This is a genomic window from Pseudarthrobacter sp. PH31-O2, assembly GCF_030063265.1.
Lineage (GTDB): Bacteria > Actinomycetota > Actinomycetes > Actinomycetales > Micrococcaceae > Arthrobacter.
In genome coordinates this window covers 1-84,324 of record NZ_JASIST010000004.1, presented here as the reverse complement: position 1 = coordinate 84,324, position 84,324 = coordinate 1, and the positions used below count along the sequence as shown (strand labels likewise).

Below are 84,324 nucleotides of genomic sequence, written 5' to 3'. Positions count from 1 at the left end.
GGACGGGGAGGCGGGCCCCGCGGCCTGTGCGCTGACGGCGTGTGCCGCTAGCGCGTGAGGCCCTGGAAAACGTTCTTGGGCCGCTGCATTTCACCGTGCTTGGCACCGAGGACGATCACCACGCCGGCGAAGACGGGGATCGCCCACTGCAGGATCTTCAACTGCTGCTGGGCCGAGCGGAGTTCCTCCGAGGCGCCGGGCTTGGGCTCGGTGGCACCCTCAGCACCTTCGGCGGCTAGCTTGTCCACCTTCGCGCCCTGCAGACCGGAATACAGCGTCACGGCGGCACCGGCCAGGGTAACGATGGACTTGTAGACGCTCAGCCGGGTTACGCCGTCCTGCTTGGCCATCCGGCCCTTGTTCTCCCACATGATGGCGAGCCCGGAGAGCAGGTGCGCACCGAAGGCGGCCGCCTGGAAAGGGGCCCACTTCTTCCAGCCCAGGCTGGAGAGGCGGGTGCGTTCGGCCGGGTCCTTGGCTTCCGCCGTTGCTCCGTTCAGCCCGATAGCACCCATCAGCGAGCCGCCGAACCAGGCCCCCGCCGTCAGGTCGTGGATGGATCGGGCAACGAGATTTCCTGCCATGGTGAGCTTCCTATCGTCTGGGTCCGGGACTGCCGTCACCCCAAAAGGCCACGACCCGACTATGGTAAGCACACTTAGCAAAAAGTTGATAGTTCGGCGCGGGGACCGGGTCTGAGTAGACTCTGCGGCATGGAATCACCAGGGCCCCGGGACCGGCCCTCCCCTGCCGGCGAGGACCCTGACGAATCCGTGCCGGACGCCGCCGACGCGGCAGATGCCGCGGAGGATGCCTCCAACAGTGCGGCCCTCGACGTCGTCGCCCGTTCCGGCTTTGCCGTGATGGCACTGCTGCACATCATTATCGGCGCGATTGCCGCGGCCCTGGCCCTGGGTTCCCCGGGCCAGGCGGAGCCCACCGGCGCGATTGAACAGCTCGCGGCCAACCCCTGGGGGCCGGCGGTTATGTGGGCGGGGTTTGTCGCGTGCGCCGGACTCGCCCTGTGGCAGCTGAGTGAGGCCACGCTGCGGGCCCGGCACCTCCCGCGCCGGGCCCGGGTTGGCAAGTTCGTTTCCTCCGGCTTCCTCAGCATCGCCTACGCCAGCGTGGGACTCAGCTTCGCCGGCTTCGCGCTGGGCAACGGGGGCGATTCCGGCGATTCGACCCGGGATTTGAGCGTCGCACTGGTGCACGGGCCGTTCGGTGTGCCGGCGCTCATCGGTCTGGGCCTGACCGTGATCGGGATCGGGGTGTACTTCATCGCCAAAGGCGCGGGGAAGAAGTTCAAGGCGGAGTTAGGCCATTTTGAGGGAACGCGCAGGGGCCATCTGATCAGCGGCCTGGGCGTTGCCGGACACATCGCCAAGGGAGTGGCGCTGATCCTGACGGGCCTGCTGTTTGTGATCGCCGCGGCCACCAATGACCCGGCCTCCGCAACCGGGCTGGACGGCAGCCTCAAAGCCCTGCTGGAGCAACCGTTCGGCCCGGTACTCTTGCTGGCCATCGGTGCCGGGTTCATCGCCTACGGGGTGTTTGCGCTGCTCCGGGCGCGCTTCGGACGGATGTAGCTCCCGCAGCGCACGGCGCCAGCGCAGTACACGGCGCCAGCGCAGTACACGGCGTCAGCGCAGCGCAACGACGTCGCCCTCGCGGTACAACAGGGCCCGGACCTCGGACTCGGCGGAGTCCGGCCGCTTCGGGTCGATCGTCTCCCCCGCGGCAAAGTGGTCCAGCAGCCGGGGATCCACGTAGCTTTTCCGGGCGATCGACGGAGTGTTACCGAGGACATCCGATGCATCCACCATGGCGCGGCTCACCGCGCGCTTCCGGGCTGAAACCTTTGGCTGCGGACCGCTCCGCGCCAGGCTGGCGGCGGCGGCCACAGTTCCGCGCAGGGTCCGGAAGTCTTTGGCGGTGAAGTCCTGGCCGGTGCGTTCCTTGACGTACTGGTTAATCTCGGCGCTTGACACGGGATGCCAGCTCCGACCGTCCCGGTACGCCAGCAGGCGGGCCTTGCCGCCGCGGCGCTTGAGCTGGCGAACGACGGCGGCAAGGTCGGCGTCGTTGATCCGCGATTCCCAGGTCTGGCCGCTCTTGGCGGGGAAACTGAGCCGCAGTTCGTCCTTGCTCACGCGGACGTGGGCGCAGAGCAGCGTGGCGAGGCCGTGGCTGCCGTTCTCGTTGGTATACCGCTCCGAGCCAACCCGCAGCGAGCCGCTGTCCAGCATCCTGAAGGCGGCCGCCAGCACCCGCTCCCGGGCGAGGCCCTCGGAGCGCAGGTCCAAGGTAACGAGCCGGCGAGCGGCCGGGAGGGTTTCCGCGAGCTGCAGCGCCCGGTCAAACTTCAGCCGGTCTTTTTTCTCCCGCCAGCTTGGATGATAGATGTACTGGCGCCGGCCGACCGCGTCCAGCCCGGTGGCCTGGATGTGCCCGTTGTCGTACGGGGCTATCCACACGTCCTTCCAAGCCGGCGGGATGCCGATGCTTTCCAGCCGATCGCGCACCTGCCCGGCTGCCAGGGTGGAGCCGTCCAGGTCCTTGTAGCTGAAGCCGGTCCCGGACGCGAGACGCCGGTAGCCGCGCCCGGACGCGTTGCTGCGACGGAGCCTCATCGGCGGGCCGCTGGCGTGAATTGCTCATCCATGACGGTAAGCCTACTGACTACACGTCGAAAATTCCCCTCCAGGACAATCCGGAGCCAGCTGGCGGTCAGACTTCCGCGGCCACCCCGTCGCGGGAAATCCGGACCATGGCCGAACGCGGGACCACCTTGATGCGTTCGCGCCGGACGCCGACCGCACCAGCGGCGGCGCTCGCCTTTTCGCCCAGGGACCGCTCGTGCGCGTCGAGCGCCAGCCAGCCTTCCCAGCCGGTGTACTGCACGCCCCGGTTCTGCAGCAGTTCGACGACGGCGTCCGGCGCGGGTGCTGCGGCCGGCGGCAGCTTTTCGAGGTCCGCCAGCAGATGCGTCACGGTTTCGAGGGCGTCACCCTTGGTGTGCCCAATCAACCCGACCGGGCCGCGCTTGATCCAGCCCGTGGCGTAGATGCCCGGCACCCGGGCGCCGGACGCATCCAGGACCCTGCCGCCGTCGTTCGGCACAACACCCTTGCCGTGGTCGAAGCCGACCTCGTTCAGGGCCGAACCGAAGTAGCCGATGGCGCGGTAGACGGCCTGGACCGGGTAGTCGATGATCTCACCGGTGCCGCGGGCGTTGCCGGTACCGTCCAGCGCGGTGCGCTCGAATCTGATCCCGGCGACACGGCCCGGGGCGTCCGCGTCGTCATACACTTCCACCGGGCTGTGCAGGAAGTGCAGGTGCAGGCGGCGGGAGGATGTGAGTTCGCTCAGGTCCTCCGGCTGCCCGGCGATCCAGTTGGTGAGCGTTCCCACCATGGTCTTGGTCTGGTTGTTGCTTTGGATCTGGCGGTCTGATTCGGCGTCGAACTCGAAGTCCTCGGCGTAGAGGATGATGTCGACGTCCCTGGAGTGGGAGAGTTCGCGCAGCTCCAGCGGGGTGAACTTCACCTGGGCCGGCCCGCGGCGGCCGAAGACATGGACGTCGGTGACCGGGGAGGCTTTCAGCCCGGCGTAGACATTGTCCGGGATTTCGGAGCTGAGGAGGTCGTCGGCGTGCTTGGAGAGCATCCGGGCCACGTCCAGGGCCACGTTGCCGTTGCCGATCACGGCAACTTCACTGGCTTGGAGCGGCCACTCCCGGGGGACGTCCGGGTGGCCGTCGTACCAGGAGACGAAGTCGGCGCCGCCGTAGGAGCCCTCCAGCTCGATCCCCGGAATGTTCAGGTCCGCGTCCTTGATGGCGCCGGTGGCGAAGATGACGGCGTCGTAATGCCTCTGCAGGTCCGCCAGGGACAGGTCAGTGCCGTAGTCCACGTTGCCGAAAAAGCGGATGTCGCCGCGGTCCAGGACCTTGTGCAGGGCGTTGACGATGCCCTTGATGCGCGGGTGGTCCGGTGCCACGCCGTAGCGGATCAGCCCATAGGGTGCCGGGTAGCGGTCGAAGAGGTCGATGCTCACCGTAAGCCCACCGCTCTTGACCGCCTCGCTTTTGGTGAGGATGTCCGCGGCGTACACACCGGCGGGTCCGGAGCCGACAATGGCGATGCGCAGCGGGCGAGCGGCAGTTCCTGCAGGGCTGTTCGTTGACACGGCTGTGTTCCTTTTTTCTGTCACGGCCCAACTGACTCGCAGTTGAGGTCGTTTTGCGGGCTCATAACGACCTCAACTGCGAGTCAGTTGGGTGAGGCTACGGGTCGGGGCTGCTTGGTCAGGACGCGGGGGGCGTTCGGGGAGGTGGTGCTGTAGTCCGCGGTCTTAAAGTGCGACGGCGCGAACGGGCTGACGCGGACCACGTCACCGATCACGATCACGGCGGGGTTCGCAACGCCTGCGGCCTCCGCCTGGTCCGCGATGGTCCCGAGCGTTCCGATGGTCACCCGCTGGTTGGGCAGGTATCCATTCTCTACGATGCCAACAGGTGTCCCCGGAGGCAAACCGGCGCGTGCCAGGGAAGCCGCGGACTCGCGCAACTGGCCCACGCCCATGAGCAGGATCACCGTGTGGTCGGCACGGGCCGGGACTTCGGCGAGTTCCCCGTGGCCGGTCACCACACTGAAGCCCTTGGCCAGCCCGCGGTGCGTGACCGGGATGCCGGCGGCGGCCGGAACCGAGATGGCCGAGGTGACGCCGGAAACCACCTCAACCTCGACGCCGCGCTGCCGGCAGAACTCGGCCTCCTCGCCGCCGCGGCCCAGGACGTAGGGATCGCCGCCTTTGAGCCGGACCACCCGGTGCCCGGCCAGGGCTTCATCCACCAGGATCCGGTTGATGCTGGACTGCGGGACAGGGTGGTGGCCGGGGGACTTGCCGACCTCGATCACCCGAACGTCGGGGGCCAGTTCGGCCAGGAGTTCGCGCGGGCCCAGCCGGTCCGCGACAACAACGTCGGCCTGGCCCAGGAGCCGCCGGCCGCGAACGGTGATAAGTCCGGAGTCGCCGGGGCCGCCGCCCACGAGGGCCACGGAGCCCGGAGTTTCCCGTTGCCGGCGCAGCGGCAGGTCCCCGGTTTCGAGGGCGGTGGCGACGGCGTCACGCAGGGCCATGGCGCGGCGCGGATCTCCCCCGGCGTTCACCGCGATCTTCACGTCGTCCACCACCGCGACGGCGGGCGTCCACGCGGCCGAGGCTTCGTGGTTGGAGGCGTTGACGCACCAGATGCGCTGCGCCTCGGCGTCGGCCGCTACCTGCGCGTCAACGGTGGTGTCCCCGGTGGCGGTCTGGACGAACCAGACGGCGTCGACGTCGGTGCTGCGGTACGCCCGCGGAGCCCAGTCGAGGAGCCCGGCGTCGGACAGCTCTGTCAGGGCCGGGCAGGCCACGGGGGCAACGGCAGTGACCCGGGCACCGGCGTCGAGCAGTCCCTTGGCGCGGCGCGCGGCGACCGGGCCGCCGCCGACCACCAGCACGGGGCGGCCGAGGAGGCGCAGCGCCGTGGGGTAAATGTCCTGAATTGCCATGCATCGACGATAGGGCGGCGTTCCAGGGTGGAACAACGGTGCGGAAACACCAGTTCATCCGGGGTAACGAGGCGTAACCTGGGGCTTCGCTGCGGTCCGGGTCATCCAGTAGCCGTCAGGGGAGCCATGGATCTATTTCACTGCGATGAGCTCGATCAGTTTGATGTCGGGGTCCTTGGCCAGCAGCTCGGGCCCGTGTTCGCCAAGGGCCGCGGGGATGGCTCCGTTGAGGTGGGCCTGCCGGTCCTCCTCGGTGTCGAACGTGTCGAAAATGCCGAAGCTGTTCTCGTTGACCCGGAAGGCATACCAGGTCCGCGTGCCGGGCTCGGCCAGAACTATCTCGCGGCCCCCGTTGAGGAAGTCCCAGACGTCGCGTTCCTTCCCCGGCTTGGCTTCGACCAGTGCCAGCACTCCGTATTTTGGCGCCACGGCTGTCTCCTTGGAATTGGGCTGGATGGGCCGCATACCGGCCTATAGCCGCGAGTGTAGGCCGGTCCCGGGGTCCGGACAAGGCGTCGCGAGGAGGATCCCGCGAGCCGCAATAAGGCGTTGCAGATAGCGGCGCAGGATAAGCCGCTCGACAAGCCAGCCCAGCGGTCCAAAGGGTGCCGAGAATTCAATCCGATCCGTCATAACGGCCCCAGCATCGTTTGACGCGAATTCGTGGACGTGGCGGAACGCCTTGAAGGGCCCCTTTACTTGCTCATCCACGAACCACGTCGGGTAGTCGAAGCTTGTCACGCGGCTGGTCATGGTCAGGGGAACGCCGAAGTGCCGTGCCCGCCAGGTCACTTCATCGCCCGCGCCGATGAGCCCCTCGGTGACCCCGGCAACGGCCCGCTCACCCGAAGAAGCCATCGTGTCCACGTGCACGTCGATGCTGCGCGCCCGGTCGAACAACTGTTCCTTGGGCAGGACGGATTCGGTGCGGCAGACGAAACTCACGGTCATGCCGTCAGTCTGCCAGATGCCAGCCCGACGGCGGAGCAGCCGCCGGCGCACCCACCAGACAACAGCAACGCGGGGTGCCGGCCTAGCGGGTACTGCCCGTGAGGAGTCCGCGGCGGCGGAGCAGCCGTTTTTCGATCGGGCCGAACACCAGCAGTTCGATCAGGATGCCGACGGCGAGGATCAGCAGGATCGCGGACATCACCATGGTCATCTCCGACAACACACGGCCCTGGTCCAGGAGTGAGCCAAGGCCAAAGCCGATGCTGCCTCCGACGGCGATGATCTCCGCGGCCATCAGCGAGCGCCAGGAGAAGGCCCAGCCTTGCTTGAGACCGCCCAGGTACCCGGGCAGTGCTGCCGGGAGGATGATCTGCAGGGCCAGTTGGACCCGGGACGCGCCCAGCACTTTTCCGACACTGCGGTACAGCGGCGGAATCTGGTCCACACCCGAAATCAGCCCGTTGATGATCGAGGGGATCGCGCCCATAAACACCACAAAGAAGACGGTGGCGTCGGTGAGGCCGAACCAGATGATGGCGGCGGGCACCCAGGCCACCGACGGCAGCACCTGCAGCCCGGAGATCAAGGGGCCGAACGCGCGCCGCAGCGGGGCGACCTGGGCCAGCAGCAGACCGACCGGGGTCGCGATGGCCACGCTGATCAGGAATCCTATGAGCCCGCGCTGCAGCGAGGTCCAGAGCGCTTCCTGCAGCTTGCCCTCTGCCCAGAGCCGGCCGAACTGGGCCATCACGTCCAGCGGGCCGGGCACCAGGTCCTGCCGCTTAAAGCCCATCAACACGTACAGCTGCCAGACAAGGATCAAGGCCACAATCGCGGCCAGCGGAAGCAGGATCCGGCTCCAGTCGACGCCCGCCCGGCGCACGGCATCGGACTGCAATGAGTCCAGGCCAGCCTCAAGCTCCCGAAGTTCGGCCGGGCCGGTGGAGGAGCGGGTCAGGGCCGCGGTGACGTGGCGGGTGTCCCCCGGCTCAACCAGGGACGATTGTTTACTTGGCATGGCGGCGGATCTCCTCGCGGAGCCGGGCGGTGATTTCGCCGGTGAGCTGGCCGGCGAGCCCGGCGTCGGTGCGCTGCTCTCCGCTGACTTGCCACTCCCGCACCACGCGGCCGGGCCGGGAGGAGAGCAGCAGCACGCGCTGGCCCAGCCGGACGGCTTCGCGGACGTTGTGGGTGACAAAAATGATGGTGCGGCCGGTTTCCTTCCATATCCGCTCCAGCTCATCGTGCAGCAGGTCGCGGGTGATCGCGTCCAGGGCTGCAAAAGGTTCGTCCATCAGGAGCAGCTGCCGGTCCTGGGCGAGCGAGCGGGCCAGGGCCACCCGCTGCCGCATGCCGCCGGAGAGCTCGTGCGGGCGTTTGTCCCCCGAGCCGGCCAGGTGCACCAGGTCCAGGAGGTCGTCGGCTTTGATCCGGCGCGCGGCTTTCCCGACGCCGCGCAGCTTCAGTGCCAGCTCGATGTTTTCCCGGGCCGTGAGCCAGGGGAACAGTGCCGCGTCCTGAAACATCAACGCGGCGCCGTCGCTCGGCACCTCCAGGGCGCCCGACGTCGGGGCCTCCAGTCCCGCCATAATGTTCAGCAGGGTGGACTTGCCGCAGCCGGAGGCACCGAGCAGGGCGACGAATTCGCCCTGCCCGATGCTGGCGTTGACGTCATCCAGCACCGGGGCGCTGTCGCCGAAGCGCTTGCCCAGGTGTTCGAGTACGACTGGCATGGTCAGGTCCTATCTTGTTGGGGCGGAGCCGGTGCCGGGAACCGGCTGGTCCCTGCCCAATCCGGGTGCGGAGATCTTCGTCCCCGTGGCATCCCCGCCCAGGACCCTGTTCAGGGCAGTGAGCTCGAAGATGCCGCTGATGTCGGCCCGGGTGGTGGTTCCGGCCGCAACCCCGTCCTGGAGCAGCTTTTTGTAGGTTCCGGCGAGCGGGTCGACAGTGAAGACGATGTTCGTGAGCGACCGGTCAATCACATCGGCGGGCAGGGCGGCGCCGGCGGAGTCCTTGAGCGCGGCGTTGAGGACCGCGGCCTTCTCCGCGGCGGGGGCGGCGTTGAGCCAGTCCACGGATTCGACGTGGCCCTTCAGCAGGGCCGTGACGGTGCCGGGGTGCTCGGCGGCAAACTTCTTGTTGACGATCAGGACGGTGGTGGGGAACTCGCCGGGCTTCCCTGACAGTGCCCCGTCCCAGAGTTCCTTTTCGTCAACGAGGACTTTCGCGCCGGCTTGGAGCACCAGGCGGGAAGCCCAGGGCTCCGGCAGCCACGCGCCGTCGAGCTTGCCGTCCTGGAACAGCTTGAACGTCTGCGCGTTCTCGGTGGGGTTGATCGCGACGTCGCCGCTGCCGTCGGTGTTGGTCCGGTAGCCCTGCGTGCCCAGCCAGGCGCGCAGGGCCACGTCCTGAGTGCCGCCGAGCTGCGGCGTCGCGAGCTTCTTGCCGGCCAGGTCCGCAGCCGAGGTGATTTCGGGTTTGACCACCAGCTGGGCTCCACCGGATGCGGCACCGGCGATGATGCTGATCGATTCGCCTTTGCTCTTGACGTAGGAGTTGATGGCCGGGTTGGGGCCGATGTAGGTGGCGTCAAGGGCGCCGGCGTTGAGGGCCTCGATCGCGGCCGGGCCGGCGTTGAACGCCTGGGTGCTGAGCTTGGTCCCGCCGAGGTTTTTGGCAATGAAGCCCTTGTTGACGCCTACGAGGGCCGGGGCGTGGGTGATGTTGCCGAAGTAACCGAGCCGCAGTTCTGCGGCGGGGGTGTCGGAAACCGCCGCTGCGGGGGCGGCTTCAGTGTTGCGGGACGCCGTCGAAGCCACGGCAGCACCTGCCCCGATCAGCAGCACGAGGCCGGCAGCCAGGCTGATCTCCAGCGTGCGCTTGCGCCTGGGCATAGCAGCTTCACCGGCGACGATCCGGGTGGTTCCGGGACTCTTCCCGGTGGCGTAGGAGATCCGATCCGTAGGTGTCATTGGTTCACCATAGGGACCGCCCGGGACAGGGTTCAACGGTCCGGAAACCCGGGGTCATGCGGGTTCATGCGGCGTCACATGTGAGCGAGGCTCCCGCTGCGGCCGGAGAAGACGGCCGGACCGGTGGGACCGTCAGAGTGCCGCGAAGATGTCGGCCAGCAGCGGCGCGCCGGACTGGCGGGGTGGCCAGGCGAGCACGTACGACTCCCGGCCCAGGACCCGCAACTGCTGTTCACGGGTGAGCGTGTCAGCCATGATGACGTGCCGCTGGGTCCGGTGCTCCCGCAGGCCGGCAAGGACGTTGCCTGCCACGGCGCGCGTATCGACTTCCACGCCGATGGTCTCGTCCGGCACCGGGCGCAAGTGGTAAACGCGCTCCCGGTCCCACGGCTCCAGGCCGTGCTTGAGGCGTGCCATGTTCCAGCGCAGGAACGTAGATGCGCGCATCGCGCCGTGGAGCAGCCGTTCCATCCCGGCGCCACCTTCGCTGCGGACCTGGTGAAAGGCGGTGTCGGCGGCCCGCCCGGTGGCAATGTGATCGGGGTGTCCAGTGATGCCATCCGGGCCAAAGGTACACACCACCCCCGGCCGCTCCTCCCGCAAGATCCGCGCGACCCTTCCCGCGAGCTCCGCCAACGGCACAGCCGCCACCCCGCCGTCCGGGTAGCCAAGCCAGTTATGCCGGTCCGGGGGCCGGCCGTGGGCCTGCCACGCGGCGTCGTCCTCCCGGCGCCGGAATTCGCCCAATCCCCCGGCTGGAACCTCGACGCCGGGCGCGATCTCCCCGGCGCCGCCGTCGGTGGCGTGAATCAGGTTGAACCGGAACTCCGGATTCCGGGCATACAAGGCCACGGTGCCGGCCAGTCCATACGCGTCGTCATCGGGGTGCGCCATAACAGCTGGTCAGCGGCGAATTCGCCGGAAACCTGCGGGGTCGCCGGAAGTTTGCGGCGACCCCGCAGGTTTCCGGCGACCGGGCAGGCAGTCGGCGGAGCAGCCCTCAGATCGAGTAGCGTTCGTCCTCGTGGTCGCCGGGGTGGTCCTTGACGAGGCCGGCGGCGAGGGTGTTGCCGTCCTGCGGATCGATTACCAGGAACGCGCCGGTGCGGCGGTGGTTCCCGTAGTTCTCCAACGGCAGCGGAGCGGAGAGCCGCAGCTGGACGTGGCCGATGTCGTTGAGGTCAAGGGTGGTGGTGGGCTCCAGCTGGAAATCGGCGAGGTCCAGTTTTCCGGTCACGTTGCGCACCAGTGCCTGGACGGTGCGGGTGCCGTGTTTGACCAGCACCTTGGCTCCCTCGCGGAGCGGCTTCGGCGACAGCCAGCACAGCGCGGCATAGAGGTCAGCCGAAGCTTGCGGTATTTTGCCACCGCCAGGCCCCGCCGCCGCAATCGTGTCGCCGCGGGCGACGTCGAACTCGTCGGCGAGCCGCAGCGCGACGGACTGCGGGGCCACAGCCTCCCTCAGTACCTGCCCGGCGAAGTCAATGCCAGCCACGGTGGTGGTGCGCGTTGCCTGCCCCGGAGTCAGGACGCTGACCCGGTCCCCCAGCTTCACCGAGCCTTCGGTGATCTGCCCGGCGTAGGCACGGTAATCCCGGTACGCAGCGGGATCAAGACCACCGGCGACGGCGTCGGGAGCGAGTGCGCCCTGCGGCCGGATGACCAGTTGGACCGGGAAACGGAAGCTTTCCAGGTGGCTTTCGATTTCGTCGGCGGCGGGCAGGGTCTCCAGGACTTCCAGCAGCGCCGGGCCGAAGTACCAAGGCGTGCGCTCGGAGCGGTCCACAACGTTGTCCCCGTCGAGCGCGGAGACCGGGATGACGATGAGGTCAGCGATGCCATCGGAACCGAGCCCCAGCTCCCGGCCCACCCGCTGCACGTCCGCTTCGAGTTCGCGGAACACGGCCTCGCTGAAGTCCACCAGGTCGATTTTGTTCACGGCGACGATCACGTGCGCCACCCGGAGCAGCTGCAGCACGGACATATGCCGGCGGGTCTGCTCCAGGACACCCTTGCGGGCATCGATAAGCACAACAACGGCGTCCGCAGTGGACGCGCCGGTCACCGTGTTTTTGGTGTACTGCACGTGGCCGGGGCAGTCCGCGAGGATAAAGCTGCGGCGGTCCGTGGCGAAGTACCGGTAGGCGACGTCGATGGTGATGCCCTGCTCCCGCTCGGCGCGCAGGCCGTCGGTCAGCAGGGCCAGGTCAATGGCCTGTGTGCCGGTGGCGCCTGCCCCGCCGAACCCGCGGTCCGCGGAGGTGCGGGCAACGGCGTCGAGCTGATCGGCGAGGATCGCCTTCGAGTCATGCAGCAGCCGGCCCACCAGGGTGGATTTGCCGTCATCGACCGAGCCGGCAGTGGCGAAGCGGAACAGCGTGGCGGGCAGCGCCGCGGATGCCAGGTCCAGGCCCGGGATAAGAGTTTCCGTGCTCATTAGAAATAGCCATCCTTCTTGCGGTCTTCCATGGCGGCCTCGGAAATGCGGTCATCGGCCCGGGTGGCGCCACGTTCGGTGATGGTGGAAGCGGCAACTTCGATGACAACGTCGCGCACGGTGGCGGCAGCCGATTCGACGGCGCCGGTGCAGGACATATCGCCGACGGTCCGGTAGCGCACGGTCTTGGTGATGACCTCTTCGTCATCGCGGGGCCCGGAGACCTCGCCGACCGCACGCCACATGCCGTCGCGGGCAAAAACTTCGCGGCGGTGGGCGTAATACAGGCCCGGCAGCTCAATGTCTTCCCGCTCGATGTAGCGCCAGATGTCCAGCTCCGTCCAGTTGCTGATCGGAAAGGCCCGGACGTGCTGGCCCACGGTGTGCCGGCCGTTGTACAGGTTCCACAGCTCGGGCCGTTGGTTGCGCGGATCCCACTGGCCGAACTCGTCGCGCAGGCTCAGGATTCGTTCCTTGGCCCGGGCCTTGTCCTCGTCCCGGCGGCCGCCGCCGAAGACGGCGTCGAATTTGTTGCGCTGGATCGCGGCCAGCAACGGCACAGTCTGCAGCGGATTGCGGGTGCCGTCGGCACGCTCGGCCAGCTCGCCGGAATCGATGAACTCCTGGACGGAGCCGACGACAAGCTTGAGGCCCAGCCGCTGCACGGTCCGGTCGCGGAACTCGATAACCTCGGGGAAGTTGTGCCCGGTGTCCACGTGCAGCACCGGGAACGGCACTTTCCCGGGCCAGAACGCTTTGGTGGCCAGGTGCAGCATCACCACGGAATCCTTGCCGCCGGAGAACAGCAGTGCCGGCTTCTCAAACTCGGCAACAACCTCGCGGATGATGTGGATGGCCTCGGACTCGAGGGTGTCCAAAGACGACAGGCGGGCCGACAGCAGAGCTGCAGAACTCAGGTCACCCGGCGGCATCTGCTGTGGAGGCGTAGCCGGCCACGAAAGTCTCAACATTGCTCATACGTGTAGTCCGCATTCTGTCTTGTCGGTTCCTGCCCAGCGTCCGGCGCGGGGGTCATCACCCGGCGCCACTTTGCGGGTGCAGGGCTGGCAGCCAATGGACGGGTAGCCCTGCGACAGCAAGGGGTTGACGGGCAGGAGACTGTCGTCGGAAAACTGGACCAATTGGTCGAAGCTCCAGGCGGCGACCGGGTTGACCTTGACCAGGCCGTTGGTTTCGTCCCAGCTGACCAGCGGGGTGTTGGTGCGGGTGGGGGCTTCGTCGCGGCGGACGCCGGTGAACCAGAGTTCGTAACCGGCGAGGGTACGGCGCAGCGGCGCGACTTTGCGCAGCGCACAGCACTGGGCGGGGTCGCGGGCGAAGAGGTCCTTGCCCAGGAGCCGGTCCTGCTGCTCCACGGTGTTCTCCGGCAGCACGTCGACGACGTTAACGCGCAGGTTCGCTGCCACCTCGTTGCGCGTCGCGTAGGTTTCCGGGAAGTGGTACCCGGTCTCCAGGAAGAGGACGTCGACGCCGGGAAGCTGGTCTGAGACGAGCGCGGGGAGGACGGCGTCGGCCATGGAGCAGGCGACGGCGACGGCGGGCAGCTCGAAGTGCCGCGCCGCCCAGGCAATAACCTCCCGCGCCGCGGCGTCCCAGCCGAGCTCGGCGGCACCGGACTCGGCGAGGATCCTAAGCTCCTCGTGGCTGCGCAGCGGTTGGGGGCTCACTGCAGATCACCCTCCTCGGCGGCGAAAGCCCACTCGGCGAACGTCTGGCCCTCGGAGTGGTCGGCCACGAACTTCCGGACCACACGCTCCACGTAATAGGGCAGGTCCCCGGCGGTGACCTTGAGGCCGCGGACGGTGCGTCCCAGGCCCGCTTCCTCGCGGTCGAGGGAAGCCAGCCCGCCGCCAAGATGGACCTGGAAACCCGGGGTGGGGTCGCCGTCGGGTGTGGGAAGCATCATGCCCTTAAGGCCGATGTCGGCCGTCTGGATCCGGGCGCAGGAGTTGGGGCAGCCGTTGATGTGCAGCGACAGTGCCTGCGGGAGCTGCCGGGACTCAACGAGGTCGGCGAGGCGGCGTTCCAGCTCGGCGACGGCGGTGGCCGCGGTTACCTTGGTTTCGACGATGGCGAGCTTGCAGTATTCGATGCCGGTGCAGGCGATGGTGCCGCGGCGGAACACGGAGGGCCTGGCGGAGAGGCCCAAGGCGTCCAGTTCCGCGACGAGCGGTTCCACCTGGTCCTTGGCCACGTCGAGGACCACGAGCTTCTGGTGCGGTGTGGTGCGCAGCCGCCGCGAGCCGCGGGCTTCCAGGGTGTCAGCGAGCGTGACCAGCTGGCTGCCGGAGAGCCGGCCGGCCAGCGGGGTGGCGCCGATGAAGAACCTGCCGTCCTTCTGTTCGTGCACGCCGATGTGGTCCCCCGGGCTGGACGGCTTGGGCGCGGCGGGGCCGTCGTCGAGTTGGTAGCCGAGGTATTCCTCCTCGAGGACCTGGCGGAACTTCACCGGCCCCCAGTCGGCCAGCAGGAACTTCAGCCGCGCCTTGGTGCGCATCCGCCGGTAGCCGTAGTCGCGGAAGATGCTGGTGACGCCGAGCCAGACGTCGGCCGCCTGATCCGGGCGGACGAACGCGCCCAGCCGCTTGCCCAGCATGGGGTTGGTGGAGAGCGCTCCGCCCACCCAAAGGTCGTAGCCGATCCCGAGCTCCGGGTGGACCAGGCCCACAAGTGCGACGTCGTTGATTTCGTGGACCACGTCCTGGCTGGGGTGGCCGGTGATGGCGGTCTTGAATTTGCGCGGCAGGTTGGCAAGTTCCGGGTCGCCGATGAAGCGCTCGGCGAGCTCGTGGATCAGCGGCGTCGGGTCGATGATCTCGTCCTTGGCGATGCCGGCGACCGGGGAGCCGAGGATAACGCGGGGAACGTCTCCGCAGGCTTCGGTGGTGGACAGGCCCACCGATTCGAGCCGGCGCCAGATCTCCGGGACGTCCTCGACCCGGATCCAGTGCAGCTGGATGTTCTGCCGGTCGGTGAGGTCGGCCGAGCCGCGCGCAAAGTCGACGGAGATCTGGCCGATGACACGGAGCTGTCCGGTGCTCAGCGCGCCGCCGTCGATCCGCACGCGCAGCATAAAGTACTTGTCTTCGAGCTCGTGCGGCTCAAGGGTGGCGGTCTTGCCGCCGTCGATCCCGGGCTTGCGCTGGGTGTAGAGGCCCCACCAGCGGAAGCGTCCGTGCAGGTCGGTGCCGTCGATCGAATCGAAGCCGTGTTTGGCGTAGACGGACTCGATGCGCTCGCGGACGTTCAGGCCGCTGTCTTCCTGCTTCCAGGTTTCGTTGGCGTTCAGCGGCGCGGTGCCGTCGACTTTCCACTGCCCGTGCGGCTTTGCGGCGGGGCGGGAGGTGGGGCGCTTGGTGCGGCTTGGGTCAGCCTGGTCCGGGGACGCTCCGGCTAGAGCTGTATCAGTCATGGATCGACTGTAGGGCGGCCCGTAATGACGTCACAAAGGCTCAGAAACGCGGGGTCACCTTGGGCAACAAATCGTCACGAAGCATCGGCGAGCCTTGAAGTGGCACTGCCGCTGTGTATGTCCGGGGCAGAATTCCGGCGCCCTCCCGGGCCATTGCGACGGCGCTGGCGGAGCCGGTTCAGGTGCCTGCCGCGAGGGCGGCATCGTAGCGTTCCAAGGCAATTTCCGCGAGCACCGGTGACGGCAAAAGTGCTGCCGTCACCAGGTCAGCGCCGGCCTTGGCAAGCTGGTCGTGGAAGAATCCCGGGGCCAGCAGGTACGCGGCGATGACCACGCGGCCACCCAGGTCCACTGCTCCGGCGGACTCCCCCGCGCCTACTCCGCCTGCAGCTTCCGCACGGAGCATGGCCACAGCCTCAGGCACTGACGGCTTCGCGGCCGAGCCGTACGCGGCCACGATCCGGTTCGAACGCAGGGTGCGGAGCTGGCCCGCGAGTTCCTCGACGTTCTGCGCCGCGGTGGGGTCGGAGGAACCCGCTGCTGCGAGGACCACGGCGTCGTTGTCGGTGACGCCGGCTTCCCGCAGCCGCCGGTCCAGCAGGGCTGCGAGGCGGTGATCGGGTCCCAGCGGAGCGGCGGCGCGGGTGCCGGCGCGGTCCTTCGCCGCCCGGGCGATGTCGACCTTGACGTGGTACCCGACGCTTAGCAGCAGCGGAACAACGACGGCGGTCGCCCCGGCCGGCAGGCCCGCGACGACGGCCGGCAGATCGGGGTCCTGGACATCGACATAGGCCTCGCGGACGTCGAGCCCCGGGCGCAGCGCGGCTATCCCGTCCCGGAGGGCGTTGACTTCGGCGGCGCCCGCGGTGCTGGAGGTGCCGTGGGCGCAGGCGATCAGGATGGGGCTATTCATAGCCGTTAGCGTAACCTTGGAGCCGCCCTATCCGCCCTCACGAGACTCGACCGGGACCCTCCATGACTCTTTCCTTCAGCCTTGTCCTGGTCTGGCTGGACCTCGCCGGTGTCTTTTTCTTCGCGGTCTCCGGCTCCCTGCTCGCGGCCCGCAAGCAGTTCGACATCATCGGTTCCCTGCTGCTGGCCTCCGTGGTGAGCCTGGGCGGCGGCGTCATCCGTGACATCATCATCAACGCCGGACCGCCCGCCGCATTCACCAACCCGGCATACCTGGTGCCACCGTTGCTCGCCGCCGTGCTGGTGTACTTCCTGTTCTCCAGCGTCCAGCGTTTCACCTCGCTACTGGTCCTCTTTGATGCCGGCGGACTGGCGCTGTTCTGCATTACCGGCACCCTCAAGGCCTTGTCAGCCGGGATGCACCCCGTTGCGGCGCTGCTCCTAGGGGTCACGACGGCGGTGGGCGGCGGCCTGCTCCGGGACATCACGGCCAATGTGGTTCCACAGCTGTTCGACCCCAAGGATCTTTATGCGCTGCCTGCTTTTGCGGGCGCAACCCTGACCATGGTCCTCTCCGTCACCGGCACCTTTAACGCGGCAACCGGCGGAGCCGTGGCAGCCGTCGTCTTCGCCTTCCGGGTCACGGCCTGGCGGCGGCAGTGGCACGTCCCGCTGGCGGTCCGCGGATGGCACCGGCTCGGCCTGGACACAGCGGATGGCGGGGCCAAGGATTAGCTAGGATAAGAACCATGACTGACATGTTCCTCGAGAAGTTCCGCGCGCTTGTTCCGAAGTATCTCGAAGACGAATGGCAGGAAGAGGATGGCCTCCCGGCCGATGAGGTGGATGCGGCCCTCGCCGAGCACCAGTTCCAGGTTCCGCTGGTCCTTCGGGAGTTCTACCTCGCCGTCGGCGGCTGCGAGGACATCATGGAGGCGTACCACTATTTCTGGGACCCCGAAGAGCTCGAAGTTGACGACGAAGGCTTCCTGATGTTCCTTGAGGACGAGGAGGAACAGTTCACCTGGGGTTTCCGGGTCGGCGACCTCAGCGTTCCGGACCCGATCGTGTACCGCCGCAACAACGCCCGCGGCCAGTGGAAGAGCGAGGAAGGCACTTTCTCCGAGTTCGTCTTTGACATGTTCGAGTGGGCTTTCAACGACGAGGACGAGGACTAGGCGGCACCGGTTCCGGTCCAGCCGCCAATTCTCCCCAGCTTTGGCAGGACTGTCCGGCGTGCCGCACTTGCCCCCGCGGTCCAGCTTGAAGGGGGAACCTCGGCCCGGACAAGCCCTCAACATCTCGTGACAAACGATTTACAGGCACGCTAGACAGCATGACATTTTTGTCATAAGCTCGTTTTTGGGTTCACTAAATGCCTCCGGTGAATCTGATGCGAACGGAGAAATGGCCCCGGCTCGGCACAACGGATGTCCTAAAACGTTGTGAGGAACCGGGGCCATTCCGTTTAATCCGGGGCAGCCCGGGTGCGGCTGCCGGCAGCCAGGATCAGCAGGCAGCAGGCCGCAGGCACGATCAGCTGGCGCGGTCCACCACGGCCAGCGCAAAGCTGGCCAGCGAGCTCTTCACCACACCCTCGGGCAGCGGCGCCAGGGCCGCAATCGCCTCGTCGGCCCAGGCACGTGCCACCACCCAGGATTCCGCCGTCACGGCGTGTTCCCGGAGGCCGGCGACCGCCGCCGCGAGGGACTCATCGGAGCTGAGGTCGCCGTCGATGAGCTCCAGGAGCTCGACGGCGGACTGGTCGCCGCTCGCGGCCGCCTTCCGCAGCAGGAGGACGGGAAGCGTCGGCACACCCTCGCGCAGGTCGGTGCCCGGGGACTTGCCGGACTTGACCTTGACGCCGGTGACGTCAATGACGTCGTCGGCAAGCTGGAAGGCCACACCCACTTTCTCGCCGTACTCAACCAGCATCGGCTCGTAGGCTTCATCGGCTCCGGAGAAGATCGCGCCCAGCTGTCCGGAAGCGGCCACCAGCGAGCCGGTTTTGTCCGCGATGACCGAGAGGTAGTGCTCCACGGCGTCCTCGTCCGGGCGCGGGCCAACGGTTTCGTGAAGCTGGCCCAGGCAGAGCCGCTCAAAGGTACGGGCCTGGATGCCGAGCGCCCTGGATCCAAGTTCGGAGACCAGGATGGACGCGCGGGCAAAGATCAGGTCGCCGGTCAGCACGGCGACGGAGTTGCCCCAGACCTCATGCGCGGTGGGGGCCCCGCGGCGGAACGGCGCGGAGTCCATCACATCGTCGTGGTAGAGCGTCGCCAGATGGGTCAGCTCAACGACGACGGCGGCCTGCACCACAGCCGGCCGGGAGGCGTCACCCAGGTGCGCGCACAGCAAGGTCAGCAGCGGACGGATCCGTTTGCCGCCGGCTTCCACGAGGTGGCGCGACGTTGCATCGGCCAGCGGATCAGAGTTGGCAATGGCTTCACGCAGCTTCTTCTCCACCCGGGCCAGGTTGGTGGTGATCGCGGGGCCGAGGTCGGCGTCCCCGGCAATCGCGGCAAAGCCCGCCGGCAGCTGCAAACCGGTGGCGATCGCGGTGGTGTTGAGGTCGGGTTCCGAGCTCGGCAGGCCGTGCCCGGCGTGCGTCCAGCTTTGGTCTGCAGAGTTGATCACGGGTTAACCCTAACTTTTGTTGCGGAATCCGCGGAGTTGGCGCTGGAATGCGGTGAAGCGTCAGCGCCGGAATGGCCTTGGTTGGACGTTGCCGGAACCAGCGATTCCAAGACCCGGATGGCACGGTCCTCGAAACCCTTGGCCGCGGGATCGGTCAGGTTGGCCAGCAAACGCACCACAAAACGCATTAGGACAGGGATGGGCATGCCCGTCCGCAGTGCCAGTTTCATCACAGCCGGCTTGCCGATCAGGGCAGCAAAGGCCCTGCCCAGGGTGAAGTGCGAACCCCACTGGTCCCGCACGTAATCCGCATACCGTGCGAGGTGCGCGTCGGCGTCTGTCCCGCCGGCTGATGCGGAGCGGGCGGCGGCGTCGATGATGAACTCGGCAGCGAAACGGGCGGACTCCATGGCATAGGAAATGCCCTCCCCGTTGAACGGGGAGACCATACCGCCGGCGTCGCCGAGCAGGAGCAGCCCCGGCGAGTAGTGCGGGGTGCGGTTGAAGCCCATCGGCAGGGCGGCGCCGCGGATCTCGCCCACTTGGTTCTCGGGGGTGAATCCCCACTCCGCGGGCATGCCCGCGGTCCATTCGCGCAGCACCTGTTTGTAGTCCAGTTTGCCGAATTCCTTGGACGAGTTCAGGATGCCGAGGCCAACGTTGGAGGTGCCGTCGCCGACGCCGAACACCCAGCCGTAGCCGGGCAGCAGCTTTCCGTCGCGCCCCGGAAGCTCCAGCCAGCCTTCCATCCAGTCGTCGTTGTGCCGCGGGCTGGTGAAGTAGGTTCGGACGGCGACGCCGAGCGGCCGGTCATCGCGCTTCCGGATGCCCAGGGACACGGCGGTGCGGCTGGAGTTGCCGTCCGCGGCGAGGACGACGTCGGCGCTGAAGTCACGGGTTTCGCCGGTCTTGCGCCCGGCATCGTCCAGCAGCGCGGCCCGGACCCCGGTGACGCGGCCGTCGTCGGAGCGCAGCGCCTCGGTGACACTGTGCCGTTCCAGCACAACGGCGCCCGCGGACTGGGCGTGCCGGGCCAGTTCCTCATCGAAGCCTAGGCGGGTCCGGATCAGCCCGTACTGCGGGAAATCGGAGACCTCGGGCCAGGGAAGTTCGATGCTGCGCCCGCCGGCAAGCAGGCGCAGGCCCTTGTTGCGGCGCCAGCCCTCCGCTTCGGGGTGCGGCAGGCCAAGCTTCTGGATCTCGCGGACGGCCCGGGGGGTGAGCCCGTCGCCGCAGACCTTTTCGCGGGGGAAACTGGTCTTCTCCAGGACCGTGACGTCGATGCCGGATTGGGCCAGGTAGTAGGCGGCGGTGGACCCGGCCGGACCGGCTCCGACGATCAGTACTCTCACGGCAGCGGCGAACTAACGCGCGGGCCGGGTGTTGCGGCGCAGCTTCGCCACGGGTCCGGTGTGGTTTGCCAGTGCTGCGGCGCCCGCGCCGGGACCTGTTTCAGGGCCGGGCTTAACGGCCCGGTGCACGGCGACGATGCCGCCGCTGAGGTTGCGGTAGGTGACGTTGTCCCAGCCGGCCTCCTGCAGCCACGCGGCCAGGTGGTCCTGGTCCGGCCAGGCGCGGATGGACTCTGCGAGGTAGACGTAGGCATCCGGGTTGGAGGAAACCTTGACGGCGATCGCGGGAAGTGCGCGCATCAGGTATTCGGTGTACATGGTGCGCCACAGCGGGACAACAGGCTGGGAGAACTCGGCGATGACCAGCTTGCCGCCCGGTTTGGTGACGCGGAGCATCTCGGCCAAGGCCTTTTTCGGCTCGTTGACGTTACGCAGACCAAAGGAGATGGTGCTGGCATCAAAGGTGTTGTCCGCGAAGGGCAGGCGCGTGGCGTCACCGGCAATGAAATCGATGTCCGGGCGCCGGCGCTTGCCGACCCTCAGCATGCCGAGCGAGAAGTCGCAGGCGATCACGTCGATGCCGGAGTCGGCATACGGTTCGCTGGAGGTGCCCGTGCCGGCGGCGAGATCAAGCACCCGCTGGCCCGCCTTCACACCCATGGCCTCGACGACAATCTTGCGCCAACGCCGGGTCTGCCCCATCGACAGGACATCGTTAACGACGTCGTATTTGGGCGCGACGTCGTCAAACATTGTGGCTACTTCGTCCGGACGCTTATCCAAGGATGCTCGGTTCACTCTGACATTGTCTCAAATGTTCGGCACACCCACTAACCACGCTCTGAACAGGGCCCCCGGCGGAGGCGGGAGTAGTGTTGTCTCACTATGACGAGCACGTTCCGAACCTTGACAGTCCCCCTCGATGCAGCATCATTCCCCGGGGGCGTACCGTCGCTGATGGTCCGGGATGACCTGCTCTGCTGGACGCGGCGCGAAGCCGGACTCGTTGGTTTCGGCGAGGTGGCCCGGTTTACCGCCACGGGCCCGGAGCGATTCCTCGAGGCGGACATCTGGTGGCGCCACCTGGTCATCGAGGCCGAAATCGAGGACCGGGTGGAATGGCCCGGCACCGGTCCCGTCGCTTTCGGCTCCTTCGCTTTCTCCAAAACCTCCGCGCACGCCTCACGGCTGATTGTGCCCGAAATCGTTGTGGGACTGCGCGACGGCAAGGCCTGGCTGACGCAGTTGACGTTCGACGACGCCGACCTCACCGAGGCCGGCGCACGCGCCGCGCTGGAGCGCTGGCTCGGTGCGCCCGTCGTCGTGCCGGCAACAGCTGCCGGAGCAGACGCCGCGCCGGTTGAGGCGACGCTGAGCACCGGTTCGCTGAGCGAGGCCGAATGGATGACGGCCGTGGCGGCCGGTGTGGCGGAGATCCGCACCGGAGCGCTGGAGAAGCTTGTGCTGGCCCGCGACGTTGTCGCCACCGTTCCTGCCGGTGTGAGTGCCGCCGAGATCCTGCGCCAACTCGCCGTCCGGTACCGCGAATGCTGGACCTACGGTGTGGACGGACTGGTGGGTGCCACCCCGGAGATGCTGATCCAGGTGGAGGGCCGCACCGCACAGGCCCGCGTCCTGGCCGGCACCCTGGACCGCCGCGACGCCGACGGCATGGCCGGCTCCCCGCTGGAGTTTGCCGAGCGCGTGCTGGCCGGATCAGAGAAGCAACGGCACGAACACAACATCGCGATCCAGTCGCTGACCACCCAGCTGGCGCCCTTCTCCGAGGCCATGAACGCGCACAGCGAACCGTTTATCCTGGAACTTCCGAACGTCTGGCACCTGGCCTCTGATGTGAAGGCGGAACTGGCCGAGGTGGAGGGCCATGTGCCCACCAGCCTGGCCCTGATCAATGCCCTGCACCCGACGGCGGCTGTGTGCGGCACCCCGACAACCGTGGCCGGCGCCCTGATCCGCAAACTTGAGCACCTGGACCGCGGTCCTTATGCCGGGCCGGTCGGCTGGCTCGATGCGGCCGGCAACGGCGAATGGGGCATCGCGCTGCGCGGCGCCGTCATTGAGTCCCCGGCGACGGTCCGGCTCTATGCCGGCTGTGGGATTGTAGAGGGCTCCGTTCCGGACATGGAGCTCGCCGAAACCTGGGCGAAGTTCCGTCCCATGCTGGAGTCGCTCGGCATCGGCAGCTAGACGCCGCGCGGCGACTCTGCACAGCGACCGGCGCGCAGCGACCGGGCGACGGCGGCGTTCCGGTCGGCAAAAATCCGGGATTACAGACAGATCTGGCGTTGGGAATCTTGCTTTTGGGTCTCGTTTAGTTATCCAATAGTGAAACTTAGTTTCCTGTGATGCACATCTCATGTTCGGCGTTACACTATAACCCGGCCTCTTTACGTACCCCTCCAGCAACAAAAAGGTAATCAAATGCAGATCTCCCGTTCACTCCTGAGCAACCCCGCACTGAAGGCCGCCACGGTCCTCGCGGTGAGCGCATTGGCCTTGACGGCCTGCACCAATGCCTCCGAGACCGGCACCACCGGCGGGCCGTCCGCGTCCGGCAGTGCCAAGGAAAGCTTCGACCCCACCACTGTCAAAAAGGACGACGCCCTGGCGGCCATGGTCCCTGAGGCGATCAAGTCCAAGGGCACACTGACCGTGGGCTCGGACACCACCTACGCCCCCGCGGAATTCCTCGGCAACGACGGCCAGACCGCGGTGGGTTACGACGTCGACATTGCCAAGGCTATCGGCGCCACCCTGGGCCTGAAGGTCCAGGTCCAGACGTCCGAATTCACCGGCATCCTCCCGGCCCTCGGCCCGAAGTACGACCTCGGCATCTCCTCCTTCACGATCAACCCGGAGCGACTCGGCGCTGTCAACATGGTCAGCTACTTCAACGCCGGTACCGCTTGGGCCGTGCAGAAGGGCAACCCGAAAAAAGTCTCGCTGGATGATCTTTGCGGCAAGTCCGTCGGCGTGCAGACCGGTACCGTCCAGGAAGATCCGGACCTGTCGGACCGTAACAAAAAGTGCGAAGCGGACGGCAAGCAGCCCATCAACGTCGTGACGCTGAAGAACCAGACGGACATCACCACACGGCTGGTCAACGGCAGCGTCGATGCGATGGCAGCCGATTCGCCGATCACTGGCTACGCCGTCACCCAGACCAACGGCCAGATCGAAAAGATCGGTGACGTCTATGACGCCGCGCCGCAGGGGATCGCAGTGGCCAAGTCGGACATGGCCCTGGCCGAGGTCATCCAGAAGACCGTCGCCCAGCTCATCGAGAACGGCTCGTACAAGAAGATCCTCGAAGGCTGGGGCAACGCCGAAGGCGCCATCACCAAGTCAGAGGTCAACCCGGCGGCCGGCTCGTGAGTCTTCCCGCAACCGGCCACACCCCAGGCGCGCAACTGGGCAGTAGGCACGAAGATCTCGACGCCCCGGTAATACTGAACCATCCGGTGCCCGTTCGGCATCCGGGCCGCTGGATCAGCGCCATCATCATCCTCGCCGTCCTCGCCCTGTTCCTGCAGAGCCTGGTCACCAACAGCAACTTCCGCTGGGATATCGTAGGGACCTACATCCTGGATATCAAGGTAGTGCAGGGCATCGGCTGGACGCTGGTGCTCACAGTGGCCTCCATGGTCCTGGCGATCATCCTTGCCATCCTGCTGGCCTTTATGCGCCAGTCGGAGAACCCGGTCTTCCGCTGGTCCAGCTGGGCCTGGGTCTGGTTCTTCCGGGGCACTCCGGTCTACACCCAATTGGTCTTCTGGGGCCTGATCTCCGTCCTGTATCCCAAGATCACCGCCGGCATCCCGTTCGGACCCGAGTGGTTCAGCGTGGACACCAGCACTGTCATCACTGTCACTGTCGCGGCCATCCTGGGCCTGGGCCTGAACGAGTCAGCCTACCTGGCGGAAATCTTCCGGGCCGGCCTCAAGTCAGTGGACCGCGGCCAGGCGGAAGCCGCTGAGGCCCTGGGCATGGGCAAGACCAAGATCATGTGGCGGATCATCCTGCCGCAGGCCATGCGGGTGATTGTGCCACCCACCGGCAATGAAACGATCGGCATGCTTAAGACGACCTCTCTCGTCCTGGCCGTGCCGTTCACCCTGGACCTGACATTTGCCACGAATACCCTGGCCAACCGGACCTATCTTCCGGTGCCGCTGCTGATTGTGGCGGCTATCTGGTACCTGGTGATCACCAGCCTGCTGATGGTTGGCCAGCACTTCATCGAGGCCTACTACGGCAAGGGCGTGGACAACCTTGCCCCGGCCGCCATCAACCCGGCGGCAGCAAAGGCCGCCGGAGCCGGTGCGCCAAGCGGCGCGGCCAAGCCGGCCTTGAAGAAGGACACTCCCGAGGAGGAGGCAAAATGACGACGGCCACCAAGGAACCGCTGGTGCGGATCGAAGGCCTCCATAAGTTCTACGGCCAGCACCACGTGCTGCGCGGCATTGACCTGGAGGTGAACCAAGGCGAGGTGTCAGTGGTCATCGGCCCGTCCGGTTCCGGCAAATCCACCATGCTGAGGTGCGTGAACCTGCTGGAGACCATCAGCGCGGGCCGTATCTCCGTGGGTGGGAACCTGATCGGCTACCGCGAAGTCAACGGCCGGCTCCACGACCTCAAAACCAAGCAGATCGCGGCCCAGCGCCGCGAGATCGGCATGGTGTTCCAGCGCTTCAACCTGTTCCCGCACAAAACCGCCCTCTACAACGTCATGGAGGCGCCGGTCCAGGTCAAGGGCCAGTCCCGGGATTCCGCGCGAAAGCGGGCGATGGAACTGCTGGATCGCGTGGGCCTTGCGGACCATTCGGGCCACTATCCGTCCCAGCTCTCGGGCGGCCAGCAGCAGCGGGTGGCAATCGCCCGGGCCCTGGCGATGGACCCCCAGCTGATGCTGTTCGATGAGCCCACGTCCGCGTTGGACCCCGAGCTCGTGGGCGACGTGCTGGAGGTCATGAAGGACCTTGCCAAGTCAGGCATAACAATGATCGTGGTGACTCACGAAATCGGCTTCGCCCGCGAAGTCGGCGACCGCTTGACGTTTATGGACGCCGGTGTTGTGGTGGAAACGGGAGACCCCCGCGAGATCCTCGTCAACCCGCAGCACCCGCGCACCAAGGAGTTCCTCAGCCGGGTCCTCTAGGCGGCCCGCCCGGGATTTCGCCCCACGTTGCGCAAAAGTCCCGTCGCTACCGGAATTCGGAAGCGACGGGACTTTTCCGCGTCGTAAGGCATCGCCGTTGCCGTCGCAGCGCGGGGCGTCCCGCCTGACGCATTTCAGTCCGGCCGCGACGGCCGCCCGCCTATTCCGCGGCGATCACTCCTACCACCGCGTCGCCCACTGCGGCCCTGATGCGTGTGTGCAGCTCCCGCAGTCCGCGACGGTCCGTGCGCACCTCGATGATGACCCGGCCCGCCCACGGCTCGGCCAGCGCCCGGGCGAGTTCCGCCGTCGTACTGACTGAACGGTGTGCAACTCCGTAAGCGGCCGCCAGTGCGGCGATGTCCACGCTGTGCGGAGTACCGAATAGTCGTTCGACGGCGGTGCCGTAGCGGCCCGCGGCTTCGACGGCGCCGTGCTCCAGGAGCCCGAAGATCGCGCCGCCGGCGTCGTTGAGCAGCACGATCCGCAGCGCAGGCTCCTCTTCCCCTGCGCCGAGCAGCAACCCGCCGGCGTCGTGCAGGAACGTAACATCACCCAGCAGCACCGTGGTGGCCTGCATTCCGCCCACGGCAATGCCAGTGGCCGTGGCCACCGTGCCGTCGATTCCGGCGAGGCCGCGGTTGGCGTAGACCGTGGCACCGGGCTCGGGGGCAGGCGCGCCGGCGAGGTCGACGTCGCGGATGCCGTTGGAGGAGCCGAGCATAAGCTGTCCGCGCGAATGCTCCCAGACCAGCGCGCCGACGGCGGGACCGGTGGCAGCGGCGGATCCGGACAGGACCAGGTCGACGGCGTGTTGGGCGGCGGCCCCGGCCAGCAGCCAGGCATCCAGCCAGGCGGAGGAGCCCCGGCCGGCAAACTCGGCCAGGTCCGCCAGGGTCTCGAGTGGAAGTTCGGTTCGGCGGCCGGGCTCGTACCAGGCCACCGGAACCGGTTGGTACAGGGCAGAAGGGACGTCCGCGCGGGCCAGCAACTCGCTGACCGGCCGCGAGAGGGTCGGCCGGCCGAAGAGCACCACCCGCTCGATGGGCTGCCCGGAGTCCGGGCCAAAAGCCGCCAGCAGGAGCCGGTAGGGCCCCACCGCGTTTGGTCCGAACCGGGCATTGGAGGACGGCTCTGCCAGCAGCGGCAGGCCATGGGCGCGGGCAAAGGCTTCGGCCACCGGGCCGGCGTCGTGCCCGGCGAGCACCACTGTCCGCCGTTCGGGCAGGTTGTCAGCGACCGGGGGGAAATCGAGGGCCAGCGGGCCGCGGGGTGCCCGGTATACCCGGCGGCCGGACTCGGGCGGCAGGCTGTCGCCCGGAGCCGGAACCAAGGGGTCACGGAAGGCCAGGTTGAGCTGCACCGGTCCGGGCGGGGCGTCCGCAAAGGCTCCCGTGGCGGCGCTGAGGGCGGTCTCGACGGCGCGCCGCGGGTCGTCGCCGGCGGGCACGTCCGCGGCGAAGCGGACATGCTCGCCGAAGAGGTCCAGTTGCGCGGTGGTTTGGTTGGCGCCGGTCCCGCGGAGTTCCACGGGACGGTCGGCGGAAATCACCACCAGGGGGACGGCTGCGTGGTTTGCCTCCATCACGGCCGGCAGGAGATTGCCGACGGCGGTTCCGGACGTGGTGAGCACGGCCGCGGGTGCGCCGGTGGCGAGGGCCAGCCCGAGCGCCGTGAAGCCGGCGTCGCGCTCATCGATCCGGACCAGCAGCTCCACCCGCCCCGCCGCGTCTGCCTCGGCCAGGGCGTAGGCCATTGGTGCAGAGCGCGAGCCCGGCGCCACCACCACGTAGCGGACCCCTTCGAGCAGGAGTGCAGCGACAGCGATCCGGGCGGAATCCAGCGCCGTCAGTTCGTCCGGGTTCACATGTTCTCCGGCGTCTCGATGCCCAGCAAGTCCAGGCCCTCGGACAGGCGGCCCAGGACCACGGCGCACAGGGCCAGGCGGGACTCGCGCACCGAGTCCTCGGATTTTAGCACCGGGCACTGGTCGTAGAAGGTGGTGAAGAGCTGCGCGAGCTCGAACAGATAGGTGCACAGCCGGTGCGGTTCCAGTACCTCACGAACCTTGTTCAGCGCGGCACTGTATTCGAGTAGGTGCAGGGCAAGTGCTCGTTCGGCGGGCTCGACGACGGCGATCGGGGTGGCCGTCGTTCCGCCGTCGGTATCGGTGCCCGTGCCGGTGTTGGTGTTGGTGACGGCGTACTGCTCGAGGACGCCGGCCTTGCGCAGGATCGAACGGATCCTGGCGGCGGCGTACTGCACGTAAGGGCCGGTGTTGCCGCTGAGGGCCAGCATCCGGTCGAAGTCAAAGACGTACTCGGTGTCGTGGCCCACGGAGAGGTCCGCGTACTTGACCGCGCCGATACCCACCTGACGGGCGGTCAGGGCGCGTTCGGACTCGGTGAGCTCCGGCCGGCTGGCGTCGATGACGGCGCGGGCGCGGTCTACCGCTTCCGCCAGCAAGGCCATTAGTTTGACCGGGGCGCCGGAGCGGGACTTCAGGATCTTCCCGTCCTCCCCCAGCACGTTGCCGATTTGGACGTGCACGGCCTCAACCGTGTCGGGCAGCCAGCCGGCGTCGCGGGCTGTGGCCATGACCATACGCAGGTGCATGTTCTGCGGCGCGCCCACGACGTACAGGACGCGGTCTGCCGCAAGCTCGCGGACCCGGTAGCGGATCGTGGCAAGGTCCGTTGTGCCGTAACCGTAGCCGCCGTCGGACTTCCGGATGATAAGCGGCATGGGCTCCCCGTCACGGCCGGTGAAGCCCGCCGGGAAGGTGCACAGCGCGCCGTCGCTGATCCGGGCAAGGCCGCGGTCCTCAAGTTCCCGGCACAACTGTGCCAAGTGCGCATCGTAGGAGCTTTCGCCCGCGATGTGGTCGTCCGTGAGGCTGATGCCCAGCACCGAGTAGATGGCGTTGAAGTAGCGCTTGGACTGGGCCACGAGGCGCTGCCAGACGGCGAAGGTTTCCTCGTCGCCGCCCTGGAGTGCCACCACCCGGAGCCGCGCGCGGGTCGCGAAGCCGCCCTCCTCGGCGGCGGAGGCATCGAACTTGGCGCGGGCGGCCTGGTAGAAGGCGCTGGGGTCATCGACCAGCAGCGCGGCCGCCCGGGAGTCCTCGCCGATCTCCAGCCAGTGTTCGATCAGCATCCCGAACGGCGTGCCCCAGTCGCCAATGTGGTTCTGCCGGATGACGGTGTCCCCCAGCGCTTCGAAGACCTTCACCAGGCTGTCCCCCACCACAGTGGTCCGCAGGTGGCCGACGTGCATTTCCTTGGCGACGTTCGGGGAAGAATAGTCGACGACGACGCGCCGGGCCGCCGCGGCCGGCACGTCCGGGGTGCCGGCAGACTCGGCGTTTAGCAGCTCTTCGATCCAGGTGCCGTCGAAGGTGAGGTTGATAAAGCCGGGTCCGGAGATCTCGGTCGCCGTGCAGATCCCGTCCAGGTCCAGTGCGTCGATGATCTTCGCAGCGGCCTCGCGCGGCGGCATGCCGACCCTCTTGGCCAGCGCCATGGCCGCGTTGATCTGGATGTCCGCGAATTGTGAGGGCCTGACCACCGGATCCGTGCCGCGGTACTCTTCGCCGAACGCGCTGGCAATTGCTGCCTGGACTCTGGGGACAACCATTTCGGCCGGATTATTCACACTGTTCAAATTATCAGTTCCTCCACACCCCCGACGCTCCCTCAGCTCCTGCGCCCAAACAGCAAACGCTCCCTCACGTCCGGCGCCCAAACAGCAAACGCTCCCTCACGTCCGGCCGCCCGAAGGCGCAACGTGAGGGAGCGTCGACTCAATGCCCGCGAAAGGTGCGGGAGCGTCCGCCCGAAACCCGCCTAACCTGCGGGAGCGTCGGGAGGGGATGGGGCGGTCAGTCGTGGGTACGGAAGACCTGGACCACGGAGGGGCGCGGGGCGCGCACCTGGCCAGGCTTGGGCGATGTACCGGCAGCAACATAGTCCGGGAAGAACGAGTTCTGCGCCTCGAACGAGCCGTCCTCGCCCGGGTGCTGTACGGCGACGAACACGGTGCGCTCTTCATCGTGGACGATGGGGCCGCAGGTCTCGGCGTCCCGCGGCACAGCCAGGAACTGCTCCACCCGACCGCGTTCGGCGCCGTCGAGGGTGACCTTGAACAGCCCGTCGGCCTGGCCCGTGGTGGACGGCGCGCCGTCGGTGGAGATCCACAGGTTGCCGACGGAGTCGAACGCCAGGTTATCCGGGCAGGAAATCGGCGAGACCTGGTCCGCCGGGAAGCCGCTGAAGTAGGCGGACTTATTCTGGGCCGGATCGCCGCAGACCAACAGCAGGTTCCAGTCAAAGCCCGTGGAGGTCTGGTCGCCGCGTTCGGTGATTTCCACGATGTGGCCGTCGCGGTTGAGGTTGCGCGGGTTGGGTTCGGTGGCGCCTTCCTTGCCGGCCTTGCCGCGGTCCGTGTTGTTCGTGCAGGCCACGTAGACCTTGCCGGTGTGCAGGCTCGGCTGGACGTCCTCGCAGCGGTCCATTTTGGTAGGTCCGACCTTGTCAGCCGCCAGGCGGGTGTAGACCAGGACTTCCTCGACGCTCATGCCCGCGACCATCGATTTGCCGCCGACCACCAGCGGCAGCCACTGGCCGGATCCATCGAAGGCGCCGTCCGTGGGGAGCTTGCCCGAGCCGTCGATCTCCCCGGCCGGGGAGTCGCCAGTGAACTTGGCAACGTAGAGGTCCCCGGCGGAGAGCAGGGTCATGTTGTGCTTGCGGTTGCCTTCAACGTACTTCTGCGCAGAAACGAACTTGTAGAGGTAGTCGAAACGTTCATCGTCTCCCATGTAGGCCACTACATGGCCGGACTTGGCCACAATGACGTTGGCCCCTTCGTGCTTGAAGCGGCCCAGGGCGGAGTGCTTCTTCGGCGTCGACGTGGGATCAAGGGGGTCGACTTCGACGATCCAGCCGAAGCGGTTGGTCTCGTTTTCGAAGCCGGGGGTGCGGGCGTCGAAGCGGGGATCGTCGAGTTCCCACTGGCGGGCGGTGGGCTTGCTGGTCAACCCGTAGCGCTTGTCCGAGTCCGAGGTGCCGGCAGAGACGAAGTAGCCGTTGAAGTTCTCCTCACCGGAGAGGATGGTGCCCCACGGCGTGGTGCCGCCGGAGCAGTTCCCCAGCGTGCCCAGGATGGAACGGCCGGCGGGATCGGCCACGGTGCGGACCAACGGGGAACCGGCGACGGGTCCGGTGAGTTCGTAGGCGGTGTCGGAGAGGTAGCGCCGGTTGAGCTTGGCGCCCTTGACGTAGCTCCACGGCTTGTTCTTGTTTTTGCGTTCCAGCTCGACGACGGTCAGGCCGTGGGCGGCGCGGCCGATGGCGCGTCCCTCAGCCGCGGGCAGGGACGCCGGGAACATGATCGACTCGTTGGTGTATTCGTGGTTTGTGAAGAGCACTGCTCGGCGGTCCTTGGAACCCTCCAGCGGCAGGATGTCGGTGTAGTCGTTGTTGTAGCCGAACTGGCGGGCCTGGGCGGCCGCGGTCTGGCCATTCAGATCAAACGCCGGAGCATCGTTGAACAACGGGTCACCCCAGCGGATGATCGGCTGCCAGCCGAAGCCTTCCGGCACGGTGAAGGCGTCGACGGCGGCATCAACGGGGGCGATCGCGGTGAACTTCAGCTTGGACTTCCCGAAGCCGTCCTTCGCGGCGGCGGCCAGTCCGGGGCCGCCGTCGGCCACTGCGGACTCCGGTGAGCCGAGGGCCCCGCCGAAGGCGATCGCCAAGGCGCCGGCGGCACCGAAGCCCAGTGCGGCGCGGCGGGACATGGTGGCGGAGGCAATGTCGCGGAAGTAGCTGTTCGAGCTGGTGTTGCACACTTCACCCGAACAGGCGTTGTCGCATTTCAGCGCGCAGGTGACGGCGCTGCGTTTGCCTTTGGTGTGGCCGAGCATCGGGAGTAGGGAAAACGTGCGTCCGGAGGAAACAGACATGGGGGCGACCTTCCGAGGGGGTGGCTGTGATCCCGTCCACCCTTCCAGCCCAACACGACCTCAAGGCGTCTGCTAGGTGACGTTCCGGTGAACCTGCGGCCGGCCCCGGTCCGAAAGGAGCGTGTGGACCCGGCGCAGGCGGTCCAGCCACCAGTCGCGGCGCTCCGGCGCGGCGGCGTACTCCGCCAGCAGGTCCGGGTCGGCGGTGACCTCGCGGAGGGTGATGGCGCCGTCGTCGGGGATCAGCGGATCCCGGGTGACGTCGGCGGCCAGCAGGGTCACGGTTCCCAGCCCGCAGGCGTATGGAAGCTCCGGAAGCGCGGCGGCAAGCGCCAGCCCGGCGCGGATTCCCACCGAGGTGTCCAGCGCCGAGCTGACGACGGCGGGCAGCCCGGCCTGCGCCACGATCTCCAGCGCACGCCGTACTCCCCCCAGCGGCGCCACCTTCACGACGATCAGGTCCGCGGCACCGGCACGGGCCACCTTGAGCGGGTCCTCTTCCTTGCGCACGCTTTCGTCCGCGGCGATCAGCACCGGAAGTCCGCTGGCGCGCAGGCGCCGGCGGACCTCGGCGAGGCCGGCGATATCCGGCACGGGCTGTTCGGCGTATTCCAGTCCGACGGCGGACAGCCGCGTCAAGGCCGCCACGGCAGCAGGTACATCCCAACCGCCGTTAGCGTCGACCCGGATGGCCGCACCCGGGAGCGCCTCGCGGACGGCGTCCACCCGGGCAGCATCGTCCGCCAGGGTCTGCCCTGGTTCGGCGACCTTAATTTTGACGGCGTCCACCCGGCCAAAGCGGGCCAGAATGTCCGGTACCCGGTCCGCTGCGATGGCGGGGACCGTGGCATTGACGGGGATGCTGGTCCGCAGCGGCGCCGGGAAACCCTCCCACCCGGCTTCGATGGCGGCGAGGAGCCAGCGGGAGGCCTCCAAGTCGCCGTATTCGGGGAAGGGGCAGAATTCGGCCCAGCCCAGCGGGCCATCCAGCAGCAGGGCCTCGCGCTGGAGGATGCCGCGGAACTTCACCCGCATGGGCAGGCTCACCACATGGGCGCCGGCGAGGAGCTCGTCCAGTTGCGGGAGCCGCACCGTCTCAGCAGGGCCGTGGCCTCCGGGAACGTGCAGCGGCGGTACTGATGGGGTGGGCATGAATTTACTGTACCGGGGGTCCCGCGCGGGTCCACGCCGGTGGTCCCAGATACTTCGCAGGGATTTATGGGATTCTGATAGTCATGAGTTTTCGGCAGGAACGCACAAGCATGGATCCGGCTTCGGGGTACCCGCGGCCGCGCTCTGCCGCACCTCGGCACGTTCCTGAAGGGACCCCGGGCCGGGCAACGGGGTTCCTGTTCCTGCTGGCCGTCCTCGGCAGCATGGCGGCCCTCGCCGCAACGTACTATTTCTTTGTCCGGACCACCACGGGCCAGTTCATTGACGAGTCTGCCCTGGTGGAGGCCGGGGATATCCACGGCGCGGCAGGCAAGGCCGCCACCAGGTTCCTGGACTGGCTGCCGGCACTGTCCTTGCTGATCGCCACGGTGGTGGTCCTCGTTGTCACCGTGCTGAAGCGGCGCTGGGCAGCCGCTGGGATCGCCGTGGCAGCCTGCGTTGGCGCCAACGTGGCTACCCAGGTCCTGAAAAGCATCGTTCCGGTCCGGCCCTTCCGCGGGATCGAAACCCTGGAACTGAATTCCCTGCCTTCCGGGCACACCACCCTGGCGGCATCCGCTGCGGCCGCCGTGTTCCTGATGGTATCGCCGCGCTGGCGGCCGCTGGCTGGTTTCCTCGGCGGCAGCTTCGCCGTCGCCACGGGGGTGTCCACCCTGATCAACCAGTGGCACCGTCCCGCTGACGTGGTGGCGGCCTTCCTGGTCGTGGCGGTGTTTATGCTCCCCGCAGGCTGGCTGATTATCCGCAACGGGCCGCGCTGGAACGTCTGGGACGGCTACGGGATATTCTGGGCCTCCTCGCGGCTGTGGCTGGCGCTGCCGGCGCTGGGCGGGCTCGCCGCGGCGGCGGTGGCCAGCTACTCGTTGCTGAGGATTGCGCCCGGCCCGGGCCAGGAAAGCAGCACCACAAACTATTTCTGGGCCGGCACGTCACTGATTGTCATTTCCGGCTACTTGGCCACGGTCGCCGGGGTGTGGCTGTTTGGGCACGCTGCACGACGGCGGAGCGCACCGTTGCGCTGAGGCCCCGCGACATGTGCACCCCAACTAGCTCGCAGCAAAGGTCGTTTTGAGCGCTGAAAACGACGTTTACTGCGAGCTAGTTGGGCTCCGGCGCCGCGGTGCCAGTAGCTTCAGTAGTTGCGCCGGTGCTTGAGCCGGGGGATGGTAACGGCGAAGACCGCAGCTGCCGCGAAGCCGAGCACTCCGGTGGCGGCTACCCCGGCCCCGAGCGAGGCCAGCGCGGTAACGCCTGAGAGCAGCACCGGGCCGCCGGTGGCGCCGGCGTCGGCCATAAACCGCCAGATGCCCAGGAACTGTCCGCGGCCGTTGTCCGGTGAGAAGTCCGCCCCCAGCGTCATGTTCAGGCCCGAACTGATCCCGTTGCCAAAACCGATCAGCAGAGCCGCGAGCAGCAGCCCCACAAAGCCGGAGCTAAGCGGGATCAGCAGCATGGCCGCGCCCATGATGAGGGTAGAGGGAACAGCGACCCACTGCCGTCCCTTGCGGTCCATGAGTTTGCCCGCCGGGTAGAAGACCAGCATGTCGATGGCACCGGAGAGTCCGTAGATCAGCGACGCCTGGGTCGCGTCCATCCCGAGGTGCTCGGCCCAGAGCGGGACCACCACCTGCCGGGACGCCCGCAGCGCACTGAGCAGCAGCACGCCCATGCCGACGGTCAGGAAAACCCCGGCGTGGGAGACGGCCACACTGCGCAGCGTCGCCTGCCGGACGGGGACACCGTCCACCGCCGGCGTGGCCACAAGGTCCGGGATGGTCACCGACAGGGCCGCGGCCGCGGCCATCGCCACAACTCCGACCCAGTAGGCGCCGGTGATGCCGGCGAACTGCATCACTGCAGCGCCGATGAAGGGTCCGATAAAGATGCCAACCCGGTTGACGCCGCCGAGCGTGGATAGGGCACGCGCCCTGAGCAGCACCGGTACCGCCTCGGTCAGGTACTTCTGCCGGGCCAGTGCGAAGACGCTCGCCGCCATACCAACGACGAGCATCGCACCAGCGAGCAACCAGAGCCTCCCGGGCATCCCGGGAGCCAGTGCCGCGGCGGCAAGGGCGACGGCGGCCGCGGCCGCGGCGCCGACAATGGCCCAGCGTTCGCCGAACTTCAGGGTGATGAACGAGGCGGGGAGGTTGAAGAGCCAAGAGCCGAGGCCGATCAGGGTGACCACCAAGGCGGCGACGGCCACCGAAGCACCGAGGTCGCGGGCCGACAGCGCCACAACGGGCAGGATCGCTCCCTCGCCGATGCTGAACAGCAGGGCCGGGCCGAAGGCCGGGACGGCGATGCTGCGGAGACTGAAGGGGGCGGTATGCGTGGTCATCCCCTTCATCCTAGGACTGGCTGCGGTCCTGGCAGCTCAGGCCTCGAAGTGGGTTCGGACTTCCCCGCCGGTGAGGTTCCGGAGCACCCCGGCCGCGATGTCGCGGAGCTTCTGGTTCCGGTTGCTGGAAACCTTGGTCAGGATGCCCATCGCTTCCTCCTGGGAACAGCGGTTCTGGGCCATCACGACGCCGCAGGCGAGATCGATGGAGGTGCGGTGCTCCATGGCGGCTTTGAGGTCCTCGGCCCGGGACTGCGCCGTGCCGATCCGGACAGCCAAGCGGAGGGAGCGGCCGGCGAGGTCGGCGAAGCCGGACGCTTCGGCAATAATTTCCGCCGTGAAAAGCCCGGTACTTGAGCCGAAGAAGTTCAGGGCGGCAGCCGCATCCTCGCCGATTTCCAGGGGCACCCCCAGGACACTGCGGCAGCCTTGCGCCGCGAGCTCCAGCTGGTAGCCGGGCCACCGCGGATCGGTGGCGACGTCGGCCAGCAGAGTCACGGAGCGTGTCCGCAGGGCTTCGATGCACGGGCCATCGCCCATGCTTTGTTCGATCCGGTCCAGGACCACCGCCCGGGGGCTGCTCCCCGCCACCGTCATGGTCTTCTTGCGGCGCTGCAGTGTCACGCCGCATTCGATCCCGGCGCCTGCGGCGTGGCTGAGTGTGGCCGCCGAGAATTCCGCGAGGCGGCCGAGGAAATCCTCGACGTTCTCCGTTCCCATCAGAAGGTCCTGCAGCTGCAGGGCGGCTTCGTCCCCGACGTTGTTAGTCATGCCTCAATCTAAGCCGGTCCCCGGGGCGAAACAACTTAGCTGGCCCCGCCGTCCAAAGCCTAGAGGTAGCCGTCCACGATTGCCGCAGCGATTTCACGGTAAGCGCGCCGGGTTTCCGGGCGGAGCACATCGAGGGTGACAAGGTCGCCGTCGGCCACGCCGCGATCATGCGGCACGGCGATCAGCTGGCGGCAAATGCCGGACAGGTGGTCCTCGATCGCGTCCTTGTCTACCCGGGAGGAGACCTCGTCCTTGTCCGTGATGACCACGATGGCGTTGCGGGCCAGTTCTTCGTAGCCGTGGTCGGCGAGCCAGTGCAGGGTGCTGCGCGCGCGCTTGGCGCCGCTGACGGCGTAGCCTGCCGCGATGATCAGGTTGTCCGCCGACTGCAGGATGCCGCTCATGGCGTTGTGCGTGACGCCGGTTCCGCAGTCGGTCAGGGCCACCGAGTAGTACCCGGAGATGAGTTTGCGGATCTGCAGGTATTCCTCGGCGGTCAGGGAGTCGGAAACCTCGGGGTCCTGTTCACCGGCAATCAGGTGCAACCGGCCCGCATGATGCATGTACCGGGCCAGGGCCGTGAGGGAATCAATTGATTCGATGTTCTTCAGCAGGTCTGTGATGGTTCGCGGGCTCTGCTGCTGATAGATGCCCTCGCCGAGGGCGCGCTCCACGAGGTCCCCGGAGTCAGGGTTGGCGTCGATGGCACACGGCGGGTCGCCGCGGAACTCAGCCAGGGTCAGCCCGACGCCCACGGTCGTGGAGGTCTTGCCGATGCCGCCCTTCAGGCTCAGGACGGCCGTGTTGTAACTGCCCTGGAGCTGCCGGGAGATGCGCCTCGCCAGCTCGTCTTCTTCGCGCTGGCGTGCGCTCGGACCCAGGTTCACGCCGCCGCCGGTCAGGGCGTAGAGGGCACCGCGGAGTCCGCCGACCGGGCGTGGCTTCTGCTCGCGGACAAAGAGCCCCGGGGAACTAATGAAATCGGGGGCGGGCGCGCTCAGGGCGGCAGCCCGGCTGGCAGAGCGAGTGGCCCGGCTGGGGAGGGCCGGCACGGCAGGGGCACCTTCCGGCGCCGCCGGAAACGCCGACCGGCGCGACGCGGGGAAGGAGCGCGGCTCGGACGCCGGGTCTTCCAACGCCTCGCCGTCCGGATCTGCCGGCGGGTTGGCATCGGAGGCGGCCGACGCCGGCGGGACTGCTGGCGGCTCGGGCGCGGAGGGGACCTCCCGGATGACGGGAACGGCAACCGTGGCGGCTTGTCGTTCGTCGGCCGCTTCCGCGGCCTCAGCCCAGGAATTACGGCGCAGCGGACGGGCCGCTTCGCTCTCGACGGGGTCAGAGGTGGTGATTGGCATGGTTCCTGTCCGGGCGTCGGAGTCCCCGCCGCGGCGGCGGTCACGCCGGCGACGAAGTTCGGGTTGTTCTACCTGCGCGCCGGCCTTGGCTGTGTTGTTGTCCACCGGATCGGGCATATTGGTCCCCCCTGGGACTCACAGCGCAGACCGCTGCGGTGCTCGTTTGAATTGGTTCAACCCCAATTCTAGGCGCTGTCCCGGGTGCCCCTGCCAATAGCGGTCCCGGGCAGCAGGCTCAGCGGCGCGCCCGGGTCTCCTGCAGGCGCCTGATGAACCAGCGGGACTGCACCGGCCCGTAGGGCAGGATGGGGATGGCCTTGGTGGCGTCGTCCGGCGTCTCCCGGGTCGCCTGGGTGGCCTGCCGCACCGCCGTGGTCATGGTGTTGGCCATGGTCTTGACGAACTGGTCGCTGCACGGCTCGCCGTGGCCAGGGATCAGGAACTCATAGCGGTGGCGCAGCGCCGAGAGATGGCGGAGGGCGTCGGCCCACTCCTCCGGGTAGGAATCCTCAAAAGAAGGCTGCGAGCCGTGCTCCACAAGGTCACCGGCGTAAAGTGTGGTGGCCGTTCCCACCAGCAGGTCGCCGTCCGTATGACCGCACCCGAGGTAGAAGAACGTAACGCTTTGGCCGCCGAGGTCCAGCAGGACCGGCTGATCCTTAACGATGGCGTTGGGAACGACGATTTCGGTGTTGCCGCCCTCGCCGGCAGCCATTTCCGGCTCGCCGGCAACAACCGCGCGGCGCTGGCTGCCGCCGTTCTCGGCGATTTCCGCAGCACAGTTCTCATGCGCCCAGAACTCTGTCGCGCCAGCTTCGGCGAACACGGCGTTGCCGAAGAAGTGATCATGATGGGCGTGCGTGTTGACAACAACAAGCGGCAACTGTGTCTTTTCCCGCACGGCGTCAAGGATCTCGCGTCCCTGCCGGGGTCCGCTGCCGGTGTCGATCACCAGGGCTCGTTCGGAGCCGACCACCAGGCCTGTGTTGAGCAGGGAACCTTGGGTGGTCAGGACGTAGTTGTCCGGGCCAGCCTCGAGCCATCGTGACATTAAATCTCCGTATTCCGCGGTGTTCCGGCGTCGTTGGTGCGATGTTCTGCCCCCGATTCTACCCACGGAGCCTGAACGGGGGCCGGGAATGAAGGCCTTGTCCCGCAGCTGGGCAGGCGGATGCCCGGGAAACGTACCCGCTCCCGGGTGTTCGCCTGCCCCGCTGCGGGCAGTGCCTAGGCTGGCAGGATGCCCGAGCGGCTCAGGAGCGCCCGGGTTTTCGGATGTTGCGGGTCAGTGAAAATACGGGCCGGCGGCCCCTCCTCCACGATGACGCCCTGGTCCATCACGACAATTCGGTCCGCAATGTCCCGGGCGAATTGCATCTCGTGGGTCACGATCACCATGGTGGTTCCCTGCTGGGCGATCTTCTTGATGACAGCGAGGACCTCACCCACCAGCTCGGGATCCAGCGCCGAGGTCGGCTCATCGAAGAGCATCACGGCAGGATCCATGGCGAGGGCACGGGCAATCGCAACCCGCTGCTTCTGGCCGCCTGAAAGCTTGCTGGGATAGTTGTCCATCTTCTCGCCCAGACCCACCATTTCCAGGTTGGGGACAGCGATCGCCCGGGCCTCGACCGCTGAGAGCTTCTTGACGTCCCGGAGGGGCGCCATGACATTTCCCAAGGCCGTCTTGTTCAGGAACAGGTTGAAATGCTGGAATACGAAGCCAATGTCGGTCCGTTTTTGGGCCGTGATGGATGCTTTCTCGGCGACCAGTTCCCCGTTGCGTTCGTCGTAGCCGATCAGGTGTCCGTTGACGTAGATACGGCCGGCATCAATCGTCTCGAGCTTATTCATGCAGCGCAGCAAGGTACTTTTGCCGGATCCACTTGACCCCAGGATGGCGATCGTCTCGCCGCGGTGAACCACGAGATCCACGCCCTTGAGCACTTCGACCCTTTTCTGCACGTGGGGCTTGCCCCTGAGCCGCTGCCACAGGTTCGGCTTGGTCTCCGAGACGAAGGTCTTGTGGACGTCCCGGACATCAATAATGGTCTCGTCAGCCATTGGCCCGTGCCTTTCGTTCAAGCACTACCACAACGCGCGAGAGTGGAAGGCTGATAATCAGATAAAGTATGGCCGCGGCGGTGTAGATGGCCGTGGTCTGGAAGGTCTGGCTGTTGAGGATGTTGGCCGTCTTCAGGATCTCGGTCACTGCAATCACCGAGGTCAGTGCCGTGTCCTTGATCATGGCGATGAAGTAGTTGCCGATCGGCCCCATGGAGACCACGAAAGACTGGGGAATAACCACCTTCCACAGCGTTTTGCTGGGGGTGTACCCAAGGGACAGCGCAGCCTCGGTCTGGCCGTGCTCCACGGACAGGATCGCGGACCGGAAAACCTCGGACAGGTAGGCAGCGTAGTTCAGCCCAAGTCCGAGGATGCCGGCCGGCACGGGCTCAATGCTGACGCCGATGCTGGGGAGCACAAAGAAGATGTAGACCAGCTGGACCAGCAGCGGAGTGCCGCGGATGACCTCGAGGTAGACGGTGGCGATAGCGCGAAGGATCTTGAGCGAGGAAATGCGTGCCAGGGCCACCAGCAGGCCGAGCACGAGGGCCAGGACCATGGCGCCGAGGGCCAGTTGAATGACAACGGGAACCGCCTGAAGGAGGGCTGGGAACACGGCGAAGGTGTTGTTAATAAAGTCCACTTGGAATCCCTAAATGAGGGTCGGCCAGGGGCGGCGGGCAGTGTTGGGGATGCCGCCGCCCCTGCGTGATTCTGAAAGTTATTTGCTCATGTTCGAGTCGTCCAGGCCGTACTTCTTGAGGATCTCAAGGTACTTGGGGGTCTTCTTGAGATCTGCCAGTCCGGAATTCAGGTCCGCCAGCAACTGGGTATCATCCTTGCGGACGCCGGCGCCGATGATGCCCGGGTAGAACGGCTTGTACGGGGAGACGAGCTTCAGCTTCGGGTTCGGCTTCTGGACCAGGCTGTAGCCGATCACTGCACTGTCGGTGAAAACAGCATCAACCTGCTTGTTCTCCACGGCGGCGAGCAGGGCTGCCTGCGAGTCGAAAAGCTTAACCTGGCTGCCACCGAGGCTGTCCACCAGGTCCTTGAATACGGTGCCGGTCTGGGCGCCGAGGACCTTTCCCTTTACATCGTCGCGTGAGGTCAGGGTTGAATCGGAGGGGACCACCATGGCTTCACCCTCGGTGTACCAGGGATCGGTGAAGTTGATTTGTTTCTTGCGGTCATCGGTGATGTACATGGCGTCGACGATCACGTCCGCCTTCTTGGCATTAAGCGCCGCGATCAGCGTAGCGAACTCGGAGGTGAAGACCTTGACCTTCCAGCCTTTGGCTTCGGCGATGGCATTGATCATGTCCCCATCGATGCCTTTGAGCTCACCGCTGGCCTGGTCGGTAAAAGAGAATGGCGCATCGTTGGACGTCGCGATGGTGATGGTCTTTTGGTCGGCGCCACCCCCGCTGCTTGCGCCGCCTGTTGAGCCGCAGGCGGTCATGGCCAGGGCGACTGCAACACCCATCGGCACGAGGGCGGCGAAACGGGTGCGGAGCGTTTTTGTCTTAGTCATGACGGGCCTTTGTTAGAGATTGTTGTCTATCGGATGAAGCGGTCGAGGCGGAGTGTGGCGGTGGCCTTGTGGGCTGCCATGCCTTCGGCGTCCGAAATCGTTGTGACGTAGTTGGCCAGACGCGGGGTTGCGTCTTTTTCGACCCGCTGGAAAGTGAGCGGTTTGAGGAAGCGCGCCACGGAGAGCCCGGCGGATGACCGGGCACCGCCGCCGGTGGGAAGTACGTGGTTTGTGCCGGACGAGCCCTTGTCCGAGTAGGCCACGGTGGACCATGGCCCCAGGAAGATGGAGCCGTAGTTGCGCAGGTTCCCGTGATAGTACGCGTCGTCGGCGGTCTGGATTTCCAGGTGCTCCGGCGCCAGGAGGTCCATAATCTCCACCGCCGTTGCCCGGTCTTCAGCCACGTAGACGGTGCCGTAGTCCCGCCAGGCCGGCCCGGCGATGTCGCGGGTGGCCAGCGTCTGCAGTTGTTTGTCGATCTGCCGGATCACCTCTTCGCCCAGCTCGCGTGAGGTGGTGACCAGGGACGCCGGTGACTGCGGGCCATGTTCGGCCTGGCCGAGGAGATCGGCGGCAACCAGCTCTGCGTCGGCGGTTTCGTCGGCGATCACGGCGACTTCCGACGGGCCCGCCAGCAGGTCAATACCGACTCGACCGAAGAGTTGCCGCTTGGCCTCGGTGACGTAGGCGTTGCCGGCACCGACAAGTATGTCCGCTGGCTGTTCGTCCAGGAGCCCGAAGGCCATGGCGGCCATGGCTTGCACACCCCCGAGGGCGAAGGCCCGGTCCACGCCGGCCAGATAGGCGGCATAGAGGACGGCGGGGTTCCCGCCGTCGGGCCCGGCAGGCGGGGTGCAGGCCACGACGTTGCGAACGCCGGCCGCCTTGGCGACCCCAACCGTCATAAAGGCACTGGCCAGGATGGGGAACCTTCCCGCGGGGAGATACGCTCCAACGCGCCCCACGGGGACGTACTTCTGGCCGACAAAAACGCCGGGGAGCAGCTCGGTTTCAAAATCACTGAGGTGTTCGCGCTGCTCCACCGCAAATAGCCGGGTCCGCTCTGCGCTGGCCACCAGGGCCTCCCGCAGTTCCGTAGAGAGCCCGTCGCCGGTTTTAGCCAGAGCGGCCTGGCTAAGTTCAAGGTTGGAGCCCTGCCATCCGTCGAGGTGCCGAGCGTACTTAAGCACGGCGTCCATTCCGTTGGCCTCAATGTCAGCGAGCATCGCGGACACCGTCTCCACGACGTCGGGAAGCCGCTGGGCGGGAACGCCGCCAATGGCCGGGCTCTTCAGGACCAGGAAACTGCCCTGTATGTGAGCCGCATCACGGCTGGATATCTGCATAGGTCCGAGCTACTCAGTCCGTTCCTATCGCACAACGGGACGCTAACGAGTGCCAGCCATAGGGTGACCCGATGGCTGGCGGCTTGTGTTTCACGCAGGCAACAGACCCGCGGTGGTATCTCCCGGCGCCACAAAACCCCCGCATTCCGCTCGCTGACTAGAGTGGGCCCATGACCCTTGCGCAACTACGGGCCTTCCTCGCCGCCTATGAGCTCGGTTCTTTCACCGCCGCGGCACGAAAGCTGGAAACAAGCCAGGCTTCCGTCTCCGAGCTCATCAGCAGGCTGGAACACGAGCTTGAGCACAGCCTCTTCATTCGGGGCGGGCGGCGCCTTCTTCCCACGACGGCTGCCGTTGAACTGCAGGTGCATGCGTTGCAGTCCGTCACCTCTTTCGACAACGGCGTGGAGGCACTGAAATCCATGTCTTCGCTGGAAGGGGGCGTCTGCACGTTCGGCGTTCTGCGTTACGGCGCGTACTACGACCTGGCCGACCTGGTGCAGCGGTTTCACCGGCGCTACCCCAAGGTGAAGGTGCGCCTCATCGGACTGAACTCCTTGGCAGTGGCCGAGTCGGTGGCCTCCGGCGAAATTGAGGCCGGGCTGATCGTCCTGCCGGTTGCAGAGGCCGGCCTTCAGGTCAGGCCGCTTTTTCGTGACGAAGTTTTTTACGTGTCGGCTACCCGTAATCCATCGCGCGGCCCCGTGACCATTGAGGAATTCGCCGAGTCGAAGCTGGTGCTCTATGACGCCTTTGCCGGCTGGCGCGATCCCACCCGGCGGCAGATTTTGGAGCGTGCCCGGCTCAAGGGGCTGAAAATCGATGCGGCAATCGAGGTGGAACATGTCGATACCGCCCTGGGCCTGGTTGCCGCCGGCGCGGCCGACAGTTTTGTCCCCCACGCATTGGTTAGCGCGCCGGGTTTTCCGAAAAACGTTCACGCTGTCCCTTTTGCAGAACCATTGTTCGACACAATTGCCCTTGTCCAACGGGAGGGCGCCTATCTTTCCCCGGCAACACGGAAGATGGCGCAAATGGCAGCGCGGACCTTGCTGTCCAAAGTGCCGCCGGGCCAGGACATCAGGCGGGCAACTGTGCGCTAGTCCGGCCGCCAGCGGCCGCTTGCCCCCGGACCAGCGCCTCCGGCAGGCGCTGGTCCGGGTCCCCCGTTCCTCAAAAGTCGGCCAGTACCGACCCCGGGTTCTCGATCGCGTCGGCCACAAAACGCAGGAAGCCGCCGGCGGTTCCGCCGTCGCAGACGCGGTGGTCGAAGGTGAGCGTCAGCTCGGTGACCTTGCGCACGGCGAGTTCGCCGTTAACTACCCAGGGCTTGTCGATGATCCGCCCGACGCCGAGGATGCCTACCTCGGGGTGGTTGATGATCGCGGCCGAGCCGTCGACCCCAAAGACGCCGTAGTTGTTCAGCGTGAACGTGCCGCTGCCCAGTTCCGCGGGGGTTGCCTTGCCCTCGCGGACGACGCCGGTGAGCCGCCGGATTTCGGCGTCCAGTTCGCGGGCGCTGAGTTTGTCTGCGTTGCGCACGGACGGCACCATCAGGCCGCGGTCGGTCTGGGCCGCGAAACCGAGGTTGACGCCGTCGAAGGCCACGATCTCCTGGCCGGCCCCACCGGCGGTGTCCCCGGCGCTGACGATCCGGGAGTTCAACTCCGGAAACTTCTTGAGGCCGGCAGTAACAAAGCGGGCAATGAACGCCAGCAAGCCCGGGGTGTGGTCCGGGTCGGCGTTCTTCAGCGCGGCGCGCAGCTCCACCAGCGCCGTGGCGTCGACATCGACCCAGACCGTGGCCTCCGGGATCTCGGACCGGCTGCGCGCCATGTTCGCCGCGACGGCCTTGCGCACGCCGCGGACAGCCGTGCGGCCGGAGATCCCAAGCCCCGTGCGGGCATCCGTGTCCGTGATCGCGGCAGCCACATCCGTTGCTACCGCGGGCGTTTCGACCGGGCTGGTTCCGGCAGGCTCAACCGCAGGCGCCGGCTTGATGAACGCCTCAACGTCGCGGCGCATAATAAGCCCGCTGGCTCCCGAGCCTTGGAGATCCCCCAAATCAACCCCATGGTCCCGAGCCATCCGCCGGACCAGCGGAGAAATCACAGCCCCCAGCTTCCCGGGGACCCGGGTCCGCATAAGCAACAGATCATCGGCAGCCTTCTCGGCCTCAGGCACCTGCGCCACAGCCCGCTTGGATGCCCGGGTCCGCCGGGCAACCCCATGCCCGCCCGGAGTCCCGTAGCCAATGAGGACATTCCCGGACCCGGCCTTCTCCTCCTCGCGGTAGGTCTCTGCCGCGGCATCTTGGGTTGCGGCCGGCTCAGCCACCGTGGCTGCGGCAGACTCAACCGCGGGAGCCGCACCAACCGGCATCACCGAGATCAGCGGCTTCCCGACGTCGAGCGTCTGGCCCGGCTCGCCGTGCAGCACGGCGACGGTGCCGGCGTAAGGGGAGGGCACCTCGACCATGGACTTGGCCGTCTCCACTTCGGCGATCGGCTGGTCGACGCGGATATCGTCGCCCACCTTCACGAGCCAGCTGACCAGTTCGGCTTCGGTGAGGCCCTCACCAAGGTCCGGGAGGAGGAATACTTTCGGTTCGCTCATGGTCAGTTCTCCCACTGGAGGTCGTCAACGGCGTCGAGGATACGGTCCACGCCGGGCAGGTAGTAGTGCTCAAGCTTGGGCGCCGGGTACGGCACATCAAAGCCCGTGACCCGGCGGATCGGCGCGGCGAGGTGGTGGAAACAGCGTTCCTGGACCCGGGCCACGATCTCGGAGGCCACCGAGGCGAAGCCGTGCGCTTCGGCGATAACCACCGCGCGGCCGGTCTTGCGGACCGAGGCGCAGACCGTCTCGTCGTCGAAGGGCACAATCGAGCGGACGTCGATCACTTCCAGCGAGCGGCCTTCCTCGGCGGCGGCGGCAGCAGCAGCCAGCGCCGTCGGGACGGACGGTCCATACGCGATCAGCGTCGCGTCGGTGCCGGGGCGGGCGACGGCGGCGCGGCCTTCCGAGGACGTGCCGCGTTCGGTGTTCGCGGCATGTTCGGCCCGGAGCGCGTCCAGGTCCACCTGGTCCTTGGACCAGTAGAGCTTCTTCGGCTCCATAAACATCACCGGATCATCGGAATCGATGGCCTCGCGGAGCATCCGGTAGCCGTCCGCCACAGTGGCCGGGGTGAAGACCTTAAGCCCGGCGGTGTGGGCGTAGTAGGCCTCGGAGGAATCACAGTGGTGCTCCACTCCCCCGATGCCGCCGGCGTAGGGAACCCGGATGACCATGGGCAGCTTCACGCCGCCCTTGGTGCGGTTGTGCATCTTGGCAACGTGGCTGACGATCTGTTCGAACGCCGGGTAGGCGAAGGCGTCGAACTGCATCTCGATGACCGGGCGCATGCCGTTCATCGCCATGCCCACGGCCATGCCGACAATGCCGGACTCGGCCAGCGGGGTGTCGAAGCAGCGGCTCCTGCCGAAGGTTTTGGTCAGACCGTCGGTGATGCGGAAGACGCCGCCGAGCATACCAACGTCCTCGCCGAAGACCAGGACCGAGGCGTCGGCGTGCATGGCGTCGGCCATGGCGGCATTCAGTGCCTTGGCCAGGGTAATGGTCTGCGGGCCGGTCTGCTCGGCCTTGACCGCTGCCGTTTCCGCGGCCTGAGCGGTCGCGGCGCTGACGTTGCCGTTCGCCTCGGACGAGGTGGTGATGGTGGGGCTCATTTCGCGGCCTCCGTCGCTGATGCGGCGTCCCGGGCGAGTTCGTCGGCGAGCATTGCGGACTGCTCCTTCAACTGGGGAGTGGGAGTAGAGAAGACGTATTTGAACAGGTCCTGCGGATCGACGGGGACCTCCTCGCTGAGTCCTTCGCGCAGCTGCGTGGCAACGGCTTCGGCCTTCTCTGCAATAGCGGCGGTGCGGCCGTCATCGAGCAGTCCCCGGTCCGTCAGGTAGGTCTTCATCCGGCTCAGCGGGTCTTTCGCCACCCATTCGGCGACCTCGCTGTCCTGCCGGTAGCGGGTGGCGTCGTCGGCGTTGGTGTGGGCCTGCATCCGGTACGTGTGGGCCTCGACAAGCAGCGGTCCGGAGCCTTCCCGGGCCAGCTTGACCGCCCGGCCCAGCACCGCGAGGAGGGCCACGACGTCGTTGCCGTCCACCCGTTCGCCGGCCATCCCGTAACCCACGGCCTTGTGGGCGAGCGACGGTGCAACCGACTGGTGCGCGAGCGGCACGGAGATCGCGTACTGGTTGTTCTGGACGAAGAACACAACCGGCAGGTGGAAGACGGCCGCGAAGTTCAGTGCCTCGTGGAAGTCGCCTTCGCTGGTGGCGCCGTCCCCGCACATGGCCAGGACAACGGTGTCCTCGCCGCGGAGTTTGGCGGCGTGGGCGACGCCGACGCCGTGCAGGAGCTGGGTGGTCAGCGGGGTGCACTGGATACCGACCTTGTGCTCGGCGGGGTTGTAGCCGCCGTGCCAGTCGCCGCGGAACAGCGTCATGGTCTGGACGGGATCCACACCGCGTGCCATCACGGCCACGGAGTCACGATAGGTGGGGAACATCCAGTCGCCGTCGGACAGGCAGAGTGCCGCTGCGACCTGGCAGGCCTCCTGGCCGTGACTGGAGGGGTAGACGGCCATCCTGCCCTGCCGGACGAGGGCTGAGTTCTGATCGTTGACGCGGCGCCCGACGACGAGCTGCTCGTAAGCGGCCAGCAGTTCCGCCTCGCCCGGCAGGCTGTACTCGTGGCCGGGCTGGGTGCCTTGCTCGGTGTGGGGGTTCAGTGTGCCGTCCGGACCCACCATTTGGATCTGGTGCCGGGCGGGCAGCATGTAGTCCTCGACCGTGATGCCGAACTTGCGCACGGCCTCATTGGCCGCGCCTGCCATCTGGTCCTGCGCTGCGGGCTGCGCAGGGTGGTCTGCGGAGATCGTCATTGGTCCGTCCTTCTGTAGCCACTATTCACTCCAAGTATGGGGCTGGGCGATGTTTCGTATCCAGCTCTCGCGGAAATCGTGGAGAAGTCCAGAGAATTGCCTTACTCTAGAAGACAAATCGTAGATGTGAGCTGGATTACCGGCGGGGGTTGTGGACAAATGGCAGAGGACGGGGCGGACCAGGCCGCGGTGCCCTTGGATGATGTGGACCGGAACATCATCGCGGAACTGACCAGGGACGGGCGGATGTCCGTCACGCAGGTCGCGGAGAATGTCCACATCTCCCGGGCCCACGCCTACACACGGATTGCCCGGCTGACCGGCGAGGGTGTGCTGACCAAGTTCACGGCACTGGTCGACCCGATTAAGGCCGGCCTGAAGTCCTCGGCCTACGTCACCCTGAAGGTCCGCCAGCATTCCTGGCGGGAACTGCGGGAACTGCTGCGCGCCATTCCAGAGGTGCACCACATCGCCTTGGTGGGTGGCGACTTCGATGTCATCCTGCTGGTGCGCGCCGTGGACAATATCGATCTGCGCCGGGTGATCTTCGACCAGCTGCAGTCCATGCCAGGGGTGCTGGACACACAGACGTTTTTGGTGTTTGAGGATGTCGATACGCGGTAGCCAGGCGTTGCGGTTTCAGTTGACGAAGGCCTTCATCCAGGCTTTGAGCTCCTCGCCGAATTCGACCCGTTCCGAGGCAATCGAGATGACCGCCTTCAGGTAGCTGAGCTTGTCGCCGGTGTCATAGCGGCGGCCCTTGAAGACCACTCCGCTGACCCCGCCGCCCTCGCAGTTTGAGGTGGCCAACGTCTGCAGCGCGTCCGTGAGCTGGATTTCTCCGCCGCGGCCGGGTCCTGTTTCCTCCAGCACGTCAAACACCGCCGGGTGCAGGACGTAGCGGCCGATCACGGCAAGGTTGGAGGGCGCATCGGCGATCGAGGGTTTTTCCACCAGCCGGTTAACCCGCACATGGTCTTCGCCGGCGATGACCGAGACGTCTGCGCAGCCGTAAGCGCTGATTTCGGCGGGATCCACCTCGATCAGGGCAACCACCGAGCCGCCCGTCCGGGCCTGCACCTCGATCATGGTGCTCAGCAACTCATCGCGTTCGTCAATCAAATCATCGCCCAGCAGCACGGCGAAGGGCTCCGCGCCGATATGCTGACGGGCACACAGGACGGCGTGGCCGAGTCCCCGCGGGTCTCCCTGGCGCACATAGTAAAGCGGCCCCAGGGCGGATGCGTGCTGGACGGCCGCCAGTTTCTCCCGGTCACCCTTTAGTTCCAGGGCACGTTCCAGGCTGGGCTCCCGGTCAAAGTGGTCCTCGAGGGCGCGCTTCTGCCGGCCGGTAATCATCAGCAGGTCCGTCAGCCCGGCGCGGACGGCTTCCTCCACGACGTACTGGATGGCCGGCTGGTCGACTACTGGGAGCATTTCCTTCGGCATGGCTTTGGTGGCGGGCAGAAAGCGTGTTCCCAGTCCGGCGGCAGGAATGACAGCCTTAGTTACCGGTTTCCCCAAAGTCATAACCGAACCCTACAAGGACACCTTCGAAATGAGAATAACTTCGATAAAGAGAAGCAGCCGGGCCGGTCGCCCGGCGACAGTCGTTTTTACCCCTTGAAAACCGGCGTCCGCTTCTCCTGGAACGCCAGGAACCCCTCAGTGTAGTCCGCGGTGTTGCAGAGCCGTGCCTGCTCGGCGTTTTCCTCTGCCATGGACTCCCACAGGCCCAGCCGCTGGTCCCGGATGTGCGCCACGAGGTCCTTGCTGGCGGTGAAGGCACTGGTGGCGCCGGTGGCGGCCTTCGCCACGATGGCGCGGGTGTCCGCCAGGAGGTCAGCTGCGGGCATGGCCCGGGAGAACATTCCCTGCGCCACGGCGTCGGCACCGCTCATCAGCTCCGCCGTATAGATCAGGTCCAGCGTCCGGTGCATACCGAGGCGTTCGGTGAAGTACCAGTGGCCACCCGAATCGAGGGTGGCACCGAGGTTCGCGAACGGGGAGCCGAATTTGGCGTTCTCCGCCACGTACACCACGTCAGTGGCCAGCAGCAGGCCCAGCCCTACCCCCAGGCAGGCTCCTTGGGCTGCCGCGAAGGTGGGCGCCGGAAAGGCGGACATCTTCTTCAGAAGCGGCTGCAGCAACCCGCCGAGATAGCCCTGGACGTCATCCGTTTCCGGCGTCACGCCGGCGATGTCCCGGCCCGCGCAGAAGGCCCGTCCCTCTCCCCTCAGGAGCAGCGCACGCACCTCTCCGCGGGCGGCTGCGGCAGCGGCGTCGTCGTACGCCTGAGACAGATCCCGCAGCGCCTGCTCGTCCAGCGCGTTGAGCTTGTAGGGGGCGTTCAGGACGATCTCGGCGATGCCGTCGGCGATGGAGAGGGAAATCATGGGGCTCCTGGGGTCGGGGCGGGAGTCGGGGTTGGTTCGTTAGACGTCGAAGTCGACGGTGACTTCCGGCGTCGTGGGGTGGGATTGGCAGGTGAGCACGTAGCCCTTGTCCAGTTCGTCCTGCTCCAGCGCGTAATTCTCATCCATTGTGACGGCACCGGTGACTACCTTGGCACGGCAGGTTCCACAGACGCCGCCGGCACACGCGAAAGGTACGTCCGGGCGGACGCGGAGCGCCGCGTTCAGGATGGATTCACGGGCGTGGGTCGGGCTGGCCACCTCGCCCTGGAGGCCGTCCAGCTTGAAGGTGATCTTGAACGTGGACTGGGATTCGTCCACAATCACCGGGCGGCCGGCATTGCCTTCGGGACGGTCCGGCTTACCGGTGCTGAACAGTTCGAAGCGGACCTGTTCCGGGTCGACGCCGCGCTCGGCCAGGGTATCCCGGCACAGTTGCACGAGTTCGAACGGGCCGCACAGGAACCACTCGTCGACGTCCTCGGCGTGGATGGCGGTCCCCAGCAGGGCCTGCAGCTTTTCCGCGTCGATCCGGCCGCTGAGCAGCGGGGCGATCCGCTGTTCCCGGGAGAGCACGTGGTGCAACGCGAGCCGGGCCGGGTACTTGTCCTTCAGGTCGGCGAGTTCCTCCAGGAACATCACATCCATCGCGGCCTTGTTGGCGTAGACCAGGTCAAAGCGGGTTTCGGGATGTGCGGCGAGCAGCGTGCGGGCAATCGCGATCACCGGGGTAATCCCGGAACCGGCGGCGATCGCGACGAAAGAGCCGGGCTCCCCCGCGAGCTCGCTGGCCATGTCCTCCGGATGGTTCATCGAGTTCATCAGGTTCTGCTCTTTGCCGTCCCGGCCGTGCCGGGACACAAACGCACCCATCGGGCTCATCACGTCCAGCACGTCCCCGGCCGTGAGCTCGGCGTTCGCCCAGGTGGAGAACTGCCCGCCCAGGTCCTTCTTGATCGCTACCCGGATCTCGCTGCTGCCGTCCGCAAAGCTCCTCGGCTCGGCGCAAATCGAGTAGCTGCGCCGGACTTCCTTCGGCTCGCCGGACTTATCCGGGAGGGTAGTGCGCAGGGCAACGTACTGGCCCGGGAGGTAATCGAACTGGCCCGCGAGTTCGGCCGGAACGCCGAAGGTCACCTCGATCGCATCATCGGTGAGCCGGCGGACCTCATCCACGGCCAGCGGGTGGAAGGACGCACGACGGCGGCCGGTGGCTGCGGCCGTTTCAGCGGCGGTCTGTCGGAGAACAATCATGGCGTTTCCTTAGATGACTTTGAAGTAGTCGAAGGGTTCCTTGCAGTCCTGGCAGACGTACAGCGCCTTGCAGGAGGTGGAACCGAAGCGGGTGAGTTCCTTGGTGTTCAGCGACGAACACTGCGGGCACTTGACGGCGAGGGACAACCGGACCGGGCCGGCGTGCCGGAGGGCGGCAGAGCGGCCCGACGGCGGCGCGATGCCATACTCCTGCAGCTTGGCTTTGCCGGCCTCGCTCATCCAGTCAGTACTCCATGCCGGGGAGAGGACCATGTCGACGTTGACGCTGGGGTAGCCTTCCCGTTTGAAGGCCGCCGTGAGGTCATCGCGGATGGCGTCCATGGCGGGGCAGCCCGAGTAGGTCGGCGTGATCGTGACCTGCACGGCGGGGACCATCCCGCCGTCGTCGTAGATCCTGACCTTGCGCAGGATCCCCAGGTCCTCGATCGTCAGGACCGGGATTTCCGGGTCGCAGACCGTGGCCGCGAGTTCCCAGGCCTTCTGCTCGGGCGTCCGCGGGGCCGCAGGGCGGCCGTCGGCTGCCGTGGGGTGGCTGACGTACATGTCCATCGTGGTTACCAGCTTGCCCCGGGGTACTCGCGGGCGAGTACCTGCATCTCGGCTAAGAGGTAGCCGAGATGTTCGGAGTGCAGTCCCCGGCGTCCGCCGCCGGGGGCCGGCTGAACCGCGGGAACGTCCAGTTCGGCTGCGGCCAGGACCTCGCCGGTAAGGCGGTCGAAATCGGCGCGCAGGCTGGAGGGCTCGACGGCGGCACCGCACCCGGCCAGGCGGGCGGTGAGTTCGTCGTCGCGGAAGAGCTCGTCGACGTAGGGCCAGATGACCTTGAAGGCGTGGATAATCTTCGCGCGGGACTCGTCAGTGCCCTGGGCCAGGCGCAGCACCCACTGGGCGCTGTGGTCGCGGTGATAATCCACTTCCTTGACCGCTTTGGCGGCGATCCCGGCCAGGGTGGTGTCGGTGGAGGCGGCCAGCCGGCGGTAGAGTTCGAACTGGTAGTAGCTGACCACGAGCTGGCGGGCGATGGTGACGGCAAAGTCGCCATTCGGAAGTTCAAAGATTTCGACGGACCGGAACTCCGGCTCGCGGCGAAAGTAGGCGAGGTCATCTTCGCTTCGACCGTCTAATCCGCCGGCATAGCTGAGGAAGGACCGGGCGTGCCCCAGCTGGTCCAGGGCGATGTTGCCCAGGGCGATGTCTTCCTCGAGCTCCGGGGCGCGGGAGATCCAGTGGCCCAGCCGCTGCGCGAGGACCAGGGCGTCATCGCCCAGCCGCAGGGCGAACTCGGCGGCGTCAGCGCTCGGCTTCGCGGTTCCCTGGCTTACGGCAAGGGCGATGTCCTCCGGACGGAGGGCATTGCCGGGGGTGATCCGGGTAGCGCTGGCCGTGGCCTCGCCACTGTTGCCGGAGCCGTTGACGCCGACGGAGATGTCCCCGTGACCGGCCGTTTCCGCTGCTGCGGGTGCTGCCGCTGCGGCAGTTTCAGGTGAGGTGCTCACAGGTGCTTCACGCCCTCGCTCTTGGTGTAGTACGTCGCGTGCCGGTAGTCCTTGCCCTGGGGAGACTCGAAAAAGGAGCCCTTGGCGTCAGGATCGGACGAGGCGATCGCGTCCGCCGGGACAACCCAGATGGACACCCCCTCGTTGCGGCGGGTGTAGAGGTCTCGGGCATTGCGCAGCGCCATGGCGGCGTCCGGCGCGTGCAGGGAGCCGGCGTGGACGTGGGAGAGGCCGCGGCTGGAGCGGACAAAAACCTCCCAGATGGGCCAGACGTTGCCTGCGTGCGGTTCGGGAGTTGTCATGCTGCGGATTCCTTCTCTGCTTGCTTGCGGCTCTGCTTTTCAGCGTAGGCCGCGGCGGCTTCGCGCACCCAGGTGCCGTTGTTGTGTGCTTCCCGGCGCCGTTCCAGGCGCTGGGCGTTGCAGGGGCCGCGGCCGGCGAGGATCTCGTGGAATTCATCCCAGTCCAGCGGACCGTGCTCCCATTTCTTGGTTTCTTCGTTGAAACGGATGTCCTTGTCCGGGAGGGTGAGCTCCAGGACCTTGACCTGCTCCATCATCATTCCGACGAAACGGTTGCGCAGTTCGTCGTTGCTGAAGCGCTTGATGTTCCAGGCCATGGACTGCTTGGAGTTGGGCGAGTCGTCATCCGGCGGGCCGAACATCATCAGGGCCGGGGCGTACCAGCGGTTGACCGCGTCCTGGGCCATCTGCTTCTGCGCCGGCGTGCCGTGGGAAAGTTCCAGCAGGATCTCGAAGCCCTGGCGCTGGTGGAAGGATTCTTCCTTGCAGACGCGGACCATGGCGCGGCCGTAGGGGCCGAAGGAGGCGCGGCAGAGCGGCACCTGGTTGGCGATAGCGGCGCCGTCGACCATCCAGCCGATGGCGCCCATGTCCGCCCAGGTGCGGGCGGGGTAGTTGAAGATGGAGGAGTACTTGGCTTTGCCGTCCATCAGCGCCTGGTTCATCTCATCGCGCGGCTGGCCGAGGGTCTCGGCGGCGGAGTACAGGTACAGTCCGTGGCCGGCCTCGTCCTGGACCTTGGCCATCAGGATGGCCTTGCGCTTGAGGCTGGGGGCGCGGGAGATCCAGTTGGCTTCCGGCTGCATGCCGATGATCTCCGAGTGCGCGTGCTGAGAAATCTGGCGAAGCAGGGTCTTGCGGTATGCCGGGGGCATCCAGTCGCGGGGCTCGATCCGCGAATCGTCAGCCATGACTTTGTCGAAGTATGCCTGGCCTTCAGCGTCACGCCGGGCCACATCTTCGAGGCTCTGTTCGTGCCGTGCCGCTGTTGGCTCTCCGGGCACTGACTGCAGGGTCTGCGCTGCCATGGTTGCTCCTATGCATTTTCCGATAAATAATTACCGACCGTTCGTTCAGGATATGCGGAAGGCCGGAGATGCGTCAAGCACTGGAGCTCCACCACGACTGCAGGAAAACCCAAGTTCCGGAGCGTACCGTCTGCACCATCGACTGCAGCGAGGTCTCCCGGCGCTCTCCGCCGGACGCTGCACCGAACTCAGGAGACTCTAATGTCGAATCACGGGGAAGTGGATCGGAAGGAATCGTCAGGAAACGGAACGCCGCCGGGGGCGGCGCGCCGCGACCGGGCGGCCAGGACAGTTCACGGCAAACGCGGCCGCCGGATCCTGCTGGGCGTGCTGCTGGCCCTTGTGCTCGCGGTCCCCGGTTCGATGGGAGCCTACGTCTTTTCGATGGCCCAGATTTTCGCATCCCAGACCCGGGAGATCAAAAACGCGTTCCCGGCGGAGGCCGTCCGGGTCCGGGCCCAGGCGGTGCCGGCCGGCTCCGCGAAACCCATAAATATCCTGGTGATGGGCAGCGACAGCCGCGATGCTTCCGGCGGCGCGGCTGCCGAGGCGGTGGCCGGAGCACCCTCGAACCAACGCTCCGACACGCTGATGCTGGTTCATATCCCGGCTGACCGCGCCCATATCTACAGCATTTCGATCATGCGCGACCTCTGGACGACCATCCCCGGGCACGGCGAAGCCAAGATCAATGCCGCCCTGGCCTTCGGCGGCGTCCCCCTGGTGGTGCAGACAGTGGAATCCTTGCTGCAGCAGCGGATCGATCAAGTGGTACGGATTGACTTTGAAGGATTCCAGGGACTCGTCGACGCCATTGGCGGGGTCACCGTGGACGTCAAGGTGCCGTTCACCGGGACGAGGGCCAAGAGCGAATATGTCTTTAATGCGGGCGCGAACACCCTCGATGGCGCCCGAGCCCTGGCTTTTGTCCGCGAGCGTTATGCCTTCGCCGACGGCGACTACCAGCGGGTCCGCAACCAGCAGTTGCTCCTGGCCGCCGTCATCGGCAAAACCCTGGACGCCGGCACCGTCCAACGCCCGCTCACCCTCGAACACGCGCTTAGCGCCGTCGCCCCCTTCGTGAGCGTGGCGCCTGCCCTGGACCTGGTCGAAGCCGGCCGCCTGGCCGTCAGCCTCCGGGACGTCCACCGCCAGGACATCGCCATGTTTACCCTGCCCACGGCCGGGACCGGCACGTCGGCAGACGGGCAGTCCATTGTCCTGCCTGATCCGTCCGCCATCGAGGAGATCAAGGCCGCCCTCAGCAACGATAGACTCGGAGACTATGTTGCTGCCCAAGGCCTCGGAGCCGGAAACTAGCGATGGTTCGCCGTCGTTACCCATTCGGATCCTTACCGTGTGCACCGGCAACATCTGCCGGTCCCCCGTTGCCGAACGCCTGCTCCAAACCGGACTGAACCAGGTGCAGCCCGGGGCTTTTGAGGTGCGGAGCGCTGGAACTCGGGCCATGGCGGGCGATCCGATCCAGCCGCTGTCCCAAGACATCATCACAAGCTACGGCGGCACGCCGGACGGGTTCGCGGCCCGTCAGCTGACCCCGGAGATCCTGCGGCAAGCAGATCTGGTGCTGGCGATGTCGGCACAGCACCGCGGCGAAGTCATCCATCTGGACGCCGCCCTGCTAAAGCGCACCTTCACCATCCGCGAATTTGCCCGGATGCTCGAAGCGCTTGAGGACCGTGGCATCCCTGCCCCGGCAGGCGACACAGCCGCGTTCTGGCGTGATCTCCCGGCCCGCGCGGCCGCTGTCCGGCATCTCGCGCAAGCCCCGGAACCGGCCGACAATGACGTGGTGGACCCCTACCGGCGCGGGCCGGAAATCTACCGCCAAATGGAGGATGAACTTTCCCCGGCCATCCGCACCATCCTGCGGTTCGCCCGGCAGCACGGCTGAACCCGGCAGCCCACGGCTGAACCCGGCGCCGTCGGTTGCTCCCGGTCGATCGCTTACGGTGGTAGTGTCCGGCCATGGGAACGGAGCCGGAACCGGCAGAAGCAGCCAAAGCCACGGCACCGGGCGTGGCGCATCGGCGCCGGACAGTTATCATCGCCCTCATTGCCGGCCTGGCGGTCCTCGCCGTCGCCGCCGCGGCGCTGCTCCTGAACATGCCCCGCACCGAAACCGCAGCCCCGGTGCAAACGTCCCCGGCAGCGCAGCAATCGCCCGCCGCCACCCCAGCCCCGACGCCGGATCCGCCGCCCGCCGCGCTGAACATCCTGCTGATCGGCAGCGACAGCCGGGTGAACGAGCGGGCCATCGCGGCCTCCGGCGCCGCCTCGGACCAGCGCGGTGACGCGCTGGTCTTTATCCATCTCCCGGCCGACCGGCAAAGTGTCTACGGCATCTCCATCATGCGCGACCTCTGGGTCGATATCCCGGGCTACGGGGCAGCAAAGATCAACGCCGGACTCGAACTGGGCGGGGTGCCGCTGATGACACAGACGGTGGAATCCCTGCTGGGCCAGCGCGTGGACCACAGCCTTATGCTGGATTTCCAGGGTTTCGCGGCCCTGACGGACGCCCTCGGCGGCGTCGACGTCGACATCAAGCAGCCCTTCACCGGCACCATCGACGACTTCGTGGACTTTCCGGCGGGTGTGAACAGACTGAACGGACCGCAGGCCCTGGCCTTTGTCCGCGAGCGCCATGCCTTCGCCGACGGCGACTACCAGAGGGTCCGGAACCAGCAGACGTTCCTGAAGGCCGTGCTGGCCAAAATGGCGGCCGAAGGCGGGCTCTCGGACGCCAACACCGTGAAGCAACTCGTGGCGACGGTCCTCCCGCACATCACCGTCGACCCGGGACTCACGCTGGAAACGCTGGAGCGGCTCGCCTCCAGCCTGCGAAGCACGGCACCAGGCAACGGTGTGTTCTTTACCCTGCCCACCGCCGGCGTTGGAACCAGCAGTGACGGCCAATCCATCGTCCTGCAGGACCCCGCTGCCACGGCCGCCGTCTCGGCAGCACTGACCTCCGGGACCCTGCCCGGGTACATTGCCGCCAACAATCTTCAGAACGGGAACTGAAGCACCCGCCGCGGTGACCGGGCCGCAGCAGTGACAGTGCTGCCGGACGGTAGATTGGAGCCATGACCACGACTCCGGCGCAGCCGTCCCCGCAAGCCCCCGTTGCCAAAAAAGTCCCCGCCGTCCGCACCCGCCACGGCGATGCCTTCGAGGACAACTACGAGTGGCTGCGAAACAAGGAATCCACCGAGGTCGTGGAACTGCTCCAGGCTGAGAACGATTACCAGGAGGCCATGACTGCCCACCAGGAACCGCTGCGCGCGGCCATCTTCGCCGAGATCAAGGGCCGCACCCAGGAGACGGACCTATCCGTCCCCAACCGCAAGGACGGCTGGTGGTATTACACCCGTTCGGTGGAGGGCCAGGAATACGGCATCCAGTGCCGGGTACGGGCCCAGGACACCGGGGACCGCGTCGCTGACTGGACTCCCCCCGCCGTCGAGGTCGGCGTCGACATTCCGGGCGAGGAAGTCCTGCTGGACGGCAACGCCGAAGCAGCGGGCCAGCCGTTCTTCGCCGTCGGCGGGGCCGCAGTGACCCTTGACGGGAATCTCTACGCCTACGCGGTGGACAACGCCGGGGACGAGCGGTTCACGCTGCGCATCAAGGACCTGCAAACCGGGGAGCTGCTCCCCGATCTGATCGAGAACATCTTCTACGGCATTTCCTTCTCCCCCGACGGTACCCGGATCTTCTACACCGTGACAGATGATTCCTGGCGGCCGTACCAGGTGAAGTCGCATGTGCTCGGCACGCCCGTCACATCGGACAAAGTCATCTACCAGGAGGACGACGTCGCCATGTGGCTGGGCTTCGAGCTCTCCGCCGACCGGCGCCATCTGGTGCTGGGTATCGGCTGCTCAGAGTTCAGCGAAACCCGGCTGCTGCGCTTCGACGCACCCGAGGCCGGGCTCAGCACGGTAATCTCCCGGGACGAACGCATCCTCTACGAGGCCGAACCCTTCCTGCTGGCCGGTGCCGAAACCATCCTGCTCACCCACAACCGGGACGCCATCAATTCCATGGTCTCGCTGGTGGATCCGGCCGAACTTGCCAAGCCGCTCGCCGAGCAGGCCTGGACCACCGTCGTCGAGCACTCCGACGAGGTGCGAGTCAACGGTGCCGGCGTCACGTCCACGCACCTGGTGGTCTCCGTCCGCAAGGACACGATCGAGCGGGTGCAGGTACTGCCGCTGGCCGGGCTCGGAACGCCGGAGCAGGGCGCGGCGGTGGAACCCGGCTTCGAGGAAGAGCTCTACACCGCGGGGGTTGCCGGTTCGGACTACGAGGCCCCCGTCATCCGGATGGGCTACACCTCCTATTTCACGCCGTCCCGGGTCTACGACTTTGTCCTGCCCACCGCGGAACAGCCCGCAGGCGTACTCCTGCTACGCAAGGAAAGCCCGGTCCTGGGCGGCTACAACGCCGCGGACTACGTTGCCACCCGCGAATGGGCGGTGGCTGCGGACGGGACCAGGATCCCGCTGTCAGTGCTGCGCCATGCCGCCGTGCAGCAGGATTCGACGGCGGCAGGCCTGGTCTACGGCTACGGCTCCTACGAGATGAGCATGGACCCCGGCTTCGGCATCCCCCGGCTCTCCCTGTTGGACCGGGGCATCGTCTTTGTAATCGCGCACGTCCGCGGCGGCGGGGAACTGGGCCGGCACTGGTATGACGACGGCAAGAAGCTGCAGAAAAAGAACACCTTCACGGACTTCATCGCGGCCACTGACTGGCTGGCAGCGTCCGGCTGGGTGGACCCGGCACGGATCGCGGCGATGGGGGGCTCCGCCGGCGGCCTGCTGATGGGCGCCATCGCCAACCTGGCGCCGGAGAAGTACGCTGCGATCGTCGCGGCCGTTCCGTTCGTGGACGCCTTGACTACCATCCTGGACCCGGAGCTGCCGCTCTCCGCACTGGAATGGGAGGAATGGGGCAACCCGATCACGGACCCCGAAGTCTACGCGTACATGAAGTCCTACACCCCCTACGAAAATGTCCGTGCGGTGGACTATCCCAAGATCGCGGCGGTCACCTCGTTTAATGACACGCGGGTGCTCTACGTGGAACCCGCGAAATGGGTGCAGCGGCTGCGCGAACTGAACACCGGCAGCGAGCCGATCGTGATGAAGATCGAGATGGAGGGCGGCCACGGCGGAGCGTCGGGCCGCTACGTGCAGTGGAAGGAACGCGCCTGGGACTACGCCTTCGTTGCCGACTCCCTGGCCGCCACGAAGCTCCTCCCGGGCGCCGGACTGAAATAGGAGGGGCTGGTTGGGGGACTCCCCCAGCCTGTCCTCTTCGTCAGTACGTTGAGTCCTAAGCCGGCTGCAGGGACATCCACTCGTCCGCGAGGATGGCGAAGACGACTTCCGTGGCCCACTGCCCCTTGTAGTGCCACTTGTCCAGCTGCGTAGCTTCCAGCCGCATGCCGAGCCGTTCGCACAGCGCAGCGGAGGCCGCGTTGAGGGCATCAAGCTTGGCATTGATCCGGTGGAAGCCGAGCTCCTCGAAACCAAGCCTCAGCAGCGCCTGTGCCGCTTCGGTTGCGATGCCGTTGCCCCGTGCCGCCGGGGCGAGGCTCCAGCCGATCTCCGCCTGACCGCGGCCCGGCAACCACTTCAGCACCACCTCGCCGAGCAAACCGGGCGAGTCCGCAGCCTCGATGGCCAGGCAGATCCAGTCGCCCTCCTGCTCGAAGACGAAATTGGCGTATTTGCCCACGGACTCCATGGACTTGGTGTAGCTCTTCGCCTCCCCCGGCAGGAACCTGGCGGTTTCGGGCAGCGAATGGTAGGCGTGGTACGCAGCCAGGTCCCCGGCCCGGAAGCGGCGCAGGACCAGCCGTTCGGTGCGCAGGGGCAGATTCAGTTCCGTCATGGCCCCAAGGCTACCCGCCCAACTGACTCGCAGTTACGGCCGTTATGGGCGCCCAAAACGGCCCCTGCTGCGAGTCAGTTGGGAGGTCACCGAGCAGGCGACGAGGAGGAGACGACGGCGGCCGTGGCCTCCGCGATGGCACGCTCCTCATCGGTGGGAACTACCAGTACGGGAATGGCCGAGGACGTCGAGGAGATGACCCGGGGCTCCCGGGAGCGTTCGCCGTTCAGGCCGGCGTCGAGCTGAACGCCCAGGGCGCCCAGCCGCTCCGCCACCAGGGCGCGGAACTGATGCGAGTTTTCCCCAATCCCGGCCGTGAACACCAGAGCCTTCGCCCCGCCGACGGCCACGTGGTAGCCGCCGATGTACTTGGCAAGCCGGTAGGAGGCGACGGCGAGGGCCATGGCGGCTTTGGCGTCCCCGGCCCCGGCGGCCTCCACCACGGAGCGCATATCGTTGTTGCCGGCCAGGCCCTTGAGCCCGGACTGCCGGTTGAGCATGGCGTCCAGATCCTCCGGGGACCACCCGGCCCGGCCCAGGAAGACCAGGATGGAGGGGTCCAGGTCACCGGAGCGGGTACCCATCACCAGTCCCTCCAGCGGCGTGAAGCCCATGGAGGTGTCAATGGACTGTCCGCCGCGGATCGCCGCGACCGAGGCGCCGTTGCCCAGATGCGCAATGACGGCGTCGAACTCCTCGGACGGGATGTCCAGCAGCGCCGCGGCCCGGTGCGCGACGTATTCGTGCGAGGTGCCGTGGAAGCCGTAGCGGCGGATTCCATGGTTGCTGTAGAGCTCGTCCGGCACCGCGTAGCGCCAAGCGTACTCCGGAAGGGTGCGGTGGAACGCGGTGTCGAACACTGCCACCTGCGGTATGTCCGGCCATTTCTTCGCGATCGCGCGGATGCCGAGCACGTTCGCCGGGTTGTGCAGCGGAGCCAGCGGATTAAGCCGCTCGATGGCGCGGATGATTTCGTTGGTAACCAGGACCGGCTCGGCGAAGCGTTCCCCGCCGTGCACCACCCGGTGCCCGACGGCGTCGAGCGCCCGGCCGCCGAGGGCCGCGTGGATCTTCGCATCCACACGCTCCAGTGCCTCCGCGTGGTCCCGGGGGCCTTCGATCCGGCCGTCGCCCCCGCCGCCGTTGCCCATCCCGATCTCCTCGACGAGTCCTTCGGCAAGCACACTGCCGGCATCGACGTCGCGCACCTGGTACTTCAGCGACGACGAGCCGGAGTTGATAACGAGCACGAGCATGGGGCCTCCTACGCCTTGGCTGCTGGGCTGACCCCGAAGGGCGCGCCGGGACGGGCATCACGCCGGAGCCTGTCGGAGCGCTCCTGGAAACCACTATAAATTGCCCGGCCGGCCATCCGTTGCGGAGAGCCGCGGCGGCGGTTTAGAGTCGGCGGACCACCTGGACGACTCCTGAAGGGATTTCCATGACTGAGAACGCAACCCCTAACGACAGCGCCGAACCGGACAGCGGGTCCGGCACGCCGGATCCCACCGGGGTGGAGGGCGCGAACCCGGCCCTCGACGACACCGGGAAGCTTAAGGCCGCCGAAGTCGGGAAAGCCGCCGAGGCCCCCGAAAACCTGGCGGACCTGGATCTCACGCCTACGGGCCTGGCCGACGCACCTGCCGAGCAGGAAGATCCTGACAGCCCGGCAAATCCGGAAAACAGCTGACTACGCATGGGCAGCCGCGGGGATCGGCTGCGCGGCGGGCTCCACGGACTGCGCCTGGATGGCCGTGATGGCCACCGTGTTTACGATGTCCTCCACGGTGCAGCCGCGGGACAGGTCGTTCACCGGCTTCCGGAGTCCCTGCAGCACTGGCCCGACGGCGACCGCCCCGGAAGACTGCTGCACCGCCTTGTAGGTGTTGTTACCGGTGTTCAGGTCCGGGAAGATGAACACGGTGGCCTGCCCCGCGACGGACGAACCGGGCATTTTGGAGTGCGCGATCGCGGCGTCCACGGCCGCGTCGTACTGGATGGGACCTTCCACGGCGAGGTCCGGGCGGCGGGACTTCACAAGTTCGGTGGCCTGCCGGACTTTGTCCACCGCCTCGCCGGTGCCGGAGCCACCGGTGGAGTAGGAGAGCATGGCCACCCGCGGCTCCACCCCAAACTGGGCTGCGGTCTCGGCTGAGGCCAGTGCGATGTCCGCCAACTGCTCCGCGTTCGGGTCCGGATTGACTGCACAGTCGCCGTAGACCAGGACCCGGTCCGGCATCAGCATCAGGAACACCGAGGAAACGATTTTGACGCCCTCGCGGGTCTTGACGAACTCCAGGGCGGGACGGATGGTGTGGGCTGTGGTGTGCGCGGCACCGGACACCATGCCGTCGACCACACCCAGCTGCACCATCATGGTCCCGAAGTAGCTGCCGTCCAGCATCGCCTCCAGGGCACGGGCCAGGTCCACACCCTTGTGGCCACGCAACTGCGCGTACTCCTGGGCAAACTGCTGGCGCAACGCCGAGGTCGCGGGGTCCACGATGCTGATGCCGGAGAGGTCGATCCCCTGGGTGGACGCCAGTTCCCGTACCGCCGACTCGTTGCCCAAAATCGTGAGGTCGCAGACATCGCGCCGGTGCAGGATCTCGGCTGCACGCAGGATCCGCACATCGGCCCCCTCGGGCAGGACAATGTGCCGGCGCTGCAGCCGGGCCCGTTCGATGAGGTCGTGCAGGAACCGCAGCGGCGTCATTCGCTCCGGCCGGGGCAGGTGCAGCCGTTCCAGCAATTCAGCCTCATCCACCCGTTTGGACCACAGGCCCAGGGCGGAGGCTACCTTGCGGCGGTGGCCCGACCAGATCTCGCTGCGCACCTCGGACACCCGCTTTGCGGTGACGTAGGTGTCGTCCGGGGCCGCAAAGATCGGGAACGGTGCCTGCGCCAGCAACGAGTAGATGGTGGGCTCGGGAGACAGCCCGCCGGTCAGGATCAGCGCGGACGGAACCGGGAACTCCGGGGAGAACGACGAAGCGAGGCACGCGACCAGCACGTCGGCGCGGTCACCGGGAACGATCACCAGGGCGCCGTCGTCGAGCACGTGCAGGAAGTTGGCGACGTTCATGGCCGCCACCTTGACCGAGTGCACGTCGCGTTCCAGGTCCGGCCGTCCGGCTACCTGGCCCAGGCCAAGGGCTGCGGCAACCTCGCCGGTTGTGGGCCTGGCGATTGATTCCAGCTCGGGCAGGACGTACACGGGCCGGCCCGAGGCGCCGGGGCGGACGGCGGCCGCAATGCCGTCCAGGTCCTCCGGGTCGGCCCGGTTCACCATGATCGCCAGGAGCGAGCAGCGTTCGGCAAGGAGTTCCTTCCGGGCAACCTCGACGGCGTCGGCCGCCTCCGCAATGGTCCTGCCTTTAGCCCCCACCACGGCGACGACGGCGGCGGCGAGGTTGTTGGCGAGGCGGGCGTTGAGGTCGAATTCGACGGCGGCGTCCTGGCCGGTGAGATCCGTCCCCTCCACGATCACAACGTCGCAGTTCCGCGAGATGTCGGCGAAAATCTCAACGCAGCGGGCGTCGATCTCCGCACGGTTGCCCTCGGCCAGCAGCGCGCGGACTTCGGCGTACGTCAGGCCGCCGCGGCAGCGCTGGTCGTCCAGATCGAACCGGGCCTTCATCAGCGCCACCATCGGGTCCGACGCGGCGTCGTTGCCGTGAACCACCGGCTTGAAGAAGCCGATGCGGTCAGCATGGCGGTGCAGCGTGTCCGCCAGTCCCAGCGCTACGAGCGACTTCCCGGAACCCGGCGTGGTCGCGCTGACGTATATCCCCTTGGCCATGATCCGCCCTTTGCTGTGAAGTGGTGCTGCATCCCTCCCAGCCTACTTTCTTCCGGCGCGGTACCCGTTTTCGGGCCGCGGGTTCCAGGCGCGGGCTCCCGGCGGATTTTGCCGGAGTTTGACTGTTCTGCGGCCGCTGCCAACCGCTTCACACGCCCGCCCGCTCTTGACAGGAGGCACCCGGATGGGATTACCTAATGAACATTCGGTAAATAAAGCTGGAGGCAATGACGCATGGCTGAACTGACGATTTCCGGCGACACCCACCCCATCCTTAAAGACGACTACGCCTCAGAGTGGATGGGCATAGAAGTTGTGGCACTGGACGACGGACACGCCACGATCCGCATGACGCTCCGGCAGGAAATGCTGAATGGATTCGGCATGGCCCACGGCGGAATGATCTTCGCCTTCGGTGACACGGCCTTCGCGCTGGCCTGCAACCCGGCCAGCCCGGAACCAGGTGAAGCCGGAATCGACACCGGCACCATCACCGTGGCCTCCGGCGTCGATATCAACTTCCTCAAGCCAGCCTTCCGCGGCCAGGTGCTGACCGCCGTCGCCAACCGCCGCGCCAGCACCGGACGCAGCGGCCTCTATGACATCCAGATCTACGCCGTCGATCCGGGCGCGGGCGCGCCTTCGGCCCCGCAGCCGGCACCCGCCGGCCCGGCACCCGCCGCCACGGTCCCGGGCAGGCTCCCCGCCGACATCCCCCCGGGCGAACTCGTCGCTGAGTTCCGCGGCCGCAGCCGCACCATCTCCAAGAAATAGAAACAGGGAACCCCAAGATGACCCAAGAAACCGTCGCCCCCACCAGTGATGCCGTCCTGGACCGCGAAGAAACCATTTCCCGGGACGAGCTTGAGGCATTGCAGCTCAGCCGCCTGCAGCACACGGTGGCCTACGCCTACGACCGCGTCCCCCTGTACAAGCGCAAGTTCGACGAGGCCGGCGTCCACCCCTCGGATCTCCGCGAGCTCTCCGACCTGGGCAAGTTCCCGTTCACCACAAAGGAGGACCTCCGCCTGGAGTACCCCTTCGGCATGTTCGCCGTGCCCCAGCACGAGGTGGCCCGGATCCACGCCAGTTCCGGCACCACCGGCCGCGCCACAGTCGTCGGCTACACCAAGAAGGACCTCGCCGACTGGGCAAAGCTCGTGGCCCGCTCGCTCCGAGCCTCCGGCGTCCGCCCCGGCATGAAGGTCCACAACGCCTACGGCTACGGCCTTTTTACCGGCGGCATGGGGGCCCACGCCGGCGCCGAGGCCCTCGGCTGCACGGTGATCCCGATCTCGGGGGGCCAGACCGAACGCCAGATCACCCTCATCCAGGACTTCAAGCCCGACGCCATCCTCGCCACTCCGACGTACCTGTTGACCATCGCCGACGCCATGATGAAACAGGGCATCGACCCGGCCTCCACCTCGCTCAAATTCGCCGTGCTGGGGGCCGAGCCGTGGACCGAGGAAATGCGCCACGAGCTCGAAGTCACCATGAACATCAAGGCCTGCGACATCTACGGGCTCTCCGAGGTCATGGGGCCCGGTGTTGCCGGCGAGGCCGTGGAAACCCAGGACGGCAGCCACATCTGGGAGGACCACTTCCGCCCCGAAATCGTCGACGCCTTCGACCCCACTGTGGTCCTGGGTGACGGGGAACACGGCGAGCTGGTCTTCACCTCGCTCACCAAGGAAGCGTTGCCGATCATCCGGTACCGCACCAAGGACCTCACCCGCCTGCTGCCGGGCACCGCCCGACCTGCGCACCGCCGGATGGGCCGCATCACCGGCCGCAGCGATGACATGATCATCCTGCGCGGCGTGAATCTGTTCCCCTCCCAAATCGAGGAGATCGCGCTGCGGATCCCGGAGTTGAGCCCGCATTTCCAGCTCGAACTCACCCGGCCCGAGGGCCAGCGGATGGACCAGCTGACCGTCCGGATCGAACGGCGCGAGTCCGTCACGATCGAGGGTGTTGCCTCGGCGTCCAAGGCCCTGCAGCAACAGATCAAGATCCACGTCGGGTCTTCCTGCGCCGTCGACGTCGTCGAGCCCGGCTCCCTGGAACGGTCCAACGGCAAGCTCCGCCGGATCTACGACCTGCGGCCCAAGGCCTGACCACAGCACGCCCAGCCCGCCGGCCCGCCCGTTAAAGGCTGACCGGCGGGCAGGCTGATCTTCCGATCGTGAGAAACTAGCGACTATGCCCACAACAGCAACCAGCACCAAACGCGGCCGTCCCGGCTATGACCAGCAGTCAGTGCTGATGATCGCCGTCGATGTCTTTAACCGCCATGGCTACGATGCCACCTCAATGGGCATCCTTGCTGAAAACCTGGGCATCTCCAAGTCCGCGATTTACCACCACGTGCCGTCCAAAGGCGAGCTTTTGAAGCTGGCGCTGGATCACGCCCTGGGCGGCCTGGAAGCCATCCTGGACCAGCCGAAAGCGCAGTCCGGCACCGCCGAAGCCCGGCTGGAATTCGTCCTGCGCGAAACCATTTCGGTGCTAGTGGAGCGGCTTCCGTTCGTCACCCTGCTGCTGCGCCTGCGCGGCAACACCGAGATTGAGCGCAACGCGATGGAACGCCGGCGCACGTTCGACCACAAGGTGGCGGCCCTGATCTCCGCGGCCCGAGACGAGGGATCGCTGCGCCAGGACATCGACCCCCGCACCGTCACCCGGCTGCTCTTCGGCACGATCAACTCCATTGTCGAGTGGTACAAACCCGGCGGTTCCCTCTCACCGGAAAAACTGGCTGACGACGTCATCACGATGGCCTTCAACGGCCTCCAGGCTCCCCGCTAGCCCGGGTTCTACGGACGCCGGCGGAAGCTATTGACCGGGCCCGGCGCCAGGGCCACGCTGGGAGGATGGCCACCAAACTATCCCGCGTGCTGATGGGAACTTTCCCCCAACTGCGCTACGAACCCACTGCCAAGAGGATCCGCGCGATCATCGACCAGGCTGCCGTCGTCGACACGCGGCAGGCCTGGCTGATCTGGGAACCGCGGCGGATCACCCCGATCTATGCCGTGCCGGAGCAGGACCTGCTGTGCGGACTCGCCGCGCCGGCGCTGCCCGCGGCCGTTGCAGAGGAGCACCCTTTCGCCGTGCGGCAGGGCGAAGCCCCGACTTCCCTTGACCCCGGTACAGCGTTTGGCAATCACAGCTGCGCCGGCGAGGAACTCGACGTCATGACTGCCGCTGCTACCTTGCCCAGGGCCGCTTTCCGGCCCGCGGACCCGGACCTGGCCGGTTACGTGCTACTCGATTTCGCGGCCTTCGACTGGCTCGAGGACGACGAGGAGATCATTGGCCACCCGCGCGATCCGTTCCACCGCGTTGACATCCGCGCCTCATCCGCGGAGGTGCAGGTGGCGCTCGACGGCGCGACCTTGGCCGAAACGAATGGCGCGCAACTGCTCTACGAAACAATGCTCCCAGTGCGGTATTACATTCCGCCGGCGGACGTACGGCTGGAGCTGCTGCGGGAGAGCACCAAGCGGAGCGTCTGCCCTTACAAGGGCCAGGCCAGCTACTGGAGCTACCCGGACTCCGCGCACGGCCGGGATATTGCATGGAGCTATGACGGGCGGTTCCGGGATGCCGCCCAGATCCACGGCCTCATCTGCTTCTTTAACGAACGGATCGATCTGAGGGTCAACGGTGTGCTCCAGCCCCGCCCGGTGTCGCCGTGGTCCCGCCCGGACGGTCCGGACGCCCGTTGACGGACGGGGCACAAAATAGCGTCCCGGCGGGCCGGGACGCTATTTTGTGGGATCCTGCACGTCAAAGCTGGTAGTCAGCCGCCGTCGTGATGTTCTCGTGGACGCAAAGGATATTGTGCTCCGTATCCAGGAACCAGGCGCACCTTTCCGAATCGGTTGTACAGATGTGATTGTCGGTCTTGAGCTCCGGCAGGTCGTAGTCCTGGAATTGGACGCCCTTGGCTTCCATCTCCTGGACGGTCCGCTCGATCCCGGAGACTTCAAAACTCAGGGTCGTGTGCTCGGAATGTTTTCCGTCCCCGACGGCCATCAACTGCAGCAGGGGGCCGCCGTCGCTGCCAAAGAGATCGCTTCCGTCGCCTGTCACTCCACGGTGCGGCAGGCCCAGGGTGTCCGCATAAAAGCGGTGGGCGCGCTGTGCATCATCGACTGGCAGGATTGTTGTGGCTTTGTTGAGAATTAAAGTCATTTCGCCACCTCCTACACGGAATATTTTACGCCGGCGCCGGGCGGAAAGAGCCTGTCAATCGCGCCCCAACCCCCAGACGCTCCCTCAGCTATGGCCGCAATACACCCGACGCTCCCTCAGCGAAGTGAGGGAGCGTCGGAGCCGGCACCGCAGGACGTGAGGGAGCGTCGGAAGGGCTACTTCTCCACGAGGGTGAGGACGTCGTAGGTGGCCACGATTTCGTCGTTCTGGTTGGTCAGGACGGCGTCCCAGGCCACCTCGCCGTAGCCGTCGGTCTCGCGCGGCGTGATCTTCTTGGCGGTCAGGGTGACCCGGATCGAATCGCCCGCCGCCACCGGGGTGATAAAGCGCAGGCTTTCCAGGCCATAGTTGGCCAGCACGGGTCCCGGCGCGGGCTCCACGAACAGCCCGGCGCCCCATGCCAGCAGCAGGTAACCGTGCGCCACGATGCCCGGGAAGAACGGGTTGGCCGCCGCTGCTTCCTCGTTGGTGTGGGCGTAGAAGGTGTCCCCGGTGGAGTTGGCGAACTTGGTGATTTCATCCAGAGTCACTTCGCGCAGCCCGGAGCGGATCGCGTCACCGATGTGCAGGGTGCTCAGGTGCTTGCGGAACGGGTGCTGGCCTTCGGTCTCGAGCGTGAAGTTCCGGTCCGCGCCGGTGTGCCAGACGCCCGTGACGGCGGTCAGCATGTTCGGTGAACCCTGGATGGCGGTGCGCTGCATGTGGTGAAGGACCGAGCGAATGCCGCCGAGCTCCTCGCCGCCGCCGGCCCGGCCCGGGCCGCCGTGGACCAGGTGCGGGACCGGCGAACCGTGGCCGGTGGAACTGCGGGCGTCCTCACGGTTGAGCATGTGCACCCGGCCGTGGTGGGCGGCGATGCCGGTGACGAGTTCGCGGGCAACCCCGGGGTCGTTGGTGCAAACGGAGGCTACGAGCGAGCCGCCGCCGCGGGCGGCTAGGCGGACGGCGTCGGCCAGGTCCGTGTAGCCAATCACGGACGATACCGGGCCGAAGGCTTCCAGCGAGTGGACCGCTTCGGCTTCCGGGTCCGCCCAGCTCAGCAGCACGGGGGACATAAAGGCGCCATCGGCGACGACGCCGACTGTGCCGTCAGCGCTGGTGACCTTCGGCGAATCGAGCGTGCCGTAGGCGAGTTCGCCGCCGGCATCGAGCATTGACTGGACCGCTGCCCGAACATCGTCGAGCTGCTCCAGGGACGCCAGGGCGCCCATGGTCACGCCGTCCGCGCGCGGGTCGCCGAGGATCACACGTTCGGTGATCCGCTGCCCGACGGCGGCAACGACGTCCTGGACCAGCGCCTGCGGCACGATGGCCCGGCGGATCGATGTGCACTTCTGGCCGGCCTTGGCCGTCATCTCGGTAACAAGCGACTTGATGTAGGCATCGAATTCCGGCGTGCCCTTGACGGCATCCGGGCCCAGGATGGCTGCGTTCAGGGAATCGGTTTCCGAGGTGAAGCGGACTCCGCCCTTGACCACGTTGGTGTGGGACTTAAGCGTGTTTGCGGTGGAGGCGGAGCCGGTGAAGGCCACAATGTCGCGGTAGTCGAGGTGGTCCAGAATGGTGCGGACCGAGCCGGAAACCAGCTGCAGCGAGCCCTTGGGCAGGATGCCGGAATCGATGATGGCCTTGACCACCGCGGCGGTGACGTAACCGGTCGGGGTGGCGGGCTTAACGATCGTGGGCACGCCGGCGATGAAGGCCGGGGCAAGTTTCTCGAGCATCCCCCACACCGGAAAGTTGAAGGCGTTGATCTGCACGGCGACGCCGGGAATGCGGGTGTAGATGTGCTCGCCGGCGAAGGAACCGTCCCTGGACAGCACCTCCATGGGCCCGTCCACGATCACTTGGGAGTTGGGAAGTTCGCGCCGGCCCTTGGAACCGAAGGTGAACAGCACGCCGATGCCGCCGTCGATGTCGACCATCGAGTCGGTCTTGGTGGCGCCGGTCTGGGCCGAGAGCGCATAGAATTCCTCGCGGCGACCGTTCAGGTACTGCGCGAGTTCCTTGAGCTTGAGCGCGCGCTGGTGGAAGGTCAGTTTGCCGAGTTCCGCCTGGCCGGTGGTGCGCCCGTAGTCCACGACGGCGGCGAGGTCGAGTCCATCGGTGCTCACCTTGGCGAGGAGTTCACCGGTGCTGGCGTCCAGGACGGACGCGGCGCCGGCCGCGGAGCCGGCGTCGGGGGTCCACCAGGAATCCCGGACGAAGCTGGGAACGATCCCGACAGTGTCTACTGTGGGTTCCGGAGCAGTTGCAGTGGTGGTCATCGTTGACGGGTCCTTCCAACAGGGGCAAGATCAACACGGCCAGCATTACTGACCGTCCGTTCGGTAATATGTCCACAGTACATGAATGAGGCCTGCCGCACACTAGCTGCGGCGGCACATACCGGCCTGAGCCCTGGGCTTTCCGGCCAAAGAGGAGACGTTATGACCCCCGAGCCCCGGAATACCGAGCTATGGAAGATCACCCTCGGGGAACTCGACGAAAAAATGGGTGTGAAGATCGTCGAGGAATCCGTCCAGCGGGTGGTGGCCACCATGCCGGTGGAGGGCAACCGGCAGTCCTTCGGGCTGCTGCACGGCGGCGCTTCGCTGGCTGTGGGCGAAGCGGTGGGCTCCTGGGCTGCCGTCATCCACGCAAGCACGCTCGGCAAGACCGCCGTTGGCGTGGACGTCTCGGCAACGCACCACAAGTCTGCCCGCGAGGGAATCATCACCATCACCGCCACCCCCATCCACCTGGGCGGCACCGTCACCACCCACGAGGTGCTGATCACCAACGCGGCCGGCGAGCGGCTTTGTACCCTGCGGATCACCAACCTGCTGCTGGACCGCAGGGGCTAAGCGGGCCACCCCGGGCGCCGGGGCCGGGATTCCGGCCGGACTACCGCACCGTCCGACGCCGGGCAATGGCCAACAAGGCGACGCCGAGCAAAACTGTGCCGCCGGCAAGGCCCGCCATCGGCAGCAGCACCCCCGCACCGGTATCCGGCAACCGTCCTGAGCCGGCCGAAACCACAATGGGCCGCGCTGGTGGATTTACGGCAGGCTGGGCCGGCGGATTTACGGCAGGCTGGGCCGGCGGATTTACGGCGGGCCGGGCCGGCGGTACTGCAGCCCGGGCATCAATGGTGAACGCTACGAGCAGCGGGTCCGAGGCCACGCCGTCGACCGATTGGGTGACGGACAGCGTGTGCGCCCCCACGGCGAGGCCTGAAGGGAACGGGACGCTCCAGCGCCCGCCTGCCACGAGGACCTGCGGAACGAAGGACCGGACCACTGCCCGGGCCCCGGTCCCGGCGCCGCCGGCACCGGCGTGTGCAGCGCCCACGGGTGCCCCGTCGATCGAGACGATGACGTCGGCGCCGTCAACGCCCGTTCCGGAAATCGAGGAGGGAAGCGCGTCCTGGCGGAAGTGCCAGCCGTCCGGGACAGTGGTTTCCGCAGGCGCGGGGGGAATGACAGTGAAAGTTTTGCTGGATGAAGGGCTGTCCGCAATACCCGGGGACGAGAGAGTGGCGGTCGCCGTCACTTTCCCGAAGGCCGGCCGCTCCACCGGAACGGTCCATTGACCGTCCAAAGCCACCGTCCCTGTCCCGGCCACGTCACCGGAGAGCGTCACGACAGCGCCGGGCATTCCCGTTCCGGCAACACTGCCCAGGCCCGGCAGGGCGGCGTCCGCCGGCGTCGTTATTCCAGGCGCAGGCAGGGGCGCCGGTGAGACGGTGGCGGTGAAGGACGCGGGTCCAGAATGGCTGAAGCCGTTCACGGTCTCGGCCGAGAAGGCCAGTTGCCCGGCCGGCAGCGGAGCCCGGAAAGTCCAGTTGCCGGCAGAGTCGACCGGGACCTCCGTTGGCGCCTGGTTGGCAACTGTGATGCGGACCTTTGAGTTGGCGGCTACGGCCGATGCCGGGGCTGCCAGAACCCTGCCGGTGATGTCCTCCCCGGCCTTGACTGTCAGGTTCACCGGCGCCACAAGCTCGGGTTTGTTCAGGAACAGCTGGAGCTCCACGGCGGTGGGGAATGCGGTCAGGGCGTCCTCCAGCGTGGTGGCGATCGCGAAGTTCTCGCCGGAAGTTTCGCCGGCCGAGTGGGTGCCGACGGCGAAGTTGCCGCTGATCCAGGGACCGCCGGAGTCGCCGCCGCTGGATTGGACGTTTTTGGACAAAAAGCCGCGGAAGGCCCGCAGATCCTCCGCGGCGGCCGTCCTTCCCCCCACCACGTAGACACCGGTTTCTTCCACCTGCCCGCAGGACCATCCCGTGGTCCGGCCGGACCGGCACACCTCCTGGCCCTGGAACGGTGCGACCACGCCAATGATCTTCACGGCTGATGGGCCCGGGTTGGCGGCGCTGGCCCAGGTGGTGGCGGCGGGTTGCACGTTGACTCCGCCGTCGAGTGACTCGATGACGGCGATGTCGGTGCCCACGTTGCCGGGGGCCTGCTCACTGCCGGTGATCCAGCTGTTGAGCGGCCCGCCGAACTGGCTGAAGCCAAATCTGCCGAGCGGGGCGCGGGTGCCCGGCAGCGGCGCCGACCCGCCGGCTGTGGCGGAGACAGGCGGCTCGAGTTCGGCCACCCGTGCCGTACCGTCTTCGGCGCAGTGACCAGCTGTCAGCACCAGGGGCAGCCCCGCCGCGCTGAACGCGCCGAACCCGGTCGAGCAAATCGTCCGCCGGTCAATGATGTAGCCTTCCCCGCCGTAAACGTCCGCTTCGGTGGTGAGCGGCAACGCCTGTTCGAGTCGGACGTTGGTATAGCGGGCCACAAAGCTGGCCGCGGAGATTTTCCCTGGCGCCGAGTTAATCGTCGGCTCGCTCGGCTGGTCGGGGGCCGGGGAAAGCTCGGCTTCGGCAGCGTTTGTTCCGCCGGTGCGGATAACGAACCGGCCGGCGGAGTAGGCCACGGCTTGCAGACCGGCCGGCCCCACCTCGCGGACGTAGTCCTGGAACAGCTGCTCGGTGTTGGACGCCACCAGCTCGGCCGCCGAAGGTGCGGGAGTGGGAGCCGTCGAAGGTGCAGGAGTGGGTGCGGGAGTGGGTGCAGCCGTGGGCACGTCCGTGGGCGCGGCCGGCGACGCAGCGGAAGGCGCCTCGAGCACAAACACATCCGCAGCGCCGTTGCCGTTCAGCCCATCGACCCGGGCGCGCAGCTCGGGGCCGCTGCCCTCGATGTGGATCTTTCCGGCCCGCAGGCTGATGCCCAGGTAGCCGGGCAACTCCCGCAGCGACGGAACGGCATCGGCCGCGGTCCGGCCCAGCTGGCCTGCTGCATTGAACTCCTCGAGCGTGATGCCCAGGTCGCGCCGGATGGCCTCGGCGAGTCCGGCATCGCTGATCCCCGGCGCTGCGGTGACGGCTGGCGCGCCCGGAGCGTCAGCTGCGGTCGTGTTGGAACCAGCGGCCGCAGCTGCCGGCGTCGTTGGTGCGGCAGGGGACGCCTGCGCGGATGCTGCGGGAGCGGCTGACGGAGCGGGGTCCGTCCCGCCGGCTTCGGCCAGGGCAGGAACGGCGTAGAACGATCCGGCGAGCGCGATCGCGGCAGCCGCGACCGCCCGCACTGTCAGCTGAAACGTCGGAGTCTTCACCCGGTTACTCTAGCGCCCCAATTTGGCCACGATGGCGCCCAGATCCCGGTCCGTTAGGCCATTGTGACGGATGAAGTCACCGGGCTTCACCTGGCGGACAAAGTGCTGCAGGCTTTCCAAGCGCTGTTCGAGCAGCGGCGCGAGGACTTCCTCGGGCAGGTACCGCTCGTGCGGATGCGGGACCGCCGACATCCGGTGGTACTCGTTGATGCCGCGCATTGCCTGCTCGTAGCTCTTGGAAATGACGGCCTCTCCTGCTCCGGCAAGGTCCTGGAGCATGGCAGCGATCATCCCGCTGCGGTCCCGGCCGGCGGAACAATGGATCACAACTCCGCCGCGCGCATCGGCTACGGCTTTGAAGACGGCGGCAAGCTTCTCCGGGAAGATTCGGGCGTTGTCCGCGTAGTAGGCCGGATCGTTGAGGTAGGGAACGCAGAGCTTCCGGAATTCGCTGTTGCCGGGGTCCTCGGTGGGGGCGTGCACGACGTCGAAGGCGGACAGGCTTGCCGCGCCCACCCGCGGATCGGTCGGGCGGCGGCGGATCTCCTCGGGATTGCGCAGATCAATCACAGTCCGGACGCCGGCGTTGTAGACCTGCTCCCAGCCCGCCTCGGTAAGCCATTCGCGCCGGCCCATGCGGAAGACTCCGCCGGCGATGTGCCAGGCGTTGACCGCGCCGGCCCACTCCATCGCCTCGGGCGCCGTCGTCACCGTAACTTGGCCAGTCTGGCCTCGAGGGCGTTCCGGACCATGGGCCACTCGTGTTCCAGGATGGAAAAGACCGCCGTGTCCCGGAGCGCGCCGTCGCTGCTGCGGGTGTGGCTGCGGAGCACACCGTCCTGTTTCGCGCCCAGCCGCGCGATCGCCTCGCGGGACTGGTGGTTGAGCCAGTGGGTCCGGAACTCGACGGCGGGGCAGCCCAGCGTTTCGAAGGCATGCCGGAGCAGGAGCAGTTTGGAGTCCGGGTTGCTGCCGCTGCCGTGGGCGGACGCCGCGTTCCAGGTGGAGCCGATTTCCACCCGCGGCGTGGCGGCATCGATGTTCATGTAGGTGGTCATGCCGATCACCCGGCCCGGTCCGCCGGTGGTGGGGTCAAGCAGCCGCGTTGTAAAGGGCAGCATGTCGCCGCTGTCCTGCAGGGCCAGGCGCCGCTCAATCTCGGCGGCCATCTGGTCAGGGCCGGGCACTGACGTGTACCAGAGGTTCCACAGTTCGCCGTCGCTGGCGGCCTGGACGAGGCCGTCGTGGTGGTCCGGGCGCAACGGTTCCAGCACGACGTATTTTCCGGTCAGGGTGATGGGAGCGATTGCGGGGGTAGTCACTGCACCATCATAAATGCGCGGGACGGCCTAAATGCCGGGGCCGGGAACCAGTTGGCCCACCAACGTTTCTTCCACTGTTTCGGTCACAATGCAGGGAGTTCTGGATAGGCTGGGGCCATGATCACAGTCACCGGCACGGTCCGTTCCCCGTTGGAGGCCGGCAAGGCCTTCGCGTACCTCTCCGCCTTCGAACACACGCCGGAGTGGGACCCGGGAACACCGGTGGCCAAGAAACTCTCCGACGGGCCGGTCGCCGTTGGGCACCGCTATCACGCCGAAGCGGAGTTCCGCGGCAAGCGCCAAACGCTGATCTACGAGGTCGTGGAGTTGGCAGGTACCCTCATCAAGCTGCGCGGCGAAAACAAGACGGTCATTTCCGTCGATACGATCGACGTTAAGCCTTCGGGATCCGGTTCGGAAGTCCGTTATACGGCGGAATTCCGGCTCAAGGGATGGCTTAAGGTCGCAGAACCGTTTATGAAACCAGCGTTCCAGTCCCTGGCCGACCCCGCCATGGCCGGCATGAAAAAAGCCCTAGACTCACAGGCGTCGCAGTAGCGGCCCGAGCTGAAACAGGAGCACACCGTGACATCCCAGAATCCGGATCCCCTGGAGAACAACCTCACCGGCTTGGAACCCGGAGGCGGTGTGCCTCCGGGTGAGACGCCACCGGGCGAGGGGACCTCGGTGGGACCGCAGGGGCCGCGGATCCGCGAGGACCGGGGGTTCGGCCAGTACCTCTGGATCCTTATGATCGCCGTGGTGGTGCTCTTTGTGTTGCTTTTCTTCGTCGGCTACATCGTGGGGATCCTCGGGTAGCTGGTCAGTTCACTCGGTCCAGTTGAAAAAGCCCTTGCCGGACTTGCGGCCGAGTTCTCCTCGGGCGACTTTGTCCCGCAGGATCTGCGGCGGGGCGAAGCGCTCCCCGAGCGTGGAGGCGAGGTATTCGGCGATGCCCAAGCGGACGTCCAGGCCTACGATGTCAGTGGTCCGCAAGGGTCCGGTGGGGTGCTTGTAGCCCAGGACCATGGCGTTGTCGATGTCCGCGGCGGATGCCACTCCCTCTTCCACCATCCGCATCGCCTCGAGGGCAATCGCGACGCCCAGCCGTGAGGACGCGAACCCGGGGGCATCGTTGACGACGACGGCGGTCTTGCCCAGCGCCTCAACCCAGCCGCGGGCCGCCTGGGTCAGCTGGCTTGAGGTGTGCTCGCCGAGCACCACCTCGATCAGGGTCGAGGCCGGCACGGGATTAAAGAAGTGCAGGCCGAGGAAGTTCTGCGGACGCTTCAGCTCACGGGCCAAGCCGTTGACGGACAGCGACGACGTGTTCGAGGCGAGATAGGCGTCGGCACCGAGCCGGGCCTCAATCCCCCGCAGGGCGCTGACCTTGAGGTCCCAGTCCTCGGGGACGGCCTCGATGACCAGCTGGCGGTCCTTGAAGTCGTTGTAGTCCACCGTCACCGCGAGCCGCGAGACCATCTCGTCCAGGTTCCCGTCGGTGGCGCCACGCTCGATGCTCTTGGCCGCTGCTGATTCCACCCGTTCGCGGGCAGCCTCGGCGGACTCCTCGTCGCGCTCGACGACGAGGACGTTGGCGCCGTTGACCAGGAAGGCGTGTGCGATCCCGGCGCCCATCCGGCCGCCGCCCAGCACCCCGACGAAGTCTGGCAGGGCGCCGCCGGGAAGGTTAGCGGAGTGTGCGGAGTTGTTCATCGTCAATTCTTCTTCCGGTTTTCCTGCGCGGAGGTCCTGGCGTCTTGCTGTGCAGGCTTCTTCGCTGACTTCTTGTCCAGAAATGCCTGCATACGGTCGAACTTGGCCTGCGATTCAAACAGGATGCCCTGCGCCAGCTGGTCGATCAGCGGGTGGGCCTCGGCCGGCGCGTGGAACACCGATTTGGTGATCCGGACCGCGAGGGGATCCTGGCCCGCGATCCTGTCGGCCAGGGCATGGGCGGCCGCCATCAGCCCGGAAGCCTCGTGGATCTCGGTCATGAGGTTGACGGCAAGGGCCCGCTCGGCGCGTAGCACCGTGCCGGCCAGCAGCATTTCCTTGGCCACCGGTTCCCCCACCAGCTCCTTCAGGCGCCAGCTCGCGCCGGCTGCGGCGAGGATGCCCAGGCCCGTCTCCGGGTTGCCGATCCGCACGGACGGGGTGCCGATCCGGAAGTCCGCGGCGTACGCCAGCTCGGCGCCGCCACCCAGGCAAAAGCCGTCCAGGGCTGCAATGACGGGCATTGGGAGTTTGGCGATACGCACGAAGATGGTGGAGTTGATGCCTTGGAGCGCGTCGTCGCGGCGGCGTTCGCGCAGCTGGCCGATGTCCGCCCCCGAGGCGAAGACACCTTCGGTACCGGCGATGATGAGCATCTTCGGCGACCGTTCCAGCGCGGCGCAGACAGCGTGCAGCTCATCGACCATCTGCTGGTCGATGGCGTTGCGGACCTCGGGCCGGTTGAGGAGCACCACCAGCCGGTCTTCGCGTTCGTCGATCAGCAGCGTGCTGAAATCGCGCGGGTCGAGGCCCGTCGCGGCGGCCGGCACTAGACCCGCTCCAGCAACATCGCGGTGCCCTGGCCCACGCCGATACACATCGTGGCGAGACCGATCCTGGCGTCCTCGCGCTCCATCCGCCCCAGCAAGGTGATGGCGAGCCGTGAACCGGAGGAACCCAGCGGGTGCCCGAGCGAGATCGCGCCGCCGTCGCGGTTTACGATCTCGGGGTCCAGGCCGAGCCGCCGCATGGTCGCAAGCGACTGGGTCGCGAAGGCTTCGTTGAGTTCGACGGCGCCGAGGTCGCCGACGCTGAGGCCGGTCCGCGACAGCACTTTACGGGTCGCCGGAACCGGGCCGATGCCCATAATTTCCGGTTCGCAGCCGGCGGAGGCGCCGTCGATGATCCGGGCCCGAGGCGTCAGGCCAAGCCTCTTGATGGCTGCTTCGGACGCGACGATGATGGCGGAGGCGCCGTCGTTCAGGGTGGAGGAATTTCCGGCCGTGACTACCGAACCGCCGGCGACGACGGGGCGAAGGCCCGCGAGAACGTCAATTGTGGTGCCGGCCCGGGGCCCCTCGTCGGTGTCGACAACGGTTTTTCCCTTGCGCGTCGTAACCGTTACCGGGACAATCTCGTCGGCGAAGCGGCCCGCGGCGATGGCCGCGAGGGAGCGTTCATGGGAGCGGACGGCGAAGGCGTCGGCGTCCTCGCGGGTGATCCCGTCCACGCGGGCGACTTCTTCCGCCGTTTCCGGCATGGAGTAGGTCATCTTCCCGTCCCGGGAAAGTTCGCCCTGCTGGAAGAGCGGGTTGACGAAGCGCCATCCGATGGACGTATCAAAGATCTGCCCCGGTTTCGCGAAGGCGGCCTGGGGCTTCTCCTGGACCCAGGGGGCGCGGCTCATGGATTCGACACCGCCGGCGATCACGATGTCCGCTGCTCCGGACTTGATCATCTGGCTGGCCATAATGATGGCGCTGAGGCCCGAGGCGCAGAGCCGGTTCACGGTGATGCCGGGGATGTGCAGCGGCAGTCCGGCCAGGATGGTGGCCATCCGGGCGACGTTGCGGTTTTCCTCGCCGGCGCCGTTGGCGTTGCCAAGGATGACCTCATCGATGGCCTCCGGGTCCAGCCCGGCCCGGGCGACGGCCTCGCGGATCACCAAGGCGGCCAGGTCATCGGGGCGGACCGCGGAGAGTGCTCCGCCATACCGGCCCACAGCGGTGCGGGCACCGCCTACGAGAAATGCCTGAGGTCCTGCAACTGCTGATGCCATGGGTACACCCTTCACGCGATAAACAGCACTGTCATCGAAAAGAACTCTCATCGGCGGCGGAACCAGGTTCGGACCGCTAGCGCGCCAATTTACCGACCGTTCGTTCTATAAAGATTACACGGCACCGCAAGGGGGTCAATCGGGGCCGGGCTGGATTACGCGACGACGACGCCGAGGTGACTGGCCATTAATGGCGCCAGCAGGCCCAGCTGGTAGTCGTCGATCACAAGGCCGGCGAGGCTTTCGAGTCCGGCGATGGCGCGGAAGTCCGTGCCCCGGATGTCAAAGTCCTTCAGCCTGGCGCCGGCAAGGTCGAGGGTGCCGATGGTGCAGTTCTTCAGGGCTACCCGCGTCGCCAGGCAGGAACCCAGGTCCAGCTCGTTGATGATGCAGTCGCTGATTTGCACGTCCGTGAGCTTGGAACCACGGAGGTTCAGATAATCGAGTTTGCCGCCGTCGATCCGTACTGACTGCCAGCCGCTCTCGTACAGTTCCGCTGAACCCCAGCGCGGGTTGGCGATCTCGACGTCGCGCAGGGTGCTTCGGGCCGCCATAAATACCGGGGCGTACACCTCGGCCAGGATGCAATCCCGGAAAGAGGCGCCCCGCAGCTGGGTCTCGTTGAACGAAACGCCGCGGAAGTCGCACTCGGCAAAGTCGGTGCCGCCGAGTTCCAGGCCGTCGGCGGATAACTTGCCGTACCGGACGCCGTCGTAGCGCTCACCGGAACGCAGTGCCGGCGACGGGTCGTCCCTGAGGTCCGTCAGCCGGACCGGACTGAGCCGCGGCGCCGTCACCTTGGGCGGCGGGGGCGTCCCGGTGCTGCGCCCCATCAGAGCGACTCGGCCTTGGCCGCGATTTCTGCCAGGTCCTTGGCGAGCGCCTTTCGGGTGATGCGCATTCCCAGCTTTCCAAAAAGTGCCATTAACAGCCCGGTCATCCGGGAAGGGTTCAGCACATCGGCGCTAAACGTCAGCGTCAGGTCCGTGCCGCCGTCGCGCTCGGCAAGCGTAAAGCGTGTGGTGTACTCCGTCGGTCCCTGCACGGCCTTCACCGTTGTGCTCCGGGGCGGATCGGCCCGGGCCACCCACATTTCCACCGTTTCCGCCCGCCCCATCATGGTGCGGGTTTCTTTCCAGCGCGTCCCCTCGCTGTAGGGGCCTTGCGAGAGCATCTGGATCGAGGTGATGCCGGAAAGTGTCGCGGCCGAACCGGGGATGTCGGAAATGACGGCCCATACCTTGTCCGTCGACGCGTTGACATGCTGGGTCAGGCTGGTTGTGTGGTCCATGGCATCGAGCCTAGCCCGGCTCCGGTGCGCATTTCATCCCTCGTTCGCGGCCGGGCCCTTGAATTACTAAGCATGCTTTGTGTTATGGTGGGGAGACGTTGTATTTCAACCGGAAACGAGAGGTGGTTTACACCATGGGTATCGGCGACAAGGTTCAGAACGAAGCACAGCACCTCGGCGGCAAGGCCAAGGAAGCTGCGGGCAACGCCACCAACAACGACGAAATGCGTGCCGAGGGCCAGAAGGACCAGGTCGCAGCCGACGCAAAGAAGGTCGGCGAAAACGTCAAGGACGCCTTCAAGAAGGATTAGTCCGTACAAAAGGCGGCGGTGGACATTCCTTTGGGGGATGTCCACCGCCGCTTTTTTGTGCCGGCCCAGGGCTCTGGTGCCACTCGCGCCGCCGCAGCTTAAACGAACGACGGCGGCCCCTCACCGGAGGACCGCCGTCGCCTGCGCACTTGCCCGGAAGGCTAGTTGAAGAGCGCGTTCTTCGGTTCGTTGTCCTTGACCTTCTGCCAGCCGAGCCACAGCAGGAGTGCGAAGAACGGGATGGTCGCCAATGTCCAAAGACCAAGGTGGAAGACTTCGCCGCCCTTGCTGGTCATGGTGTCGAAGCCGATCAGCACCGTGATAAGCAGCAGGGCAATCAAGCCTGCCCAGCTGGCCCAGACTCCGCCGGGCGCCAGCAGGGAGGAGACCTTGCCCTTGGTTTTCCGCAGCGCTATCTGGCTGGCGAAGATGGCAGCCCAGGTGAAGATCACACCGACCGAGGCCGAGTTCAGCGCCAGGTCAAAGGCATACGAGCCGCCGAGCCAGATATTAAGCAGGATCCCGACTAGGTAAACGCCGCCGATGGCCAGGATGGCGGCGTACGGCACGTGGCTCTTGGACATCCTGGTCAGCCACTGCGGAGCATGCCCGTTGTTGGCCATGGTCCGGAAAATCCGGCCGATCGAGTACAGGCCCGAGTTGCACGAGGAGAGGGCGGCGGTGATGACAATCATGTTCATCACATCGCCCATCCAGCCGAGGCCCATCTGGCCGAACACTGTGACAAACGGCGAGGTGCCGGCAACGTACTGGTCCGACGGCAGCAGCATGGCCAGCAGCGTCACGGAACCGACGTAGAACACCACGATCCGGAAGACAACAGCGCGGATGGCCTTGGGCACTTCTTTGGCCGGATCCTGCATTTCACCGGCAGTGACGCCAACGAGCTCAATGCCGTTGTAGGCGAAGATCACCGCGTTCAGCACCAGGATCATCACGAGCCCGCCCTTGGGGAACATGCCCCCCTCAGCGGCGAACAGGTTGCTGACCGAGGCGTTGCCGTCGCCCACCTGGGCGTTGGTGATCACCATAAAAGTACCGACGGCCAAGAAGATGAGGATCGCACCGACCTTGAGGACGGAGGCCCAGAATTCGAATTCGCCGAACGCCTTGACACTCAGGAGGTTGACGCCGACTAGCAGCAACAGCGCTGCGATGGCGGACAGTTCAACCGGCACGTTCGGGAAAAAGAACTGGAAGTACAGTCCGATCGCGATGAGCTCGGCAATGCCGGTCATGGCCCAGTTGATGAAGTACATCCAGCCGGAGACATAAGCGCCCTTTTTGCCGAACATTTCACCGGCATAGCTGACGAAGGAGCCTGACGTCTGGCGGTACATGATCAGCTCGCCCAGGGCGCGCATCAGCAGGTACGCGATGACGCCGGCCAAGGCGTAGGAGAAAATGAGCGACGGACCGGTGGAGGCCAGGCGCCCGCCGGCGCCCATAAAGAGTCCGACGCCAATGGCGCCGCCCATCGCGATCATGGTGACCTGGCGGCCGCTGAGCGACTTCTTGTAGCCCTCGGCGCTGAGAGTTGAGTCGACGACGGCGGATTGCGCCTCGGGGTTCTTAAGTTCTGTGGGGGTAGTTGATGGCACAGCTGTTTCCTTGCAGTTCGTTGTAAGGCCGGGACAGGGACAGCGGGTTCGCATACACAAATGAACGGGCCCCGACCCCCAACAGGGGCCACGACGTGTACCGAACCTCACAAGGTCGAAGCTCGCGCGGCTCGTCTATTCTACTGGCATTTGAGACCAAACCGTGACGGGAACAACACCGGGCAGGCACTTGTACTAATTATCGACCTCATTACTGCTGTAATCCCGAATAATCTTCGATTATCATCCGCTGAATCCCCAAGGATCCGTCCATCAGACCAGGGCGCCATCCCGCATCCCGTACCGGAGCCAGTTTCCGGCTCCGGCGCCCCGCCCGGTGTCGTGACCGGAGCACGTGCTGAACCACTCCCCCAGGGCGCGGTCGTGGCTGACCAGGATCAGCGTCCCGGCGAAGTCCGAAAGAGCCGCTTCGAGCTGTTCCACCAGCACGGGCGCCAGGTGGTTGGTGGGCTCATCCACGAGCATCGTTCCATACCCGCCCAGGAGCAGGCGGGCGAGCGCCAGCCTGCGTTGTTGCCCTGCGGAAAGGCTCCCCACCGGGACGTGGAATTCGCTGGTGCGGAAAAGCCCGAGCCGCAGCAGCGCCTCGGCGTGCTCATCGATGTTGCCGCCCAGGCCCGCGGCGAAAGCGGGCAGGAGACGCATCCCGGGGTGCTGCGGGAGCTCCAGTTCCTGCTGCAGGTATCCGATCCGGCCGTGCCGCACTACGGTGCCTGTGGCCGGTTCCAGCGTGCCCGCCAGGACGGCGAGCAGCGTGGACTTGCCGGCGCCATTGGGACCGGTAATGAGGATCTTCTGGCCCGCCTCCACCCGGAGGTCCGTCGGTTCCAGGCGGCCCGGTACCGTCACTCCCGTCGCTTCAAGGGCGGGACCCGCCGCAACGTCCGCCCGAAGGTTCGTTGCCAGTTTCAGGGGCACCGGCGGACGGTCGATGGGGTTTGCCTCCAGCCGGCGGAGACGCTCCTGGGCATTGCGGACCTTGCTGGTGGCTGCCTTTTGCCACGTGCCGGCTTTGAAGTCGAACCCCATTTTGTCATTGTCGCGCTGGCGGGCGTAGCCCATCGTCCCCGCGACGGTGTCCGCCTGGAGCCGCTCGGCCGCCATCGAGTCCAGCCACCCGTGGTACTGCTGCGCCCAGCGCTGGCGCTCGGCCGACTTCTCCCGCAGATAGCCTTCGTAGCCGTTGCCGTACCGGTTGACCGTAAGGCGTTCGGCATCTACTTCAATCACTGTTGACGCTACTTTGCGCAACAGGACGCGGTCGTGGGAGACCACCACCACGGTTCCTCGGTGCGCGGCCAGCCGCGCCTCCAGCCAGGCCGTGCCGCTGGCGTCGAGGTGGTTGGTGGGTTCGTCCAGGAGGAGGATGTCCGCGGGATCGGCCAGCACGCAGGCCAGCGCCACGCGTTCCTGCTCCCCGCCGGAGAGCGAGCCCAGGGTCCGCGTCCGGCCCAGACCGCCGAGGCCAAGTCGGTCCAGCGCCGCCTCTACCCGGGATTCCGCGGCGTAGCCTTCCCGCAACTGGTACTGCGTCTGCAGGTTTCCGTAGCGCTCCAGTTCGCCTGCTTCCGCTCCGGCCAGCCCGTCTTCCAGGCGCTCCAGCTCGGCCTCCATTTCGCGGAGGGATTCCAGCGCGGCATCGATCGCGTTGGACACGGTGAACGCATCAGGCAGGCCCAGGGTTTGGGCAAGGTAGCCCACCCGGCCCTGGCTGACGGCGGTGCCCTCGTCCGGGGCCTCGAGCCCGGCCAAAATCCGGAGCAGCGTGGATTTGCCCGCGCCGTTTTCGCCGACGATTGCCACATGTTCACCGGCGCTGATGGCAATGTCGACGCCGGCGAAAAGCTGGCGGTCCCCGTAACCATGGGATACGCCCGAAAGGCGGAGATGTTCGCTCAAGGAGTCCTCGCAAGTAGGTGCACGGCCAGCCCGGCGGCGGCTTGAGTCGTCAAGTATGACACCGTCGGCGGTTACTGAGGTACTGCGGCGCCGGCGGAAGTACCGGTCGGTCAGCAGGCAGGCCGTGGCGCTAGGCTGGAGGCATGGGCACCGCTCTTCGCACACCAGCACCGCGGCCGGAACTGTACAGGTTCTCGCGGCTCGACTACCTCACGGCCGGCCTCTACGTCGCCGTCGCCGGATTTTTTGCCGTGTTCGGCTCACTGCTGGCGCCGCTGATGCTGCGGCTCTCGCCGAACCCGGCGGTGGCGTCGTACTCGGTGAACCTGATCTTCTACGGCGGGATCGGCATCCTGGCACTGGCCGCCGTCCGGCGCATCGCCGCTCGGGACCTCAGGGTCCTCGCCACCCGGCCGTGGTTCAGCCTGCTGATGGTCCCTCTCGCCGTGGTGGCGATGATGATTCTCACCGCGATTCTCGTCGCCGTAACCGGCCCGCCGCAGACGTCCGCCAACCAGGCGGGCCTGCAGGCGCTGATGCAGCAGGTGCCGGCCTGGCTGATGGTGCCGCTGCTGGTGATCGTGGGTCCGTTTGTGGAGGAGTACATCTTCCGCCACCTGCTGATCGGCAAGCTCAGCCGCAGGGTCAACGTCTGGGTGTGCGCCGGCTTGTCAGTTGTGTTCTTTGCGGCCCTGCATATCATTGGCCAGGAGGCGCTGGCCCTCCCGGTCCTGATGCCGTATCTCGCGATGGGCGCCGTCCTGGTATTCGTCTACGTCTGGACCGGCAAAAATGTGATGTTCTCCTACTTTGTCCACGCGTCGAAGAACCTGCTCGCGGTCATTTTCCTCTACGCCATCCCGCCGGATGTGATGGAGCAGCTCCAGAAGGTCCAGGGCTAGCCGCAGGCAGCAGCGCTGCGGGTCCGTACCGCCGTCGAATGTGCAGATCAGGGCAGTCGCGGGCAGGCAAAGTCATATGGTCCTAGCAACGCTCTGATTGATGGAGCGTTTTATGGTCAAGTTGTTTCCTCCGAATGCCCGCACCGAGTTCGTTGACCTGGTGTGTGGCGGGATGTCGATTCTCGCGGCCTC

79 protein-coding genes are annotated in these 84,324 nt (G+C 66.7%); 24 read left to right on the top strand and 55 right to left on the bottom strand.

Annotation, left to right across the window (positions count from 1 at the left end):
- Positions 1 to 47: 47 nt before the first annotated feature.
- Positions 48 to 584, bottom strand: coding sequence for a hypothetical protein (locus QMG72_RS08035; protein WP_226775690.1), 537 nt, complete (start codon positions 582 to 584; stop codon positions 48 to 50).
- Between the two features lie 129 nt (positions 585 to 713).
- Between QMG72_RS08035 and QMG72_RS08030 the strand changes: the two genes are divergently transcribed.
- The gene (locus tag QMG72_RS08030) at positions 714 to 1,589 is read left to right on the top strand and encodes a DUF1206 domain-containing protein (protein WP_253032104.1); all 876 of its coding nucleotides are present in this window, start codon (positions 714 to 716) and stop codon (positions 1,587 to 1,589) included.
- 54 nt (positions 1,590 to 1,643) lie between these two features.
- Here QMG72_RS08030 and QMG72_RS08025 read toward each other — a convergent pair whose 3' ends face one another.
- The 14 genes from QMG72_RS08025 to QMG72_RS07960 all read right to left on the bottom strand — a co-directional run bounded on the left by QMG72_RS08025 (position 1,644) and on the right by QMG72_RS07960 (position 16,267).
- Positions 1,644 to 2,633 (bottom strand): DNA topoisomerase IB, encoded by a 990-nt coding sequence (locus tag QMG72_RS08025; RefSeq protein ID WP_283480234.1) that lies wholly within the window; start codon positions 2,631 to 2,633, stop codon positions 1,644 to 1,646.
- Between the two features lie 97 nt (positions 2,634 to 2,730).
- Positions 2,731 to 4,191: an FAD-dependent oxidoreductase gene (locus QMG72_RS08020; protein WP_283480232.1), complete on the bottom strand. Its 1,461-nt coding sequence runs from the start codon at positions 4,189 to 4,191 to the stop codon at positions 2,731 to 2,733.
- A gap of 83 nt (positions 4,192 to 4,274) precedes the next feature.
- Entirely contained in the window at positions 4,275 to 5,558 is a 1,284-nt protein-coding gene (gene cobA, locus QMG72_RS08015; RefSeq protein ID WP_283480230.1) for a uroporphyrinogen-III C-methyltransferase, read from the bottom strand.
- A 132-nt stretch (positions 5,559 to 5,690) separates the two neighbouring features.
- Positions 5,691 to 5,987 carry a putative quinol monooxygenase gene (locus QMG72_RS08010; protein ID WP_226775694.1) on the bottom strand — a complete coding sequence of 99 codons (297 nt, stop codon included), beginning with the start codon at positions 5,985 to 5,987 and terminating at the stop codon, positions 5,691 to 5,693.
- Positions 5,988 to 6,029: 42 nt separating this feature from the next.
- Positions 6,030 to 6,509, bottom strand: coding sequence for an SRPBCC family protein (locus QMG72_RS08005; RefSeq protein ID WP_226775695.1), 480 nt, complete (start codon positions 6,507 to 6,509; stop codon positions 6,030 to 6,032).
- Between the two features lie 82 nt (positions 6,510 to 6,591).
- Positions 6,592 to 7,527, bottom strand: coding sequence for an ABC transporter permease (locus QMG72_RS08000; protein WP_226775696.1), 936 nt, complete (start codon positions 7,525 to 7,527; stop codon positions 6,592 to 6,594).
- Positions 7,517 to 8,242 (bottom strand): ABC transporter ATP-binding protein, encoded by a 726-nt coding sequence (locus QMG72_RS07995; protein WP_283480229.1) that lies wholly within the window; start codon positions 8,240 to 8,242, stop codon positions 7,517 to 7,519. Before QMG72_RS07995 ends, QMG72_RS08000 begins: the two co-directional genes overlap by 11 nt.
- A 9-nt stretch (positions 8,243 to 8,251) precedes the next feature.
- Positions 8,252 to 9,484, bottom strand: coding sequence for an ABC transporter substrate-binding protein (locus QMG72_RS07990; RefSeq protein ID WP_283480228.1), 1,233 nt, complete (start codon positions 9,482 to 9,484; stop codon positions 8,252 to 8,254).
- A 132-nt stretch (positions 9,485 to 9,616) separates the two neighbouring features.
- A complete protein-coding gene (locus QMG72_RS07985) occupies positions 9,617 to 10,378 on the bottom strand; it encodes a PIG-L deacetylase family protein (protein ID WP_283480226.1) in 762 nt (253 codons plus the stop codon).
- Between the two features lie 106 nt (positions 10,379 to 10,484).
- Complete coding sequence (locus QMG72_RS07980) at positions 10,485 to 11,921, bottom strand: sulfate adenylyltransferase subunit 1 (RefSeq protein WP_282358568.1); 1,437 nt, start codon at positions 11,919 to 11,921, stop codon at positions 10,485 to 10,487.
- Positions 11,921 to 12,853: a sulfate adenylyltransferase subunit CysD gene (gene cysD / locus QMG72_RS07975; protein ID WP_283480225.1), complete on the bottom strand. Its 933-nt coding sequence runs from the start codon at positions 12,851 to 12,853 to the stop codon at positions 11,921 to 11,923. Before cysD ends, QMG72_RS07980 begins: the two co-directional genes overlap by 1 nt.
- Positions 12,854 to 12,895: 42 nt before the next feature.
- Positions 12,896 to 13,609, bottom strand: a complete 714-nt coding sequence (locus QMG72_RS07970; protein WP_282358571.1) for a phosphoadenylyl-sulfate reductase — start codon at positions 13,607 to 13,609, stop codon at positions 12,896 to 12,898.
- Positions 13,606 to 15,354 carry a nitrite/sulfite reductase gene (locus QMG72_RS07965; RefSeq protein WP_282358572.1) on the bottom strand — a complete coding sequence of 583 codons (1,749 nt, stop codon included), beginning with the start codon at positions 15,352 to 15,354 and terminating at the stop codon, positions 13,606 to 13,608. The genes QMG72_RS07970 and QMG72_RS07965 overlap by 4 nt, the downstream gene beginning before the upstream one ends.
- Positions 15,355 to 15,532: 178 nt before the next feature.
- Complete coding sequence (locus QMG72_RS07960) at positions 15,533 to 16,267, bottom strand: sirohydrochlorin chelatase (protein ID WP_283480222.1); 735 nt, start codon at positions 16,265 to 16,267, stop codon at positions 15,533 to 15,535.
- A gap of 62 nt (positions 16,268 to 16,329) precedes the next feature.
- On the opposite strand from QMG72_RS07960, the gene QMG72_RS07955 reads away from it, so the two are divergent.
- Both QMG72_RS07955 and QMG72_RS07950 read left to right on the top strand, forming a co-directional pair.
- Complete coding sequence (locus tag QMG72_RS07955) at positions 16,330 to 17,001, top strand: trimeric intracellular cation channel family protein (protein WP_282358575.1); 672 nt, start codon at positions 16,330 to 16,332, stop codon at positions 16,999 to 17,001.
- A 14-nt stretch (positions 17,002 to 17,015) separates the two neighbouring features.
- Complete coding sequence (locus QMG72_RS07950) at positions 17,016 to 17,444, top strand: hypothetical protein (RefSeq protein WP_226775704.1); 429 nt, start codon at positions 17,016 to 17,018, stop codon at positions 17,442 to 17,444.
- 358 nt (positions 17,445 to 17,802) lie between these two features.
- Here QMG72_RS07950 and QMG72_RS07945 read toward each other — a convergent pair whose 3' ends face one another.
- Genes QMG72_RS07945 through QMG72_RS07935 form a run of 3 tightly spaced genes read right to left on the bottom strand, consistent with a single transcriptional unit; the run spans position 17,803 to position 21,053 of the window.
- Complete coding sequence (locus tag QMG72_RS07945) at positions 17,803 to 18,903, bottom strand: polyprenyl synthetase family protein (RefSeq protein ID WP_226775705.1); 1,101 nt, start codon at positions 18,901 to 18,903, stop codon at positions 17,803 to 17,805.
- On the bottom strand, positions 18,900 to 20,255 hold the full coding sequence (locus QMG72_RS07940) for a geranylgeranyl reductase family protein (protein WP_283480220.1): 1,356 nt from the start codon (positions 20,253 to 20,255) through the stop codon (positions 18,900 to 18,902). Before QMG72_RS07940 ends, QMG72_RS07945 begins: the two co-directional genes overlap by 4 nt.
- A 12-nt stretch (positions 20,256 to 20,267) precedes the next feature.
- On the bottom strand, positions 20,268 to 21,053 hold the full coding sequence (locus QMG72_RS07935) for a demethylmenaquinone methyltransferase (RefSeq protein WP_283480219.1): 786 nt from the start codon (positions 21,051 to 21,053) through the stop codon (positions 20,268 to 20,270).
- 87 nt (positions 21,054 to 21,140) lie between these two features.
- Here QMG72_RS07935 and QMG72_RS07930 point away from each other — a divergent pair, with 87 nt between their 5' ends.
- From QMG72_RS07930 to QMG72_RS07915, 4 genes are all read left to right on the top strand, one after another.
- Complete coding sequence (locus QMG72_RS07930; protein WP_226775709.1) at positions 21,141 to 22,463, top strand: isochorismate synthase; 1,323 nt, start codon at positions 21,141 to 21,143, stop codon at positions 22,461 to 22,463.
- Between the two features lie 234 nt (positions 22,464 to 22,697).
- Complete coding sequence (locus QMG72_RS07925; protein ID WP_283480218.1) at positions 22,698 to 23,651, top strand: ABC transporter substrate-binding protein; 954 nt, start codon at positions 22,698 to 22,700, stop codon at positions 23,649 to 23,651.
- Between the two features lie 86 nt (positions 23,652 to 23,737).
- Positions 23,738 to 24,661, top strand: a complete 924-nt coding sequence (locus tag QMG72_RS07920) for an amino acid ABC transporter permease (RefSeq protein WP_283480217.1) — start codon at positions 23,738 to 23,740, stop codon at positions 24,659 to 24,661.
- Positions 24,658 to 25,434 carry an amino acid ABC transporter ATP-binding protein gene (locus QMG72_RS07915; RefSeq protein WP_283480215.1) on the top strand — a complete coding sequence of 259 codons (777 nt, stop codon included), beginning with the start codon at positions 24,658 to 24,660 and terminating at the stop codon, positions 25,432 to 25,434. Before QMG72_RS07920 ends, QMG72_RS07915 begins: the two co-directional genes overlap by 4 nt.
- A gap of 160 nt (positions 25,435 to 25,594) precedes the next feature.
- Here QMG72_RS07915 and menD read toward each other — a convergent pair whose 3' ends face one another.
- The 4 genes from menD to QMG72_RS07895 all read right to left on the bottom strand — a co-directional run bounded on the left by menD (position 25,595) and on the right by QMG72_RS07895 (position 32,551).
- A complete protein-coding gene (menD, locus tag QMG72_RS07910; protein ID WP_283480213.1) occupies positions 25,595 to 27,301 on the bottom strand; it encodes a 2-succinyl-5-enolpyruvyl-6-hydroxy-3-cyclohexene-1-carboxylic-acid synthase in 1,707 nt (568 codons plus the stop codon).
- Positions 27,298 to 29,070, bottom strand: a complete 1,773-nt coding sequence (gene argS, locus QMG72_RS07905; RefSeq protein ID WP_283480212.1) for an arginine--tRNA ligase — start codon at positions 29,068 to 29,070, stop codon at positions 27,298 to 27,300. Before argS ends, menD begins: the two co-directional genes overlap by 4 nt.
- Positions 29,071 to 29,314: 244 nt before the next feature.
- Complete coding sequence (locus QMG72_RS07900) at positions 29,315 to 31,399, bottom strand: PhoX family protein (protein WP_282358586.1); 2,085 nt, start codon at positions 31,397 to 31,399, stop codon at positions 29,315 to 29,317.
- Between the two features lie 72 nt (positions 31,400 to 31,471).
- Positions 31,472 to 32,551 (bottom strand): o-succinylbenzoate synthase, encoded by a 1,080-nt coding sequence (locus QMG72_RS07895; RefSeq protein WP_282358587.1) that lies wholly within the window; start codon positions 32,549 to 32,551, stop codon positions 31,472 to 31,474.
- An 83-nt stretch (positions 32,552 to 32,634) separates the two neighbouring features.
- Here QMG72_RS07895 and QMG72_RS07890 point away from each other — a divergent pair, with 83 nt between their 5' ends.
- Positions 32,635 to 33,594 carry a phosphatase PAP2 family protein gene (locus tag QMG72_RS07890; protein ID WP_283480211.1) on the top strand — a complete coding sequence of 320 codons (960 nt, stop codon included), beginning with the start codon at positions 32,635 to 32,637 and terminating at the stop codon, positions 33,592 to 33,594.
- A 110-nt stretch (positions 33,595 to 33,704) separates the two neighbouring features.
- Here QMG72_RS07890 and QMG72_RS07885 read toward each other — a convergent pair whose 3' ends face one another.
- From QMG72_RS07885 to hisD, 8 genes are all read right to left on the bottom strand, one after another.
- Positions 33,705 to 34,913 (bottom strand): MFS transporter, encoded by a 1,209-nt coding sequence (locus QMG72_RS07885; protein WP_282358589.1) that lies wholly within the window; start codon positions 34,911 to 34,913, stop codon positions 33,705 to 33,707.
- Positions 34,914 to 34,949: 36 nt separating this feature from the next.
- The gene (locus tag QMG72_RS07880) at positions 34,950 to 35,684 is read right to left on the bottom strand and encodes a GAF and ANTAR domain-containing protein (RefSeq protein WP_226775718.1); all 735 of its coding nucleotides are present in this window, start codon (positions 35,682 to 35,684) and stop codon (positions 34,950 to 34,952) included.
- Positions 35,685 to 35,743: 59 nt separating this feature from the next.
- On the bottom strand, positions 35,744 to 37,156 hold the full coding sequence (locus QMG72_RS07875; protein WP_226775719.1) for a MinD/ParA family ATP-binding protein: 1,413 nt from the start codon (positions 37,154 to 37,156) through the stop codon (positions 35,744 to 35,746).
- A 118-nt stretch (positions 37,157 to 37,274) separates the two neighbouring features.
- A complete protein-coding gene (locus QMG72_RS07870) occupies positions 37,275 to 38,090 on the bottom strand; it encodes an MBL fold metallo-hydrolase (protein ID WP_226775720.1) in 816 nt (271 codons plus the stop codon).
- 176 nt (positions 38,091 to 38,266) lie between these two features.
- A complete protein-coding gene (locus QMG72_RS07865) occupies positions 38,267 to 39,103 on the bottom strand; it encodes an amino acid ABC transporter ATP-binding protein (protein WP_226775721.1) in 837 nt (278 codons plus the stop codon).
- Positions 39,096 to 39,749, bottom strand: a complete 654-nt coding sequence (locus QMG72_RS07860) for an amino acid ABC transporter permease (RefSeq protein ID WP_226775722.1) — start codon at positions 39,747 to 39,749, stop codon at positions 39,096 to 39,098. The genes QMG72_RS07865 and QMG72_RS07860 overlap by 8 nt, the downstream gene beginning before the upstream one ends.
- Before the next feature lie 78 nt (positions 39,750 to 39,827).
- On the bottom strand, positions 39,828 to 40,640 hold the full coding sequence (locus QMG72_RS07855; RefSeq protein ID WP_226775723.1) for an ABC transporter substrate-binding protein: 813 nt from the start codon (positions 40,638 to 40,640) through the stop codon (positions 39,828 to 39,830).
- A 26-nt stretch (positions 40,641 to 40,666) separates the two neighbouring features.
- The gene (hisD, locus tag QMG72_RS07850) at positions 40,667 to 41,986 is read right to left on the bottom strand and encodes a histidinol dehydrogenase (protein ID WP_283480208.1); all 1,320 of its coding nucleotides are present in this window, start codon (positions 41,984 to 41,986) and stop codon (positions 40,667 to 40,669) included.
- A 170-nt stretch (positions 41,987 to 42,156) separates the two neighbouring features.
- Between hisD and QMG72_RS07845 the strand changes: the two genes are divergently transcribed.
- Positions 42,157 to 43,089, top strand: coding sequence for a LysR family transcriptional regulator (locus QMG72_RS07845; protein WP_226775725.1), 933 nt, complete (start codon positions 42,157 to 42,159; stop codon positions 43,087 to 43,089).
- Between the two features lie 70 nt (positions 43,090 to 43,159).
- On the opposite strand, the gene QMG72_RS07840 is transcribed toward QMG72_RS07845, so the two are convergent.
- From QMG72_RS07840 to pdhA, 3 genes are read right to left on the bottom strand one after another with little or no spacing between them, the layout of a single operon-like run.
- Positions 43,160 to 44,602: a dihydrolipoamide acetyltransferase family protein gene (locus tag QMG72_RS07840; protein WP_283480207.1), complete on the bottom strand. Its 1,443-nt coding sequence runs from the start codon at positions 44,600 to 44,602 to the stop codon at positions 43,160 to 43,162.
- 2 nt (positions 44,603 to 44,604) lie between these two features.
- Positions 44,605 to 45,717, bottom strand: coding sequence for an alpha-ketoacid dehydrogenase subunit beta (locus QMG72_RS07835; protein ID WP_226775727.1), 1,113 nt, complete (start codon positions 45,715 to 45,717; stop codon positions 44,605 to 44,607).
- Entirely contained in the window at positions 45,714 to 46,931 is a 1,218-nt protein-coding gene (pdhA, locus tag QMG72_RS07830; protein WP_282358593.1) for a pyruvate dehydrogenase (acetyl-transferring) E1 component subunit alpha, read from the bottom strand. Before pdhA ends, QMG72_RS07835 begins: the two co-directional genes overlap by 4 nt.
- Before the next feature lie 159 nt (positions 46,932 to 47,090).
- Between pdhA and QMG72_RS07825 the strand changes: the two genes are divergently transcribed.
- Positions 47,091 to 47,555: an Lrp/AsnC family transcriptional regulator gene (locus QMG72_RS07825; RefSeq protein WP_226775729.1), complete on the top strand. Its 465-nt coding sequence runs from the start codon at positions 47,091 to 47,093 to the stop codon at positions 47,553 to 47,555.
- Positions 47,556 to 47,570: 15 nt separating this feature from the next.
- On the opposite strand, the gene galU is transcribed toward QMG72_RS07825, so the two are convergent.
- From galU to paaA, 7 genes are all read right to left on the bottom strand, one after another.
- Positions 47,571 to 48,461 carry a UTP--glucose-1-phosphate uridylyltransferase GalU gene (galU, locus tag QMG72_RS07820; RefSeq protein WP_282358597.1) on the bottom strand — a complete coding sequence of 297 codons (891 nt, stop codon included), beginning with the start codon at positions 48,459 to 48,461 and terminating at the stop codon, positions 47,571 to 47,573.
- An 86-nt stretch (positions 48,462 to 48,547) separates the two neighbouring features.
- Complete coding sequence (locus tag QMG72_RS07815) at positions 48,548 to 49,327, bottom strand: enoyl-CoA hydratase/isomerase family protein (protein WP_283480204.1); 780 nt, start codon at positions 49,325 to 49,327, stop codon at positions 48,548 to 48,550.
- 39 nt (positions 49,328 to 49,366) lie between these two features.
- A complete protein-coding gene (paaE, locus tag QMG72_RS07810; RefSeq protein WP_283480203.1) occupies positions 49,367 to 50,599 on the bottom strand; it encodes a 1,2-phenylacetyl-CoA epoxidase subunit PaaE in 1,233 nt (410 codons plus the stop codon).
- A 9-nt stretch (positions 50,600 to 50,608) separates the two neighbouring features.
- On the bottom strand, positions 50,609 to 51,163 hold the full coding sequence (gene paaD / locus QMG72_RS07805; RefSeq protein WP_226773539.1) for a 1,2-phenylacetyl-CoA epoxidase subunit PaaD: 555 nt from the start codon (positions 51,161 to 51,163) through the stop codon (positions 50,609 to 50,611).
- Positions 51,164 to 51,174: 11 nt separating this feature from the next.
- Complete coding sequence (gene paaC / locus QMG72_RS07800; protein WP_283480201.1) at positions 51,175 to 52,116, bottom strand: 1,2-phenylacetyl-CoA epoxidase subunit PaaC; 942 nt, start codon at positions 52,114 to 52,116, stop codon at positions 51,175 to 51,177.
- On the bottom strand, positions 52,113 to 52,418 hold the full coding sequence (gene paaB / locus QMG72_RS07795; protein ID WP_024367847.1) for a 1,2-phenylacetyl-CoA epoxidase subunit PaaB: 306 nt from the start codon (positions 52,416 to 52,418) through the stop codon (positions 52,113 to 52,115). The genes paaC and paaB overlap by 4 nt, the downstream gene beginning before the upstream one ends.
- Entirely contained in the window at positions 52,415 to 53,446 is a 1,032-nt protein-coding gene (paaA, locus tag QMG72_RS07790) for a 1,2-phenylacetyl-CoA epoxidase subunit PaaA (protein WP_226773533.1), read from the bottom strand. Before paaA ends, paaB begins: the two co-directional genes overlap by 4 nt.
- 201 nt (positions 53,447 to 53,647) lie before the next feature.
- Here paaA and QMG72_RS07785 point away from each other — a divergent pair, with 201 nt between their 5' ends.
- From QMG72_RS07785 to QMG72_RS07770, 4 genes are all read left to right on the top strand, one after another.
- The gene (locus QMG72_RS07785; protein WP_226773534.1) at positions 53,648 to 54,766 is read left to right on the top strand and encodes an LCP family protein; all 1,119 of its coding nucleotides are present in this window, start codon (positions 53,648 to 53,650) and stop codon (positions 54,764 to 54,766) included.
- Positions 54,732 to 55,361: an arsenate reductase/protein-tyrosine-phosphatase family protein gene (locus QMG72_RS07780; protein ID WP_282358605.1), complete on the top strand. Its 630-nt coding sequence runs from the start codon at positions 54,732 to 54,734 to the stop codon at positions 55,359 to 55,361. Before QMG72_RS07785 ends, QMG72_RS07780 begins: the two co-directional genes overlap by 35 nt.
- 74 nt (positions 55,362 to 55,435) lie before the next feature.
- A complete protein-coding gene (locus QMG72_RS07775) occupies positions 55,436 to 56,494 on the top strand; it encodes an LCP family protein (RefSeq protein ID WP_282358606.1) in 1,059 nt (352 codons plus the stop codon).
- Positions 56,495 to 56,556: 62 nt separating this feature from the next.
- Positions 56,557 to 58,758, top strand: a complete 2,202-nt coding sequence (locus tag QMG72_RS07770; protein ID WP_226773537.1) for a S9 family peptidase — start codon at positions 56,557 to 56,559, stop codon at positions 58,756 to 58,758.
- Between the two features lie 55 nt (positions 58,759 to 58,813).
- Here QMG72_RS07770 and QMG72_RS07765 read toward each other — a convergent pair whose 3' ends face one another.
- Positions 58,814 to 59,374 carry a GNAT family N-acetyltransferase gene (locus QMG72_RS07765; RefSeq protein WP_283480199.1) on the bottom strand — a complete coding sequence of 187 codons (561 nt, stop codon included), beginning with the start codon at positions 59,372 to 59,374 and terminating at the stop codon, positions 58,814 to 58,816.
- Positions 59,375 to 59,460: 86 nt separating this feature from the next.
- Positions 59,461 to 60,630 carry an acetate kinase gene (locus QMG72_RS07760; protein ID WP_282358609.1) on the bottom strand — a complete coding sequence of 390 codons (1,170 nt, stop codon included), beginning with the start codon at positions 60,628 to 60,630 and terminating at the stop codon, positions 59,461 to 59,463.
- A gap of 185 nt (positions 60,631 to 60,815) precedes the next feature.
- Here QMG72_RS07760 and QMG72_RS07755 point away from each other — a divergent pair, with 185 nt between their 5' ends.
- Positions 60,816 to 61,064, top strand: coding sequence for a hypothetical protein (locus QMG72_RS07755; protein WP_226773142.1), 249 nt, complete (start codon positions 60,816 to 60,818; stop codon positions 61,062 to 61,064).
- Here the strand turns inward: QMG72_RS07755 and pta are convergent, their stop codons facing one another.
- Positions 61,065 to 63,176: a phosphate acetyltransferase gene (gene pta / locus QMG72_RS07750; protein WP_282358614.1), complete on the bottom strand. Its 2,112-nt coding sequence runs from the start codon at positions 63,174 to 63,176 to the stop codon at positions 61,065 to 61,067.
- A 234-nt stretch (positions 63,177 to 63,410) separates the two neighbouring features.
- Here pta and QMG72_RS07745 point away from each other — a divergent pair, with 234 nt between their 5' ends.
- From QMG72_RS07745 to QMG72_RS07730, 4 genes are all read left to right on the top strand, one after another.
- On the top strand, positions 63,411 to 63,950 hold the full coding sequence (locus QMG72_RS07745; RefSeq protein ID WP_226773140.1) for a hotdog fold thioesterase: 540 nt from the start codon (positions 63,411 to 63,413) through the stop codon (positions 63,948 to 63,950).
- A gap of 17 nt (positions 63,951 to 63,967) precedes the next feature.
- Positions 63,968 to 65,296: a phenylacetate--CoA ligase PaaK gene (paaK, locus tag QMG72_RS07740; protein WP_226773139.1), complete on the top strand. Its 1,329-nt coding sequence runs from the start codon at positions 63,968 to 63,970 to the stop codon at positions 65,294 to 65,296.
- Positions 65,297 to 65,381: 85 nt separating this feature from the next.
- The gene (locus QMG72_RS07735; protein WP_226773138.1) at positions 65,382 to 65,987 is read left to right on the top strand and encodes a TetR/AcrR family transcriptional regulator; all 606 of its coding nucleotides are present in this window, start codon (positions 65,382 to 65,384) and stop codon (positions 65,985 to 65,987) included.
- A 65-nt stretch (positions 65,988 to 66,052) separates the two neighbouring features.
- Positions 66,053 to 66,910, top strand: coding sequence for a DUF427 domain-containing protein (locus tag QMG72_RS07730; protein ID WP_226773137.1), 858 nt, complete (start codon positions 66,053 to 66,055; stop codon positions 66,908 to 66,910).
- A gap of 61 nt (positions 66,911 to 66,971) precedes the next feature.
- Here the strand turns inward: QMG72_RS07730 and QMG72_RS07725 are convergent, their stop codons facing one another.
- Positions 66,972 to 67,379 carry a VOC family protein gene (locus QMG72_RS07725; RefSeq protein ID WP_226773136.1) on the bottom strand — a complete coding sequence of 136 codons (408 nt, stop codon included), beginning with the start codon at positions 67,377 to 67,379 and terminating at the stop codon, positions 66,972 to 66,974.
- A gap of 176 nt (positions 67,380 to 67,555) precedes the next feature.
- Positions 67,556 to 69,667, bottom strand: a complete 2,112-nt coding sequence (gene paaZ, locus QMG72_RS07720; protein ID WP_226773135.1) for a phenylacetic acid degradation bifunctional protein PaaZ — start codon at positions 69,665 to 69,667, stop codon at positions 67,556 to 67,558.
- Positions 69,668 to 69,829: 162 nt separating this feature from the next.
- Between paaZ and QMG72_RS07715 the strand changes: the two genes are divergently transcribed.
- Positions 69,830 to 70,246, top strand: coding sequence for a PaaI family thioesterase (locus tag QMG72_RS07715; protein ID WP_226773134.1), 417 nt, complete (start codon positions 69,830 to 69,832; stop codon positions 70,244 to 70,246).
- A 40-nt stretch (positions 70,247 to 70,286) separates the two neighbouring features.
- Here the strand turns inward: QMG72_RS07715 and QMG72_RS07710 are convergent, their stop codons facing one another.
- The 3 genes from QMG72_RS07710 to QMG72_RS07700 are packed head-to-tail and all read right to left on the bottom strand — an operon-like array spanning position 70,287 to position 74,311.
- Complete coding sequence (locus QMG72_RS07710; protein WP_283480197.1) at positions 70,287 to 72,989, bottom strand: S1 family peptidase; 2,703 nt, start codon at positions 72,987 to 72,989, stop codon at positions 70,287 to 70,289.
- Positions 72,990 to 72,998: 9 nt separating this feature from the next.
- The gene (locus QMG72_RS07705) at positions 72,999 to 73,679 is read right to left on the bottom strand and encodes a tyrosine-protein phosphatase (RefSeq protein WP_282359022.1); all 681 of its coding nucleotides are present in this window, start codon (positions 73,677 to 73,679) and stop codon (positions 72,999 to 73,001) included.
- 17 nt (positions 73,680 to 73,696) lie between these two features.
- The gene (locus tag QMG72_RS07700) at positions 73,697 to 74,311 is read right to left on the bottom strand and encodes a GNAT family N-acetyltransferase (RefSeq protein ID WP_282358625.1); all 615 of its coding nucleotides are present in this window, start codon (positions 74,309 to 74,311) and stop codon (positions 73,697 to 73,699) included.
- 117 nt (positions 74,312 to 74,428) lie between these two features.
- Between QMG72_RS07700 and QMG72_RS07695 the strand changes: the two genes are divergently transcribed.
- A complete protein-coding gene (locus QMG72_RS07695) occupies positions 74,429 to 74,869 on the top strand; it encodes an SRPBCC family protein (RefSeq protein WP_226773131.1) in 441 nt (146 codons plus the stop codon).
- 27 nt (positions 74,870 to 74,896) lie between these two features.
- Entirely contained in the window at positions 74,897 to 75,130 is a 234-nt protein-coding gene (locus QMG72_RS07690; RefSeq protein WP_226773130.1) for a DUF6480 family protein, read from the top strand.
- A gap of 9 nt (positions 75,131 to 75,139) precedes the next feature.
- On the opposite strand, the gene QMG72_RS07685 is transcribed toward QMG72_RS07690, so the two are convergent.
- The 5 genes from QMG72_RS07685 to QMG72_RS07665 form a co-directional block, all read right to left on the bottom strand.
- The gene (locus QMG72_RS07685) at positions 75,140 to 76,027 is read right to left on the bottom strand and encodes a 3-hydroxyacyl-CoA dehydrogenase family protein (RefSeq protein ID WP_226773129.1); all 888 of its coding nucleotides are present in this window, start codon (positions 76,025 to 76,027) and stop codon (positions 75,140 to 75,142) included.
- 2 nt (positions 76,028 to 76,029) lie between these two features.
- A complete protein-coding gene (locus QMG72_RS07680) occupies positions 76,030 to 76,857 on the bottom strand; it encodes an enoyl-CoA hydratase/isomerase family protein (protein ID WP_226773128.1) in 828 nt (275 codons plus the stop codon).
- Entirely contained in the window at positions 76,857 to 78,086 is a 1,230-nt protein-coding gene (locus QMG72_RS07675; RefSeq protein WP_283480195.1) for a thiolase family protein, read from the bottom strand. Before QMG72_RS07675 ends, QMG72_RS07680 begins: the two co-directional genes overlap by 1 nt.
- Before the next feature lie 155 nt (positions 78,087 to 78,241).
- The gene (locus QMG72_RS07670; protein ID WP_226773126.1) at positions 78,242 to 78,919 is read right to left on the bottom strand and encodes a pentapeptide repeat-containing protein; all 678 of its coding nucleotides are present in this window, start codon (positions 78,917 to 78,919) and stop codon (positions 78,242 to 78,244) included.
- Complete coding sequence (locus tag QMG72_RS07665) at positions 78,919 to 79,377, bottom strand: SRPBCC family protein (protein WP_226773125.1); 459 nt, start codon at positions 79,375 to 79,377, stop codon at positions 78,919 to 78,921. Before QMG72_RS07665 ends, QMG72_RS07670 begins: the two co-directional genes overlap by 1 nt.
- Before the next feature lie 134 nt (positions 79,378 to 79,511).
- Here QMG72_RS07665 and QMG72_RS07660 point away from each other — a divergent pair, with 134 nt between their 5' ends.
- Positions 79,512 to 79,688, top strand: coding sequence for a CsbD family protein (locus tag QMG72_RS07660; protein WP_226773145.1), 177 nt, complete (start codon positions 79,512 to 79,514; stop codon positions 79,686 to 79,688).
- A 161-nt stretch (positions 79,689 to 79,849) separates the two neighbouring features.
- Here QMG72_RS07660 and QMG72_RS07655 read toward each other — a convergent pair whose 3' ends face one another.
- Positions 79,850 to 81,310: an amino acid permease gene (locus QMG72_RS07655; RefSeq protein WP_226773124.1), complete on the bottom strand. Its 1,461-nt coding sequence runs from the start codon at positions 81,308 to 81,310 to the stop codon at positions 79,850 to 79,852.
- Between the two features lie 273 nt (positions 81,311 to 81,583).
- Positions 81,584 to 83,230, bottom strand: a complete 1,647-nt coding sequence (locus tag QMG72_RS07650) for an ABC-F family ATP-binding cassette domain-containing protein (RefSeq protein ID WP_226773123.1) — start codon at positions 83,228 to 83,230, stop codon at positions 81,584 to 81,586.
- 143 nt (positions 83,231 to 83,373) lie between these two features.
- Between QMG72_RS07650 and QMG72_RS07645 the strand changes: the two genes are divergently transcribed.
- Positions 83,374 to 84,132, top strand: coding sequence for a CPBP family intramembrane glutamic endopeptidase (locus tag QMG72_RS07645; RefSeq protein ID WP_283480192.1), 759 nt, complete (start codon positions 83,374 to 83,376; stop codon positions 84,130 to 84,132).
- Positions 84,133 to 84,324: the final 192 nt, after the last annotated feature.

Bases quoted from the DNA above. Each gene is read 5' to 3' on its own strand.
- pdhA (WP_282358593.1), bottom strand. From the start codon at position 46,931: ATGACGATCTCCGCAGACCACCCTGCGCAGCCCGCAGCGCAGGACCAG.
- QMG72_RS07760 (WP_282358609.1), bottom strand. From the start codon at position 60,630: ATGCTCGTGCTCGTTATCAACTCCGGCTCGTCGTCGCTGAAGTACCAG.
- QMG72_RS07895 (WP_282358587.1), bottom strand. From the start codon at position 32,551: ATGCCCACCCCATCAGTACCGCCGCTGCACGTTCCCGGAGGCCACGGC.
- paaB (WP_024367847.1), bottom strand. From the start codon at position 52,418: ATGACAACTCCCGAACCGCACGCAGGCAACGTCTGGCCCATCTGGGAG.
- QMG72_RS07715 (WP_226773134.1), top strand. From the start codon at position 69,830: ATGACCCCCGAGCCCCGGAATACCGAGCTATGGAAGATCACCCTCGGG.
- QMG72_RS07845 (WP_226775725.1), top strand. From the start codon at position 42,157: ATGACCCTTGCGCAACTACGGGCCTTCCTCGCCGCCTATGAGCTCGGT.
- QMG72_RS07730 (WP_226773137.1), top strand. From the start codon at position 66,053: ATGGCCACCAAACTATCCCGCGTGCTGATGGGAACTTTCCCCCAACTG.
- QMG72_RS07735 (WP_226773138.1), top strand. From the start codon at position 65,382: ATGCCCACAACAGCAACCAGCACCAAACGCGGCCGTCCCGGCTATGAC.
- paaZ (WP_226773135.1), bottom strand. From the start codon at position 69,667: ATGACCACCACTGCAACTGCTCCGGAACCCACAGTAGACACTGTCGGG.
- QMG72_RS07915 (WP_283480215.1), top strand. From the start codon at position 24,658: ATGACGACGGCCACCAAGGAACCGCTGGTGCGGATCGAAGGCCTCCAT.
- paaA (WP_226773533.1), bottom strand. From the start codon at position 53,446: ATGGCAGCGCAGACCCTGCAGTCAGTGCCCGGAGAGCCAACAGCGGCA.
- QMG72_RS07745 (WP_226773140.1), top strand. From the start codon at position 63,411: ATGGCTGAACTGACGATTTCCGGCGACACCCACCCCATCCTTAAAGAC.
- QMG72_RS07815 (WP_283480204.1), bottom strand. From the start codon at position 49,327: ATGATTTCCCTCTCCATCGCCGACGGCATCGCCGAGATCGTCCTGAAC.
- QMG72_RS07645 (WP_283480192.1), top strand. From the start codon at position 83,374: ATGGGCACCGCTCTTCGCACACCAGCACCGCGGCCGGAACTGTACAGG.
- QMG72_RS08030 (WP_253032104.1), top strand. From the start codon at position 714: ATGGAATCACCAGGGCCCCGGGACCGGCCCTCCCCTGCCGGCGAGGAC.
- QMG72_RS07825 (WP_226775729.1), top strand. From the start codon at position 47,091: ATGGCAGAGGACGGGGCGGACCAGGCCGCGGTGCCCTTGGATGATGTG.
- QMG72_RS07965 (WP_282358572.1), bottom strand. From the start codon at position 15,354: ATGACTGATACAGCTCTAGCCGGAGCGTCCCCGGACCAGGCTGACCCA.
- QMG72_RS07960 (WP_283480222.1), bottom strand. From the start codon at position 16,267: ATGAATAGCCCCATCCTGATCGCCTGCGCCCACGGCACCTCCAGCACC.
- QMG72_RS07675 (WP_283480195.1), bottom strand. From the start codon at position 78,086: ATGGCATCAGCAGTTGCAGGACCTCAGGCATTTCTCGTAGGCGGTGCC.
- QMG72_RS07695 (WP_226773131.1), top strand. From the start codon at position 74,429: ATGATCACAGTCACCGGCACGGTCCGTTCCCCGTTGGAGGCCGGCAAG.
- QMG72_RS07770 (WP_226773537.1), top strand. From the start codon at position 56,557: ATGACCACGACTCCGGCGCAGCCGTCCCCGCAAGCCCCCGTTGCCAAA.
- QMG72_RS07685 (WP_226773129.1), bottom strand. From the start codon at position 76,027: ATGAACAACTCCGCACACTCCGCTAACCTTCCCGGCGGCGCCCTGCCA.
- QMG72_RS07890 (WP_283480211.1), top strand. From the start codon at position 32,635: ATGAGTTTTCGGCAGGAACGCACAAGCATGGATCCGGCTTCGGGGTAC.
- QMG72_RS07665 (WP_226773125.1), bottom strand. From the start codon at position 79,377: ATGGACCACACAACCAGCCTGACCCAGCATGTCAACGCGTCGACGGAC.
- QMG72_RS08025 (WP_283480234.1), bottom strand. From the start codon at position 2,633: ATGAGGCTCCGTCGCAGCAACGCGTCCGGGCGCGGCTACCGGCGTCTC.
- QMG72_RS07985 (WP_283480226.1), bottom strand. From the start codon at position 10,378: ATGGCGCACCCCGATGACGACGCGTATGGACTGGCCGGCACCGTGGCC.
- QMG72_RS07990 (WP_283480228.1), bottom strand. From the start codon at position 9,484: ATGACACCTACGGATCGGATCTCCTACGCCACCGGGAAGAGTCCCGGA.
- QMG72_RS07950 (WP_226775704.1), top strand. From the start codon at position 17,016: ATGACTGACATGTTCCTCGAGAAGTTCCGCGCGCTTGTTCCGAAGTAT.
- paaD (WP_226773539.1), bottom strand. From the start codon at position 51,163: ATGTACGTCAGCCACCCCACGGCAGCCGACGGCCGCCCTGCGGCCCCG.
- QMG72_RS07865 (WP_226775721.1), bottom strand. From the start codon at position 39,103: ATGGCTGACGAGACCATTATTGATGTCCGGGACGTCCACAAGACCTTC.
- cobA (WP_283480230.1), bottom strand. From the start codon at position 5,558: ATGGCAATTCAGGACATTTACCCCACGGCGCTGCGCCTCCTCGGCCGC.
- QMG72_RS07785 (WP_226773534.1), top strand. From the start codon at position 53,648: ATGTCGAATCACGGGGAAGTGGATCGGAAGGAATCGTCAGGAAACGGA.
- QMG72_RS07925 (WP_283480218.1), top strand. From the start codon at position 22,698: ATGCAGATCTCCCGTTCACTCCTGAGCAACCCCGCACTGAAGGCCGCC.
- QMG72_RS07780 (WP_282358605.1), top strand. From the start codon at position 54,732: ATGTTGCTGCCCAAGGCCTCGGAGCCGGAAACTAGCGATGGTTCGCCG.
- galU (WP_282358597.1), bottom strand. From the start codon at position 48,461: ATGACTTTGGGGAAACCGGTAACTAAGGCTGTCATTCCTGCCGCCGGA.
- QMG72_RS07880 (WP_226775718.1), bottom strand. From the start codon at position 35,684: ATGACTAACAACGTCGGGGACGAAGCCGCCCTGCAGCTGCAGGACCTT.
- QMG72_RS07835 (WP_226775727.1), bottom strand. From the start codon at position 45,717: ATGAGCCCCACCATCACCACCTCGTCCGAGGCGAACGGCAACGTCAGC.
- QMG72_RS07955 (WP_282358575.1), top strand. From the start codon at position 16,330: ATGACTCTTTCCTTCAGCCTTGTCCTGGTCTGGCTGGACCTCGCCGGT.
- QMG72_RS07995 (WP_283480229.1), bottom strand. From the start codon at position 8,242: ATGCCAGTCGTACTCGAACACCTGGGCAAGCGCTTCGGCGACAGCGCC.
- QMG72_RS07980 (WP_282358568.1), bottom strand. From the start codon at position 11,921: ATGAGCACGGAAACTCTTATCCCGGGCCTGGACCTGGCATCCGCGGCG.
- QMG72_RS07900 (WP_282358586.1), bottom strand. From the start codon at position 31,399: ATGTCTGTTTCCTCCGGACGCACGTTTTCCCTACTCCCGATGCTCGGC.
- QMG72_RS07775 (WP_282358606.1), top strand. From the start codon at position 55,436: ATGGGAACGGAGCCGGAACCGGCAGAAGCAGCCAAAGCCACGGCACCG.
- QMG72_RS08005 (WP_226775695.1), bottom strand. From the start codon at position 6,509: ATGACCGTGAGTTTCGTCTGCCGCACCGAATCCGTCCTGCCCAAGGAA.
- QMG72_RS07660 (WP_226773145.1), top strand. From the start codon at position 79,512: ATGGGTATCGGCGACAAGGTTCAGAACGAAGCACAGCACCTCGGCGGC.
- QMG72_RS08035 (WP_226775690.1), bottom strand. From the start codon at position 584: ATGGCAGGAAATCTCGTTGCCCGATCCATCCACGACCTGACGGCGGGG.
- QMG72_RS07840 (WP_283480207.1), bottom strand. From the start codon at position 44,602: ATGAGCGAACCGAAAGTATTCCTCCTCCCGGACCTTGGTGAGGGCCTC.
- QMG72_RS07875 (WP_226775719.1), bottom strand. From the start codon at position 37,156: ATGCCCGATCCGGTGGACAACAACACAGCCAAGGCCGGCGCGCAGGTA.
- hisD (WP_283480208.1), bottom strand. From the start codon at position 41,986: ATGCAGATATCCAGCCGTGATGCGGCTCACATACAGGGCAGTTTCCTG.
- QMG72_RS07755 (WP_226773142.1), top strand. From the start codon at position 60,816: ATGACTGAGAACGCAACCCCTAACGACAGCGCCGAACCGGACAGCGGG.
- QMG72_RS07930 (WP_226775709.1), top strand. From the start codon at position 21,141: ATGACGAGCACGTTCCGAACCTTGACAGTCCCCCTCGATGCAGCATCA.
- QMG72_RS08000 (WP_226775696.1), bottom strand. From the start codon at position 7,527: ATGCCAAGTAAACAATCGTCCCTGGTTGAGCCGGGGGACACCCGCCAC.
- argS (WP_283480212.1), bottom strand. From the start codon at position 29,070: ATGGTTGTCCCCAGAGTCCAGGCAGCAATTGCCAGCGCGTTCGGCGAA.
- QMG72_RS07855 (WP_226775723.1), bottom strand. From the start codon at position 40,640: ATGACTAAGACAAAAACGCTCCGCACCCGTTTCGCCGCCCTCGTGCCG.
- QMG72_RS07765 (WP_283480199.1), bottom strand. From the start codon at position 59,374: ATGACGGAACTGAATCTGCCCCTGCGCACCGAACGGCTGGTCCTGCGC.
- pta (WP_282358614.1), bottom strand. From the start codon at position 63,176: ATGGCCAAGGGGATATACGTCAGCGCGACCACGCCGGGTTCCGGGAAG.
- QMG72_RS07870 (WP_226775720.1), bottom strand. From the start codon at position 38,090: ATGTCACGATGGCTCGAGGCTGGCCCGGACAACTACGTCCTGACCACC.
- QMG72_RS07725 (WP_226773136.1), bottom strand. From the start codon at position 67,379: ATGACTTTAATTCTCAACAAAGCCACAACAATCCTGCCAGTCGATGAT.
- QMG72_RS07670 (WP_226773126.1), bottom strand. From the start codon at position 78,919: ATGGGGCGCAGCACCGGGACGCCCCCGCCGCCCAAGGTGACGGCGCCG.
- paaK (WP_226773139.1), top strand. From the start codon at position 63,968: ATGACCCAAGAAACCGTCGCCCCCACCAGTGATGCCGTCCTGGACCGC.
- QMG72_RS07885 (WP_282358589.1), bottom strand. From the start codon at position 34,913: ATGACCACGCATACCGCCCCCTTCAGTCTCCGCAGCATCGCCGTCCCG.
- cysD (WP_283480225.1), bottom strand. From the start codon at position 12,853: ATGCCGCCGGGTGACCTGAGTTCTGCAGCTCTGCTGTCGGCCCGCCTG.
- paaE (WP_283480203.1), bottom strand. From the start codon at position 50,599: ATGATTGTTCTCCGACAGACCGCCGCTGAAACGGCCGCAGCCACCGGC.
- QMG72_RS07705 (WP_282359022.1), bottom strand. From the start codon at position 73,679: ATGGAGTGGGCCGGCGCGGTCAACGCCTGGCACATCGCCGGCGGAGTC.